Raw genomic sequence first — 115,343 nt, forward strand, 5'->3', positions numbered from 1 at the left:
TGATGCTTTTCTGATTCCTGGAATTATTCAGGCAAGCGCCGAAAAAGCTCGTCATGAGGCACGTCTTGAAGTGGCAATGCTTCAGCAAAAATAGATTTGCAACAGTCGCTGGCGGCTTGAATTGCGTAGCACGCAAGTCCGTCAGTGCGTTCGTTGAATCAGGGGAAGGGCGCCGGCGAGGCGCCTTCTTTGTTTGTGTTTTCCGCAAGCTCGCCACTTCTTCAGTAGGGCGAGTGAATGTATCGCTCTCACTATGCATGACCCAATTTCGTAAGGCCGAAGGATGCGCTCTGTATCCCGCGACCTTGAGGAATCTGTATCTGTCGGCAACTCTGCCAGGCTGATAGGGTTTACATCCCTCGTGTTTTGAGCCCGCCATGATTGAACTCACCGCTTTCCCGTTCGGTACAACCGACTGGTCGACAATCGAACCTGTTGAACATGCCGGTGAAACCGGTACTGCTTATTGGCGTACCTGTGAGTTCGGTTCGATCCGAGTTCGCATGGTCGAATACAGCCCCGGCTACCTGGCGGATCACTGGTGTTGGAGAGGCCATATCCTGCTGTGTCTGGAGGGCGAATTGCACACTGAGTTGGAGGATGGTCGCCAATTCATACTCACTGCTGGTATGAGCTATCAAGTGAGCAATGACGCCGAAGGGCATCGATCATTTACCACTACCGGTGCCAGGTTGTTTGTGGTCGACTGAAGCGCTCTGAACATCACCCCATGTCTTGTTGCAGGATCTATTGATGCCGTTTGGTTTTCATAAAATGCATGCCAATGGCGATGACTTCGTCATTGTGGATACGCGGAACGCTCCCAACCCGTTCACCAGTGCCGTTGCCCGGCGATTGGGTGACCGGAATCGAGGTCTGGGCTTCAATCAACTCGCGGTGCTGCTGGATTGCGACGATGCAGCGGCACGCTTGATATTCTGGAACGCGGACGGCTCTGCGCTGGATGCGTGTGGAAGCGCGACGCGGGGTGTTGCGGATCTGTTGATGCGTGAAGCGGACGTCACGTCGGTAACGTTAAGGACGAATCGCGGCTTGTTGGCGTGCGAGCGAACGTCTAACGGTGATATCGCGGTCGACATGGGCAAGCCGCTGTTTGGCTGGTCAGATATTCCGCTGGCCCTGGAGCTGGACTCGGTTGTTTTGCCACTGGCCGGTCGTCCAACAGCTTGCAGCATGGGCAATCCGCACTGCACTTATTTTGTCGAGGATCTGGCCGATGTCGATATTGCGAAAATCGGTCCGGCGCTTGAAACCAATGACCTGTTTCCGCTCAAGACGAATGTGCATTTTGTCCAGATTATGAGTCGCAAGCATATTCGATTGCGCATCTGGGAGCGGGGTGCTGGCATTGCGCTCGGTTCAGGCTCCTGCTCCTGCGGCGCTGTTGTGAACGGTATTCGTCGTGGCCTGCTCGACCCGTGTGTCGAAGTCGAGTGCGATGGCGGAAGCGTGACTGTTCGCTGGGACGGCAGAGGGCCGGTGTTTCTTATTGGCTCGGTAGAGAGTGTTGCGTCGGGAGTGATCGCGGACAGCCTTTTGGAGTCCCTTTCCTGAGTCGGTAGGACCGCGCGGTGAACGAGCGATATGTAGGAGCTGCCGAAGGCTGCGATAGCGGTTAATGCTTCGCAGCCTTCGGCAGCTCCTACAAGAAATGCATTTTACTTGTCAGGAAACGGCAGCGACAGCAGCCAGTGGCTGAAGGTGTTCAAAGAAGGCAGATGCTGGTAACGCTTCGCGTAGACAAGGTAGTAGCTGCGCCCGCTGTCCATCGAGTCAAACAGTGCAACGAGTTCGCCGCTTTTGAGCTCGTCCTGCACGAGAATTTCAGGGACCAGCCCGATCCCGATGCCTGCCGAAACTGCCTGAATAAGATGCGCCGTGAGCTCGAAGCTCGGGCCGGATCTCATGTTTCGGTGGTCGACATCATGGCTGTCGAACCAGTCCGACCAGGCGCTGGGCCTTGATACCACGTTCAACAGCGCATGCTCGGCGACGTTAGCCGGTGACATGGCCCGGTACTCAGGCAGGGCAGTAGGACTGGCAACGACGACGAGCTTTTCGCTGAGCAACTTATGCGAGATGTAGCCTGGCCATTCACCTGAGCCGACGCAGATGATGGCGTCCATGTCGTGAGTCGTGGGCTGGGCTTCCGCCTGAATAATCCGTGAGTGGATGTGCACCAGTATCCCCGGGTGTTTTGCATAAAACTCATGCATGCGCGGCAGCAGCCACTTCGAGCCCAGGGTTGGCAGCACTGCCAGATTCAATGGTCCGCCATCATTCTTGTAGGAGATGGTCTGCAAGGTTGCGCTGCGAATGCGCCCCAGCGCTGCCGCCAGCTCATGCTGATACAGCGCACCTGCGGCGGTCAGTTCGATCTTGCGCCCGTCACGCCGGAACAGTTCGACTTCAAGTTGAGCCTCCAGCGTCTGCACCTGGCGACTGACAGCGCTCTGGGTCAGCGTCAACTCCTCGGCTGCCTTGGTGAAGCTGCCATGCCGGGCGGCGGCTTCAAAAGCGATCAACAGCGACATTGATGGAGTCAGTCTTCTAGGGTTCATTCATAACGCTCATGCAAACCCAGCAGGAATTACGCTTGTGACCAAGCCTGAGAGGCGCAAAAATTAACAAAAAATAGAGTCTGATGCTCTGCGCGCGATAAGCCGAGCATGCCCAACGTGAATGCATAGATTAGCTTTTTAGCCTGTAGGAATTCCACATGATTGCCCGGTTGCCGCTGCCTGATGTCCAGAACACCACGTACGAAGCATTCCTTGACGCGCTCCAGACCGCGGGTTTTCGCGGCGAAATAGTGCGTGATTATGGTGCCCGGACGGTATTGGCAACGGATAACTCCATTTACCAGCGTCTGCCGCAGGCGGCTGTGTTCCCTCTGGATGAACAGGACGTAGCGGTTGTTTCCCGCTTGGTCGCCGATCCTGGGCATAGCAAGGTCGTCCTCACGCCTCGCGGTGGTGGCACGGGCACCAATGGGCAATCGTTGACTGACGGGGTGGTCGTCGATCTGTCCCGTCATCTGAACAACATCCTTGAGATCAATGTCGAGGAGCGTTGGGTCAGGGTGCAAAGTGGTGTGGTCAAGGATCAGCTCAACGCCGCGCTCAAGCCTCATGGGTTGTTCTTCGCGCCAGAGCTTTCGACGTCGAACCGCGCGACGATTGGCGGCATGATCAACACCGATGCAAGCGGGCAGGGCAGCTGTACTTACGGCAAGACGCGCGACCATGTGCTTGAGCTTTCCACGGTGTTGCTGGGGGGGGATCGTCTGGACAGCATGCCGATTGATGCCGATAAACTTGCAGCACTCGTGAATCGCAGTGATCGTTCAGGTGAGGTGTATCGGTGTGCGCTGGGCATTGTTGATACTCAGGCTGAACTGATCGAAAGCACGTTTCCCAAGCTCAATCGCTGCCTGACCGGATACGACCTGGCGCACCTGCGCGAGCCGAACGGGCTTTTTAACCTGAACAGCGTTCTATGCGGTTCCGAAGGCTCGCTCGGCTTTATCGTCGAAGCCAAATTGAATGTCCTGCCGATTCCCAAGTATTCAATTCTGGTGAACGTGCGTTATGCGGGTTTCATGGACGCGTTGCGCGACGCAAAAGCGTTGATGGAAATGAAGCCTCTTTCCATCGAAACCGTCGATTCGAAAGTCCTGATGCTGGCGATGAAAGACATTGTCTGGCACGGCGTCGCAGAGTATTTCCCGGAAAACCCCGACACGCCGACATTGGGCATCAATATCATTGAGTTCAGCGGCGATGACCAGGAGATCGTTCAGCAGAAAGTCCACGATTTCGTCTTGCACCTGCAGCGCGATACTTCGGTGGTGCGACTGGGCCATACCCTTGCGATAGGTGCCGACGCGCTCAAACGTATCTATGCCATGCGCAAGCGGGCGGTGGGCTTGCTCGGTAACGTCAAAGGCGAAGCCCGGCCGCAGCCGTTCGTGGAGGACACTGCTGTTCCACCTGAAAACCTCGCTGACTTCATTCAGGAATTCCGGGCGCTGCTGGACAGCTACAGTCTGCAGTACGGCATGTTTGGTCATGTCGATGCTGGCGTGTTGCACGTTCGGCCGATTCTGGACATGAAAGATCCGGATCAGGCGGCCTTGATCCGGCCGATTTCCGACGCCGTTGCGGCGCTGACGCAAAAGCATGGAGGTTTGTTGTGGGGCGAACATGGCAAGGGGTTACGCTCCCAGTACGTGCCTGACTACTTCGGTGAGCTTTACCCTGCCTTGCAGGCACTCAAGGCGGCGTTTGACCCGCACAACCAGCTTAACCCGGGCAAGATCGCCACACCGGGCACAGTGCCGAGCGCTCAACTCACCCGTGTCGACGAGGTTCGTTTGCGTGGCGAACTGGATCGCACCATCGATGAGCGCGTCTGGCGAAGCTACGACGCAGCGCTTCACTGCAACGGCAATGGCGCTTGTTACAACTTCGACCCTGATGACGCCATGTGTCCTTCGTGGAAGGCTACGCGCAATCGTATTCACTCTCCCAAGGGCCGGGCCTCGCTGATCCGTGAGTGGCTGCGACTGCAAGGGGCGCAGGGTGTTGATGTTCTGAATGCCGCCTCCGGATCGACGCAGAATATCGCCCGGCGAGCGGTTAATACCGTCAGGCAGAAGTTGGGACAGGACGATTTTTCCCACGAGGTCTACGACGCGATGGCAGGTTGTCTGGCGTGCAAGTCTTGCGCAGGGCAATGTCCTGTGAAAGTAAACGTGCCGGAATTCCGCTCGCGTTTTCTTGAGCTCTACCACAGCCGTTATCTGCGTCCGCTCAAGGATTACCTGATCGGTTCGCTGGAATACACCGTTCCTTATATTGCCAGGATGCCGCGCCTCTATAACTTCGTCATGAGTGCACGTCCGGTTCGCTGGGGGCTGGAGCGCATTGCGGGGATGGTCGACAGTCCTTTGTTGAGCCTGGTGGACTTTGCGGCCGTTTGCCGACGTTGGAACGTTGAGATAGCGACACCACAGCGCCTCGCAATGCTGTCAGATGCGCAGCGGGCGAAAAGTGTGATCCTCGTTCAGGATGCATTCACCCGGTTCTTCGAAACCCCGTTGCTGGCTGATTGGGTGGAGCTGATCTCAAGGCTTGGCTACAAGGTTTATCTGGCCCCGTACGCGCCCAATGGCAAGCCGCTGCAGGTGCAGGGCTTCCTCAAAGCGTTTGAAAAGGCTGCCAGCTTCAACGGTCAGTCGCTGTTCAGTCTGCAGCAGTATCAGATTCCATTGGTGGGGCTGGATCCGGCAATGACCCTGGTTTATCGCCAGGAGTACGCCAAGGCTCTGGATGCCGACAAGACACCGTCGGTGATGCTGGCGCAGGAGTGGCTGATCAATGCGCTGCCGGACGGCGAAGCGCTGAAAGAAGCCGAGCCCTATCACTTCCTGCCGCACTGCACGGAAAAGACCAACGAGCCCGGCAGCATCGGTTTGTGGCAGAAGATCTTCGAGCGGGCAGGGCTGAAATTGCAGGTTCAGGCCAGTGGCTGTTGTGGAATGTCGGGCACTTACGGTCACGAAACGCGAAACGCTGCGACGTCGGACATCATCTACGGGCAGTCGTGGAAGCTGCTCATCCAGAAATTCAACACCTCCGGACGGGTCGTCGCCGATGGCTATTCCTGTCGCAGTCAGGTCAAGCGTCAGGAGGGGACAACGGTGCTCCATCCGCTGCAGGTTTTGCTGGCGCGCTTGAGGGAAGTCGCAGGCTGAGTTGGCCACGTTCTTTTGGCGCAGTGCTTGCCCGCGAATCAGTCGATGAGGTACATCAGATGTACCGCGTCACCGTTCATCGCGAGCAAGCTCGGCTCCTACAGATGGTCTTCGTCCTCGTACTTGAATGGCTACTGCGCGTACAACGGGTAATCCACATAACCCTCAGCATTGCCGCCATACACCGTGGCCGGGTTAATGGGGTTCAACGGCCAGTCATTGGCGATACGGGCTGGCAGGTCCGGGTTGGCAATGAACGGGCGGCCGAATGCAACGAGGTCAGCCAGGCCTGAGTCCAGCAGTGCCGCGCCGCTTTGCGCGGTATAGCGACCGGCATACATGATCGCCCCGCTGAACGTGCTTCTCACGTCACGACGAAACGCTTCAGGCATCGCAGGCGCGTTATCCCAATCCGCTTCGGCGATGGACAGATAAGCAATACCGGCATTCTCGAGAACCTTGATCGCCTCGATATACGTGGTGTGCGGATCTTCCTCTACCAGGCCCAGGTAAGTACGGGCTTCATCAGTGCTGGTGAACAGCGGCGCAAAACGTACACCGACTTTCTCTTTGCCAATGCACTCGGCGACACCGGCGACGATCTCACGCAAGAAACGCAGGCGGTTATCCAGCGAGCCACCGTATTGATCTTCGCGGTGATTGCTGTGGGCTGAAATGAATTGGTTGACCAGATAGCCGTTGGCGCAATGCAGCTCGATGCCATCGAAACCGGCTTCGATCGCATTGCGTGCCGCTTGAATATAGAGCTGAACAAGCTCCTGGACCTCATCGGTAGTCAGCGCTCTCGGTACGGAAGGTTTAACCAGTTCGCCCGCGCCGGGTGCGGTTTCGATAAACACGCTCACCTGGTCCGCCGCAATGGCAGAGGCCGATACGGGCGCGGCGCCATTGGGTTGTAGCGCGGTATGAGACACCCGGCCGACATGCCACAGCTGGGCGAAAATAACGCCGCCTTCTGCATGCACCGCTTCGGTGACTTTACGCCAGCCATTGATCTGGTCTTGTGTGTAGATACCCGGTGTCCAGGCGTAGCCCTGACCGCGCGGTTCGATTTGCGTGCCTTCGGTAACCAGAAACCCGGCACCTGCGCGCTGGCTGTAATACTGCGCCATGAGCTCGTTAGCGATGTTGCCTGGCTGGGTGCTGCGTTGCCGGGTCAGTGGCGGCAGTACGATGCGGTTTTTAAGCGTGTGATTACCCAATCTGGTCGGGGTAAAGAAATGGCTGTTGGTTATTGAATCGTTCATTGATCTGCCTTGGTCGACGTTGAATGTCTAATATTTATTAGACCAGTCGACTATTTTTCATCTAAAAATAATGGACGCTTTGCCGGTCGGCTTGGCGTCCACGGTAATCGTGTCGCAGGGCATTTGAAGCGTGAGAATCAGCCCAGTTTTTTCAGCAACGCTGCAGCGACTGCAGCGGAGCTGGCAGGGTTCTGGCCAGTCACCAGTTGCCCGTCTTCAACAACATAAACCTGCCAATCGCCAATCTTCGAATAGTCACCGCCCAGACGCTGGAACTCGTCTTCGATCAGGAATGGCACCACCTTGGTCAGGCCAACGGCTTCTTCTTCAGAGTTAGTGAAACCGGTGACTTTACGACCGTTGACCAACGGTTTGCCGTCTGCACCTTTGACATTAATCAGCACACCCGGTGCGTGGCAGACAAAGCCGTGAGGCTTGTTGCTACGGTCGAAGGCTTCGATCAGTGCAATAGAGTCTTTGTCTACGGCCAGATCCCACAGTGGGCCGTGGCCACCTGGGTAGAAGACGGCATCGAAGTCTTCAGCGCGGACACCCGACAGCAGGCCGGTGTTGGCCAGTACGCGTTGCGCCTCAGGGTCTTTGCGGAAGCGATCTGTCTCGGCGGTTTGCGCATCCGGCTCGTCGCTTTTTGGATCGAGCGGTGGCTGGCCACCGGCTGGCGAGACGACGGTGATCTCGGCACCGGCATCCTTGAAGGCGAAATAGGGGGCGGCAAATTCTTCCAACCAGAAGCCGGTTTTCTTGCCGGTGTCACCCAGTTGATCGTGTGAGGTCAGAACCATAAGAATTTTCATAAAGCACTCCTTGGAGAGGAAAAGTTTGGGCAATGAAGCAGCGTGGACATCTACGGTGCCAGTGCTTCTGGTGACCGATGGAGCAAAGCTTAGATTGAAAATAGACCAGTCGTCTAGAGTTTTTTTCAGATTGCTGCCCTGAAGGTTTGTCTCGCAAATGGGAGGTTGGTTCAAAACTAGACGACTGGTCTAATGTTTGCTATTTTTCGCGCATGAAACCAACTTATGACGATACCCGCCAGCATTTGCTCGATACCGGCCACCGCATGATGGCGGGCAAGGGCTTTACCAGTGTGGGGCTCAGCGAGCTCCTGCAAGTGGCTGGCGTGCCCAAAGGCTCGTTCTACCACTACTTCAAATCCAAGGAGCAGTACGGGCAAGCCTTGCTCGAAGACTACTTCGCGGGCTATCTGGCGGACATGGATCGACGTCTTGCGCTGCCAGGGTTAACGCCTTGTGAGCGACTGATGGATTATTGGCTGGGATGGCAGCAGCGATGCGTCGAGCCGTTCAGTGGCAACGAGTGTCTGGTGGTCAAGCTGAGTGCCGAAGTGGCTGACTTGTCCGAGTCGATGCGCATCACATTACGTGACGGTGCAGAGCAAATCGTGTCGCGAATCACCGCTTGCATTCAGCAGGGTCAGGCCGACGGTTGCTTGCCTGGCAACGATGCTCGACAGCTGGCAGAAACGCTGTATCAGATGTGGTTGGGTGCGAGTCTGCTGAACAAGCTGCAACGCGATGGGCAGCCATTGCAGACGTCGATGAGCACGACCAGACAGCTGTTGGGTGTCCCAGACAGCGTTTGATTGGTTGGGACAAGATTCGATTTATGCGACTACGGTTTTGTAGGAGCTGACGAGCTCCGCGAGGCTGCGATAGCGGTGTGACTGACACACCGCTTCGCGACCGTCGTAACCTCCGATGGCTCCTACAGGGATCGGAGTTGCGATTTAATTGAGCAATCAGATCCCGCTTGTTTGCAGCTTTGACGCATCCAGTGTGCCGGGAGCATGTGCAGCCACAGATCTCTGTTGCAGGCAGTAATCCAGACTGCCCACCAACCACATGGCGTAGGTCATCAGTTCAATCCCTTCTTCGACAGCTGTCTTGGCCAGACGCGCATAACCGTCGTCCAGAATCAGATGCCAGAGTGCTCCCATGCCAAATACCCGGGAAAACACCAACACGCACAATCCGGTCGACAAGGTCCCGAACGCCGGTGTTCGGGTGAAGGCTGCCAGGGCACGTAGGGTGTCCTGACGGTTTGCCGGGTTGAACGCAATCGCCACTGACGTAATGGCGATCAGCAGAAATGGCCAGCACCAGGCGCTGTGACTGATAGGGTCAAAAAGGCCGTCGAGCTCCCTCATCAACAGGCAGGCAAAGAAACCTGCAACCAACGTCTTGAAGCCTTTCTGACCCTCATTGGCCGGTGAAAACCAAAAGAGCAGGGCACAGGCGAAAAGCATCAGTTCCTGAGTGATTTCCGTAAATGAAATTTCCAGCAACTGCGTATCAAATACGGCGATATCCAGCCAGATCATCCCGAAAACAAGCCCCGTCAGTACCAGCTTGAGCAGGAGCATGAGTGACGCGGTTTTTAAATCTTTGAACATGAGGGGCAAAACAAAAGCTCCTGGCTTGCGGATGCAACACGATGTGTCGCGGTTCGCAAGGGGACGCTATTTCATTAATAATTTCAAATGCTTCCGTTGATTGTCGGAATTGATGAAATTCATACTCATGATTATCTGCCAGGCGCGTAACGCTTTTATCGAGTTAACCGGATGCCTGTCTGGTGTCGATATCACAACGATAAGCCAGGTCTTTCTGAGTGCTCAGCAACGCTTGGCGCTCGGTTAATTTCGCAGTGATATTGTTCCAGGCAATACTGCCCAGCGGCACTCGAAGAGGCATCACGTCAGCTTGTGCTATCGCGATCATCTCGTTGGCAATTTTGATCGCATCGCCCATGGACGGACTGAACTCGCCACTTTCGAGGCGTTTACGCAGGTCGCCTACCGGGCTGTTTTCATAAGCCGCTGACGGTTGCGCGCTGTCGATGCCTGCCAGGAAGTTCGTACCTGTCGGGCCGGGTTCCAACAGGCACATCTGGATGCCTAAGGGCGCGACCTCCTGAGCCACTGCTTCGATAAAACCCTCCTGACCCCATTTGCTCGCGTGGTACAGGCTAAAGCCCGGATAACTGATCCTGCCACCTTCAGAACTGACCTGCAGAACCCGGCCTCTGCCTTGCTTACGCAAGTGAGGTAATAACGCCCGGATGAAAAAGATCGAGCCAAGCAGATTGGTCTCTATCTGGCGCCTGATCTGATCCGATGAAAGCTCTTCTGCCGCACCGAATGTTCCGTAACCGGCATTGCTGATAACGATGTCGATCTGCCCGAGTGCCTGAAATGCCTCAGCAACTGCCGGGGCGATACGTTCGCTATCAGTGAGGTCCAGTTGAATGGGGATGAGTGCCACCGGATAGTTTTTTATCAGGTCGTCCAGTGCGCCGTCGCTGCGGTAGGTTGCAGCAACCCGGTCACCGCGTTTAAGCAGGGTTTCGGTCATCAGTCGGCCGAAGCCGGAGTTTGCTCCGGTGATAAACCATGAAGTGCTCATGTTATGTCCTCATTTATGTGTGGATTCCAAATCCAGAATGGGACTGTCATGCTGTTCTGAATAGACCACCAATCACGAACAGGCTGATCGAAATTTGCCACTAATCAACGAACTCAATTTGAAAAGCCTGCGTATGGCGCTGGCCGTCGCTGATACCGGCAGCTTCCGTCGTGCAGCTCATTCGCTTGAGATGGCGCCGTCGAGCCTCAGTCATGCGATTACCGAGCTTGAGCACACGCTCAAACTGCGCCTGTTTCATCGCACCACGCGCAGCGTTGCGCTGACGGTGGAGGGTGAGGCTTTCCTGTGTCGTATTCGTCCAGTACTCGGCGATCTAAGCGTCGCCCTCGACGAAATCAATCAACAGCAGGAGGGCAGCATCAGCGGTGAGCTGCGCATCAATACGCCGTTTGCTGCGGCCCGTTATTTGTTGAAAGAGGTAGTGCCGGACTTCATGACGCTCCATCCGGGCATCGAGCTTGAGCTACGTCACGAAGAGCGGCCGGTGGACATCGTCGCTGATGGCTGTGACGCAGGTATTCGACTGGGCGCGAGTGTTCCGGCCGATATGATTGGGTTGCCGTTCGGTGGCAAGGCACGTTTCGTTCCCGTGGCGTCTCCAGACTATCTTCAGCAATACGGCCGTCCCGCTCATCCGGCAGACCTGATGGCGCATAAATGTATCCGGGTCAGAATGCCCAGAGGTGAGCGCTACGCCTGGGAGTTTGCACGTCAAGGTGAGGAGATAGAGCTGGATGTGCCGGGTTCGCTGACCGTCAACCGGATGGCCCTGATGATAGAGGCTGCCGAAAGTGGTCTGGGGGTCGCGTTCGTTCTGGAACACGCTGTGGCGCAAAGTCTTGCTGACGGGAAACTGCACGTGTTGTTGCGCGACTGGTGCCCGGACGAGCCAGGTTTGATGCTCTATTACCCGGGGCGGCGCAATGTGCCTGCGCCGTTGCGGGCTTTTATCGGTTTCATTAGAGCGTTGGGTGGTTGAGGGTGGTTTATTACAACGAAAGGCTGCGATTGGATGACGTCTGATAGACCGCTTCGCGACCGTCGTAACCTCCGATGGCTCTTACAGAATCCGGATGTGCGCTAAGTTTTAGTGATCGAGCCGTGTTCAGACCCTACTGGTCAGCTTGTGCATCATGAAACGATGATCAGCCGAGAACAGGCGGCGGTAAGTCAGCAATACCGCGCACACCGTTCCCAGTGCTGAAGACGCGGCAATCAGAAACATGATCACAATCTGGTAGCGTACGGCCTCGGCGGGCGATTGTCCGGCCAGCACCTGACCGGTCATCATGCCCGGCAAGCTAACAATGCCCACCACACTCATCTGATTCAGGGTTGGGGTCATGCCGGCTCTGACGGCTTGCCGTGCCGCCATTTGCGCAGCTTCCCAGCGTGAGCCGCCCAGTGCCAGGATCATCTCCACGGTACTTCGGCCTGACGAGAGCTCCTGCATCATGCGTTCAATGCCCAGCGATACGCCAGTCAGCGTGTTGCCCAGGATCATGCCCAGAATCGGAATCGCATATTGCGGTTCGTACCAGGGGCGAATCTGGATGACCAGCAGCAAGCCGATAGCGGTCACCAGCCACGAACTGCCCCACACCGAAACAATGCTGTCCGCCCGGCGTCCGGCGTAGGTGCGCTTGCCACGCCCGGCAGCGGAAACGCCGGCGATGAGCGTCATCAGGCACATCAGCGGCAACACCACATACCAGTAGGCAAATTCGAACACCCAGCCCAGGATGTAGCCGATGGCAAGTAACTGAACCACGGTCCGTATCGAGGCCCAGATCAACTGGCGGCCCAGCCCCAGTTTCAAACCCAGAGACAAAGCGCCATTGATCAATATCAGACACGCTGCAATCGCGATATCCGCCGCCGACAAGCTTTGATAATTCATCACTGATCCATGGCCGTCAGCACACCCGCGTGCATTTCTAATCGAGTGTTGCTCATCCGCTGCGCCTGATCGTGATCATGGGAGACCCAGATATAGGCTCGCGTTGCTGCGGTGCCACTTGCAAACCAGGTGTCGACCAATGCTTCCACTGCTCTGGATGATTGAGGGTCCAGCGCGGCAGTGGGTTCGTCCAGCAGCATGACTTCCGGGTCTAGCTGAATGGCGCGAATCAGCGAAACGACCTGAGCCTCTCCACCCGAAAGATCCTCTGCGGTCTTCAGTAAAAAGCTTTCTGGTTTGCCAGCCTGGCGCAGAAGTGCTCTGGCTTTCTCAATATCAAAGGTCTGCTGCTTGAAGGTATTCAGGCTGTAAGGAAAACGCAGGTTGTCTTCAACCGTGCCATCGATCAGTGCTGGACGTTGCGCAATGTAGCAAACCCGGCTGCGGTAAGCAGGGATCTGCGCAGCCACAACAGGATGATTTCGCCAGACCACTTCACCGGAACCGGGCGCATCCAGTAAAGCCAATGTGCGCAAAAAAACACTTTTTCCAGACCCGGACGAACCGGTTATCGCCACTCTGTCGCCGCCGCTCAAGGTGAAATTCACCGGGTGGAGCAGTTGAACAGCATTGTTCTGATCCATGCGACTGAGCGCTCGGGCTTCGACCAGTTGGGTGGCTTGAATGCTCGGCGGGGTGGGTGACGACAAGTACAGACTCCATAAGGGCAAGGCTAACGGTGAAGTTTGCTCGCGCCATCAGGGTAAATACAAGAAGCTCCTTTACTTAACGCGGTCCTTGCAGTTTGTAGCCCATGCCATGAACGGTGTGCAGTAACGGTATATCGAAGGGTTTGTCGATGGTTTTACGCAGTGTGTACAGGCTGGTGCGCAGGCTGTCGGAGTCCGGTGTATTACGGCCCCAGATGGCTTGCTCGAACTCTTTGCGTTTGACCACCATCGGGCTTTTGCGCATCAGTAATTCAAGCAGCACCCTGTTGGTGGGGTTGAGTTTGAGCAATGTGCCGCCTCGCCTGACCTCCAGCGAATCCAGGTCGTAAGTCAGGTCATGGATCTTGAGCACGTTCTTTTTCATCCCGGTGGAGCGCCATGTCACCGCTTCAACCCGGGCATATAATTCCGAGAGTGCGAAAGGTTTGACGATGTAATCGTCGGCGCCCACGTGGAACCCGGTCAAACGATCTTCCAGTTGGTCGCGGGCGGTCAGCATCAGTACCGGAACGTGCTGTCGGGCATCTTCGCGCAGCTTTCGGCAGAGCAGATTTCCATCCATGCCAGGCAGCATCAGGTCGAGGATGATCGCGTCGAAATTCCCCGTCGTCGCCAGATGCAGCCCCGTGAGGCCATCCAGCGCACCGACGACTTCGTAGCCCTTGAGCGTGAAGTACTCTGACACGTTGGCGAGAATGTCTTTATGGTCTTCGATAACAAGTATGCGCATCGGGCTCACATTATTGTGTGGTCTGCCGGGACACTGTGTCTGTCCCTCGCATGACGTCTTTTATTTGTTGGCCAATACGCCGTCTGCAGTGCTGTTGCTGCAACCGGCAAACATATCCAGCGATGGGTCGTAGACGTGAGTATGCACCTTCAGTAAACCCAGCATTGAATGGAACAGGTTGTCCTGGCTCAAGGGCGCATTACGTGTTTGTTGCAAGCACGCTGTATCGAGGGCAAAGGACTGCTGATAGGTGTCCGAAAACCAGACCATCATGGGCACATGTTTCTGCTGGTCGGGGGCGAGCATGTAAGGCGTGCCGTGGAGGAACAGGTTGTATTCGCCCAGCGACTCACCATGGTCGGAAAGGTAAATCATTGCGGTGTCTACGTTGGCCTGGTTACGGCGCAGGATATCAATCAGGCTCGCTAATACATGATCGGTGTAGAGCAGGGTATTGTCGTAGCCGTTCACGATGCTGTCCCGGCTGCATTTATCCAGCGCGTTGCTTTCGCAAACAGGGGTGAATTTTTCAAAGGCTTTCGGGTAGCGCTTGAAGTATTCGGGGCCGTGACTGCCCATTTGATGCAATACCAGGACCGTGTCTTTATCCAGATGCTCGATGAAGTTCTGCAGCCCCTGCAACAGGATTTCATCCCTGCATTCGCTATTGGCGCACAGGTCCAGGTCTTTCAGATTACTGACATCCTGAAACGTGACGCGGTCGCATGTGCCCTTGCAGCCAGACTGGTTGTCGCGCCAGATCACCTCTATTCCGGCACGCTTGAGTACATCCAGCAGACCTTCCTCGGTTCTGGCCGTAGACGCGTCGTAGCTTTTACGGCCCATGTTGGAAAACATGCACGGCACTGACACCGCCGTCTCAGTCCCGCAGGAGTGCACGTCAGTAAAAGCAATCAACCCTTGCTCTGCCCGCAGCTGCGGCGTCGTATCGCGGTTGTATCCGAGAATTCCGAAGTTCTCGGCCCGTGCGCTTTCACCCACCACCAGTACCGTTAACGATTTGCGCGGTCGCTGTGCCCAGGCGCTGTCTCGGGTGGCGTCTTCGCCGATTTTCAAAAAAGGTTTTTGTGCCGTAACGACTTGCTCATGCAGGTAGCCGATTGAGGCGCCAATATAGTTGCTGGGCACAACCATCAAGCGCAACTCGTGGTGGTTGCGAAACAGTGATGACAGTCCTTGGTAGTTGAGTAAGGCAACACTGCCAATAACCGCTGCACACCCGACACTGATCAGTGTTTTACTGATCAGTTCGCGGTGCAGCGGACGATAGTGGATGGGCGTTCTCCATAACAGGAACGACGGCACTATGCCGAGCAGCACGAGGTAAGCAAAAAGTTTAGGTGACAGCAAGTCCCGCACTTCGGTTGCGTTGGTCTCGGCGAAGTTACGTAACATGCCGGCATCAATCAGTACGCCGTAGCGGCTCATAAAGTAAGCGACGCCCGCGCTGATCATGAATAAGACAATCAACACCGGTTTAAATGTCTTGCGAAAAGCCAGCCCCGTCAGTGTGATATTAAAAACCCCTAACAACATGAGCGCGAACGCTAAACGCAACATCGCGTTATGGTCGGTAATGCTCAGGAGGTGTTGCCACATCGTGCTGTTGAATCCGAGCAGCAAGAACGCGCTGGCGAGCAGTGTCGCAACCTCAGGGCGTAGGGGTTTTATTTTAAACATGTGATTGCGCTTCACTCAATTAGGGAGGGCGCTCAAGTGCCTGAGCATGACGTCTCCAATGGCGCAGACTCTAGGTAGGGAATGATCAAATTTGTGTGAAAAACATGCCAATAAAAAGTCGGTGTATGCGCTTAACTTAATGCTAATTGTCAGCCACTGAACGGCGGCTGAATAACTGCATTTCTGTGCGCGGTTTGCGACTTATTTTTCACATTGTTTTCACTGCGCTCCCACGTTGTTCATTTTAGGATGCTGCGCAGAGTGATGCCTTTCTTTCGCGTTGGCGTTCAGCGGGCGTTCAGTCATCGTCATGACAATGTCTATTGTTGTGGTGGCGTTTACCGGTCGGTGTTGGAGAGTCATTCCCGTGACCTGTTTAAATATAAATAACAACTTTAATGACTCGGTACTGTATGGCTGCTCTGGCACGCTTCTCATCGCGCTGTTTTTCTATGGCCGCTCGGCATTGCAGCAACCTATCTGGCTCAACATAGAGCCTCGACTTGCCCCCGCATCGATCAACCCGCCGCATCAACACCTGACAAGCACTGCCTCTGTCCTCCCATAACGGAACCTGTCCATGGCTATTGCACTACCACTTCGCGCATCACGGCCTTTTGATTTTCGTCTCGCATTAGGTATCCCGATCGTGTTGATGGGGTTGATGTTGCTGCTCGATCCGACTGCGCTGGATTTCTCCATCGCGCAGATGTTTTATGTGCCGGGAGAGGGTTTTATCGGGCGTAAAAGTTACTGGCTGGAAGACATCCTGCACGACCGCGTGAAGCAGGCGGTGATTCTCCTGTTCGTTGTGTTGACGATTGCTTATCTGGGCAGTTGGTTTTCGTCAAAACTCACGCAATGGCGTCGGCCGCTGGGCTACACGGTTCTGGCGGTTGCGTTGACCACTGCGATTGTTACGCCACTAAAGGTGGTGACTGCGGTGCAATGCCCATGGAGCCTGAGTGATTTCGGTGGCACGGAGACTTACACGCCATTGCTCAGTCAGCGGCCGGACACCCTCAAGCCGGGCCGCTGCTGGCCGGGCGGTCATGCGTCTACCGGGTTTTCGTTGCTGGCGTTGTTCTTTGCCTTGCGTGACCGCCATCAGCGCGGCGCGCGCATCGCCCTTGGGTTCGCGCTCGGGCTAGGGGTGATTTTGTCTGTGGGGCGGATGCTGCAAGGCGCTCATTTCCTTTCCCATAACATCTGGACCCTGCTTTTTGACTGGGTGATCTGTGTGCTCTGCTACCGCTGGATTCTCTATCGGCCGCAGGCACCGGCATCGCTTGATTCTGGCACTTCAGAATCGGCAGGCGGGAAGGGCTGAATAGCATGTGCATGCGAATTCCGGGTAAACCTGGCATTGCTGCGTTGTCGGTATTGCTATCCGTCACGGTGCTGACAGGCTGTGAAAGTACCCGGGAACGGCTACTCGCTCAGGGCTATCCTGCGCCTTATGCCAGCGGCTTTGACGATGGCTGCGGAAGCGGTAGGCAAGCGGCTGGAGCCCTCGGCGAGTTTCGCAAGAATGTGCCCGCTTACCTGGATGATCGTAAGTACGCCACCGGTTGGGATGATGGTTTTCGCCAGTGCCAGGCCAGCACCACCAGCGATTTTCAGCGTCATGTGGGCATCGACAGCCAGGCGGACCGGGACTGGCAGCACAGCAAGGATCAGGCGTGGAGCAAGGCAATCAGGCATTGACGATACAGGCTTGGGCAGCGCCTTCGCAGCGCTGCCGCTCATCCCTGATCAAAAAATCAGTGCAAAGCGCCGGCGCTCACGGCCACGTCTTCCTTCACGTCCAGCGCTGTGATCACCATTTGCCGCAAGGCAGCGGTGACCTGTTCAGCGCTCATGCTCGGCGTTCCGGGAAAACGCGCAGCTTGTTGCGGCAGATAAGGGATGTGCACGAAACCGGCACGGACCATTGACGAATAGTCGCGCAACAGATGCATCAGCCCATAAAACACGTGGTTGCAGACAAACGTCCCTGCGGTCTGCGAGACGCTGGCCGGTAGGCCGTTCTCACGCAACGCCAGTAACATGGCTTTGAGCGGCAGGGTGGAGAAGTACGCGGCCGGCCCGTGCTCGATCACTGCGGTATCGATCGGTTGCTGACCGGCGTTGTCCGGGATTCTTGCGTCATCCAGATTAATTGCCACGCGTTCGAGCGAGATATCCAGGCGACCACCCGCCTGGCCTACGGCAATCACCAGTGTTGGGCGTAGCGCCTGCAGCGTCTGCTCCAGAGCCTTCAATGACAGGTTGAAAACGCAGGGCAGTTGCCGACTGGCAATGTGATAACCAGGTACAACTTCGATGCCATCCAGAGCTTTGACCGCTTCCCAGGCCGGGTTGATCGTCTCACCGTCGAAGGGTTCAAAGCCGGTCAACAGAACAGTTTTGCTCACGTGCATTCCTTTATCGGGCGGGTCGGGAAAGGTGTGACTCTATCACCAGAATGTCCGGCGTAGCACGGGCGCGTGGGTGGGCTGATGAGGGCTGGGCTTCATGGCTATCGTTTTCAAACATCAGGCTTGATGGGCAATCGCCTCCTGTTTTTGTTGATCCTGTTCGAAAATAATTAATTGGCAATGCCTCCCATTTCCCATTGCTCTAACCAGGTTTCGTAAGCCTGGTCCGCATTTGGCGCATCCAGGTGACTTCTCACAGGTGCGAGCAAGCGTAGGTAAACACTCCTGTGCACAGCTGTGGCTTGAGATGGGTCGGAAATAAAACTGCAAAAAAGTGGCATCATGCCGATATCAAAACATGTGACCAGCTCTGATGTGCCCCTCTGGAATGGGCTTCCTGGCCTGGGATTCGCCTGAGGTTCGTTCGTTATGCCGTTGATTGAAAGCTCCGACCTGATGTATCGCCAACTGATCCAGAGCGTGGTTGATTACGCGATTTACATGCTGACTCCAGAGGGGATCGTGGCCAACTGGAATCCCGGTGCGGAGCGGGCCAAGGGCTATAAGGCACATGAGATCGTCGGCCGTCATTTTTCAGCGTTTTACAGCCAGGCAGATTGTGACGCCGGCTTGCCTGAAAAAGGCTTGATGACCGCCAGAACGACGGGGCAGTTCGAGACTCAAGGCTGGCGGCTACGCAAGGATGGAACATCACTTTGGGCGCATGTTGTCATTGATGCCATACGTGACGAGTCCGGGGATCTGATTGGCTTTGCCAAAATCACTCGCGATTGCACCGAGCAACAGGCTGCGTTGCTTGCGCAACAGGAACAAGAGCGCCGTTTTCGTCTGCTTGTGCAGGGCGTGACTGACTACGCCATTTACATGCTCGACCCGCAAGGGCATGTGGTGAACTGGAACACCGGAGCGCAGCGCGCGAAAGGTTATCTGGCCGAAGAAATCATTGGTCAGCATTTCTCGGTTTTCTACACCCCTCAGGATCGCGTGCAAGGGCTGCCCCAGCAAGGACTGGACACAGCGCTGCGCGACGGGCGCTTTGAGGCCGAAGGCATTCGTCAGCGCAAAGACGGTTCGCTGTTCTGGACAAGCGTGGTGATTGACGCCATCTACGACGATCAAGACGGCCAACTGATCGGTTTTGCCAAGATCACCCGGGACATCAGTGAGCGTCGCCGTCAGGCACTGGAGTTGATTCAGGCCAAAGAGCTGGCAGAACAATATAGCCATGAGATGGCGTCTCTTTCCGGTTTCCTTGATTCGGTGATTTCGAATATTCCTGCCAGCGTGATCGCCCAGGATCTCGCGACCCGGAAAATCCTGCTGGCCAATCAGCAGGCCGAACGCCTCTTTGGCGGGCGACGGGCCAGCATGGTCGGGCTTGGGCTGAATGAGGGGTTGCAACCTGCTGTCGCTGACTACATGGAGCATCAACTGGAGCGTGGTGTGCGTCACCCGGGTGTTCAACTGGCTGAGACCCAGATCACGACGGCGGCGGGGGAGCGAACGCTGAGAAGTCGTACGCTGTTGTGCAAAAACGTCGACGGCCAGCCGGGCTACGTATTGTTTGTTGCCGAGGACGTCACCGAGGAGCTTGCTGCTCAGGCGCAGATCCATCACATGGCGCATCACGATGGACTAACCGGGCTGCCCAACCGGACCTTGTTCAACGAGCGCCTGAGCCAGGCGCTGGAGCGCGACCATCAAGAAGGCCGGATGACCGCCGTCCTGTGTCTGGATCTGGACAACTTCAAAAACATCAACGATGCGTTGGGCCACGCGTTCGGCGACAAACTGCTGCTTGCCCTGGGTAAGCGTTTGCGCCGTGAGTTGTGCGACGAGGACACGTTGGCGCGCCTGGGCGGTGATGAGTTTGCGATTGTGTTGTCGGCTATCGACAATCTCGATGCCGCACGCATTACCGCGCAAAGATTGATCAACACCATCACCACGCCGTTTTCAATCGAAGGCCACGGTCTTTCTGTGGGGGTCAGTATCGGTATTGCCGTCGCGCCCGATGATCACAACAGCGCGCAACAACTGCTGGGATATGCCGACATGGCGCTCTATGAGGCCAAGCGTAACGGGCGCAATCGCCTGGAGTGTTTCCGCCACGAACTCGATGAGGCTGCGCGCAGTCGTCGCATCATTGAAACCGACCTGCGCACGGCGCTGCAGCTGGGCCAGTTGCAACTGCATTACCAGCCCATCATCGATACTCAGGATGGGCATATTTCCGGCTACGAAGCCTTGATGCGTTGGGAGCATCCGGTGAAAGGCATGATCATGCCGTTGGACTTTATTTCCATCGCCGAAGAAACGGGGTTGATTCATGAGGTCGGCAATCTCGCACTTGATCTCGCGTGTCGGGAAGCAGCGACTTGGGGCACAGCGCAAACCGTGGCGGTCAATCTGTCGCCGACGCAGTTTAAAAAGTCCGGGTTGGTCAATGCCGTCGTACACGTGCTGGCCGAGTCCGGCCTTGCGCCTGAGCGTTTAGAACTGGAGATCACCGAGTCCGTGCTGCTGGACGATACCGAGGCGAACATCCGCACGTTGCGGGAGCTGAAAGCGTTGGGGGTCGCTATTTCGCTGGATGACTTCGGTACGGGTTATTCGTCGCTGGGTTACTTGCGCTCGTTCCCGTTCGATCGCATCAAGATCGACAAGTCATTCATCCGCGACATGGGCAAAAGCCAGGAAGCGTTGTCGATCATCAGGGCGATTACCGGCATGAGCAACAGCCTGTCGATCAAGACCACTGCCGAAGGCGTGGAAACCCGCGAACAACAACTGCAGCTTGAAGCTGAGGGTTGCTCACATTTTCAGGGCTTCCTGTTTGGCCACCCGGTGTCTGCCACCGAGCGGCTCAAGGAGGTGCGTCGTGACGATGCGGCTCAGTGCATGATTTCCACAGAGCCCGCTGGCAATGGCTCGGAATCGCCATAACGTTTGCTGGTCACGCGACTGATCACTAGCGCACACAGGGCGAGGAAGCCGCCGACGAATCCGACCCAGGCCGAACCCAGATGATGCACCACGATGCTGCCCAGCAGCGCACCGGCACCGATGCCGACGTTGTAGATCGCCGAGTGCATCGCGGAGGCTACGTCGGTGGCGTCTGGTGCCAGCTGGATCACTTGCGATTGCATCAGAATCCCGAAGCACAGCATCGCAAGCCCCCACAGCGCGAAGACCACGACCAATGTGTAAATGCTCCATGAAGCCCAGAGCATCAAGGTCAGGCAGATGCACAGCGAACCGATGGCCATGGCGGTCAAGTGGTTGGCGAATCGGGTGTACAGCGTGTTGAAGAAAATCGACCCCATCAAACCGGCCAGCCCGAACAACAAGAGCATCCAGGTGGTGGTCTGCTCGCTGAAGCCCGCGACCGATTGCACAAAGGTTTCAATGTAGGTGTAGGCCGTGAAGTTGGCCGTAACCACCAGCGCAGTGACGCAATACAGCGAAACCAGCGCAGGTCGCTTGAACAGAATAGGCAGGCTCTTCAGGCTGCCGCTGTTTTGGCTCGGCAGCAGCGGCAGCTTCTTGGCCAGCAAAATCCAGATCAGGGCAGCGACGGCGGCGATGGTCACAAACGTCGCGCGCCAGCCCATGCTTTCTCCCAGCACCCGGCCAATGGGAATCCCCAGAACCATTGCCAGCGAAGCGCCCATCGCCAGCAGGCTGAGTGCCCGCGCACGGTTGCCCCCGGGCGCCAGGCGAACCGCCAGCGATGCAGTTACTGACCAGAACACCGCATGCGCCAGGGCGATGCCGATCCGGCTAATGACCACCATGGTGAAATTGGGGGCCAGACTCAGCACGATGTGGCTTACGATCAAAGTACCAATGGCCACTTTGAGTAGCAGCCGCCGCTCGACGTTACGCGTCAGCAGCATCATCGGCAGCGACATGAGCGACACCGTCCAGGCGTAAACCGTGAGCATCGGGCCCACTTGAGCAGCCGTCATGTCGAAGCTGCTGCCAATGGCGTAAAGCAGGCCCACAGGGGCGAACTCGGTGGTAATGAAGATGAAAGCCGCAACTGCCAGTGCGCCTACACTGATCCAGCTGGCCTGTTGCGCGTCGGCAGGCGTACTCATGAATCCTCGCAAATAGTCTTGGCGAATGCCCTTCCAAGCCGGGCAGTCGCCGTGTGTGTCTGAGCCAGTCGGCGTCATAAAGCCTGCAAGCTCCTGCGATTAGAGCAGCAGGCCAGTAGCGTTCACAGCTCTTTTTTCATGTGTTTTTCAATCTCTTCCAGCGACTTGCCCTTGGTTTCCGGCAGGCAGAAGAACACGAACAGCAAAGAGCCGACGTTGATCACCGCAAAGACGAAGAACGTCGGGTTGCCCAGCGTGTCCAGCGCCATCGGGAACAGAAAGGCCACTGTCGCATTGAACAACCACTGCATGGACACCGCTGTACCGGTCAACAAACCGCGGATTTGCGCCGGGAACAGTTCAGACATGAGCAACCAGTAAACCGGTGCAATACACATCTGCATGAACAGCAGAAACAGCAGAATGCAGGCGAGGGCCGCGTAGCTCTGGGTCAGGTTTTGCGGCATGAACTGCAGCACGCAACCCAGTGCTATCTGGGCGAGAACTACCGTGACCAGCCCTGTCATCAGCAAATGGCGGCGGCCATACCGGCCAATCGCCCAAATGCCCAGCAGAGTCGCGATCACGGATACCACACCGTTACCGATGGTGGCCGTCAATGCCGCGTTGGTGCCCATACCGGTGGTTTTGAGAATGATCGGGGTGTAATACATGAAGGCATTCACCCCGGTGAACTGAGCGGTAAAGCCCAGCCCGATACCAATCAGCAGCAGCTTGATCACCCAGCCTTGACGCAACAGCTCGGAGATAGGCGGGCGCTTGCGGGCATGTTCCTTCTGGGCTTTCATTTCCTCGACTTCGCGTTTCGCTTCCTCGGGCGTGTCACGCAGCTTTTCCAATACGTCCTGAGCATCGTCAAAACGACCTTTGGCGGCCAGCCAATGTGGCGAAGGCGGAACAAAGAAGGTTCCAATCAGTAGTAACAGACCGGGAATCATGGCGATAGCCAGCATGTAGCGCCAGATGTGCGATGAACTCAGCAAGGCTGCCATCAGGGCACTGAGCACATAGGCCAGCAACTGACCGCTGACGATCATCAGCTCATTACGGCTGACCAGGCGGCCACGCTTTTTTGGACCAGCTATTTCCGCGATGAACACCGGTACCGTGGCCGAGCCGCCACCTACCGCAATGCCCAGCAGGAAACGTGCGGCCACCATGAACGGAATCGATGGCGCGATCGCGGTACCCAATGCACCGGCAATGAACAGCAGTGATAGCACCCGCAGGGTGACGCGTCGTCCATAACGGTCTGACAGGTAACCACTGCCCAACGAACCGAAGGCGGCGCCGACAATCAGCGAGGACGTGATCAGCCCCTCGGTGAAGGCATTGAGGCCGAGCCCGCCCTGATCCAGAGGCAGCGTCATGAACGGCAACGCACCGGCAATAATGCCCGTGTCATAGCCGAAGGCGAGGGCGCCCATGGTGGCGACAAGCACAGAGATGAATATCATTCTGCGCGGTGAAATACGTTGCCCGTCGTTATCGTTGCGCGCGGAGGCGCTCGTAGTGTTTGAGGACATGAACTGCAAATCCTTGATTGAACAGTGAGGCGGCCGGGAAGGTGAACGGAGATATTCCGACAATGCTGTCGGTGCACGAGGCAAAGCCTTGCCAGACCACTGGCTTGAAGGCTTAGGGGATAGCCGGCCGGGCTAGTTCCGTAAAAACTGGAAACATATTCAATGAAGGGTTAATCGTTTCAGCGAGTGGCATTGCGAGGCATGCGGAGGAGCTGATGTATGGCGCACTTCGGGGAGGACTTCAGCCGCGAAGGCGATATGTTTGCCTGTCTCATTTTCAGTGGTGTGCCGGCCTATTCCCGACTAAAGCCGGTCCCACGGCATCGCTTGGATTCTGTGGGCCCCACGCTACCTCTGGATCTCACCCTCGAATACGCGCCATCGTCAGCGCATCGGTGAACTGCCCGTCACGAATCGCGTAATCACGGAGTAATCCCTCTGTTTCGAACCCGAGCTTTTCATAGAGGATTACCGCTGCCTGATTGTTCGCATAGACCGTCAACTCGACCCGGCGCAGTTTCATCCAGTTGTCGGCGATATCCAGCAGTGCGGTTAAAAGTTGTTTACCGATACCCTGGCCTTGCCAATCCTGGGCGACGGCCATGCCAATGGCACCGCAATGGCTGCGGCGGATACGGGAAAACTGCTCAAGAGAGCCTTGGCCGACGACGGCCCCTTCATGCAGCGCTACCAGGCTGACCAGTCGTTCATTACTACTGTCCAGCCGCTTGCGCCAGATATCAGCGGACTGAAAAGGCATCTGCAGGACTTGCCGGGCGACTGCGGGGACGTTGTACAGCGCTGCAACGCCCTCGGCGTGCGCTTCAGTAAAGCGTTCGAGGACGATGGCAGAAGACGGGGCGCGCATTGGCATTCATTCCTTAAGTGCGGGTGCGGCCCGTCAGTATACGGCAGCCTTGTGTCACAGGGCTTGCACTGGGAGCTGGCGCGAATCGCTCCGTGTCCTTGACTTCGCGCTGTCGCGCAGCAATCCCCAGCCCCGGCGAACCCTGTGGCGCTGTGGAGGTCCATTCGAGTGCGACATGTCAACGCATGGGTAATCGCTGTGCGGTGGTTGCCACTTGTTCGCCATCCCTCCAAACTCAGCGCATTCCTCCGCTGATGCGGCCGATCATCTTCGTCCAGTGACGCCCCAGCAATTAGTAAATGGCCATGAACCCTTTAAACAGCCCGGTTTCACGCTCCCTTCCAGGTGGCGAAACAGGCGCAGCAATCAGAGCTTTCGATTGGTCCGCGACCTCTCTTGGGCCTATGTCGGATTGGCCCGCACCGATTCGCTCGACGTTGAGCATGATGCTCAGTTCCCCGGAAAGCCTTTATCTGGTGTGGGGGCCGGATCTGCATTTCTTCTTCAACGATGCCTATCGGCCCATTCTCGGACCTCGTCTTGACGTTGCTCTGGGGCAGAGCATCACCACGCTGTGGGCAGACGCCTGGGAGCAGGTCCGGCCCATGATAGAGCGCGCCTTTGGCGGCGATTCCAGCCGCTATGAAAATCATCCGATCAGCATGGCTCGCTATGGGGTTGAAGAGCAGACGTGGTGGACTTTTTCATTTTCGCCGGTGTACGACGAGCGTGAAGAATCCGTATTGGGGGTTCTGTGCCATACCGTTGAGACCACCCACTCCGTACGCCTTGGTCAGCAACTGAAGTCCAGCGACGAACGTTATCGTGCACTGTTCAGTGACATCGATATCGGCTTCTGCGTATTTGAGGTTACTTACGCCAATAACCTGTTGGTTGCGTGTCATTTAATTGAGGTCAACGCCGCGTTCGACGGCATGGCAGAACTCAAGGAGCAGATTGGCCAGAGTATGCGGGACATCGCAGACGGCCGGCCTGCACATTGGTTTGAGGTGTATGCGAGCGTGGTGCTGAGTGGCGAGTCAATTGGCCTTGATGCGCCTGCGATTACGCTTGCCGGGCGCTGGTATGAAATCTACGCCTACAAAGTCCAGGGGCCTGAGCAAAGCCGCATTGCGATGCTGTTCAAGGATGTCACCAAGGCCCGGCGACTTGAGTCGTCCTTGCGTTATACCGAGGAGTTCAATAGTCGTGTGCTGGCTAGCAGCAATGATTGCATCAAGGTAATCGATCTGGATGGCAGGCTTACCTTCATGAGCGAAGGCGGCATGCGCGTCATGGAAATCAGTAACTTCAACGACGTGCAAGGCTGCCCATGGCCGGACTTCTGGCAGGATCAAGGGCATATCGACGCTCAAGCTGCCATTGTCGCCGCCAAGACAGGCTTGCCTGGTCGCTTCCAGGGTTTTGCCAACACCTATCTGGGCACCCCCAAATGGTGGGATGTGCAGGTGACGCCGATGTTCGACGAGACGGGTGTCGTAGAAAAAATCCTCTGTATTTCCCGTGATATCACGGCGACCCGCGCCGCTGAAGAAGACTTGCGTACGCTCAACGCGACGCTGGAAGAGCGGGTCGAAGCCCGTACTCAGGACCGCGACCGAATCTGGCGGTTGTCCACCGACTTGATGCTGATTGCCGAGTTCGACGGTGACATCGTGGCGGTCAACCCCGCCTGGACTCAGGTGCTCGGCTGGAGTCCTGATGAGTTGCTGGGCAAGTCCTTTCTGGAGTTTCTACACCCGGATGATGATTTGACCACTGCATCTGCTGCGGCGGAGTTGTCTCAAGGCATCAGTGTCTCCAGTTTCGAAAATCGCTATTTGCATAAAGACGGCTCTTACCGCTGGATCGCCTGGACCGCTGTGCCGGATCAATCCTATATCCACGCCGTGGGACGCGATGTTCAGGTTGAGCGGGAGGCCGCCGAAGCCTTGCGCCGTACAGAAGCGGCCTTGCGCCAGTCGCAGAAGATGGAAGCCGTGGGGCAGTTGACCGGCGGGGTCGCGCATGACTTCAACAACCTGCTGACAGTGGTCAAGGCCTCGACTGATTTGCTCAAGCGCAACCTGGATGAGGAACGGCGTCGACGTTACATCGACGCGATCTCCAATGCGGTTGATCGGGCCAGCAAGTTGACGGGGCAGTTGCTGGCCTTTTCTCGTCAGCAAACCTTGCGCCCGGAAGTCTTCGAGGTCGGCAAGAGCGTCCGTGCGATTGGCGAGATGATCGGTTCATTGACCGGCGCCCGGATAAAAACGTTGATCGAGCTTCCTGCTCAGCCTTGCTACATCAACGCTGATGCCGGTCAGTTCGATACCGCGCTGATCAATATGGCTGTCAATGCCCGTGATGCCATGAATGGCGAGGGTACCTTGAGGATTTGTGTCGAGCCTGTCGGGCAAATTCCTGCGCGCCGCACCCATGCCGCGGTGGTTGGCGATTATGTTGCCGTGTCATTGATCGACACCGGCTCGGGCATCGATCCTGAACAGATTGATCGTATCTTTGACCCGTTTTTCACCACCAAGGACGTTGGTAAGGGCACCGGCCTGGGGCTCTCCCAGGTGTTTGGCTTTGCCAAACAGTCGGGTGGCGAGGTGTTGGTCGCGAGTCGGTTATTCGAAGGCAGCACGTTTACTCTTTACCTGCCTAGATCCGTTGCGACACCGGGTGCCGAATACGCTGCGATGGAGCCGGAACTGCAAACCAGTGGCGAAGGTGCTTGTTTGCTGGTGGTTGAAGACAACCTTGAAATTGGCGAGTTTTCCAGTCAGACGTTGAGAGAACTGGGATACGACATCCACTGGGCCAAGAGTGGTGTGGAGGCCCTTGAGGTGTTGGCGGAGCGAGCCGACGCTTTTCACGCGGTATTTTCCGATGTGGTCATGCCGGGCATGAACGGGGTGGAGCTTGCCCTTGAAGTTCAGAGGCTGTATCCAACGCTCCCGATTGTCTTGACCAGTGGTTACAGCCCTGCGTTGGCACAGGGTAACTCACAGGGTTTTACCTTTCTGCAGAAGCCCTATTCCGTGGAAGCGCTGGCCAGGCTGCTGCGTAACGAGATCAGCACGCGGCAGACACCGACAGCAAATAATCCGTAGCTGCCGAAGGCCGCGATGGCGGTGTGTCAGGACCAGCGCATCGCAGCCTTCGGCAGCTCCTGCAGGAGAGTGAGAGACGTGGGAGCGCACGAGCACCGCGAGGCCGCGATAGCGGTGTATCAGACAGGCCACGCTTTAAAAACTGGATTGAAATGCATTTTCTGTAGGAGCTGCCGAAGGCTGCGAAGCATTTATCCTGACACACCGCGCATCGCAGCCTTCGGCAGCTCCTGCAGCGATATGCTTTTTAAGCTGAATACTTCCACAATTTCGACAGGCGTGAAGTCATCTGGTCTCCTGCAGATTCACGCCGCGCCGCTGCTGTAGAAGCTCAATCTGTTCGGCTGGCAGCAACTGGCGCAAGCTTTTGTAGAGCACGCGGGTTTCCAGCAGATTCCAGACGCGGAGCATCGTTTCCAGTGCATCCAGAGGTTTGCTGATGAAATCCCGGGCACCCAGCGCCAGTGCGCGGATCCGCGTGCCTCGGGTAGCATCTGCGGTCAGTACCAGAATGGGCAGATACTCATGAGGTGAAATGCGCCGACCCAGTTGTTCGAGCACGGCGAAGCCATCGAATTCGGGCATGTGCAGGTCGAGAATAACCAGATCAGGCTCAAAGCTGTTGAACAACTCCAGCGTGTGGGTGGGCTGCGTGGTGCTCAACACATTGAGCAGCCCTTCACGGGCCAGTAACTGCTCCATGAGCTCGATATTGGTACGCTGATCGTCAATCAGCAGGATACGAAGATCTTGGGTCATACAGGCTCCGTGAGGAACTGATCAATCTGATCGTAAAACATCCGGACATTGATCGGCTTAATCAGGATGGCGGTAGCACCCGCTTCGCGTAACACGTTATGGGTCATCGGCGATGCGTCGGCGGTCATCATCAGGATAGGTGTATTGGCAGTGCGCGTTGCGTGACGCAGGCGGCGCAAAATTCTGATACCCGAAATATCAGGAAGGTTGACGTCAAGCAGAATCAGGTCCGGCGCATGGCGGGTCGCCAGATCGAGCCCCATTTGTCCCTGCATGCTGGAAAACAGCTGTATGCCGGGTCGCCGTTGCAACAATGTTTCGATCAGGGTCAGACTGGCCAGATTATCTTCGATGCAGAGCACACTGGCGTGATATCCAGCGGTTGATCGCCCAGGCTCATCACTCACCGCGTTGGGCAACAAAACCATTCGAGTCTCGTCCGGCTTAATGAAGGTATGCGGCAAACTGAGCGTGAAACGACACCCTGCATCGGGTGCGCTCAGGACGTCTAGGCTACCGTCCATCATTTCCAGCAGGTTTTTGCTCAGCGCCAGCCCGAGGCCAGTACCTTCTACCTGATGATCTGCGTTCAGTCGTTCAAAAGGCCTGAACAGCTTGTGTAATTGATCCTTGGCAATGCCGGGCCCTGTGTCCGATACCGTCACCGTAACGTGCTTGCCGTTTCGGGCAACCTGAATCGTGACTTCCCCCTCTGTACGGTTGTATTTGATCGCATTGGATAGCAGGTTAAGCAGCACCTGCATCAAGCGCTGACGGTCGGCGATAACACCTTCTTCGGCGCGGATCAGGGGAAGCGGCGCGATACGGATCCGGGCTTCGTTTGCCATGGGGGCGACCAGTGCCAGCGCTTCCTTCAAGGCCGTTTCCAGGCCGATGGGTTCCAGATTGACGGGCAGGTGGCCTGACTCGATTCTGGCAATGTCGAGAACTTCGTTTATTAACGTCAGCAGATGTTGACCGGCCTTGAGAATGTGCCCGATCTGTTGGCGTTGCGCAGGCTGAGGGTCAATCTCCAGTAGTTGTGCGAAACCAAGAATTGCGTTCAGAGGCGTGCGCAGTTCGTGGCTCATGCGCGAAAGAAATTCGCTTTTGGCCCGGCTGGCCCGTTCAGCTTCTTCCCGGGCTGCACTCAACGCTATTTCGGCCGCATGGCGGTCGCTGATATCCCGGGTCACCTTGGAAAATCCGCGCAAGGTTCCACTGTGGTCGTACTGGGCACTGATGACCACGCTGGCCCAGAATCGGCTGCCATCCTTGCGGCGGCGCCAGGCCTCTTCCATGAAATAGCCTTTGCTTCTGGCTTCTCGCAAGGCCATTTCCGGACGCTGAGGGCATTGTTCCGGCAAATAGAAAACCGAGAACGGTTGACCGAGGATTTCCTGCTCGCTGTAGCCTTTGATTCGTTCCGCCCCGACGTTCCATGAGGTGACGCGGCCGTTCGCGTCAAGGGCGAAGATTCCGTAGTCCTTGACCGCATCGATGATGAGTCGCAAGCGTTCTTCGTTATCGCGCAGAGCACCTTCGCGCTGGGCGAGCAGGTGGGCGGCTTCTACCAGACGCGTGCCCAACTGGCCAATTTCGTCCTGTTCCGGCGGCTGCGGCAGCAGTGGATGACCCAAGGCCAGGCGTTGCGCATTACGTTTCACATGTTCGACGCGACTGACGATACCTCTGGACAGCAACAGCATTGCCACGATCGCCGCAAATACTCCAAAGCACGCTGCCAGCAGCGTGGCGAATACCAGTTGCTCGCGGGTTTGCGTCGCGGCGGCACTGCGCTCGGCCAACAGCGTATCCTCGCGATTGCGCATGGCGCTGATCTGTTCACGCAGGGTGTCGAGAACCTGCTTGTTGTTCACAAGGATTTTTGTGACCTGCTCTGGATCCTTACCGTTGCTCAAGCGCAGTTTCGCCAGCGCTCCAAGCTTGATTTTGATCAGCGGCGTCATGAGTTGCAGGCGCTCACGAATTTCCGGATCGCGGACGTTGGCATCCAGACGCAGCAAGGCCGCGTCGATCAGCGGCTTTGCATTGTTGTAAGCAGGGAGGAAATCTTCGCGGCCGGTGAGCAGGTAACCCCGTTCGCTGGCTGCTGCCTCGGCGAGCAGGGTGTGAACCGCCTGAATATCGCCTTGTACCAGCAAGACTCTGCGCACATCCTCTTCGGCGCGTGCGGTCTGCCGTTCGGCAAGGTAAATCAGCACAAGCGACGACATGAGGATGATCAGGGGCAGGGCGATCGCAATCAGCGCCTTGCCCCGCAGAGGGAGATCCGCCCAGCGACTCACGTCCAGTTTCCATCAGGCTGGGCAACCAGCCCAAGAGCGATACCGCGCACCGCTGCCTGGGTTCGGTCAGAGGCATCGAGTTTGCTGATTACACGTTCGACATGAGCTTTGACGGTACCGGTAGCGATGCCCAGCTTTTCGCCGATCTCCCGGTTGCTGAACCCGCCTGCAACCAGCCCCAGTACCTGGCGCTCCCGCTCGGTCAGGTTTTCACGGGGTGCAGTGCCAGAAGCTCGGCGAGTGGCGATACGCCTGAGCAGCCGTGCACTCATCGCGCTGTTGAGGGCATCTTCTCCGGCGGCCACACGACGCAAGGCGTTGATGACTTCCTCGCGAGTAGCATCTTTGAGCAAATAGCCAACCGCACCGGCGGCGACAGCAGCCTCCAGGTGATCCGGACTGTCGTCCATGGTGAACATCACGACTTTTATTTCCGGCATGCGCTGTTGCAGAAGGCGTGCGGCACCCAGACCGTTGAGGATCGGCATGCGCACATCGAGAATGACAATGTCGGGACGCAGACGCTCGCACAGTTCCAGTGCCATCTGGCCATCGTCGGCTTGTCCCACCACTTCGAATTCCGGGTGTCCCGCGAGCAGTGAGATGAAGCCTGCGCGCGTCACTTCATGGTCATCTGCCATGACCAGTCGCAATGTCGTGCTCATGTCCGCACCTGCGGGCCAGGCAGCGGTACAGTCGCATTCAGACGGGTGCCTTTGCCGGGTTGACTGACGCAGGTAAAACGCCCGCCGACCAGATGTGCGCGCTCTTGCATTGCGGTTAATCCCAGCCCATCTGCGGAGCCTGGTTGAGAGGGCTGTCGGGCAGTAAACCCCCGGCCGACATCTTCAATCACTACGGACACATCGGCGTCACGCAGTTGCAGGGCCAGCAGGACGCTGCAAGGTCCCGCGTGCTTGAGAATATTGTTGATGCCTTCCTGGGCAATGCGGAACAAAGTGATTTCAATGGCGTCGGGTAAGCGCTCGACGTACTTCGCTGTCCATTGTACGGAGTAGCCTGCTTCGCGCAGCCGATCAGCTTCCTTGTCGATGGCCTGTGCAAGGCCGAAGTCATCCAGTACAACCGGACGCAGACCACTGATGACTTGCCGACCCTCACCCACACAACGCTGAGCCAGTTGCAGGATGGTTGTCAGTTCCTGAGCCAGTTGCGCGGGAAGCTCGGGGCATTGACTGGCGAAGCCCTGCAGGCGTTGGTGGAGCCCGGCCAGGGTTTGCGCCAGCCCGTCGTGCAGGTCGTAAGCGACGCGTTTACGTTCGTCTTCCTGGGCGCTGAATAAACGGTAGACCAGCTCCGACATGGCTCGCTCACGTGCCGACAGCGCGTCGAGCAAGCGACTGTTTTCCAGGTGTGCCGCGAGTAGCGTGGCCAGCAATTGCAGTGACTGCAGGTCTTCGGTGTCTGGTGCCGCGATGTTCGTGCTGTTCGCCAGCAGCAGTGCGGCAAACGGTTCCCCATCGGCGTTCAGCAGCGGCAAATGCAACATGCACGGGATCTGCGGGCAGGGTTGGACTCGCCATTCAGGCGCAAGGATTGTCCTGTCGAGGCGCGTTATCAGTGTGTCAAGGCGCTGCGGGTTGCCCTGACTGGCGCTGAGTCTGGCCGGCGCCTGGCCGGTCCACTCAAGCAGAACTCCCTGGTTCATGGCCAGAAACGCGCAGGCTCGTTGCAGCGCTCGCTGGCGCATGGCTGAAGGCGAAAGGCGGGTCAGTTCCTGGCCGGTATCCACAAGGAGTCGTAGACGAGCTGCACGACTTTCCCATTGGCGGTACTGGCTGCGCAGGCTAAGCGCGCTGGCCGAATCATCAGGGGGCTTGTGCATGTACTGCTCCAACACAGGGGCCGGATCCATTCGGCGAAAAGTGGCGCCATTAGACCTGTTTTCGATGTGGTGCCGCTATCTGCCAAATGGCATAGGCAGATCGAACCAATTGGCTGATGGCTGCGTATTCACAACGCGGCACAGTAGCTCCACCAAAAGCCGATAGGAATACCGTAAATGAAGCTCAACGTAAAAATGTCTGCCGTGACGCTGATTGCCCTGCTGGCGACTCCACTGGTCCATGCTGTGGATACCGCGCCGGTCAAACCGTATTCCTACACCGCAATTGCCCCGCAGCCGACTGACGTTAAAGATCGCGAAATTGCCGCATTGTTCGAGCGCTGGAACCGCACGCTGCAGACTGGTGACTCCGCCAAGGTAACGGCCCTTTATGCGAAGAACGCAATTCTGCAACCCACCGTATCCAACAAGGTCCGCACCACCCCTGCGGAGATCAAGGATTACTTTGATCACTTCCTGTTGCTGAAACCGGTCGGCGTCATCAACTTCCGTGAGATTCGTCGCCTGAACGAAAACAAGGCGCTGGATACGGGCGTATATACCTTCACGCTTACCGAAGCTGATGGCAGCAAACGCCAGGTCCAGGCGCGCTACACCTATCTTTATCAGAAGATTGACGGCGAATGGTTGATCCTCAATCACCACTCTTCGGCCATGCCGCAGCAGTGACTGTTCTTCGCTGATGAGGATCCGCTCGTCAGTTGCGCTGCACTTTGCGGTCGGGCTTTCTTCTTAAGTGAGTAGCCCGACGCGGTCGGGCATCTACCAGGAGAGGTGAGCATGACGAACCATCAGCGCGACCCTGAGCAGGATCTGGGCTTCGATCCGGACTCCCCTGATCTTGCAGACCCACAGGTCGACCCCGTGGGTCCGGCAAAGTCTCCCGAAGACGGCAAGGACATTAGCAAGGATAAACGCGTGGGCGATGATGACTACCCACCTTACAAGGCTGATGAATAGGCGTTTGGCCAGGCAACTGTCAGGCGCTTAACAGAAAGTTGCTGCCTGTTGCCGTGAGCCTGATCTGCTCTCCGGAAAGTGGCCTGCTGAGGAAAAACCCTTGGGCCTCATGACAGCCGTAGCCTCTGACGAGGTCCATGCACTTGAAGGTTTCGATGCCTTCAGCAACGGTTCGGTAGCCCAGCTGATGCGCAAGCTGGAAAATGGATTGGGCAATAACGCGATTACGTGGCTTGTTTTCCAGGTCGGTAATGATCGACTTGTCCAGCTTGATTACATTGGCAGGGATTTCATGCAGGTAGGCGAAGTTGCTGTAGCCGGTGCCGAAGTCATCAATCGCGACATCCACCCCAAGCAGACGGATATCTGCTAACTGAGCCAGTACCGTTGTGCTGGCTCTGATCCATTCGCCCTCGGTTATTTCCACCTCCACTCGATGTGCGCTGATCCCGTGCTTTTCACATCCGGCCTTCAATGCCTGAGCGATATCGATATGCTGAAAGTCCAGTGCGGAGAGGTTCAGGGAAACCTTGGCTTCGTTATCCAGCCAGGCGGCGGCGTGAGCCAATGCGTTATCAATGACCCAGCGCGTCACAAGGCTGATCTGGCCGGAGCGCTCGATCAGCGGAATGAATTCAGCAGGGGAGACCGGACCGAACACTTCATGATTCCAGCGAAGTAGCGCTTCAGCGCTGACCTGGCGGCCATCCTCCAGCCTGAAGCGTGGCTGGAAGACCAGGGAAATACCACCATTCGATAAAGCGCCCGCGACATCGTTTATCAACGATTCGGAGCGGCGCGATGCGCAGTTTGGATCCTCATCCCATACGGACCAGTCGATCCCGTCTCTGGCTGCCGTGTCCGCCGCGCTGCGAGCCTTGCGCAACAGATCACCGATGGACTGTTTGCCATCCGTACACACCGCAATGCCCATGCGAATGCCGGGCAACGTCGATATGGAATCCTCAGCGCAGGGTTCGCAAACCAGTGTGCTGAGCGTCAGGATCAGCTCGTTTTGATCCTGAGGCTGGGCAGGCAGCAGCAGGCACAGGTGGCGCTCACTGATGTGATAAGCCGTCAGCTCTTCACCCAACGCCTCATTAAGGCGAGTCGTAATGCTGGCAGCTTTGGCACCCACCAGCCCCGAGCCATGGTCGAGTGCAAAGTCATGGGTCCATTGGCTGTCGACGACTTCCACCACCATCAACAGGCGCGTAGACGCTTCGGTGTTCAGCCACGGACTCGCATTGTCGGTCAGGAATTGACGCAGATTGGGCAGGCCACTGGCGGCGTTGCGCATGCTGGTCTGCTGTCGATGTTCGATCTGCGAAATCACCATCTCGGCCAGGTCCTGAAGAACCAGCGTTTCCGCATGACTGAGTTGGTGAGGAAACTTGTCGATAAGGCACAGGCTGCCAATCGCATGCCCGTCACGCGTGACCAGCGGAGCACCCGCGTAAAAGCGAATACCACCTTCAACCGTCACCAGTTCATTGTCCATGAAGCGTGGATCGACGCAGGCGTCGACGACCTGCATGACACCGTCCTGCTTGATCGTGTGCGCGCAGAACGACTGATTGATAGGGGTTTGCGAGTTCTGGAAGCCGACTCTGCCAGCAAACCATTGGCGATCCTTCTCCACCAATGAGACCAGCACCGTCGGCACATTGAAATAGGCGGAGGCCAGTCGGCAGATGCGATCGAAATTCTCGTCGGCGGCAGTTTCCAGCCATTGAATGGCGCGAACTGCGGCCAGACGTTGTTTTTCGGCTTGTAGTGATAGATGCATGAACGTTCCGTACAGCCGCAGAGTGGTCGTGGTAGAAAGAGGCCTTGTGCCATCATAGCTGGGACGACTCTCTCTGCAGAAGGTTTCCTACGAACGGCTATTTTTTCACTGGATGTGAGGTTGCTTCAGTTTTTGAAAGTCGGCGATTTGGCCGCGACCAGGCGCAATGCGCTGGAAATGCTGCCAACCGCTGCAAATCCGGCACCGATGGCCAAGGCCAGAACAGGCCCGTGTTCACCGCTGATACCAAAACTCAGCGCAACCAGCGCCGCACCCGTGGCCTGACCGATCAATCGCGCAGTGGCGATGGTGCCACTGGCACCACTGGCGCGTTCCTTGGGCGCGCTGGTCATCAGCGCCTTCTGGTTAGGGGCCTGAAAGAATCCAAAGCCCAGCCCGCAGATAATCATTCGAATGCCGATTTCCCATGCGCTCGCATCAGCCGGGATCAGGGTCAGGGAAATCATTCCGGCGCACAGAATCGCCAAACCGATGCCGCCCAGCATTCCGGGGGCATAGCGGTCAGACAAACGCCCGGCAACGGGGGCAATCATGGCCACGACGACCGACCATGGGGTCATTAAGAATCCGGTCTGAATCGGATCGCGGCCCAACACCGTTTCAAAGAAGAAGGGCAGCGACACAAAGGCCAACCCTTGAGTCGCAAATGAGCAGAATGCAGTGATAGCAGAGAGCGCGAACATCGGGCGCTTGAGCAGGTCCAGTGGAAACATGGGGGCAGGGTGCCCGGCTTCACGACGCAGCATCACTGCGCCTGCAATCAGAAATACCCCCAGCGCGACGCAGACCCACGTCATGGAACCCAGTTGCGCGGCTTCGCTGAGCGCAAAGATCAGTGCGCCGAAGGTAATCACATTGAGCAAAGCAGTCAGCCGGTCAAAGCTCAATGTGCCGGGTTTGCTGACGGGCAGGGAGTTCCAGGCAAATACCAGTGCAAATACGCCGAGAGGCAGGTTGATCGCAAACAGCCAGGGCCAGTTCGCCACGGACAACACCAGAGACGCGATGGTTGGCCCCGCCGCAAATGAAGTGCCCACCACCAGGGCATTCATGCCCAGCCCGCGGCCCAGGCGTTCATGGGAGAAAATCGAACTGATCAACGCCGCGTTGACGGCCATGATTGCGCTCGCCCCAAGGCCTTGAATGACCCGTGCAATGGTCAGGGACGGCAGCGACCAGGCAAAGGTACATAGCGCCGAAGACAGCACAAACACAATCAGCCCACCCAGATAGACCTTGCGGTGCCCGATCACTCCACCCAAGGCGGCGAAGGGCAGTAAGGTTGCGACTGCCGCGAGCTGGTAGGCGTTGATGACCCATACCGAGGCGGCCGGTGATGCATTCAGGTCCGCTGCGATGCTGGGCAACGCGGTATTGGCGATGGCGGTATCAAGCGTTGCGAGGGCGATGGACAGCAGAATGGCGACCATTCCGCGAAATTCACGGGACGTCAGCCGGGTAGGCGTGGGGGAAGTGGCTTGATCCACAGCGAGGCTCCGCATGGTTGAGCAGGGGATGCCTGCTCAAAGCAGACGCTAAAGCGATCCTGCTGTTTTATACGGGTGCTGCGCAATGGTTTGTTGCAAAAGATTTCCGCGCTAAAGGCGAATCAGTTGTAGGAGCTGCCGAAGGATGCGATTGCGGTGTGGCTGGTTTATGCAGTCGCAGCCCTTGTCAGCTTCTATCAAAAAATGGATTAGCTGATTTGAAATGCTTTTGTAGCTCACGAACAGCGCGAGGCAGCGATGACGTCGGTTTGATCTAACGCTATCGCGGCCTCGCGGTGCTCGTGCGCTCCTGCAGGGAGGGCAGGTTGAAATCAGCAGCCAAGTAGGCTGTTAACCCAGCAGATCAGCCCCCAACTGGAACGCAACCCACAACGCCAGACCTGTCGCAAACACCAGCGCGATGTTCTCGAACAGGTTGTTGCGGTATTGCTTGTCGAGCAGCTTTTTCTGGTTGGACATGATCAGCAAGCCGAGAGAGATGATCGGCAGGCCGATAATGTTCAGTGCGTTTACGCCAATGGTCAGGGTCACGAAGTCCGGCATGCCGGGCAGCGACCACACCAGCGGGGTGACCAGAATGAACAACATGAACCACTTGTGCATCGGGTCCTTGTGAAATTCCTTCCCGTACTTCTCACGGCGCTTCGGAAGGATGTGTTGGAAGGCGTCAGTGATCAGCATCGGGAAGGCAGTGGTTTTACCCGCGATACTGGCGAACAGTGTGGCAAACACACCCACGAAGAAGATGTACCAGCCAGCCGAGCCGAAGAACATTTCCAGCGCTTTGCCCAGATCCTGCAGGTTAGTGACCTGTATGCCATTCGGACGCAGGATTTCTGCACCAACCACCCAGATTGCCAGGTTGATAATAATGCCGACGAGCACGGCAAACAGCAGGTCATTACGCTGAATTCGTTTGTGCTCAGGACCGATCCAGCCTTTTTCACGCATCACATACGGGTGAACGAAGTTAGCAATCGAACCGGCCACTGCACCGATTACCGAGACCGCCACCAGCAGGGCGCCGTGCACGCCTTCATCTGGCGGAATGCTGAAGCCGATGGTGCCTTTGAGGATGCCTACCATGTCCGGTTTGGACATGATCGCCAGCGCTAGAAACGCCAGTGTCATCAGGGCCAGCAGGCCTTTCATGACACCTTCGATCATGGTGTAGATGTTGCGTCCCACCAGCAACCAGACCGCAATCACCACCGCAAAAGAGCACAGCAGCGGTTGATTGATATGCAGCAGCATCGCCAGTGCTTCGCCCGCACCTTTGATCATGTACGCGTTAATGAGGTGACCCATTAGCAGGGCGTAGCCGAGCATGAACCAGGCAAAGATCGGATGGAGCTGGGCATAGCCTTCGAGGATGCTCATGCCTCTGTTATTACAGAGCTGGAAGCGGGCAATGATGTTGACGATGAGGAATCTGAGCAGCAGCGAAACCGCCAGTACCCACATCATGGCGTAGCCGTAGTTGGCACCTGCTACCGATGAGGTAATCAGGTCGCCGGCACCCAGCCATGACAACACCGCGATAATGCCAGGGCCAAGAAGCTTGGTAACTTTGGCAAAGACCGATTCACGCGCAGCAGTAGCTTTTTTATCGACGGAGCTGGTGCTCGCCATAGGAGGATCTCCATTGTTATTTTTAGTGAGACGGGGCAAGTCGAACACAACGTCAGACGTCGTACAACGTGAGAAGTTTTACCGAGTGTGTGCGGATGTTTCGGTGGGAAGAAGTGCAGGGAATGCAGGTGTGGTCGGACGGGCGGGCGGCGTGACGTGCAGGGCTTTTTTAAGAGCATCGTGCTGTCACGCGACGAAGACTCATTACATCTGTCGTGGGACCGACTTTAGCCGGGAAGCGTCTGCGGCGGACGACTCATTTGAATCGTCAGTAGTGCCGCCTTCCCGGCTGAAGCCGGTCCCACGATATTTAAGGTTGATCGCACCTTGTGTGCGGCGCGTGGCTAACACACAGGCGCTGTAGCTCTAACCCCCATCCGTATCGATATCCGCATCCTTGCCTTGTGTAGGGTGCAGATTGCTCGGCACTTTTTCCGGTTTTTCTTCGGGCTCATAATCAGGTGTGTAGGTATTACCTCCCGAATCCTGATTCTGCTCGAACTGTGTATCCGGCTGGCCTGGCGGCTTGCCTTGGGACTGGGAGCTGTTGCCCTGAGTCTGTTGATCATTCGACTGGGTTTGCGGGGCAGTGTCCGGTTCAATCGCCGGGTCATTGCGGTCGACTGGATTTTGATTTTGATCGCTCATTGTTCACCTCTGATTATTGTTCAGCTGCGATGGCTTACAAAAATCTGAGGGCTGTGTGTGCAGGTCGTTCGATCAATGTGACGACTGGCGAGGTATTGCCATAAACAGAGCGCACCTGCTGGGGCAGGTGACGCTCATTTGTCCGAGGGGGCGGGATCAGCCGTAGAGCCGTTCAAACGGCAGCCAGCGGACGAATGCACCTCCTTCAACCCAGGTGCGTGCCGCGGCAATATCCGGAGCGAAGTAACGATCTTCGTCGTAATGGGCAACCTCACTGCGAATCATCGCCAGCACTTCGCTGAGCTTCTCGGATGTGCGCAGTGGTGCATGCAGGTCGACGCCTTGCGCTGCGCCCAGCAGCTCGATAGCCACCACAGCGCTGCTGTTGCCCGCCATGTCGAGCAGCCGACGCGCAGCGAAGGTTGCCATGGACACGTGGTCCTCCTGGTTGGCAGAGGTTGGCAGGCTGTCGATCGAAGCAGGGTGGGCCAGGGTCTTGTTCTCCGACGCCAGTGCCGCTGCCGTTACCTGAGCAATCATGAAGCCCGAATTCAAGCCCCCTTCCTTGACCAGAAAGGCGGGCAGGCCTGACAGCGCCGGGTCTACCAGCTGTGCGATACGGCGCTCTGAGAGCGCACCGATTTCCGAGATTGCCAAGGCCAGCACATCCGATGCCATGGCGACCGGTTCTGCGTGGAAATTACCACCGGACAACACGTCGCCATCGGCGCTGAACACCAGCGGGTTGTCGGATACCGCGTTGGCTTCGCGCAGAAAAACACCCGCGGCGAAGCGCATATGGTCCAGGCAAGCGCCCATGACTTGTGGCTGGCAGCGCAGGGAGTAGGGGTCCTGCACACGACCACAATCCACATGCGATTCGCGGATCTCGCTTTTGGCCAACAGTTCGCGGTACAAGGCCGCTACGTCGATCTGTCCTGGCTGGCCGCGAACAGCTTGAATGCGGGGGTCGAACGGGACGTCGGAGCCCTTCAGGGCTTCAACACTGAGGCTGCCGGCAACCACCGCAGCAGTGAACAGCTTCTCGGTGGCAAACAACCCGCGCAGGGCCAGCGCAGTGGAGACCTGCGTGCCATTGATCAACGCCAGGCCTTCTTTCGGACCCAGGACCATCGGTTCAAGCCCCGCCAGCGCCAGCCCTTCTACGGCATCCATTTCCCTTCCCTGATGGCGCACGCGGCCGACGCCGATCAGGACTGCCGACATGTGTGCCAAAGGTGCCAGGTCGCCTGATGCCCCAACCGAACCCTGCGACGGAATGCACGGGTAAACCTTGGCAGCGTATAGCGTGCTCAGGGCCTGGATGACTTCCCAGCGTATCCCGGAAAAACCCCGGGCAAGCGAGCCGACTTTAAGGGCCATGATCAGTGCCACGCTGGCATCGTCCAGCAATGGACCTGTGCCGGTGCAATGCGAGAGCAGCAGGTTGCGCTGCAATTTAGCCAGAGACTCGGTGGGGATCGACGTGCGCGCCAGCAGGCCGAAACCGGTGTTGATGCCGTAGACGGTGCGTTGGTTGGCGATGATCTCGTTAACCGTTCGAGTGCTGGCATCGACCACTTCACGGGCTGCCGGATCAAGCTCGAAAGGGCTTTGCTGCTGATAGATGGCGCGCAATTGATCGAGGTTGAATTGGCCTGGCGTGAGGAGAAGTGTTGCTGGCATGGTGCGCGTTCCTGCTTGAGTTGTAGTTTCGCCGACCGGCTTGGGAATTTTCCGCCGTCGCGTACTGGGTTATATCATCCTGTATATACAAGATAAGGCAAAAGCCGGGCCAAGCAAATATGTTCCCGGTTTTGCTGGGCTTTAGCTGACATTTGTTGTTAGGCGGGAGAAGAGCTGTCACCGAAAGTGGCATGGTCCGGTGCGCGATGCGCGGCTTTGGGGCGGCTGGAAACGTTCGCGTAGTTGCTGGCACGTGGATCTGTAGGAGCTGCCGAAGGCTGCGATCGCAGTACGTCAGGATTGATGCTTCGCAGCCTTCGGCAGCGCCTACAGAAAACGCATTCCAGCTCCTGAAAATTGCATATTGTTGGGTCGGGAATATCGAACCGTTATTTTTTCCCGGCCAGCGCCTGTGTCACCTGTCCGATATTGCCCTGCAACTCAGCCAGTGGATCTTCGCCATCGACTGCCAGGACCAGCAACTGGCTACCTGCTGCGGTAATCGCAGCCTTGACCGGTTCTGGTGGTTGGCGATGGTCCAGAACCAGTGCGATGTCGTTGTTTTTGAGGGTGTCGCTCAGTTTTTGCAGTGCTTCAGGCGTCCACTGATCGTCCGCCAGTATTTGCGTATCCGCCAGTTCCAGATTCAGCCCGCTGATCAAGTAGCTCAGATGGTCGGAAAGGCTGACCACGCTGAGGTTATCGGCGCTGGCCAGACTCGCTTCGCTGTCGGCAGTCAGCTTCAGCAGTTGTTGTTTCAGCGCCGCCAGGTTGGCTTCGATATGGGGTTTTGCGGCAGGGGCGAGGCGCACCAGATCGGCCGCCATGACATCCGCCATGCGCCCCATATTGTTGCTGGAAAGCCACGGTTGACTGTTGAGCCCGTCGACACCCGGCCCCGGTTGCACGGCAATGCCCGGCAAGCCGCCATCCACCGGCCGTGCTGCATCGATCTCGACAATGCGGATGTTACTGCGCCGTGCGTTGGGGTACAGCGGATCATCGGGCCAGATGGAGCGCAGGCCGATCACGGCATCTGCGCCGGTCGATAATTTACGCAGCGCCTCGACACCGCGGCCTGTGAAATACGCCGTCTGGCGCGAGCCGGGCAGATTGGCAGCTGCGGCACGCTCCAGCACCACGCCGCTGTCTTTGAGCAGGATTTGCCCAAGGCCATAGGTGATTGGCAGGCTGGCCAGCACTCTGACGGGCGCCTGATTATCAGCCGCAACAGGCGCTGCGTGAGAGGTGGCACAGAGCAGGCCGCTGATGGCCAGTGCCAAGGTCAATTTACGCAACATTATCCAATATTCCCTTTGAGGCTCGGTACGGTGCCGCGAGCGATAGCGGCCAGAGCGAATGCCATGCCGGCGACGAGAATGATCGCCGCGCCGGACGGCACAGGCAGATCAAAAACGATCGGCAACAGGATGCCGCACAAGGTGCTGACGGTGGCGATGCCTACTGATATCCAGAAAAAGCCTTTCAGTGACTGGCTGAGCAGGCGTGCTGCAGCCGCCGGAATAACCAGCAGGGCGCCGACCAGAATCGCGCCGATGACTTTAACGGCGGCCACGGTAATCAGGGTCACCAGAATCACGAACAGGTAATCCAGCGCCTTGACTGCAACGCCACGTACGGCGGCGAGTTGCGGGTTGAAGCTGGCCAGCATGATGCGGTTGTAGAGCGGCAAACTCAGGCCCATGACCAGCGAGCCGACCACCGCGAGTACCAGCAGATCGCTGCCGTTGACGGTCAACACTGAGCCGAACAACACGTTCTCGAGGATGTGGATATTGATCTTGCCAGCCAGAATCAGCAGCAGGCTCGCACCGAAGGCCAGGGATACCGACAGGAAGACGCCAATCAGTGTGTCCGGCGCCAGGCCAGTACGATTGCGCAGGTAGTTGAGGACAATACCGAACAGCAGGCAGTAGCCGAACAGCGCACCGTACGGGCTCGTATAGGGTTCGCCGAGCAGGATGCCGACGGCTACCCCAGTCAGCGCCGCATGGCCCACGGCTTCGGAGAAAAAGGCGAAGCGCTTGACTACCACCAGTGTCCCCAGCCCGCCCAGCACCGGGCCGATCAGCAGCCCGGCCAGCAAGGCGTTGACCACAAAGCCATAGGCCAGTGCTTCAGGCAGGTAGCCGGATGACGCCAGCCCTTGAATGAAAAGACGAAACTGCTCGTAATCCATCAGGCAGCGCTCCCTTTGGTTGCGTCCACAGCTCTATCGTCCATAGCCCGAGGATGGGCGGAGAACAACGTCAGAAGGCGCTCAGGCGTCAGCGCCGTGGCTGCCGCTTCATCGAACAAGACCCTGCGATTCAGGCCGGTGACGTTATCAGCGAGGCGTTTCACAGCCTCAAGGTCGTGCTCGATCCACAGGACGGTGATACCTGCTTTGCGCCAGTCCCCCAGCAGCCGTTCAAAGACTTGAATACCCGCTTCGTCCAGCGCCGACATGGGTTCATCAAGTACCAACAGCTGTGGTGTCGGGATCAAGCCCTGAGCCAGCAGCACGCGCTGGCGTTCGCCACCGGACAGCGCACCCATGCGACGTTTGCGTTTGTCCTGCATGCCAACCCGTTCCAGCGCCTCGCCAATTGCTGCAGCGTAATGCTTTGACAGACCGAGAAACGCCGGACGACGCTGACACATCGCGGCCATGAAATCGTCCACGGTGATCGGCAGGCCGCGGTCGAATTCCAGCGCTTGCGGCACGTAGCCAATCAGCCCTGGCGAACCGGGCCATCGCAGGCTCAGTTGGCCTTGGTGGGGCATCTGGCCAAGCATGGTCTTGATCAGCGAGCTCTTGCCGCCGCCGTTGGGACCGACCAGTGCATGGATGCTGCCTGCGCGAACCTTGAAACTGACGCGATCAAGGATTGCGGTGCGACCGAGGGTCAGGCTGACATCAGCGAACTCAATGCCCGGTCCATCACCGGGAATCGCGATTTTCTCAGCAGCGGTCATGCGCCCGACTCCTGAATAGCGCGGACTACAGTGTCCAGGTTGCCTGCCATTTCTTTCTCATATTTGTCGGCGGTGTATTCGCCGTAGGAAATATGCGAGAGCGGATAGAGCTTGACCCCGGATTCGCGCTGAATGGTTTCGACGTAGGTGGACGGGAAATCCATCTCCGAGAAAATCACTTTCACGTCCAGTTCGCGCAGTTGGTCGATGGTTTTTTTCAACTGGCTAGGGCTTGGTTCAATGCCGTGCGCGGGCTCGACCACTGCCGTCACTTCCAGGCCAAACTCACGCAGCAGGTAATCATAGGCCGCATGCACGGTTGCAACCCGCAAGTCCGGGTTGGGCGCTTTGGTCAGTTTGGCCAGGGCGTCGGCACGCATCTGACGCAGACGTTTGCCATAGGCCCGCGCGTTGGCGGTGTAGGTTTTGGCATTGTCCGGATCAAGCTTGCCCAACTCGCGGGCAATATTGTTGACCTGGGCAATGGAGGCACTGATCGACAGGAAGGTATGAGGGTTGACCACTTTGCCTGCGCCTCGGGCTGCCACGCCGGTGGCAGCGAGCAGTGGTACGTCGGCGTTGGCTTCGATCACCGGGATGTCCGGTTTTTCGCTGGCAGCAATCATGCGGTCGGCGAAGTCATCGTGACCTACGCCGTTGAGAACCACGACGTCCAGCGACCCGATGCGCTTGATGTCGTCGGCACGCGGTTCATAAGCGTGTGGGTTGAAGCCGGCTGGAATCAACGGCACGACTTCAGCCTTGTCGCCGACAATATTGGCCACATAGCTGTAATACGGGTGAAGCGTGATGCCAATGCGCAGGCGCTTGGCGTCGGCATTGGCCAGAGGGGCGAGCAGGGTGGCCAGCATGCCAACCAGTACTGCGCGCAGCAACGGTCGGCGTTTCAGAGAAATAGGCATGGGCGAGCAGTCTTCTTTCAAATGAGTGCGTGGGATCAGTGCTTGTGCTGGCGAGTCACACCGGCATCGAACTGGGCGACGACCTGTTGCCAGCCTGAGGCGATCAGGGCTTTGTCACTGACGTCGGTGATGGCCAGCTTGCTGTCGGAGGTCAGCGAGGGGCTGCGGTTGATCCAGATATCGGCCTGCGTGTCATCGGTTGCGCCAACCCGCAGCAGAAACGATCCGGCTACGGTCGGGGCCTGGCTCAGCCCAAGGTACGATTTGTCGATCATCCGCCAGGCATGCCCGCCACGGCTGACCGAGCTTGCGTCTTCGACAAATGGCGCGAGGCCTTCATCACTCAGCTGTTGCGGCGTCACCGGAGTGGCTTGTTCGGGCGCAAGCAAACGAATTTCGTCCAGTGTGACGCGCAGGTCGGCGTAGATCCCTTGTTCGGAAGCCGTCAGGTCGCGACGAGCATCCAGTTCATGGGCGGCCACTTTCTGCACGTCCTGGCTTTCGCCGTGCCAGCCAATGACGGTTCCTGCGACCAGCAGGATCAGCACACACAACGTCAGAACATAAAGGGTTTCGTGACCGGCACCCGCCGGACGGACTACTTGGTGGGTTGGCGTACTCATGGGGCCTCAATGTCTGCCTGGTCGATTTCGACCACGTGACCAGGGCCTGCATCGAACAGGACATAGAACTCGGAAGCCGGTTTCTTGAAGGTCACTGTCGAGTCTTCACCCAGTTTGCCGGGCACCAGAATGGTTTCGTCATAGCCGATCACATCAAGGGTTACGCCGGGCGCGCCGCTGCCGTCGGAAAACCCGCCTGTGCAGCGGATCTGTTCATTGTCGATCTGTTTGCACTCGCACATCGGGTTGTGGGCCATGGCCTGAGTGCTCAGGCCAAGCAGGCCTGCGGTGAGCAAGGGCAACGCACCGGCACGCAGCCAGCGCAGATAAGGTCTGCCGATCATGGTTTGACTCCTTGTTTTTTCAGCCAGGCAACGGTTGCAGGTGATGCCTTGGAGAGCGGAATGGAAGCCTGATGCATTGAGCCATCCCAGCCTTCCATGGTGATCCACAGTTCGGCATCGGGGTCGGTCCGTTCAGGAATCTGCATGAAGGCGCTCATGCGATAAGGCGAGCCGAAGAAAATCACCCCGGCGGCCCTCAGGCTGCGTGGCTTGCCGATGCGCAGGTAAGTGGCCTTGACCCGGTCGGCACATTCGGCACACAGCGCAGCATTAAAGGTCTTGGTGTAGCCGGATGCGCCCTCAAGGCGGGGGGCTTCAGCAAAAAACTCCGCCATGCGGATGCTCCACGGGCCAACCTGAACTTCGCCGATCTCACGCTGGCCAAGGCCGCTGTCGCCACGGAACAAGGCGACCTCGGTGAAATACTTGGGCATGAAGCCTAGCGGAATCAGCACCAGCAGAATGTTTATGTGGAAACGCCATTTATGCCAGAAACGGCTCAGGGACGATGGCGGTGGTGCAATGGCTGCCTTGCTCACAGGGTGTTCTCCGGGATCTCGGTGGCCATGGGCGAGAGCGTTTTTTGTCTGGCGCTGGCGCGTTCGGTTTTTTCACTGCGCTTGAGCGCGTTGAGGGTTGCCTGAGCGGTGCGCTTGGTCCAGATCAGCAAGCCGCTGAGTACCATCATGCTCAGGATCAGGGCGAAGAAAGTCCAGATCAGCTTGATCCATATCCCCCCGAAGTCCCCGGTGTGCAGGGGACGCATCGACTCGGTAACAAACTCCAGCGCGGAACGGTCCGACAAGAGGTGTGAAGTGGCGATTTCGCCGCTGTAAGGATTGATTTCAGCGGTCTGGAACATCAGCGGATACCAACTGCGGCCCGCAACGCTGATGTTGCTGTAGGCGTTGAGTGGCATGCTGACGGAGCTGGGCTCCAGGCCGGGAATCTTCTCGCGGGTGATCTCAACGGCTTTGTCGAGGCTGATCATCGGTGCCGGGCTGCCATCTGCCGTCAACGGAACACTGGCATGGGGGATCACCGAGGCAATCGGCGACTGGCTGGAAATACTGATCTGGTTGTCAAACAGGATGGCCTGAATCAGGAACCACATGCCGGTGATGGAAATCACGGCGATGAACCAGATCGACCAGATTCCGCTCAAGCGATGGAAGTCGCCCCAGAAAATCCGCGCCCCGTGCTGGATGCGCAACGTGGGCTTGAGGAAGCCTTTCCAGAATTTCTTGTAGACCACCAGTCCTGTCACCAGCGAGGCGAGCAGGGGGATGCTCAACAGCGACACCATGTACCAGCCCCATGAAAAACCGTTGGTGAACGGCACCAGCCACCAGCCATGCAGTGCGCGGGTGAAGGCGGGGAAGTCGAACGACGGGGCGAAGCCCTGAACAACACCGGTGTAAGGGTTGGCGTAAGCGACGACGGCGCGCCCGCCCGGGTAGGTTGCACGGACATTCAAGGCAAAGTAGTCGCCATCAGGTTCGGAGATCCTGCTGACCTTCAATTTCGGGTCATTACGCTGGATGGTCGCCTTTACCTCTTCAAAGCTCAGGCGTGGAGCATCGGCGGAGGGCTGGTTGGCGCGCATCTCCGGATTGACCAGCCACATGATCTCTTTGCTCACCACCGCCAGCGTCCCGGTGAAGCAAACGATCAGGACGAAGAACCAGATGGGCAGGGCCAGCCAGCTGTGGACGAGAAACCAGATTTTTGAACGGGACTTCTTAGACATGGAGTAACGGTCTCGATTCACGGTGTGGAGCAGCCCGATGGTCGCCCGGGCTTACAGTGTCCATAAAAAGCGGTCGTGGCTTTTGCCGACGCGACTGCTGCATATTACTAGGACGGATGAGAATCAAATACCCGCAGTGTTAATTCTCATTACATATTTAAAAGATGTTTCTGGATGTGTTTTTCTGGGGCGGTTCTTGGCTGCGCTGGCGCTCGGCAAATCAGTGACCTGTAGGAGCCAACTTGTTGGCGAAGCATCAGACCCTCGTAGCCAGATGCAAAAAAGGGAAGCCAGACTCGCGTCTGCTTCCCTTTTTTGACCACCGTGATCGCTTAGATCACCTGGATAATCGCCTTGCAGACGGTATCAATGTTGCTCTGGTTCAGCGCTGCAACACAGATGCGGCCGGTATCGAGGGCATAGATGCCGAACTCGTTACGCAGACGGTGTACCTGTTCGGTGGTCAGCCCTGAGTACGAGAACATGCCACTCTGGCGACCCACAAAGCTGAAGTCCTGACCTGCAGGGTTGTTGGCAAGACGCTCGACCATGGCCTGGCGCATGCCTTTGATGCGAACACGCATTTCTGCCAGCTCTTCTTCCCACTGCGCGCGCAGCTCCGGGCTGTTCAGCACGGCAGCCACAATCGTCGCGCCATGCGTCGGCGGGTTGGAATAGTTGGTGCGGATCACACGCTTGACCTGAGACAGAACGCGAGTGGTTTCTTCCTTCGATTCAGTGATGATCGACAGTGCGCCGACGCGCTCACCGTAGAGCGAGAAGGATTTGGAGAACGAGCTGGAGGCAAAGAAGGTCAGGCCTGACTCGGCAAACAGACGAACGGCAATAGCGTCCTCGTCAATGCCTGCACCAAAACCCTGATACGCCATGTCCAGGAATGGCACGTGGCCTTTGCTCTTGACCACTTCCAGGACTTTTTTCCAGTCTTCCAGCGTCAGGTCAACGCCGGTCGGGTTGTGGCAGCACGCGTGCAGCACGACGATCGAACCAGATGGCAGGTTCTGCAGGTCTTCCAGCATGCCGGAACGGTTCACGTCGTGGCTGGTCGCATCATAGTAACGATAGTTCTGCACCGGGAAACCGGCTGTTTCAAACAGGGCACGGTGGTTTTCCCAGCTTGGATCGCTAATGGCCACAACGGCATCAGGACGCAATTGCTTGAGGAAGTCAGCACCGATTTTCAGTGCGCCTGTGCCGCCGACGGCCTGAGTGGTCAGCACGCGGCCAGCGGCGATGAGTGGCGAATCAGCGCCAAACAGCAGCTTCTGTACTGCCAGATCGTAGGCAACGATGCCGTCGATCGGCAGATAGCCACGAGGAGCGTGTTGAGCCACGCGAATAGTCTCTGCTTCGGCAACGGCGCGCAGAAGGGGGATGCGACCTTCTTCGTTGCAATAGACGCCCACGCCAAGATTGACCTTGGTAGTGCGGGTATCGGCATTGAATGCTTCGTTGAGGCCCAGGATAGGATCGCGTGGTGCCATTTCGACAGCGGAGAACAGGCTCATTTTTGTGGCGGCTCTGTGTGAGAAGTGAGGGGAAACCCGCTCTGACCCGAATGCGCCAGAGCGGTGCACAAACGGGGAGTCAGTATAGAGGCCATCTCTGGCCGGGGCGACAGCCAGGGGCAGATTTTTTGCGGGTTTTTGCGGTTATTTGTCTGCCTTTAGTCATATTGCGGCCTGCCTCCTTTAATAGCCGCCTGTTTGAAGGGTTGAAAGCTGGTGATAGCGGCTCCATCTGTAGTTCCATCACTTCATATTCTGTACGACTGGTCCGCTAGCCGGGTCAGACGCATGCATTTCTCTGGTTTTCGCCCTGCGCCTTGCCTGAGTGCAAGCCCGCAAGCCAATATCCCGCAGGCCTGCGCACGTCATTAATCAGAACCTGCGCACGCTATTAAAGAGGTACGTTATGTCCGAGTTTCAGCTCGTAACCCGTTTCGAGCCTGCCGGTGACCAGCCGGAGGCCATTCGCCAGTTGGTCGAGGGTATCGATGCCGGCCTGGCGCATCAGACCCTGCTGGGGGTAACCGGCTCGGGCAAGACGTTCAGCATTGCCAACGTGATCTCTCAGGTGCAGCGCCCTACCTTGGTGCTTGCCCCTAACAAGACCTTGGCAGCGCAGTTGTACGGGGAGTTCAAGGCGTTTTTTCCGAATAACGCCGTGGAATATTTCGTTTCCTACTACGACTACTACCAGCCCGAAGCCTATGTGCCGTCATCGGATACCTTCATTGAGAAGGATGCTTCGATCAACGACCACATCGAACAGATGCGGCTCTCCGCGACCAAAGCGTTGCTGGAGCGCAAGGACGCCATCATCGTTACCACGGTTTCCTGTATCTACGGCCTGGGCAGCCCGGAAACCTATTTGCGGATGGTGCTGCATGTCGACCGGGGCGACAAACTCGACCAGCGTGCCTTGCTGCGGCGTCTGGCCGACTTGCAATACACCCGTAACGACATGGACTTTGCTCGTGCAACCTTCCGGGTGCGTGGCGATGTGATCGACATCTATCCTGCTGAATCTGACCTTGAAGCGATTCGCATCGAGCTGTTCGATGATGAAGTGGAGAGCATTTCGGCGTTCGATCCGCTGACCGGTGAGGTCATTCGCAAGCTGCCACGCTTCACGTTTTATCCCAAGAGTCACTACGTGACCCCCCGGGAAACGCTGGTTGAAGCGATGGAAGGCATCAAAGTCGAATTGCAGGAACGCCTGGAGTATCTGCGCAATAACAACAAGCTGGTCGAGGCTCAGCGCCTTGAGCAGCGGACCCGCTTCGATCTGGAGATGATTCTGGAGCTGGGGTATTGCAACGGTATTGAAAACTACTCGCGCTACCTGTCGGGCCGTCCGTCCGGCGCACCGCCGCCAACGCTCTACGATTATCTGCCGCCCGACGCGTTGTTGGTTATCGACGAATCCCACGTCAGCGTGCCGCAGGTAGGTGCCATGTATAAAGGCGACCGCTCCCGCAAAGAGACACTGGTGGAATATGGCTTCCGTTTGCCATCAGCGCTGGATAACCGGCCGATGCGCTTTGATGAGTGGGAGGCGGTCAGCCCGCAGACGATCTTTGTTTCCGCGACGCCGGGTAATTACGAGGCGGAGCACGCGGGTCGCATCGTCGAGCAGGTTGTGCGGCCAACGGGGTTGGTTGATCCGCAGATCGAGATTCGTCCGGCGCTGACTCAGGTCGATGACTTGCTCTCGGAAATCACCAAGCGTGTCGCGCTGGAAGAGCGGGTGCTGGTCACCACATTGACCAAGCGCATGTCCGAAGACCTCACGGATTACCTGGCTGATCACGGCGTACGGGTGCGTTATTTGCACTCGGACATCGATACGGTCGAGCGGGTGGAGATTATTCGCGACCTGCGGCTAGGGACGTTCGACGTATTGGTGGGCATCAACCTGCTGCGCGAAGGTCTGGATATGCCGGAAGTTTCCCTGGTGGCTATTCTCGATGCCGACAAGGAAGGCTTCCTGCGTTCCGAGCGCTCGCTGATCCAGACCATTGGTCGTGCGGCCCGTAACCTCAACGGACGGGCCATCCTCTATGCGGATCGCATCACCGGCTCCATGGAGCGCGCGATTGGCGAAACCGAGCGCCGTCGCGACAAGCAGATCGCCTTCAACCTCGCTAACGGGATTACCCCCAAAGGCGTGTTCAAGGATGTCGCGGACATCATGGAAGGCGCGACGGTGCCGGGCTCGCGCAGCAAGAAGCGCAAAGGCATGGCCAAAGCTGCGGAAGAAAGTGCCAAGTACGAAAACGAATTGCGCTCACCGAGCGAGATCACCAAGCGTATTCGTCAACTGGAAGAGAAGATGTACCAGTTGGCCCGCGATCTGGAGTTCGAAGCGGCAGCGCAGATGCGCGACGAAATCGGCAAATTGCGCGAGCGGTTGCTGACGGTATAGCTGCACCGTTATTGCTGGCCGTGTTTGCCTCGAACCGACTAAAACCGATCCCACTGAATGACTAGGTCTAACTGTGGGAACGGTGCTTGGTCTGGGCGGCATTCCGACGATAAACGATAACGCGGTATGTCTTCTACCTACGTCTCATGCATCGCGGGCAAGCACCGCTCCCACAGGTTGCCCGGTACCTGCTTCACTTTTTCGGCGGCGCCACACCGCTGGAGCCTAAACCCCCACGCCTGTTAAGATTCACGGCTTGTTCGACCTATTCGGAATTTTCCATGACCACCGTTCGTACCCGCATCGCGCCTTCGCCTACTGGCGACCCTCACGTTGGCACGGCTTATATCGCGCTCTTCAACTACTGCTTTGCCAAGCAGCATGGCGGTGAGTTCATCCTGCGCATTGAAGATACCGATCAGTTGCGTTCGACCCGTGAGTCGGAACAGCAGATTTTCGATGCGCTGCGCTGGCTGGGTATCGAGTGGAGTGAAGGTCCGGATGTGGGTGGCCCGCACGGTCCTTACCGTCAGAGCGAGCGCGGCGATATCTATCAGAAGTACGCTCAGCAACTGGTTGAACTGGGCCATGCCTTCCCGTGCTTCTGCACCGCTGAAGAGCTGGATCAGATGCGCGCCGAGCAGATGGCCAAGGGCGAAACTCCGCGTTATGACGGTCGTGCCTTGCTGCTTTCCAAAGAAGAAGTCGCGCGTCGTCTGGCGGCGGGCGAGCCTCACGTGATCCGCATGAAGGTGCCGAGCGAGGGTGTTTGCGTGGTGCCAGACATGTTGCGTGGTGAAGTGGAGATCCCGTGGGATCGCATGGACATGCAAGTGCTGATGAAGACCGATGGTTTGCCGACTTACTTCCTGGCCAACGTCGTCGACGACCACTTGATGGGCATCACTCACGTCCTGCGTGGCGAGGAATGGCTGCCATCGGCTCCCAAGCTGATTCTGCTCTACGAGTACTTCGGCTGGGACAAGCCACAGCTGTGTTACATGCCGCTGTTGCGTAACCCGGATAAAAGCAAGCTGTCCAAGCGCAAGAATCCGACCTCGGTCACGTTCTACGAGCGCATGGGCTTCATGCCTGAAGCCATGCTCAACTACCTGGGTCGCATGGGCTGGTCGATGCCGGATGAGCGCGAGAAGTTCTCGCTGGAAGAAATGGTCGAGCACTTCGATCTGTCGCGAGTTTCTCTGGGTGGGCCCATCTTCGATATCGAGAAGTTGTCCTGGCTCAATGGCCAGTGGTTGCGTGAGTTGCCAGTCGAGGAGTTCGCTGCTCGACTGCAGCACTGGGCGCTGAACCCTGAATACATGATGAAGATCGCGCCACATGTGCAGGGCAGGGTAGAGACCTTCAGCCAGGTCGCACCATTGGCCGGTTTCTTTTTCGCCGGTGGCGTGACGCCGGATGTGAAGCTGTTCGAGCACAAGAAGCTATCCCCTGAGCAGGTGCGTCAGGTCATGCAGTTGATCCTGTGGAAGCTGGAGTCGCTGCGTCAGTGGGAGAAGGACCGGATCATGGGCAGCATTCAGGCGGTCGTTGAGCACCTGGAGCTCAAACTGCGCGACGCCATGCCACTGATGTTTGCCGCCATCACCGGTCAGGCCAACTCAGTGTCGGTGACTGATGCCATGGAAATCCTCGGCCCTGACCTGACTCGCTTCCGCTTGCGCCAGGCGCTTGATCTGCTGGGCGGCGTGTCCAAGAAAGAAAACAAGGAATGGGAAAAGCTTCTGGGTGCCATCGCCTGAGGCAATGCCTGTGCCTGTCAGCCCCCCGGTTTTCCGGGGGCTGAATGGTAAGTGGTTGTATTACCGACAAAAAACTTTAGAAATTGTTAAAAATAAATTTGACAGCCCTGCGACTCACGCTTAACATGCGCCCCGTCCACTGATGTGGGGCTTTAGCTCAGCTGGGAGAGCGCCTGCATGGCATGCAGGAGGTCAGCGGTTCGATCCCGCTAAGCTCCACCAAATTTAGAGTTTCAAAGCTCGGCTACAATGCTTTGAAACGGTGCAAGATGATCGGATCCAGCGTCGATCATCAGCATCAAGAAGGTTTAGTCCCCTTCGTCTAGTGGCCTAGGACACCGCCCTTTCACGGCGGTAACAGGGGTTCGAGTCCCCTAGGGGACGCCATTTTAAAATGCATCATTTGAAAGTGATGTGAGCCGCGAGGCGATAAATCCGGGGCTTTAGCTCAGCTGGGAGAGCGCCTGCATGGCATGCAGGAGGTCAGCGGTTCGATCCCGCTAAGCTCCACCAATTTTGCCAGGGTTCGCTAATAAGCGAATCTGCTCGAAGGTTTTGCGTCCCCTTCGTCTAGTGGCCTAGGACACCGCCCTTTCACGGCGGTAACAGGGGTTCGAGTCCCCTAGGGGACGCCACGATTTCTCGCTCTGCGAGACCAAGGGTCATTCGATTATTGAATGGCCCTTTTGTTTTTTTGGCGGTTTAAATTCTGCCATTCCTGTATGACTCCCTCAGATATCATCCCAACGCCATTCTGTCTGCGACAGGCGGTGCCTCTTGTGCTTGTCATTCCGGATTATGCGAATAATATTATCTTCGTAATCTGGAGGTGCCCAATGAAAGATAAAAAAGCACAAACCCGTGAACGTATCCTGAGCGCAGCCAGCACCGCGTTGATCACACAAGGCCCCGAGCAGCCCAGCGTCAACGAAATCATGGCGGCGGCAGGGCTGACAGTCGGTGGGTTCTACGCGCATTTCGACAGCAAAGAAGCGCTGATGCTCGAAGCGTTCGATCATTTGCTGAGTCAGCGCAGGGCCTCGGTAGCGCAGATCGACGATCAGCTTCCCGGCGAGGAGCGGCGTGCGTTGCTGGCAGCATTTTATTTGTCGCGTAAACATCGGGATGCCACTGAGCTGGCTTGCCCACTGCCATCGACGGTTGGCGAAATGTCGCGATTGCCGAAGCTTTTTCAGGCGATGCTCGCCGAGCATCTGGAACTGATGGTCGCGCAGCTGTCGGCGGCGCCTGAAGAGGCTGACAAGGTGTTGGCCGATGTTGCATTGATGGTGGGCGGCCTGGCGCTGGCCAGAGCGCTGGGTAATGGCGATCTGTCAGATAGAGTCCTGCGTGCGGCCAAGTCGGCAGTTGTTTGAAGAGCGTATAGCTAACTGTTTTTCTGTAGGAGTGAGCTTGCTCGCGATAGCGCCAGGTCAGTTAGTCAATCATCGTCAAACCTGACGCTATCTCGAGCAAGCTCACTCCTACAGGCCGGAAAAGGCCTGTCCAAACGACGCATCTTTGGTGTTGGTAATAAGTCTTCCCGGATAAATCCGGTCCCACAGGCCGCCGTTGCTGTGTGTTTGGTTACACTCACCTGCCAACACAAAACACCAACGCAGGAGCAAGTATGGTCTGGGATCTGACAACGCCTTTTGTGATCGACCTCAATGTGTCCGCCGACGATATTGACGGGTTGGGGCATGCCAATAACGCCGTTTACGTCACATGGCTGGAACGTTGCGCCTGGCGGCATTCGCAGCAGTTGGGGCTGGACCTGAGCGAGTACCGTCGACTGGATCGGGCCATGGCGGTCGTCAGGCATGAGATTGATTATCTCGCGAGTGCTTATCAGGACGATGAACTGCAGTTGGCAACCTGGATTGTAGATTGGGACAAACGCTTGAAAATGACTCGACGTTTTCAGCTTCGGCGCCCCGGTGATGGCGTGACGCTGTTACGTGCGCAGACCACCTTTGTCTGCATCGAACTGTCCAGCGGCAAGCCCAAGCGCATGCCAGCAGAGTTCATCGACGGTTATGGGGTCGCCATGGCAAATCCTCTGGTTTCCAATCCCGCCAGCGCGCCGTAAACTGCCGGACTTTTTTTCGAGTGTGACCCATGCAAATTGCTCTGGCGCCCATGGAGGGACTGGTTGACGACATCCTGCGCGATGCCCTGACGAAGGTGGGTGGTATCGATTGGTGCGTGACCGAATTCATCCGGGTGTCCGAGCGTCTGATGCCGGCCCATTATTTCTATAAATACGCCTCTGAGTTTCACAACGGCGCGAAGACCGAGGCCGGTACTCCGCTGCGTCTCCAGCTATTGGGTTCCGATCCTGTCTGTCTGGCAGAAAACGCCGCGTTCGCCTGTGAGCTGGGTGCGCCGGTGCTGGATCTGAACTTTGGCTGCCCGGCCAAGACCGTTAACCGCTCCCGCGGCGGCGCGATTTTGCTCAAAGAGCCCGAGCTGTTGCATTCCATCCTCCGTCAGGTGCGCAGCGCGGTCCCTAAACACATCCCGGTCACGGCCAAGATGCGCCTGGGGTATGAGAATACCGACGGCGCGCTGGATTGTGCCCGGGCGCTGGCTGACGGTGGTGCTGAGCAGATCGTCGTGCATGCCCGTACCAAGGTAGACGGCTACAAACCGCCTGCACATTGGGAGTGGATCGCGCGCATTCAGGAAGTGGTCAAGGTGCCGGTCGTCGCCAATGGCGAAATCTGGACCGTGGATGACTGGCGTCGCTGCCGGGAAATCTGCGGCGCTCGGGACATCATGATTGGTCGCGGGCTGGTGGCACGCCCTGATCTGGCGCGACAGATTGCTGCAGCGCAGAAAGGCGAGGAGGTGGTGCCTATGACCTGGGCCGAGTTGCAGCCCATGCTGCGGACCTTCTGGTTGCAATGCCTGGAGAAGATGACCCTGATTCAGGCGCCAGGCAGGCTCAAGCAATGGCTGGTGCTGTTGACCAAAAGCTACCCGGAGGCAACGCAGATGTTTGACGCGTTGCGTCGCGAAACAGACTGCCAGCGAATCAGTGTTTTGCTCGGTGTCAGTGCCGACGAACGGTCATAAAAAATCTGAAAATAAACTCTTGAAAAGCTTTTGGCCGACCCTAGTTTAGGGATTACGCGATGCCGAATTCGGGTCGCGGATTAAACCACTCGCTGTTTACAGGAGATTTATCATGACTACTGCATTTTCCCTGGCTCCACTGTTCCGTAGCTCTGTGGGCTTTGATCGTTTCAATGACCTGTTCGAGGCTGCCGCACGTAATGAAACCGCTGGCGGGTATCCTCCTTACAACGTCGAGAAGCATGCGGATGATCAATACCGCATCGTGATCGCAGCCGCAGGCTTTGTTGAAGAAGATCTGGAGCTTCAGGTAGAGAAGGGCGTGTTGACCGTTTCCGGTGGCAAGCGCGAAAACACTACCGAAAACGTGACTTACCTGCATCAGGGCATCGCCCAGCGCGCTTTCAAGTTGTCGTTCCGTCTGGCCGACCACATCGAAGTGCAAAATGCCGGTCTGTCGAATGGCTTGCTGAATATTGATCTGTTGCGTCTGGTGCCTGAAGAAGCCAAGGCCAAGCGTATTCCGATCAATGGACAGAAAGTCCTGAATAGCTGATTGTTATCCGTCAGCATAAAGAAGGCGCCTCAAGGCGCCTTCTTTCATCCCAGCAGATTCAGCTGACTGTCCTCAAATAGACTTTCAGGCTGTCTCAGGCGTTTTTCGAATGCGCTCAATGTCAGCGGCTCGCTGAACAGGTATCCCTGATACAAGCTGCACCCCAACTGCTCAAGAAACTCCAGTTGCAGCGGTTGCTCAACACCTTCGGCAATCACCGTCAGATTCAGGCTTTGCGCCATGGCTACGATGGCCCGGATGATTTCTGCGTCATTGGGGTCGGTGGTTGCATCGCGGATGAATGACTGGTCGATTTTCAGCGCATCGACCGGCAGCCGCTTGAGGTAGGTCAGCGACGAATAGCCCGTGCCGAAGTCATCCATGGCGAAACTGACGCCGAGCTTTTTCAGTTCGTGCATTTTGGCGATGGTGTCATCCAGGTTCTGGATGACGATGCCTTCGGTGATTTCCAGTTTGAGCAGGTTGCTGGGCAAGCCATTGACGTGCAGGCAGCGTTTTACCCGTTCGACGAAGTCGTTCTGACGAAACTGGCGGGGGCTGATGTTCACACACAGGCTGAAATGCCGCACATCGATCAAGTCGTTTTGCAGCAATTTACTTGCAGTCCGGCAGGCTTCTTCAAGGATCCAGGCGCCAACCTCCATGATCATCCCGCTTTCTTCGAGGATCTGAATAAACTGGTTGGGCGGCAGGTTGCCGCTTTCCGGATGTTCCCAGCGCAGCAGCGCTTCTGCGCCGATGATGCGATTGATCCGGGTATCCACCTGGGGCTGGTAGCACAGGCTGAACTCGCCGCGGGGCAGAGCCATGCGCAGGTCATTTTCCATGCGCAGGCGTTCGCTTGCCGCTTTTTGCATGGACTCCTGAAACAGTTGTGTGGCGTTACGGCCAGAGTCCTTTGCGCGATACAAGGCAATATCCGCACGCTTGAGCAAGTCGGCGCTGGTCAGGCCGTGGTCCGGGATCAGTGCGATGCCGATGCTGGGTGTGATTTGCAGTCGCTGATTGTCCAGAAACATCGGCTGGGCGAGCAGGGCGCGAAGCATGTCGGCTAGCTCTAGCACCTGATCGGTAACATCGTCACGGCTACCTTCCAGGCCGCTGATCAATACCACGAACTCATCTCCGCCCAGGCGCGCGACGGTGTCCTCCAGGCGCACGCTCGCTTCGAGTCGTGCAGTGACGATCTTCAGCACGCTGTCGCCCACCGGATGGCCCAGCGAGTCATTGATGTGTTTGAAGTGATCCAGGTCCATGAAAAGCAAGGCGCCGCGTAGATTGTGACGCTGCAACAGGATTATCTGCTGGCTGAGACGATCCATGAGCAACGCCCGGTTGGGCAGATTGGTCAGGGAGTCGTGATAGGCGAGGTGCTGGACCTGCTCCTGCGCGCTTTTCAGTTCGCTGATGTCCCGGGCATTCATCAGCAGGCATTCGACATCATTGAGGGTAATGGCTTCAACCGATACTTCAGCGGTGACGTGAGAGCCGTTCTTGTGACAGCCGGTCATCTCCCGGTGATGCACCCGGCCATTCTCTTCAAGGTCCAGGATTAACTGCTCGCGTTGGTTAATGTCCGACCATATCCCCAGTTCAGTGACGGTGCGACCGATGACTTCTTCTGGGGTAAACCCCAGTAAACGGCAAAATCCGCCATTTACTTCCATATAACGGCCGCTTGCGCGTTCCGTGATGGTTATTGCGTCAGGACTGGCATGGAACGCTTTGGCAAACTTCTCTTCGCTGGCCTTCAGGGCGCGTTCGGCGCGCAGGTGGGCGCTGTTGTCCATAAATGTACTGAGTAAGAACAGTTGCTGGTCCAGCTCGATTTTCAGTGCACTGAAGGTGCCTTCGACCAGCCGACCATCCCGTGTCCGTAATTGCACATCCAGCCGGACGGGGTCATCCTGCATGATGACTTTCTTGACCAGGTTATTGCGCTGCTCGCTGTCGTCCCATAAACCCAGGTCGATACCCGTCTTGCCAATGGCTTCGGCAGCGGGCCAGCCCAGCAGGGTTTCGAACTGGCGATTGACCTCGCAGATAATCCCGCTGTCGATGCGGGACAGGATCACCACATTGGGACTGAGGTTGTATAACGTCGCAAAACGCTTTTCCGATTCACTCGGCGGCGCTGCGGCGTCGGGTGATTGAAAGGTAATGCTGTCTGCAGGTATTGGCATGTGATCACGCGCCTGTAAGTAATAGAGGCAGTAATACGATCTTCAGCGGTAACAACCTTTCAGGATTGGATAGCCTGTGCATCGAGTAACGCCATGAATGCCCGTGCCGCATTCGACAACGTGCGTTCCGTATGAAGAATGTAGCCTAGCTGACGACTGAGCTGTATGCCCGGTAAAGGAATGCGCGCTACTTGTTCATCCAGCATAGTCCGTGGCAGCACGCTCCACGCGAGCCCTATGGAGACCATCATTTTGATGGTCTCCAGATAATTGGTACTCATGGCGATGTCGGGCTTGAGTCCTTGGGCCTCACATAAGCCGCTGACGATGTGGTGAGTGAACGTGTTGTTGCCCGGGAAAACCGCCGGGTAGCGAACCACGTCCTGCAGGCTTACTGGACCGCTGTTGACCAGTGGGTGTTCGGGGGCGGCGACAAAGTCCAGCGGGTCGTCCCAGACCGGCATGGCTTTGACCAGCGTGTGTGGGGTTGGCGCAAGGGTGATGACCGCCAGTTCTGCCCGGCCATGAAGAATCTCTTCGTAGGCCACTTCCGAGTCCAGAAACTGGATGTCCAGCGCCACGTCCGGAAAGCGTCGGGTGAACTCCCGGAGCAGGGGCGGCAGACGGTGCAGGCCGATATGATGGCTGGTCGCCAGGGTCAGACGGCCGGTGACTTCCCCGGTCAGGTTAGTCAGCGCCCGGCGCGTATCGTCCAGCACGTTGAGAATCTGATAAGCCCTGGGCAGCAAAGCCCTGCCAGCCTCGGTCAGGCTGACTTCACGGCCCAGCCGGTCAAACAGGCGAACGTTCAATTGTTGCTCTAGCCCGGCAATGCGTTTGCTGATGGCCGGTTGGGTCAGGTGCAGGCGTTCACCTGCTCCGGAAAAGCTGCCGGTCTCGGCGATGGCTATAAAGGCATTAAGGTTGGCCAGATCCATTTCAGATTCCAGTTGGTTATCCAAAGCATAAAAATTATGAATTTGAGTTATTTAAGCATATTCCATAGCATTGCCTCACAAGCCAAAGGGTCATCAGTTGATTGCCCAGGGCATAGAAAGATAGAAATACGCTGATGAGGAACCATCCGATGGCCGGCAAAACGTTGTACGACAAGCTCTGGGATTCGCATGAAGTAAAAAAGCGCGATGATGGCTCGTCGCTGATTTACATCGACCGCCACATCATCCACGAAGTGACCTCGCCGCAAGCCTTTGAAGGTCTGCGTCTGGCGGGCCGCAAGCCATGGCGCATCGACGCCAACATCGCTACTCCGGACCACAACGTACCGACTACACCGGAACGTAAGGGTGGTATTGAAGCCATTGCCGATCAGGTGTCGCGTCTTCAGGTGCAAACCCTTGATGACAACTGCGACGAATACGGCATCACCGAATTCAAGATGAATGACGTGCGTCAGGGCATCGTCCACGTGATCAGCCCGGAGCAGGGCGCTACCTTGCCGGGCATGACCGTGGTGTGTGGCGACTCTCATACCTCTACTCACGGCGCATTTGGCGCGCTGGCCCACGGCATTGGTACCTCTGAGGTTGAGCATGTGCTCGCCACTCAATGCCTGGTCGCCAAGAAAATGAAAAACATGCTGGTTTCCGTTGAAGGCCAGTTGCCTGTCGGCGTGACGGCCAAGGACATCGTTCTCGCGGTCATCGGCAAGATCGGGACGGCCGGTGGTAATGGTCACGCCATGGAGTTTGCAGGCAGTGCGATTCGTGATCTGTCGGTCGAAGGTCGTATGACCATCTGCAACATGTCCATTGAGGCCGGTGCTCGCGTCGGTCTTGTAGCGACAGATGAAAAAACTGTTGCTTATGTGAAGGGCCGTCCTTTCGCACCTAAAGGCGAGCAGTGGGACTTGGCGGTTGAAGCCTGGAAGGATCTGGTCTCCGATCCTGATGCGCACTTCGACACCGTGGTCAAACTCGACGCTGCGCAGATCAAGCCGCAAGTCAGCTGGGGTACCTCTCCGGAAATGGTGTTGGCCGTCGACCAGAACGTGCCGGATCCGGCTCAGGAAACTGATCTGGTCAAGCGCGGTTCGATCGAGCGTGCCTTGAAATACATGGGCCTCAAGGCTAATCAGGCGATTACCGACATCCAGCTGGACCGGGTTTTTATCGGTTCTTGCACCAACTCGCGGATCGAAGATTTGCGTGCGGCTGCTGAAATCGCCAAGGGCCGCAAGGTTGCCTCCACGATCAAGCAGGCGATTGTTGTGCCGGGCTCTGGTCTGGTGAAAGAACAGGCGGAGCGCGAAGGGCTCGACAAGATATTCCTTGAGGCTGGTTTCGAATGGCGTGAGCCAGGGTGCTCGATGTGTCTGGCCATGAACCCGGACCGCCTGGAAAGTGGTGAGCATTGCGCATCCACCTCCAATCGTAACTTCGAGGGGCGTCAGGGGGCCGGTGGTCGTACTCACCTGGTCAGCCCGGCGATGGCCGCAGCGGCGGCAGTCAACGGTCGTTTCATCGATGTTCGCGAACTGATTCAGCACTAAGGAGCCCAGCATGAAAGCCTTTACTCAGCACACCGGCCTTGTCGCTCCTCTGGATCGTGCCAACGTCGATACCGACCAGATCATTCCCAAGCAGTTTCTGAAGTCGATCAAGCGCACCGGCTTTGGCCCGAACCTGTTCGACGAGTGGCGTTATCTGGATGTGGGCCAGCCTTATCAGGACAACTCCAAGCGTCCGCTGAACCCGGATTTCGTCCTCAACGACGCGCGTTATCAGGGTGCAAGCGTATTGTTGGCCCGGGAAAACTTCGGCTGCGGTTCTAGCCGTGAGCACGCGCCCTGGGCGCTGGATGAATACGGCTTCTGCGCGATCATCGCCCCCAGCTATGCCGACATCTTCTTCAACAACAGCTTCAAGAACGGCTTGCTGCCGATCATCCTCGACGAGGCTGAAGTTGATGAACTGTTCAAACAGGTTGAATCCACTGAAGGTTATCAGTTGACCATCGACCTGGCGGCCCAGACGGTCACTCGCCCGGATGGCAAGGTATACAGCTTTGAAGTCGATGCGTTTCGCAAGCATTGCCTGTTGGAAGGCCTGGATGACATCGGTCTGACTCTGGTTGACGGCGAGGCGATTGCCAGTTTCGAAGCCAAACACCGAGCCAGCCAGCCGTGGTTGTTCCGCGGTTGATGTTGAAGGATCGCTTAACGCCTGTGGGAGCGGTGCTTGCCCGCGATAAGGCTGGATGCGGTTCACTTTAGATCGCATGGTCCTTATCGCGGGCAAGCACCGCTCCCACAGGAAACCGCGCTCATCAGTTAGATCTTCATCAGGAAGAATCCCATGACCAACTCCGTCCACACTCAAGTCGTACAACGTCAATTCGGTGAGCAGGCTGCGGCCTATCTGAGCAGTGCAGTGCACGCGCAAGGCACTGAATTTGCGCTGCTACAGGCGGAAGTGGCGGGGCGCAGTGATGCGCGGGTGCTGGATCTGGGATGTGGCGCGGGGCATGTGAGTTTCAATGTCGCGTCGGCGGTCGGCGAAGTGGTAGCGTACGACCTTTCGCAGCAGATGCTCGATGTCGTGGCCGCTGCAGCGCAGGAACGTGGGCTGACGAATGTCAGTACTGTGTGCGGCGCTGCGGAAAGCCTGCCATTTGCGGATGGCGAGTTCGACTTCGTGTTCAGTCGCTATTCGGCTCACCACTGGAGCGATCTGGCGCCAGCCCTGCGTGAAGTGCGCAGAGTGTTGAAGCCGGGAGGCGTTGCCGCTTTTATCGACGTTATGTCTCCAGGCAGCCCGTTACTGGATACCTACCTGCAAAGCGTAGAAGTGCTGCGTGACACCAGTCACGTACGCGACTATTCCGCCGCCGAGTGGCTGCGTCAGGTCAGCGAGGCCGGTCTGTTCACCCGCAGTCATAGCCGTCAACGCCTGCATCTGGAATACAGCTCGTGGGTGGAGCGCATGCGCACCCCGCAAGCCATGCGAGTAGCGATTCGGGAGTTGCAGCAAGCAATGGGCGCGGAAGTGCGCGAGTATTTCGAGATCACCGCTGACGGCTCGTTCAGCACTGATGTGCTGGTGTTATGGGCCGAACGCTAGTTTTTTCCGTTCAGTAGACGAAGAGGCGCTGACCGACAGCGCCGTTACAAAAAAATTGAGGATGTTATGAGCAAGCAGATTCTGATTCTCCCAGGTGATGGTATTGGCCCGGAAATCATGACCGAGGCGGTCAAGGTTCTTGAACTGGCCAACGAGAAGTATCAACTGGGCTTCGAGCTCAGCCACGATGTGATCGGCGGCGCGGCCATCGACAAACATGGTGTGCCACTGGCTGACGAAACACTGGACCGTGCCCGCGCCGCTGACGCGGTATTGCTGGGCGCTGTGGGCGGCCCGAAATGGGATACCATCGCGCGGGATATCCGTCCAGAGCGTGGTCTGCTGAAAATCCGTGCGCAACTGGGCCTGTTCGGCAACCTGCGTCCGGCCATCCTGTATCCGCAACTGGCTGATGCCTCCAGCCTCAAGCCTGAAATCGTTGCCGGTCTGGACATCCTCATCGTTCGCGAACTGACCGGCGGGATCTACTTTGGTGCGCCGCGTGGCACTCAGACCCTGGAAAACGGTGAGCGTCAGGCTTACGACACACTGCCGTACAGCGAAAGCGAAATCCGCCGCATCGCCCGTGTCGGTTTCGACATGGCCCGCGTGCGTGGCAAAAAGCTATGCTCGGTAGACAAGGCCAACGTTCTGGCCTCCAGCCAGCTGTGGCGTGAAGTGGTCGAGGAAGTGGCCAAGGACTATCCGGACGTCGAACTGAGCCACATGTACGTCGACAACGCCGCCATGCAACTGGTGCGTGCGCCGAAGCAGTTTGATGTGATCGTCACCGACAACCTGTTTGGCGACATCCTGTCCGACGAAGCGTCGATGCTCACCGGTTCCATCGGCATGCTGCCGTCGGCCTCGCTGGATGCCAATAACAAGGGCATGTATGAGCCTTGCCATGGCTCGGCACCTGACATCGCGGGCAAAGGCATTGCCAACCCGCTGGCAACCATCCTTTCCGTGTCGATGATGCTGCGTTACAGCTTCAATCTGACCGACGCTGCCGATGCCATTGAAAAGGCCGTAAGCCTGGTTCTGGACCAAGGCTTGCGCACGGGTGACATCTGGTCGGCGGGCAACGCGAAAGTCGGTACGCAGGAAATGGGTGACGCTGTAGTCGCCGCGCTGCGCAATCTGTAATATTTCGGGCCCGCCGCGAATTCGAACCCGGATGCGGCGGCCCACTTTTTAAACAAGGTGTAGTTGCGATGAAACGTGTAGGTCTGATCGGTTGGCGTGGAATGGTCGGTTCCGTGCTCATGCAGCGGATGCTGGAAGAGCAGGATTTTGATCTGATCGAGCCGGTGTTTTTCACCACCTCCAACGTAGGCGGCCAAGGCCCCTCCGTGGGCAAGGACGTGGCTCCGCTCAAGGATGCTTACAGCATCGACGAGCTGAAAACCCTCGACGTGATTCTGACCTGCCAGGGCGGCGACTACACCAATGAGGTGTTCCCGAAGCTGCGCGAAGCCGGTTGGCAGGGTTACTGGATCGATGCCGCTTCCAGCCTGCGTATGCAGGATGACGCGGTCATCGTTCTGGACCCGGTTAACCGCAAGGTCATCGACCAGCAACTCGACGCGGGCACCAAAAACTACATCGGCGGTAACTGCACCGTCAGCCTGATGCTGATGGGCCTGGGTGGTCTGTTTGAAGCTGGTCTGGTGGAGTGGATGAATGCCATGACCTATCAGGCCGCATCGGGTGCGGGCGCGCAGAATATGCGTGAACTGATCAAGCAAATGGGCGCGACTCACGCGGCTGTTGCTGACGATCTGGCCAACCCGGCCAGCGCGATTCTGGACATCGACCGCAAGGTCGCCGAAGCCATGCGCAGCGATGCTTACCCGACGGAAAACTTCGGTGTGCCATTGGCTGGCAGTCTGATCCCGTGGATCGACAAGGAACTGCCAAACGGCCAGAGCCGTGAAGAGTGGAAAGGCCAGGCCGAGACCAACAAGATTCTGGGTCGCTTCAAGAGCCCGATTCCGGTCGATGGCATCTGCGTGCGTATCGGTTCGATGCGTTGCCACAGTCAGGCGTTGACCATCAAGCTCAACAAAGACGTGCCTATCGCCGATATCGAAGGTTTGATCAGTCAGCACAACCCTTGGGTGAAGCTGGTGCCAAACCATCGTGAAGCGAGCATTCAGGAGCTGAGCCCGACTTCCGTGACTGGCACCATGAGCATCCCGGTGGGCCGTCTGCGCAAGCTGAACATGGGCTCGCAGTATCTGGGCGCCTTCACCGTTGGCGACCAGCTGCTGTGGGGCGCGGCCGAACCGCTGCGCCGTATGCTGCGGATCCTGCTGGAGCGTTGATCGTCCGGTTGTAGCTGACATGAAAAACCGCCTTTCGGGGCGGTTTTTTTATGGGGGGGATTTGGTTTTTGCCTCATGGGAGCGAATTCATTCGCGAAGAGGCCGGTACATCCGCAGCGTGTGTATCGCCTGAAATACCGCCTTCCCGAATGAATTCGGTCCCACAGGTCCATCATGAGGACGAGATCAGAGCCAAGGTTCGCTCCAACAAAAAACTAATATCCCAAAATATGGGATTCAAATTTACATATTGAGATATTTGTCCTTTCAGGTTTATAGTCCTCCTCGCACTCACTGCTCAAAAAATAATAGGTGAAGCGATGCAAGCGCATTTGATCGCGCTCGATTGGGGGACAACCTCACTTCGTGCTTATCGACTCGGCGACCACGGCCGGGTTCTGGAACAGCGCTCGCTGAGCGCAGGCATCATGCAACTACCGAGTACGCCGCGAATGATTGCCGGTGAACTTTGCAGTGACGGTTTTGAACTGGCGTTCGACGAGGCGTGCGGCGACTGGCTGGATGCTGAGCCTGATCTGCCTGTCATTGCCTGTGGCATGGTCGGCAGCGCCCAAGGCTGGCGGGAAGCGATCTACCGGGAAACCCCGGCCAGCGTTTCCGGGCTCAGCTGCGCTTTGCAAACCGTACGCAGCCTGCGCGGTGTCGATGTCCACATCATCCCCGGTGTACTCCAGCGTTCGGTGCTGCCCAATGTCATGCGTGGCGAAGAAACCCAGGTGCTGGGTGTCCTCGCCGGTTTATCCGCGACCGAAGCCCTCAAACCGCTGTTGATCGGTTTGCCCGGCAGCCACTCCAAATGGGTTCAGGCTGCCGACGGCTGCATCCTGCACTTTGATACGTTCATGACCGGCGAAGTGTTTGCCGCATTGAGCAACCACACGATTCTCGGCCGCACCATGCAGCGCAGCGATGCTTTCGATCAGGCGGCGTTCGATCTTGGCGTGGCGGTGGCGTTATCGCCTGATGGCGCTGCAGGACCGCTGTCGACCATCTTCAGTTGCCGCACCCTTGGGCTAACCGGCCAGCTCAGCGCCGATGCCCAGCCGGATTATTTGTCCGGGCTGTTGATCGGTCATGAATTGGCAACCCTCGCCACCCTGCAGCGCGCTCATCACTCAGAATTGCCAGCGGTCATTCTTCTCGGTGGCGAGCAGCTCTGCCTGCGTTACGGGCGAGCGTTGCAAGCCTGCGGTTTTCTTCACGTGACGGTGGCGGAACAGGCCACTGAGCGCGGTCTCTGGCAAGTGGCACTCAAAGCCGGCTTGCTCACTTCTCACCCATTAGAGGTCTGACATGCTCAAGCAAGCACTGCTCGAAAACGGCTTGATTGCCATTCTGCGTGGCCTGCGCCCGGCCGAAGCCCCCGCCATTGGTGATGCCTTGTACCAGGCAGGTTTCCGGGTCATCGAAGTGCCACTCAATTCGCCGCAGCCTTACGACAGTATCCGTCTGTTACGCCAGAGCCTGCCCGCCGATTGCCTGATCGGAGCGGGCACCGTGATGACCCCTGAACAGGTCAATCTGGTCAAGGAGGCGGGCGGACAGGTGATCGTTATGCCGCACAGTGACGCCAAGGTACTGCGCGCAGCCAAAGAAGCAGGCTTGTTCCTGTCGCCTGGCGTGGCCACTCCCAACGAAGCTTTCGCTGCGCTGGCTGAAGGCGCGGATGTGCTCAAGCTGTTTCCAGCCGAGCAAATGAGCCCGGCCGTCGTGAAAGCCTGGCTGGCGGTGTTACCTATAGGGACCGCGCTGGTTCCGGTGGGTGGCATTACGCCGGACAACATGAAGGTGTTTCTGGAGGCAGGCGTCAAAGGTTTCGGCCTCGGCTCGGGATTGTTCAAGCCCGGCATGAGCGTGGCTGATGTGGGCGAGCGTGCTCATGCCTATGTCGCGGCCTGGAAACAGCTTACCGAACGTTTCTGAGTTAACCAGAGCGCTTAAGGCGCCACTTCAAATAAGAGAATCGCACACATGAAAATCACCAAACTCACGACTTTTATTGTCCCGCCGCGCTGGTGCTTCCTCAAAGTTGAAACCGACCAGGGTATTACTGGCTGGGGCGAACCGGTGGTTGAAGGCCGCGCGCACACGGTTGCAGCGGCTGTTGAGGAACTGTCTGATTACCTGATCGGTAAAGACCCGCGCAACATCGAAGACATCTGGACGGTGCTTTACCGCGGTGGCTTCTATCGCGGCGGTGCGGTGCACATGAGTGCTTTGGCCGGTATTGATCAGGCGCTGTGGGATATCAAAGGCAAGCACTTGGGTGTCTCGGTCAGCGACTTGCTCGGTGGGCAGGTGCGCGACAAGATCCGCGTCTATTCATGGATCGGCGGCGACCGCCCGGCCGACACGGCGCGTGCTGCTAAAGAAGCAGTAGAGCGCGGCTTCACTGCGGTGAAGATGAATGGCACCGAAGAGCTGCAATTTCTCGATACCTTCGACAAGGTCGACCTCGCGCTGGCCAATGTCGCAGCGGTGCGTGATGCGGTAGGGCCTAATGTCGGGATTGGCGTCGATTTCCATGGCCGGGTGCACAAACCCATGGCCAAGGTTTTGATGAAAGAGCTGGATCCGTACAAGTTGATGTTCATTGAAGAGCCGGTGCTCAGCGAGAACTACGAAGCGCTGAAAGAGCTGGCGCCGCTGACCAGCACGCCTATCGCGCTGGGTGAGCGACTGTTCTCGCGCTGGGATTTCAAGCGAGTGCTGAGCGAAGGCTACGTCGACATTATTCAGCCCGATGCTTCCCACGCCGGGGGTATTACCGAAACCCGCAAGATCGCCAACATGGCTGAGGCCTACGACGTGGCCCTCGCGCTGCATTGTCCGCTGGGACCGATTGCCCTGGCGGCATGCCTGCAACTGGATGCGGTCTGCTACAACGCATTCATTCAAGAGCAGAGCCTCGGCATTCACTACAACGAGAGCAACGACCTGCTTGATTACATCAAGAACCCTGAAGTGTTCGACTATGACAAAGGCATGGTCAAAATCCCCAACGGGCCGGGCCTGGGCATCGAGATCAACGAGGAGTACGTCAAAGAACGCGCGGCCATCGGCCATCGCTGGCGCAACCCGATCTGGCGCCATGCTGATGGCAGCTTTGCGGAGTGGTGATTTCTCAGGCTGACGCCTGACCCCTGTAGGAGCTGCCGAATGCTGCGAAAGCGATCTGCCTGAACCACCGCGATTCGCAGCCTTCGGCAGCTCCTACAGGCGTTCACCCAGTTCATAGCGACCTCAATAAAGACAAAAAGAGGCACCTCACATGCAAACCCGCACTCTCGAAGGGGCGGCGTCATTAGTTACGCCTACCCGCAAGCGTTATTTCATCATGGTCCTGCTGTTCATCACGGTCGTGATCAACTATCTGGACCGCAGTAACTTGTCCATCGCTGCGCCAGCCTTGACCAGCGAGCTGGGTATCGATCCGGTGCATGTCGGATTGATTTTCTCGGCATTCGGCTGGACTTACGCGGCCATGCAATTACCCGGTGGCTGGCTGGTTGACCGTGTACCGCCACGAATCCTGTACACCGTCGCACTGGCGCTGTGGTCCATCGCGACCATCATGCTCGGCTTCGCTGCCAGCTTCATCGCGCTATTCGTGTTGCGCATGGCGGTGGGCGCCCTAGAAGCACCGGCGTATCCCATCAACAGTCGTGTGGTCACCACCTGGTTTCCCGAGCGTGAGCGGGCTACGGCCATTGGTTTTTACACCTCAGGACAGTTCGTCGGTCTGGCATTTCTGACGCCAGTGCTGGCCTGGCTGCAAGCACACTACGGTTGGCACATGGTCTTCGTCAGCACCGGTGCAGTGGGCGTGCTCTGGGCGGTGATCTGGTACATGGTCTATCGCGAGCCTCGTGATTTCAAAGGCGTTAACGATGCTGAGATTCAACTGATCCGTGATGGTGGCGGGCTGGTGGATATCCAGGCTGACACGGCCAAAGAAAAACGTCCGTTCAGCTGGGCGGATCTGGGCATCGTGCTCACCAAGCGCAAGCTTTGGGGGATCTATCTGGGCCAGTTCTGCCTGAACTCGACGCTGTGGTTCTTCCTGACCTGGTTCCCGACCTACCTGGTGAAATACCGCGGCATGGATTTCATCAAGTCTGGCCTGCTGGCGTCGCTGCCGTTCCTCGCGGCATTCGTCGGTGTGCTGTGCTCGGGCTTCTTCTCCGACTGGTTGATCCGTCGTGGTTACACCGTTGGCTTTGCGCGCAAATTACCGATCATTGCCGGTCTGCTGATTTCTACCTCGATCATTGGCGCCAACTTCGTTGACTCGACGCCATTGGTCATCGCGTTCCTGGCGCTGGCGTTCTTCGGTAATGGTCTGGCTTCGATCACCTGGTCGCTGGTCTCGACCCTGGCTCCGGCGCGTCTACTGGGCTTGACCGGCGGTACCTTCAACTTCATCGGCAATCTGTCGGCCATAGCTACGCCGATCGTGATTGGCTTCCTGGTTTCCGGGGATTCTTTTGCGCCTGCCATCACCTACATTGCAGTGCTGGCGCTGGTTGGCGCGCTGTCCTACATCCTGCTGGTGGGCAAGGTCGAGCGTATCGAGCTTTAACCCTCGGCATCGCGGTTGGCACAGATACAGGCTGGCGGCGATAATGCCGCCAGCTTTTTGATGGGATCAGGTCTGATATGTCGCAAGCGTTCGACGACACAGCAAGCAGCACCTCCAGGGATTCTGCACCGACCGGCACACAAACGCTGCTGCGTGGGCTGGGCGTGGTCCAGGCCGTCGCTAGCGGGGCTCGGGATCTCAAGGAAATCGCCCGGCGCATTGGAACCACTCGCAGTACGACCCACCGGCTGGTGAGCTGTCTGGTAGAGGAGCGCTACCTGCGAGTTTTACCGCAGGTCGGCTATCTGTTGGGCCCGAAGTTGATTGAACTGGGTTTCCAGGCGCGTGAAGAAGTGCCTTTGGCCATGCTCGCCCGGCCGTATCTGGATGAGCTTTCGCAGTTGACTGGCGATACGGTGCACCTCGCTATTCGCGATGGCGACGAAGTGCTTTATCTGCACAAGAACCCGGGGCGTAACGGTCCGGAGATGCGTTCGCGCGTGGGCCATCGGATGCCACTGGCGCGCACCGGGATTGGCAAGGCATTGTTGCTGGACAGTCCAGAGAGCGAATGGCAGCGTCTGTATCAGGTCAGCCTGCCGCAAGTCGCCCCGAACCCGTTGTGGCCCGCACATCAGGAGCAATCCTGGGAGCAGGTTCGTCAGCGGATGCATGAGTATGTCGAGGGCGGTTACGCTTTTGATCTGGAGGACAACGAACCGTCGATTCGCTGCGTGGCAGCGCCGATTCGTGATGCGGGCAAGCACATTGTTGCTGGTATCAGCATCGCCAGTACCGTGCCTTACATGCCGCTGGAAAAAATGGCCGAGCTGGTGCCGTTGATCAAGCAAACGGCGGCGAGGTTGTCGGCTGAATTGGGGGGATGAGCCTGGCCCTGTAGGAGCTGCCGAAGGCTGCGAATAGCGGTTTGTCAGACATAGCGTCTTCGCAGCCTTCGGCAGCTCCTACAGGGGGGGTAATCAATCCATCAGGCTTTCAACGTCGCCATATCGATCACAAAGCGATATTTCACATCGCCTTTAACGACGCGCTCAAACGCTTCATTGATGTGACGAATGTCGAGCATTTCGATATCACAGGTGATGTCGTGTTCAGCACAGAAGTCCAGGACTTCCTGGGTTTCTGCCATGCCACCGATCATCGAACCCGCCAATACTTTACGGGACATGACCAGGTTGACCGCGTTAACCGGCGGATCTACAGGCTCGATCAGCCCAACCAGAATGTGCACACCGTCGAAACGCAGGGTTTGCAGGTAGGGATTGAGGTCGTGCTGCACGGGAATAGTGTCCAGCAGGAAGTTGAACGTCCCGGCAACGGCTTGCATCTGTGCTTCATCGGTGGAAATGACCACGTGGTCGGCGCCTTGACGTCGGCCTTCCTCTGCCTTGCTGGCGGAGCGGGTGAACAGGGTGACTTCAGCACCCATCGCCTTGGCGAATTTGATACCCATGTGGCCCAGGCCGCCCATGCCCAATACGCCGACCTTGTCGCCCGCTTTGACGCCGTAGTGCTTGAGCGGCGAATAGGTGGTGATACCGGCACACAGAATCGGTGCGGCGCTGGCTAGATTCAGTTTCTCCGGGATGCTCACGACAAAGCGCTCGCTGACCACGATGCTGTCTGAATAGCCGCCCATGGTCAGGCTGCCATCAATGCGGTCTTTGCCGGCGTAAGTCGGTGTCATGCCGTTCTGGCAGTAGTTTTCCAGGTCCGCTTTACAGGCATCGCAGCTGCGGCACGAGTCAACCATGCAGCCGACGCCGACCAGATCGCCGACTTTGTACTTGCTGACATCAGCACCGACCGTCGTGACTTTGCCGACGATTTCGTGGCCTGGCATCAGTGGGTAAGCAGCGAACCCCCACTCGTCGCGGGCCTGGTGGATATCGGAGTGGCAAACGCCGCAGAACATGATTTCAATGGCCACGTCATCCGGGCGCGGGCTGCGGCGTTCGAAGGACATGGGGGCGAGGGGCGCGGTCGATGATTGAGCGGCATAACCGATAGCTGTGTACATGAGGAACCTCGCAAGGCAATGAATAATCGAGGCGGACAAGTTTGCGGGAGCATGAGTTTCAGAACCATGACCATTCCTCCGCGAGTCATGCCTAATCCTCCGGAGGTCGCAGGTTTGAGATTACTGCATGTGGCATTTCTGCGATGATGCAGGTGTCTAATCCTCCGCTCGGTGCTCTATGTCGTTGCCTCATCATTCCGATGCCAATGCCAATCTTGTTTCCCTGATCAAGCCATTGGCGACGCGCCCGGGGTTTGTGCCGACGTTGCTGCCTGAGGTCAACGTGGTGTCGTTCGCTAGCTATGTGGCGAGTAGCCCGCAAATCTATGAGCCGAGCCTGATGATCATCGCTCAAGGTGGCAAACTGGCCAGTCTCGGTACACGCACCCTGGATTACGGGGCCGGGCATTATCTGGTTCAGGCGCTTTCCGTACCGTTCATGTGCGAGACCTTTGCCTCGCCTGAGGCGCCGTTGTTTGGCGTTTCTGTCGCGATTGACCGGGTGATGTTGGGTGAGGTGGTGCACGCCATGGGGCCGATGCCGAATCAGATTGTTGAAGCGCAGACCCCGGAATCCATGACGTCGGCGTTGCTGGATGCGCCGATGCGGGAAAGCGTCGAGCGATTGTTGCGCTGCCTGCACGATCCGCTGGATTGTCAGGTGCTGGGTCCGTCGCGGTTGCGCGAGGTGCTGTATGCCGCGTTGCGCGGTCCTCAAGCCGGAGTGTTACGTGCGTTGGTCGCCCAGCAGAGCCATTTCTCGCGTGTTGCAGCATCGCTGGCGTATCTGCATAGCCATTACGCAGAGCCGTTGAATGTAGAAACCCTGGCACGGCAGGCCAACATGAGTGCTTCAACCTTCCATGAGCATTTCAAGCGCAGCACCTTGCTGTCGCCGGTTCAGTATCTGAAACGGTTGCGCCTGCTCAAAGCCCAGCAAATGCTGATTGCCGAAGGGATGGGTGTAGCGCAGGTCGCGCATTGCGTCGGGTATCAAAGTACGTCGCAGTTCAGTCGCGAGTACAAACGCTACTTTGACCGGAACCCGGGCGAAGAGGGGCTGCAGTTGCGAATTCCGGCTTGATTTGCGATACAAAAAAAGCCCCGTAAGGGGGCTTTTCTCTTGCAGCTTGCAGCTAAGAACTTGCCGCTGTTCTTTTACATATTCGGATACGTCGGGCCGCCGCTGCCTTCCGGTGTCACCCACGTGATGTTCTGCGAAGGGTCCTTGATGTCACAGGTCTTGCAGTGCACGCAGTTCTGGGCATTGATCTGGAAGCGCTTCTCGCCGTCTTCCTGCGTCACCACTTCATAAACGCCTGCCGGGCAATAGCGCTGAGCCGGCTCGTCATACAGTGGCAGGTTGGTACCGATCGGGATGCTGGGGTCGGTCAGCTTCAGGTGGCAAGGCTGCTCTTCCTCGTGGTTGGTACCGGAAATGAACACCGAGCTGAGCTTGTCGAAACTGAGCTTGCCGTCGGGTTTCGGGTAGTCAATCTTCGCCGAGTCCGCGGCCAGCTTCAGGCAAGCATAATCCGGCTTGGTGTCGTGCAGGGTAAACGGCAGCTTGCCGCCAAAGATGTTCTGATCAACAAAGTTAAACGCGCCGCCGATGATCGCGCCGAACTTGTGCAGTGCCGGACCGAAGTTACGGCTGGCGAACAGCTCCTCGTGCAACCAGCTGTTTTTGAATGCGGTGACGTAAGCGTTCAGTTCGTCGCCGCCTTCCTTGCCCGCCAACAACGCTTCTGCTACCGATTCAGCGGCCAGCATGCCGGACTTCATGGCGGTATGACTGCCTTTGATCTTGGCGAAGTTAAGGGTGCCCAGATCGCAACCGATCAGTGCGCCACCCGGGAAGACCATTTTTGGCAGGGAATTCAGGCCGCCTTTACAGATTGCTCGCGCGCCGTAGCTGATGCGTTTGCCGCCTTCCAGGTACTGGGCGATGACCGGGTGATGTTTGTAGCGCTGGAATTCGTCGAATGGCGACAGATAAGGGTTGCTGTAAGACAGGTCGACGATGAGGCCCACAACCACCTGATTGTTTTCCAGGTGATAAAGGAAGGAACCGCCCATGTTGTCGTCGTCCAGCGGCCAGCCTGCGGTATGCACCACCAGACCTTGCTCGTGTTTAGCCGGGTCGACTTCCCAGATTTCCTTCAGACCAATGCCGTAGTGCTGTGCGTCAGCTTCGGTATCAAGATTGAAACGTTTGATCAGTTGCTTGCCAATGTGTCCGCGGCAGCCTTCGGCGAACAGCGTGTACTTGCCACGTAATTCCATGCCGGGCGTATACAGGCCGTCTTTTGGCTGGCCTTCACGGTCGACACCCAGGTCGCCGGTGATGATGCCGCGCACCACGCCGTTTTCGTCGATGAGGGCTTCCTGAGCGGCGAAGCCCGGGTAGATTTCGACGCCGAGGTTCTCGGCCTGCTGAGCAAGCCAGCGGCACAGGTTGCCCAGCGAGATAATGTAGTTGCCCTCGTTGTGCATGGTCTTGGGCACGAACAGGTCAGGGACTTTCACTGATTTTTCAGCGCTGCGCAGAACATAGATGTCATCGCGCTTGACCGGGGTGTTCAGCGGTGCGCCGAGGTCTTTCCAGTCCGGGAACAGCTCGTTCAGGGCGCGAGGTTCGAACACTGCGCCCGAGAGGATGTGTGCGCCAACTTCGGAGCCTTTTTCCACCACGCAGACGCTGATTTCCTGACCGGCTTCAGCAGCCTTTTGCTTCAGACGGCACGCGGCAGAAAGCCCGGCGGGGCCGGCACCGACGATGACGACGTCGAATTCCATAAATTCGCGTTCCACAGGCTATCTCCTACTCAAGGCTCACAGTATTTTTTTATATGAAGCGTACAGGCTACGTGTCGGGCATCAGCAACCCGCGCACGTTCAAATGCGGCGCATTATATCTACACCACCTGACAGGGCCAATACAAACGTTTGTTTGAAATGGCCGCAGGCCATATAAAACATAGATGCGCGGCTCATGACTGGCGTTTTTGTCGTATTGACCGCATAACGGGTTGCGGTCAAGATACGGACGGTTTTGCGCTCGCCGTAGGCTGAACACCGCCTAAACTGCACCTCTGAGGCGTCACGAGCGCGCTACAGGCAAATCCAGGTCGCAAATATGCGGGTGCGAAGTTTACACGCCCGTCTGCGTCAGATGTACGGCATCTGGCGTTTATCCCTGTTTTTGGTGGCTTGTTTATTGAGTTCACCGTTCGTTCTGTACGAATACGGTTGTTTCCAGAGGTGGTATTGCTGCACTGATGACGTATATCAATCGCCGGGCTAGCCGCTAGCCGGGCGACTTCTTTTCACCGGAGAGAAACGAGGAATCCATGAAGGTTCTTGTAGCTGTCAAAAGAGTGGTCGACTATAACGTCAAGGTTCGCGTCAAGGCGGACAACTCCGGCGTCGATCTCGCTAACGTCAAAATGTCGATGAACCCCTTCTGCGAAATCGCTGTGGAAGAAGCCGTACGCCTCAAAGAGAAAGGCGTTGCGACCGAAATCGTCGTGGTATCCATTGGTCCGACCAACGCTCAGGAGCAACTGCGTACTGCTTTGGCACTGGGTGCTGACCGCGCCATCCTCGTCGAGTCCACTGACGAGCTGAATTCTCTGGCCGTTGCCAAGCTGCTCAACGCCGTCGTTGCCAAGGAACAGCCACAGCTGGTCATCCTCGGCAAGCAGGCGATCGACAGCGATAACAACCAGACTGGCCAGATGCTCGCAGCTCTGAGCGGTTTCGCCCAAGGTACCTTCGCCTCGAAGGTAGAGTTCAGCGGTGACAAGGTTGCCGTGACTCGCGAAATCGACGGTGGCCTGCAAACCGTTTCGTTGAGCCTGCCAGCGGTGGTGACCACTGACCTGCGCCTGAACGAGCCACGCTACGCCTCGCTGCCAAACATCATGAAAGCCAAGAAGAAGCCGCTGGAAGTGCTGACGCCTGACGCTTTGGGTGTTTCCACCGCATCGACTACCAAGACCATCAAGGTTGAAGCACCTGCTGCACGTAGCGCGGGCATCAAGGTCAAGTCGGTCGCTGAATTGGTCGAGAAACTGAAAAACGAAGCGAAGGTGATCTGACCATGACTATCCTGGTAATCGCTGAACACGACAACGCTGCATTGGCTCCGGCCACTCTGAACACAGTCGCTGCAGCTGCCAAAATCGGTGGCGACATTCACGTACTCGTTGCTGGTGCTGGCGCTTCGGCTGTTGCCGACGCCGCGGGCAAGGTATCGGGCGTATCGAAAGTCCTGGTTGCCGATAACGCCGCCTACGCCCATCAGTTGCCGGAAAACATCGCTCCGCTGGTCGTTGAACTGGCCGGTGGCTACAGCCACATCTTGGCTGCAGCGACTTCCAACGGCAAAAACATCCTGCCACGCGTTGCTGCGCTGCTGGACGTTGACCAGATTTCCGAGATTATCTCGGTTGAATCGGCTGACACCTTCAAGCGTCCGATCTACGCCGGTAATGCTATCGCTACCGTGCAATCGTCGGCTTCGGTCAAAGTGATCACCGTTCGTGCCACCGGTTTCGATCCAGTTGCTGCTGAAGGCGGTTCCGCTGCAGTTGAAGCGGTTTCTGCCGCTCATGATGCAGGCAAGTCGAGCTTTGTCGGTGAAGAACTGGCCCAGTCTGATCGTCCGGAACTGACCGCTGCCAAGATCGTCGTTTCTGGCGGCCGTGGCATGCAGAATGGCGACAACTTCAAACACTTGTACGCACTGGCTGACAAGTTGGGTGCTGCTGTTGGCGCTTCCCGTGCCGCAGTGGACGCAGGCTTCGTGCCGAACGACATGCAGGTCGGTCAGACCGGCAAGATCGTTGCTCCTCAGTTGTACATTGCGGTCGGTATTTCCGGCGCGATCCAGCATCTGGCGGGTATGAAAGATTCCAAAGTGATCGTCGCGATCAACAAGGACGAAGAGGCTCCTATCTTCCAGGTGGCCGATTACGGTCTGGTCGCCGACTTGTTCGAAGCAATCCCTGAGCTGGAGAAGCTGGTTTAATCCAGACGCCTGTCTTATAACTGCTTCTATAGAAGCCCGTTCGTTTCGGCCTGTGAGCTTTGCACTGAGTGCGAGTTCACGTGATCCGGGCGAGCGGGTTTTTTATTGGCTGTCTTTCGATGGGCAAAAAAGCTGTAGGCAAAAAGCCTTGAAGCAAAAAAACTGAAGCAAAAGGACTCTCCATGGCTCGGCCAAAAAAGCTGCTTTCAGCGCTGGTAATCGGCTTGCTCGTCCTGCCGGCTCAGGCGTTTGCAGCAGGCAAGTGCGAACGTTTGATCGTTACCGGCAGCCCGGATGCACCGCCTTATCTATGGCGTGACCCTCAGGACCCGAAACACTTGATGGGTGCCAGTGCTGACCTGTTCAAGCAGGCGGCGCAGGAGTTGGGCATCAAAGTCGAAGTGTTATATGCCGGTAAACGTAGCCAGGCGCTCGAAGAGGTGCGTAGCGGTCGTATGGACATGCTGGTGGATGCGCCCTTGAATCAGACTGAGCTGGAGGCGCTGGACTACATTCATCCGCCCCTGATCCAGAACGAGATCGTGGTCTGGACCCGCCACGATCAGGCATTGCCGCTCAGCACATTGGCGGATCTTCAAGGTCACACTGGCGCGGCGTCCGAAAGAATTCGCCTCACGCAAGCGTTCGACGCTGCGGCCAGGGCAAACCTGACCCTTGAGCGTCTTCCCAATCTGACAGAGGCCTTTCAGAAACTGATGCTGGGGCAGGTGGATTATGTGCTCGCCAGCCGCTATCCCGGGATGGCGATGGTGCAAACGCTGGGGCTTGCCAAGGATCTGCTCGCGCGCCCGGAGCCGGTGGATCGGCCGGGCCTGTATCTCGCGTTGTCGTTCAACTCGGCCTGCAATGATCCCTGGCTTCGCGGACAACTGGCCAAAAAGATGACAGAATCGGCCGCCTCGGGTCTGTCGGGCGAAGCAGTTAAACGCAATCTGGACACCTGGAAGGCTCAACTGCTGCAACCGGCCAGCGCCTCAAACAAGTAGGAATGTTTTTGTGATTTCTTCTGTAATTGGTTTTGTGACTGTCTTTGTGAAAAAACGCTCCTTAATTGCCGCTGTGGCACTTGCTGCACTGGCTGGCTGTGCCAATGACCCGGCCCCGATTGAACAAATGAAGCTGACCGAGAAAGCTGTCACTCAGGCCAAGGCTGTAGGTGCGGTTGACGATGAGCCAGCGATGCAGTCGGCAGAGTCGAAACTGGCTCAGGCCCGATCCGATATGACCAACGAGTCGTATAAGGCAGCGCGTATGCAGGCCGAACAGGCTGAACTGGATGCACGTCTGGCGGAGGCTCGGGTTCTGACTGAAAAGAGTCAGGAGCAAATAACTCAGCTGAATACGCGCCTCAATCGTCTGCGCAAGCAGTTGGGGGAAGGCCAGTGAAGCGTATTCCTCGTGTATTAAGCGTCTGCCTGCTGCTGGGTTCTGCCGGACTTTATGGTTGCGCAGGTCATCAGGGCGGCGAGCAGGCTTTGCAGCAGGCCAGTGCTGATTTCCAGAAAGTTAAAGAAGACAGCGATGTTCTCCGCAGCGCTCCCAAGGATGTAGTCCGGGCAGGTGAGTTGCTGGGCAAGGCAGAGCGTTTGTCGAGCTATCTGGGCAGCGGCAGTGATGTGGCGCATTACGCTTACCTCAGCAGTCGCTACAGTGAGATCGCCCGCGAGCACAGCAATTTCCTGCTCAATAGCGAGCGCCTGGAAAAGCTCGAGATGGAGCGTCAGCGTTTGCAACTGGCATTGCGTGAGGCCAAGCTGGCCAGCGCTCAGCAACACGGTCAGTGGCTGGAAGACCAGATTGTCAGTCTTGCTACTACGCAGACCGAGCGTGGGTTGGTCATGACGTTGGGCGATGTGTTGTTCGACACCGGTCATGCTGAACTGAAAAGCTCGGCTAACCGGACCGTGCTCAAGGTCGTGCAATTTCTGCAGCTCAATCCAAAGCGTATCGTTCGCATCGAGGGCTACACCGATAATACCGGCGACAAGCAGGAAAACCTGCGCTTGTCTCAGGAGCGGGCACAATCGGTGGCCGATGTGCTGACGGACCTGGGTGTCGATGAAAAACGTATCCATGTTCAGGGCTACGGTGATGAATATCCGGTGGAGGCCAACGCATCGGAGCGTGGTCGTGCGAAAAACCGTCGGGTTGAGATCGTTTTTTCTGATTCAAAGGGGCGTCTCGGCCCTAATCGTTAAAAAAGTTTGAAAAAAATCGATGCCGGTTTTCCGGTGTCGATTTTTTTTGGCCGAAAAAGCCGATGGGTTGGCGTGTTTGCCTGATTAATTCTTTAAACAACGCAACGCAGGGCTAGCCGTTCGGGAAACTGTCCCAGTACACTTCACAACTGTTCTGGTGATAAATCGACTGTTCTCCTACAAAAGCAAGTCGCCAGCGGTTCTAGAGGCTGCGTCATGACCAACCTTCTGCTCTACCAAAAAATCGCTCAGCAACTGGCTGAAGATATTCGCCGTGGTGTTTATCAGCCCGGCGAGCGTGTGCCGTCCGTGCGCAAGATGAGTTCTCAGCTCAATGTCAGTCATGCGACTGTGTTGCAGGCCTATGCGAATCTGGAAGATCAGGGGCTGATCCGTGCGCGTCCCCAGTCGGGCTATTACGTGCACCAGACACCGGCTTTAACGGCGCCTACCCCCGATATTGCCAGGGTTGAAAGGCCCGGCCTGGTAACGCGCAGCAGCATCATTCAGCAGGTTTTGATGGAGTCGCGCCGAGAGGGGGTATTCCCCTTGGGCGCCGCAGTGCCTCACGTTGACTATCTTCCGGTGCGTGCCCTGCATCAGCAGATCGCCAAAGTGACGCGCTTTCAGAGCCCGCGGGCGTTCAGTTACATGTTCAGCCCGGGATTTGAGCCGCTTCGTCGTCAGGTCGCGATTCGCATGCGTGATGCAGGCGTAGTGGTTGATCCGGCCGATGTGGTCATCACCCATGGTTGCGTCGATGCCTTGCAGATGGCGCTGCGTGTGGTGACGAGGCCGGGTGACCTGATTGCTGCAGAATCGCCAAGTTACTACGGGTTGCTCCAGTTGGCTGACCTGTTAGGCCTCAAAGTCATTGAGATTCCCAGTGATCCGCAAACCGGCATCAGTCTTGAGGCATTACAGTTGGCGGCCAACCAATGGTCTATCAAGGCATTGGTGCTCACCTCACGGCTGAGCAATCCGCTAGGTAGCACCATGCCCGAAGAGCGTCAGAAGCACTTGCTGCGTCTGGTCTCCGATTTCGACATCCAGGTGGTTGAGGATGATATCTATGGCGAGCTGATGTTTGAGCAGGGGCGAGCCAAGGCATTGAAGGCGTTTGACCGGCTGGGACGCGTTATTTACTGCTCCAGTTTTTCAAAGACGTTGTCGCCGGGTGTGCGTATCGGCTGGATGATTGCGGGCAAATATCAGGCAGAAATTCAGCGTCTGCAAATATTCAGCACCCATTCGGCGTGCAGCGTCACTCAGATGGGTGTTGCTGCCTATCTGGAAAATGGTGGATATGATCGGCATCTGCGGTTCATCCGCGTGGAATACCGAAAAAATCTCAGCGCATTTCAGCTCGCTGTGCAGCAGTACTTCCCTGAAGGAACGCAAATGAGCCGACCTTTGGGTGGTTTCATTCTGTGGGTCAGCTTGCCTGGGCGAGTCAATACTCAGGAGCTGCATATCAGAGCTCTGGAGCAAGGCATCAGCATTGCGCCGGGGCTTATCTTCAGCAATACAGAACAGTTCAATCACTGCATTCGTCTGAACTGTGGCATTCCATGGAATCGCGAGGCAGAACGGGCACTGATGACGCTCGGAATGCTTGCCAAACAGCTATGCCAGGAAACGGTTGACCTCTACTGAGGTCAGCTATTTAGGTCCTGCAGAAATAGCGTGTCGATCTGTGGGTTGAATCTCTGTCTTGTTATTGGACGTGCAACAGGCGAGCATGTGTTCTCTGCCTTTGCCATTTCTGCCTTATGAATGTTTTTCGCTGTATCGCACTGTCGATTGTCGTTCTTCTGGGTGCCTGTGATGCTCAGGAGAATGTCGCGCCCAAGCCTAAGGTGTCCGCAGAGGTTCAGTCTTCGGTGAAACCGGATGCCAGTCCTTCTGCTGCCGTGCCGACCAAGCCTGTTGCTGAGTCTGCTCCTGAGGCTGTAAAGCCGCCTGTGCATGAGTTGGCTCCCAATGTGTCAGTGGTTCCGGTGACAGCCAAAGGCGACGCAGCGCCCGCCAGCAAAGCGAAAAAGGCGGATGCAGCCAAGGCGCCTGCGGCCAAAACAGCGGCCGAGAAAAAGCGCGAGGCGGTAACCCGCAAGTCGGTGGCCGAAAGTAAAAAAACACTCAAAGACACCAGCCTGAACAATGCCAAGCTCGATTTGAGTCTGCCTCCTGAGCTGGCTGAAGAGTTACAGCCGGCCGGAACGACCAAGGCTAAGCCTCGCAAACCTTTACTGCCGCCGATGTTTGGTGACAAGCGTGCTTCGGGTAACGACCCTTTTGAGCTCAATGGACGCATCCTGAGCAACGAAATGGAGTTGCAGATGCGTAACGAGAGTCGGCGCGATGTGGAGGGTGCTGCCCTGGACTTCAAGTTCCGGCAGTAGCACTGGCCATTTCAAACGTTCGTTTCAGCGGGTACTATCCTCACTTCAAAATTATCTGTCAGGGTGCTGGTCATGGACTGCCGCTCAGGCTGCGGTGCTTGTTGCATCGCGCCTTCTATCACTTCCCCGATCCCCGGCATGCCTGATGGCAAGCCTGCGGGCGAGCGTTGCCTGCATCTCTCGCTGGACATGCTATGTGCGATCTTTGGTCAGCCCGAGCGGCCTGCTGTTTGCAGTCAGTTCATGGCGGCGCAGGATGTTTGTGGTGTGGATCAGGCGGATGCGATTCGTCTTATTACGTGGTGGGAGGAGGCGACGGCGGTTGCGTGACGGTTGCTGAACGACAGAATTGATTCGCTGGAACTTCAAACAATAAGGAATACAAGAATGAGTTCGCTGCATCGAATGGCTGTTGTCTGTGGTTTGACGGTGTTCATGTCTGCTGGTGTTCAGGCTGATGACTGGAAGGTCGCGAAAAATGAGGAAGGGATCAAGGTCTCGCTCAGTGAGGTGCCAGGTTCTCAGTACAAGGCCTATCGCGGCGAAACGGTGATCAATGCCAGCGTCGCCAAGCTGCGCGGCCTGCAGGAGGACGTAGCCGGCGCCTGTGCGTGGATTCATGAGTGCAAATCGCAAAAAATGCTCAAGCACGAGGGTAATCAGGCATGGACCTACACCCAGATCAACACGCCGTGGCCCGTGACGCCGCGTGACTCAGTGCTGTTGGTGACGACGGAAGAGGGCGCCGACGGTAGCCTGACCCGTCAACTCCAGGAAGTGCCCAAGTACATTCCCGAAGAGAAAGGCTTTGTGCGGGTGTCGCAGGTCGACGGATTCTGGAAATTCGTACCCCAAGGCCCGGACAAGACTCAAGTGACTTATCAGGTGCACACCGAGCCTGGCGGCAGCGTGCCTTCCTGGCTGGCCAACAAGTTTGTGGTGGATGCGCCGTTTAATACGTTGAAGGCGTTGAAGGAAAGGGCTGAGAAGTAGTTTTCAGTTATCTCGAATGGATTCAAGGCGCATAACTGTAGGTGCTCGCGCGCTTTTATCAGGCTGCATATAACTTACTGAATAAATGCATTTTTTGTGGGAACGGTGCTTGCCCGCGATAAGAACGCCGCGATTTACCCTTCAGACCGCGTCGCTCTTATCGCGGGCAAGCACCGCTCCCACATGGAACTGTGTTTGCTGCTCGACCGTTCTGTGTCAGGGGGGGGGCGCACGGCGATCTCCTGCAGGGGCTCGCGTTTGCTGCGCGATCCAGACAAAAAAGGGCTGCCAATGGCAGCCCTTTTCAGTTGTAGCGTGAAGCTTACTTGCGCTCTTCCAGTGGCACGATATCGCGGGCCACGTAGCCGGTGTACAGCTGGCGTGGACGGCCAATCTTGTACGGGCTGGAGAGCATTTCCTTCCAGTGCGAGATCCAGCCGACAGTCCGCGCCAGGGCGAAGATCACGGTGAACATGCTGGTTGGAATGCCAATCGCCTTGAGAATGATGCCCGAATAGAAGTCGACGTTCGGGTACAGCGAGCGCTCGATGAAGTAAGGATCGGTCAGCGCGATCTCTTCGAGGCGCATGGCCAGCTCAAGTTGCGGGTCGTTAGTGATGCCCAGCTCCTTGAGAACCTCGTCGCAGGTCTGCTTCATCACAGTGGCGCGTGGGTCGCGGTTTTTGTAGACACGGTGGCCAAAGCCCATCAGCTTGAACGGATCGTTCTTGTCCTTGGCTTTGGCGATGAACTTGTCGATGTTCGATACGTCGCCGATTTCATCAAGCATGGACAACACGGCTTCGTTCGCACCGCCGTGTGCCGGACCCCAGAGGGCGGCGATACCGGCAGCGATACACGCGAACGGGTTGGCACCCGAAGAGCCCGCCATGCGCACGGTGGACGTCGAGGCGTTCTGTTCGTGGTCGGCGTGCAGGATGAAGATCTTGTCCATGGCCTTGGCCAGCACCGGGCTGATCGGTTTGATCTCGCACGGTGTGTTGAACATCATGTGCAGGAAGTTCTCGGCGTAGCTCAGGTCGTTGCGTGGGTACATCATGGGTTGGCCCATGGAGTACTTGTAAACCATTGCTGCCAGGGTCGGCATCTTGGCGACCAGGCGGATGGCCGAGATTTCACGGTGCTGCGGATTATTGATGTCCAGAGAGTCGTGATAAAACGCGGAAAGTGCGCCGACTACGCCGCACATTACGGCCATCGGGTGGGCGTCACGACGGAAGCCGTTGAAGAATGTCTTGAGTTGTTCGTGAACCATGGTGTGGTTTTTCACGACAACAACGAACTGGGCTTTCTGCTCGGCGGTTGGCAGTTCGCCGTTCAGCAGCAGGTAGCAGGTTTCCAGGTAGTCCGACTGCTCGGCCAGTTGCTCGATCGGATAGCCGCGATGCAGCAGGATCCCGTTGTCACCATCAATGTAGGTGATCTTCGACTCGCAAGAGGCGGTCGACATGAAGCCTGGGTCGAATGTGAAGCGGCCGGTGGCTGTGAGGCCGCGTACGTCAATAACGTCGGGGCCTACGGTGCCGGTCAGAATGGGCAGCTCGACGGGGGCTGCGCCCTCGATGATCAACTGCGCTTTATTATCAGCCATGTGGCCTCCTATTTATGCTTCAAATCATCAGACGGCCCCCCACGCAGGGCCCGCACCACTATAGTTAGATAAAATCTAAAGTCAATTTGCCTAAAGTCGTGTTCCAGAAGGCTTTCAGGCTTGATTTGCCCTGCGACATTCTGTCACTTACGCTTTTTATCCGGCCAGCGCAATCACCTATTTGAAGGGCTTCTCTGCGTTGTCATTAGTGACCTAACTGTCTATACTCGGCGTCCGACCGCCAGGGGCTTTAGGGCCTGTATACCGGAGGTCGTCACTCCCTGGGTGGTGGGTACCTGACCAGTGCACTTCCCAATAATTTGCCCTGATTGTTAGGGGCTCTTCAGTGTGAAATAAAGCCGTGAAAAGCCAACGACCTGTAAACCTAGACCTAAGGACCATCAAACTCCCAGTCACTGCTTACACGTCCATTCTTCACCGTGTCTCCGGAGTCATTCTCTTTGTCGGCCTCGTCATCATGCTTTACGCATTGGACAAGTCGCTGAGTTCCGAGGAAGGCTTCGGTGAGGTGAAAGCGTGTCTGACCAGCCCGCTGGCCAAGCTTGTGATTTGGGCTCTCCTGTCCGCCTTGCTTTATCACCTGGTAGCGGGTATCCGCCACCTGATCATGGATGCGGGCATCGGCGAGACGCTGGAAGGCGGCAAGCTGGGCTCCAAAATCGTTATCGCCGTATCCGTGGTGGTAATCGTTCTGGCGGGAGTATGGATATGGTAACCAACGTCACTAACCTGTCGCGTTCGGGCCTCTATGACTGGATGGCGCAGCGCGTATCTGCGGTCGTGCTCGCGGCTTATTTCATCTTCCTGATCGGATATTTGGTCGCGCATCCGGGCATCGACTATGCCCAGTGGCACGGCCTGTTCTCCCACACTGCAATGCGCATCTTCAGCCTGTTGGCCCTCGTTGCTCTGGGCGCTCACGCCTGGGTCGGCATGTGGACCATCGCAACTGACTACCTGACGCCAATGGCGCTGGGCAAGTCGGCGACAGTTGTGCGTTTCCTTTTCCAGGCTGTCTGCGGCGTTGCGATGTTCGCGTACTTCGTCTGGGGTGTGCAGATTCTTTGGGGTATCTGATTCATGGCTAACATAAATACACTTTCATTCGACGCCATCATTATTGGTGGCGGCGGTGCAGGCATGCGCGCTGCCTTGCAGCTGGCTCAGGGCGGCCACAAGACCGCCGTAGTCACCAAGGTTTTCCCGACTCGCTCGCACACTGTTTCTGCTCAGGGTGGCATCACCTGCGCAATCGCTTCTGCCGATCCAAACGATGACTGGCGCTGGCACATGTACGATACCGTCAAGGGTTCCGATTATATCGGCGACCAGGACGCTATCGAATACATGTGTCAGGAAGGTCCTGCTGCGGTTTATGAACTGGACCACATGGGTATGCCGTTCTCGCGTACCGAGCAGGGCCGTATTTACCAGCGTCCGTTCGGTGGTCAGTCCAAGGACTTCGGCAAGGGCGGTCAGGCTGCACGTACGTGCGCAGCCTCCGACCGCACCGGTCACGCACTGCTGCACACCCTGTATCAGGGCAACCTGAAAGCAGGTACCACCTTCCTGAACGAGTATTACGCTGTTGATCTGGTGAAGAACCAGGACGGCGCGTTCGTGGGTGTGATTGCAATCTGCATCGAAACCGGCGAAACCATGTACATCCGCGCCAAGGCGACTGTATTGGCTACCGGCGGTGCTGGTCGTATCTATTCCTCTACCACCAACGCCCTGATCAACACTGGCGACGGCGTAGGCATGGCATTGCGTGCCGGTGTTCCGGTTCAGGACATCGAAATGTGGCAGTTCCACCCAACCGGTATTGCCGGTGCAGGTGTACTGGTTACTGAAGGTTGCCGTGGTGAAGGTGGATACCTGATCAACAAGCACGGTGAGCGCTTCATGGAGCGCTATGCGCCGAACGCCAAGGACCTTGCTGGTCGTGACGTTGTGGCTCGCTCGATGGTTAAAGAGATCATTGCCGGCAACGGTTGCGGTCCTGATGGCGACCACGTGATGCTGAAGCTCGATCACCTGGGCGAAGAAGTGCTGCATAGCCGTCTGCCAGGCATCTGTGAGCTGTCGAAGACATTTGCGCACGTCGATCCGGTTGTTGCTCCGGTACCTGTTGTGCCTACCTGCCACTACATGATGGGTGGTGTTGCCACCAACATTCATGGTCAGGCCATGACTCAGGATGCTGACGGCAACGATCAGATCCTGCCTGGTCTGTTCGCGGTAGGTGAAGTGGCATGTGTATCTGTGCACGGTGCCAACCGTCTGGGTGGTAACTCGCTGCTCGACCTCGTGGTATTTGGTCGTGCTGCAGGCCTGCACCTGGAGAAAGTGCTGACCGAAGGCATTGAATACGCTGACGCAAGCGATACCGATATCGATGCCGCGCTGAGCCGTCTCAATGGCCTCAACGAGCGTACCGAAGGTGAGGACGTTGCCACTCTGCGTCGCGAGCTGCAGAGCTGCATGCAGAACTACTTCGGCGTGTTCCGTACCGGCGAATACATGCAGAAAGGTATCGCCCAACTGGCAGACCTGCGCGTTCGTATTGCCAACGTCAAGATCAACGACAAGTCCCAGGGCTTCAACACTGCGCGTATCGAAGCGCTTGAGTTGCAGAACCTGCTGGAAGTCGCCGAAGCCACTGCGGTGGCTGCGGAAGTGCGTAAAGAGTCTCGCGGTGCTCACGCTCGCGAAGACTATGAAGATCGTGACGATGAAAACTGGCTGTGCCACACCCTGTACTTCCCGGGCGAGAAGCGGGTTGCCAAACGTGCAGTCAACTTTGCGCCGAAGACAGTCCCGGCGTTTGAACCGAAAATTCGGACTTACTAAAGGTGGCCGCTATGTTGAAAGTCGAAGTTTATCGCTACAACCCCGACAGCGACTCTGCGCCTAAAACCCAGGTGTTCGACGTTGATACCGGTGGCAAAGACTTGATGGTGCTGGATGTATTGGCGCTGATCAAAGAGCAGGATGAAGGCTTCTCTTACCGTCGTTCGTGCCGCGAAGGTGTTTGTGGTTCTGACGGTATGAATATCAACGGCAAGAACGGCCTGGCGTGCATCACGCCGCTGTCCGCTGTGGTCAAGGGCAACAAGCTGGTAGTGCGTCCACTGCCTGGTTTGCCTGTAATACGTGACCTGGTTGTTGATATGAGCATCTTCTACAAGCAGTACGAGAAGGTTAAGCCATATCTGTTGAACGATACCCCGGCTCCGGCCATCGAACGTCTTCAGAGTCCTGAAGAGCGTGAGAAGCTGGATGGTCTGTACGAGTGCATTCTGTGCGCTTGCTGCTCGACTTCCTGCCCGTCGTTCTGGTGGAATCCGGATAAATTCCTCGGTCCAGCTGCACTGCTGCAAGCCTACCGTTTCCTGGCTGACAGCCGTGACAACAAGACCGCCGAACGTCTGGCTTCGCTTGATGACCCGTTCAGCGTATTCCGCTGCCGCGGAATCATGAACTGCGTAAACGTGTGTCCGAAGGGCCTTAACCCAACCAAGGCTATCGGTCACGTACGCAACATGCTCCTGCAAAACGGCGTCTGATTTGACTGTTACACCGTAATGCCGTAATACCCGTAACCGCTGCGGCGCAGGCTTCAACCGGCGCCGTAGTTTTAACCAGAGCAGCAACAAGTAATGTTGCGGCTCTTATTTTGAAGAAATAAGACCAGCAGGGGCATCCGGGCTGGTACCCGGACTATCTGCGTGATCCTAAGTGACTTGATACAGTCGCTGCACATGACTATCTCAGGTTTACTGTGGTGTCTTCGCCGGTGGTGTCCCCTTACCGAGGGTGACCAAGCATGCAAGAAAGCGTGATGCAGCGCATGTGGAACAGTGCCCACCTTTCCGGTGGTAACGCTGCCTATGTGGAAGAGCTCTATGAGCTCTACCTGCACGACCCTAACGCTGTGCCAGAGGAATGGCGCACCTACTTTCAGAAGTTGCCCGCTGACGGCAACTCTGCCACCGATGTATCGCACTCGACGATTCGCGATCATTTCGTGTTGCTGGCCAAAAACCAGCGCCGCGCCCAACCGGTATCCGCCGGGAGCGTGAGCAGCGAGCACGAAAAGAAGCAGGTCGAAGTGTTGCGGCTCATCCAGGCTTACCGTATGCGCGGCCATCAGGCGGCCCAGCTCGACCCGCTGGGGCTGTGGCAACGTACGGCGCCAGCTGACCTGTCGATCAATCACTATGGGTTGACCAACGCTGACCTGGATACCACTTTCCGTGCCGGAGACTTGTTCATCGGCAAAGAGGAAGCGAGCCTACGCGAAATTCAGGACGCTCTACATAAGACATATTGCCGCACCATTGGCGCCGAGTTCACGCACATCGTGGATTCCGAGCAGCGCAACTGGTTCATGCAGCGTCTTGAGAGCGTGCGCGGCCGTCCCGTGTTCTCCGCCGAAATCCAGAGCCATTTGCTCGAGCGCGTTACTGCGGCAGAGGGCCTTGAAAAGTACCTGGGCACTAAATACCCAGGCACCAAGCGCTTCGGTCTGGAAGGCGGCGAAAGCCTGATTCCGATGCTGGACGAGTTGATCCAGCGTTCCGGTTCGTACGGCACCAAGGAAATCGTTATCGGCATGGCTCACCGTGGCCGCCTTAACGTTCTGGTCAACACCTTCGGCAAGAACCCGCGCGAGCTGTTCGACGAATTTGAAGGCAAGAAAAAAGTCGAGCTGGGTTCCGGTGACGTTAAATATCACCAGGGCTTCTCTTCGAACGTAATGACCGCTGGCGGCGAAGTTCACCTCGCCATGGCGTTCAACCCGTCTCACCTGGAGATCGTCTCTCCGGTAGTTGAAGGTTCGGTTCGTGCTCGTCAGGATCGTCGTAACGATCCGAATGGTGACAAGGTTCTGCCAATTTCCCTCCACGGTGATGCTGCTTTCGCAGGGCAGGGCGTGGTCATGGAAACCTTCCAGATGTCGCAGACTCGCGGCTTCAAGACGGGCGGCACCATCCATATCGTCATCAACAACCAGGTTGGCTTCACCATCAGCAACCCGCTGGACTCGCGTTCCACCGAGTACGCCACCGACGTTGCCAAGATGATTCAGGCACCGATTCTCCATGTTAATGGCGATGACCCTGAAGCCGTTGTGTTCGTGACCCAACTGGCGATCGACTACCGCATGCAGTTCAAGCGTGACGTGGTTATCGATCTGGTCTGCTACCGTCGCCGTGGTCACAACGAAGCGGATGAGCCAAGCGGCACACAGCCTCTGATGTACCAGCAGATCACCAAACAGCGCACCACGCGTGAACTGTATGCCGAGAGCCTGATCAAGGCCGGCGTTCTGGATGACGCTCGCGTACAGGCCAAGATCGACGACTACCGCAACGCGCTGGACAACGGTCTGCATGTTGTGAAAAGTCTGGTCAAAGAGCCAAACAAAGAGCTGTTCGTGGACTGGCGTCCGTATCTGGGCCACGCCTGGACTGCACGTCACGACACCCGCTTTGACCTCAAAACCTTGCAGGAACTGTCAGCCAAGCTGATGGAACTGCCAGAAGGTTTCGTGGTTCAGCGTCAAGTGCAGAAAATCTACGAAGACCGCCAGAAGATGCAAGCCGGTGGCCTGCCGATCAACTGGGGCTACGCTGAAACCATGGCGTACGCAACTCTGGCGTTCGAAGGTCACCCGATCCGCATGACTGGCCAGGACATCGGCCGCGGTACGTTCTCGCACCGTCACGCTGTGTTGCACAACCAGAAAGATGCCGGGACTTACATCCCGCTGCAGAACCTGTACGCCGGTCAGCCACGTTTCGATCTGTATGACTCCTTCCTCTCGGAAGAGGCCGTGCTGGCATTCGAATACGGCTACTCGACGACTCAGCCAGATGCGCTGGTTATCTGGGAAGCCCAGTTCGGCGACTTCGCCAACGGTGCGCAAGTGGTTATCGACCAGTTCATCACCAGCGGCGAGCACAAGTGGGGCCGTCTGTGCGGTCTGACCATGTTGCTGCCTCACGGTTATGAAGGGCAGGGGCCAGAGCACTCGTCGGCACGTCTTGAGCGCTACTTGCAGGGTTGTGCCGAGCACAACATTCAGGTGTGCGTACCGACTACGCCAGCGCAGATCTACCACTTGCTGCGCCGTCAGGTTATCCGTCCGCTGCGTAAGCCGCTGATCGTGCTGACACCGAAATCGTTGCTGCGTCACAAGCTGGCTGTTTCGACCCTTGAAGATCTCGCCGAAGGTTCGTTCCAGACTGTCATCCCGGAAATCGACACTCTCGATGCCGCCAAGGTGACCCGTCTGGTGCTGTGCGGCGGCAAGGTTTACTACGACCTGCTGGAAAAACGCCGTGCCGAAGGCCGCGAAGATATCGCCATCGTGCGTATCGAGCAGCTGTATCCGTTCCCGGAAGACGACCTGATGGAGGCGATTGCGCCTTACACCAACCTGCAGAATGTAGTGTGGTGTCAGGAAGAGCCGATGAACCAGGGTGCGTGGTACAGCAGTCAGCACCATCTGCGTCGCAGCGTTGGCAATCACAACCGCAACCTCGTTCTCGAGTATGCCGGTCGTGACGCTTCTGCAGCGCCTGCATGTGGTTACGCTTCGATGCACGCCGAGCAGCAGGAAAAACTGCTGCAAGATGCCTTCACTGTTTAACGCCTTCGCGCATTAGAAACCGAATTAAGGAATTACAGATAATGGCTATCGAGATCAAAGCCCCCTCTTTCCCGGAATCAGTTGCCGACGGCACCATTTCCAAGTGGCACAAACAGCCGGGCGAAGCGGTAAAACGTGACGAGCTGCTGGTTGACATCGAGACTGACAAAGTTGTCCTCGAAGTACTGGCTGAAGCTGACGGCGTACTGGCATCGATCGTGAAAGGCGAGGGCGAAATCGTCCTCTCCAACGAACTGATCGCAACTCTGGACGGTGGCGCTACCGCATCTGCTGCTCCGGCTGCCGCTGCTGCACCTGCTGCTGCCCCGGCTCAAGCGGCTGCCCCGGCCGCTGCTCCAGCTGCTGGCGACGAAGATTCGGTTGCTGCTCCTGCTGCGCGCAAACTGGCTGAAGAAAACGGCATCAACCTGGCCAGCGTCAAAGGCACAGGTAAAGACGGCCGTGTGACCAAGGAAGACGTGGTTGCGGCTGTTGAGGCGAAGAAATCTGCGCCTGCCGCTGCTCCGGCTGCAAAGCCAGCTGCCGCTGCTGCTCCAGTCGTTGCTACCGGCGACCGCACCGAGAAGCGTGTACCGATGACTCGCGTACGTGCCACCGTTGCCAAGCGTCTGGTTGAAGCTCAATCGAACATGGCGATGCTGACCACTTTCAACGAAGTCGACATGACCGAAGTCATGGCCCTGCGTTCGAAGTACAAGGATCTGTTCGAGAAGTCCAACAACGGCGTACGCCTGGGCTTCATGTCGTTCTTCGTCAAGGCAACCACCGAAGCGCTGAAACGCTTCCCGGCTGTCAACGCTTCGATCGACGGTTCCGACATCGTTTACCACGGTTACGCTGACGTAGGTGTTGCGGTATCCAGCGACCGTGGTCTGGTGGTTCCGGTTCTGCGTAACGCAGAGCAGATGAGCCTGGCTGAAATCGAAGGCGGCATCGCTACCTTCGGCAAGAAAGCCCGTGACGGCAAACTGTCCATCGACGAAATGACCGGTGGTACCTTCACCATCACTAACGGTGGTACTTTCGGTTCGATGATGTCGACGCCGATCGTCAACCCGCCACAAGCGGCCATTCTGGGCATGCACAACATCATCCAGCGCCCGATGGCGGTCAACGGTCAGGTTGTGATTCGTCCGATGATGTACCTGGCGCTGTCTTACGATCACCGTCTGATCGATGGTAAAGAAGCTGTGACGTTCCTGGTGACCATCAAAAACCTGCTGGAAGATCCAGCTCGTCTGCTGCTGGATATCTGATTCACGACAGCTGCAAGCCGCAAGCGTCAAGCTGCAAGTAAAAGCAGTCTGGCGCTGAAGCTTTGGTCGTCGCTACATCCTAATGAACAGGTTGCAACGCTCGTCTGTAATACATCACAGGCCAGCTTGCAGCTTGTAGCTTAAAGCTCGCAGCTAAAGAGGAACTCTTTGTTATGTCCCAGAAATTCGACGTGGTAGTGATTGGCGCAGGCCCTGGCGGTTATGTTGCCGCCATCAAGGCTGCGCAACTTGGTCTCAAGACTGCCTGCATCGAGAAGTATCAGGACAAGGAGGGCAAGCTGGCCCTCGGCGGTACTTGCCTGAACGTGGGTTGCATTCCGTCCAAGGCGCTGCTGGACAGCTCCTGGAAGTTCTACGAAGCCAAAAATGGCTTCTCGATCCATGGTATTTCGACTTCCGAAGTCAGCATGGACGTGCCGGCCATGGTCGGTCGCAAGGCCAACATCGTTAAAGGCCTGACCGGTGGCGTTGCCAGCCTGTTCAAAGCCAATGGCGTGACCACTCTGCAAGGCCACGGCAAGCTGCTGGCTGGCAAGAAAGTCGAACTGACCGCCGCTGATGGCACCGTTGAAGTCATCGAAGCTGATCACGTAATCCTGGCTTCCGGTTCGCGTCCGATTGACATTCCACCGGCTCCGGTCGATCAGAAAGTCATCGTTGATTCGACTGGCGCTCTGGAATTCCAACAGGTTCCACAACGTCTGGGCGTGATCGGCGCTGGCGTGATCGGTCTGGAACTGGGTTCGGTATGGGCTCGTCTTGGCGCTCAGGTGACTGTCCTGGAAGCACTGGACAAGTTCATCCCGGCTGCTGACGAAGCGGTTTCCAAAGAAGCCCTGAAAACTTTCACCAAGCAAGGCCTGGACATCAAGCTGGGCGCTCGCGTTACCGGTTCGAAAGTCGAAGGCGAAGAAGTTGTGGTCAGCTACACCGACGCAGCGGGCGAGCAGTCGATCACTTTCGACCGTCTGATCGTAGCCGTTGGTCGTCGTCCGGTAACAACTGATCTGCTGGCCGCTGACAGCGGTGTGGACCTGGATGAGCGTGGTTTCATCTACGTTGACGACTACTGCACCACCAGCGTTCCGGGCGTTTACGCGATCGGCGACGTGGTTCGTGGTCTGATGCTGGCCCACAAGGCTTCTGAAGAAGGCATCATGGTTGTCGAGCGCATCAAGGGCCACAAGGCTCAGATGAACTACAATCTGATCCCTTCGGTTATCTACACCCACCCGGAAATCGCATGGGTTGGTAAAACCGAGCAGACCTTGAAGACTGAAGGCGTTGAAGTTAACGTTGGCACCTTCCCGTTCGCAGCCAGTGGCCGTGCCATGGCAGCCAACGACACAGGCGGCTTCGTCAAGATCATTGCCGACGCCAAGACTGACCGTGTACTGGGTGTTCACGTTATTGGTCCTAGCGCTGCCGAGCTGGTACAGCAGGGCGCGATCGCGATGGAATTCGGCAGCAGTGCCGAAGACATCGGCATGATGGTCTTCTCCCATCCGACGCTGTCCGAAGCATTGCATGAAGCTGCTCTGGCCGTGAATGGCGGTGCCATCCACATCCAGAACCGCAAAAAGCGTTAAGACAACAAGAGAAACCACGACGGACTGCCCGTCGTGAGCCTTGCGAGCAAGACTCACCGCGGAATGTCCGCCGGACTCGACCTCCGGACTCTTCTTGAAGGGATTGCCCGGAGTAGCGGTCACAGGTGGTGCGGCACGCCAGACGTGCAGCACCGAATGCGCAGTACCTAACGAAGACGGTAATAAGCATGAATCTTCACGAGTATCAGGGTAAGCAGCTGTTCGCTGAGTACGGCCTGCCAGTATCCAAAGGCTACGCAGTAGACACCCCGGAAGCAGCAGCAGAAGCTTGCGATAAAATTGGCGGGACTGAGTGGGTTGTCAAAGCCCAGGTTCACGCTGGTGGTCGCGGTAAAGCGGGCGGCGTAAAGCTGGTTCGCAGCAAAGAAGACGCTGCAGCGTTCGCCCAGCAATGGTTGGGCAAGCGTCTGGTAACTTACCAGACTGACGCCAACGGTCAGCCAGTGACCAAGATCCTGGTTGAGTCCTGCACCGACATCGCTAAAGAGCTGTATCTCGGCGCTGTAGTGGATCGTTCGAGCCGTCGCATCGTGTTCATGGCTTCCACCGAAGGTGGCGTGGACATCGAGAAAATCGCTCACGACACTCCTGAGAAGATCCTCAAGGCCACGATCGATCCACTGGTTGGCGCTCAGCCATTCCAGGGTCGCGATCTGGCATTCCAGCTGGGTCTGGAAGGCAAGCAGGTTTCCCAGTTCGCCAAGATCTTCACCGGTCTGGCCAAGCTGTTCCAGGACCACGACCTGGCTCTGCTGGAAGTGAACCCGCTGGTCATCAAGGCTGACGGCGATCTGCACTGCCTCGACGCCAAGATCAACATCGACGCCAACGCCATGTACCGTCAGCCTAAGCTGAAGGCTTTCCACGATCCATCGCAAGATGATCCGCGCGAAGCTCACGCTGCCAAGTTCGAACTGAACTACGTGGCGCTGGAAGGTAACATCGGTTGCATGGTCAACGGTGCTGGCCTGGCCATGGGTACCATGGACATCGTCAACCTGCATGGCGGCAAGCCAGCCAACTTCCTCGACGTAGGTGGTGGTGCAACCAAGGAACGCGTTACCGAAGCGTTCAAGATCATTCTGTCCGACACCAACGTCGCAGCAGTACTGGTCAACATCTTCGGCGGCATCGTTCGTTGCGACATGATTGCCGAAGGCATCATCGGTGCAGTGAAAGAAGTCGGCGTGAAAATCCCGGTTGTTGTTCGCCTTGAAGGTAACAACGCTGAACTGGGCGCTAAAGTACTGGCAGAAAGCGGTTTGAACATCATCGCGGCTACCAGCCTGACCGACGCTGCTCAACAAGTTGTCAAAGCTGCGGAGGGCAAGTAATGAGCGTCCTGATCAATAAAGACACCAAAGTAATCTGCCAGGGCTTCACCGGTTCGCAGGGTACTTTCCACTCCGAGCAAGCCATTGCCTACGGCACCAAAATGGTTGGCGGCGTGACTCCAGGCAAAGGTGGCACCACTCACCTGAACCTGCCAGTGTTCAACACTGTGCAAGAAGCAGTAGACAAAACCGGCGCAACTGCTTCGGTTATCTACGTTCCAGCTCCGTTCTGCAAGGACTCCATCCTTGAAGCGGCGTTCGGCGGTATCAAGCTGATCGTCTGCATCACCGAAGGCATCCCGACCATCGACATGCTCGAAGCCAAGGTCAAGTGTGACGAGCTGGGTGTGGTCCTGATCGGCCCTAACTGCCCAGGCGTTATCACTCCGGGCGAGTGCAAGATCGGCATCATGCCAGGTCACATTCACTTGCCTGGCAAAGTAGGCATCGTGTCGCGTTCCGGCACCCTGACTTACGAAGCTGTGAAGCAGACTACTGATGCCGGTTTCGGTCAGTCGACCTGTGTTGGTATCGGTGGTGACCCGATCCCTGGCTCCAACTTCATCGACATCCTGAAGCTGTTCCAGGAAGACCCGAAGACTGAAGCGATCGTGATGATCGGTGAAATCGGCGGTTCGGCTGAAGAAGAAGCGGCTGCCTACATCAAGGCACACGTGACCAAGCCGGTTGTTTCCTACATCGCTGGTGTGACTGCTCCTCCGGGCAAGCGCATGGGCCATGCTGGCGCAATCATCTCTGGCGGCAAAGGCACTGCAGACGAGAAATTCGCTGCGCTGCAAGACGCAGGTGTTAAAACCGTGCGTTCGCTGGCAGACATCGGCAAGGCTTTGGCTGAGCTGACTGGTTGGGAAGTCAAAAAATAAGCATCTGCTTATTTGATTGACCGACTACACAAAGGCCACCTTCGGGTGGCCTTTGTGCGTTGTGGAGGGGGCGAACATCATTCCGGGCGGTTGCGTACATATCCCTTATTGCGGTAACGGCTGATATTGGTTCCGCCCTTACGGCGGGTCACTTTTGGCAAACGCCCGGAAGCCGGCCCGGCCAAAAGTAACCAAAAAGTCTGTGCCCCACCACTTGGTCCCTCGCCTAGGCTCGGGATGCCCGCCCGCAGATCCTGAACCGTGGGCCGCTGCAATGGGCCATCCATGGCCCGGTGCGGCTAACCCGGCATCCTTGCCCCTCTTCAACTCAAGGGCGTCCCACGGTTCAGAATCTGCGTTCGGCCAGCGTGGTTTAACGGGGCGCCTCAGATCAAAATCAAAAGCGCGGCGGCCTGACAGCCGACCTGATTTGTGTGAGCTTGCTACCTCAGCTCCGACCAACATGGACCTTGTGGGAGCGGTGCTTGCCCGCGATTCAGGCGCCACGGTACGTCAGATATACCGCGTAATCGTTCATCGCGGGCAAGCACCGCTCCCACATAATAAAACCGCGTGTATCCAGAGCCGTGCTCTTGATCTGCTTTTGATTTTGATCTTGAGCGCCCCGTTAAACCACGCCGGCCGGAATTCGACATTGCTGTGTGGGGCAAACCGGCAGGGATGCCGGTTTAGCCGCCTCAGGCCATGGATGGCGGGTGGCGGCGGCCCCACGCAGCAATGTCGGATTACGGGTATGCCGAGCGCCAGCGAGGGACCCAGTGGTGGGGCAAGAGCCTTTTGCTTACTTTTGGGCCCAAAGTGAGGCGCCGTAAGGGCGCAACCAATATCAGCCATAACGCTGCAACGGATATGTACACAAAATCCCGACATGGAAATGGATGTCGACACTTCGACCCCCAACCGTGCGTTCATCGGCCGCTTCGCCCTCTATTAGTGCAATAAAAACGCAAATTGGTTAGGCTAGCCGCCATTTTGTGCATCGCGGGTCTCACAAGGAGCCGCCGCACAGCGGCTCGTCCTAAAAGGACCGGCATGAATTTCCCCCACTCAACGGGAAGTCGCCCTCCAATTCCGATTCTGAAGTGTGGTTTTCTCAATGAAAGTGTTGAAAGGTCAGGACATCCTGGCACTGGGTTTCATGACGTTCGCCCTGTTCGTAGGGGCTGGCAATATCATCTTCCCGCCAATCGTAGGCCTGCAGGCCGGACCGCACGTGTGGATGGCTGCTTTGGGCTTTCTGGTCACCGCCGTAGGCCTCCCGGTCGTGACCGTCATTGCCCTGGCCAGGGTTGGTGGCGCAATGGATGCGCTCAGCAGCCCCATCGGCAAAATCGCGGGCAGTATCCTCGCGGCAGTGTGTTATCTGGCAGTAGGCCCGTTGTTCGCCACGCCACGTACCGCAACAGTGTCCTTCGAAGTCGGCCTCGCGCCGCTGACGGGGGATAGCCCGACAGCGCTGTTTCTCTACAGCCTGGTGTATTTCCTGATCGTGCTGTGGGTGTCGTTCTATCCAGGCCGTCTGCTGGACACGGTAGGGCGCTTCCTTGCGCCGCTGAAAATAATCGCGCTGGCGGTGCTCGGGATTGCAGCTTTCGCACTGCCCGCAGGAGACATCGGTGTCGCTGAGCCCGCTTATGTCGCAGCGCCGTTTTCTCAAGGCTTTATCAATGGCTACCTGACCATGGATACCCTGGGCGCGCTGGTGTTCGGCATTGTCATCGTCAACGCCATTCGCTCAAGAGGCGTAGAGTCGCCGCGTCTGATTACCCGTTACGCGATCATTGCCGGTTTGATTGCCGGGGTAGGGCTGGCACTGGTTTACATCAGTCTGTTCCGTCTGGGCTCCGGCAGTCACGCCGTCGCAGCAGGGGCGAGTAACGGCGCGGCGGTGTTGCATGCCTACGTGCAACATACTTTCGGTTCGCTGGGGAGCGGCTTCCTTGCGGTGCTGATCTCGCTGGCCTGTCTGGTCACCGCCGTGGGCCTGACATGCGCCTGTGCCGAGTATTTCGCCAAGGTACTGCCATTGTCATACAAAACCCTGGTGATAATTCTGGCGGCATTCTCGTTGCTGGTTTCCAATCTGGGTCTGACCAAACTGATTCTGTTCTCGATCCCGGTGCTGACGGCGATCTATCCGCCTTGCATCGTTCTGGTCGCGCTGAGTTTCTGCAAAAACTTCTGGTATTCCCAGGGCCGTATCGTCGCGCCGGTGATGCTGGTAGCGTTTGTGTTCGGTCTGATCGATGCGATCAAAGGCGCCGGTTTTACAGATTACCTGCCTCATGCCTTGAGCAACTTGCCACTTAGCGATCAGGGGTTGGCCTGGCTGATCCCGGCCGTCATTGTTCTGTGCGTGGCATTTGTCTGCGACCGGGTTATCGGCAAGCGTAACGAGGCGCTGGCCTGATGTTTAATGGCGTGTGATAAACGTTCAGAAAAATATCGACAGGCGAGTGTATTAAACTCGCAACTAATAAAGCCCGCTTATAGCGGGCTTTATTATCTGAAAAGTCGGGGAAACTTTTCGGCTTACTTGGTAGTCGCTGGATCTTGAGTCGTCTTGCCAGCTTCCTGGGCGCGCTGTGCGTCCGCTTCGGCATTCTTCTGAGCGGCTTCCTGACTTTCTTTGGCCGCGTCGTTCACTTTGTCCTGAGCCTTTTGCATGGACTCTTGAGATTCTTGAGCGGCTTTGTTCGCATCTTGTTGAGTGTTCTCGGATTTCTTGTCGCACGCGGCAAGGCCCAAGGTGGCAGAGAGCATCAAGGCATAAGCTAAAGTATTGCGCATGGGGTGTTTCTCCTTATTGAATATCTACGAGCCTAAGAGCCCTGCGCATTAAGTTAAGTTCCAACTCTTTCACGGCCTCATTGAATTTGTATGTCGCCCCCGTAATCCGGCCAGCTATGCTGGATCACAGCAACTTTCGAACAAAACATAAAAAAGTCGTGAGCCCTATGAGCGAAACCCTTGTTTTTGAGCGTGCCAAACGCTTTCTCTCGGCCTTGCCCCATTGTCAGGTGCTTGGGTTGCAGGTGGTCAGCGCCGACGCAAATGGCATGACGCTGGTGCTGCCTTATTCCGAGAAAATCATTGGCAATCCACAAACCGGCGTCATTCATGGTGGTGCACTGACTTCGCTGATGGACAGTGCTTGTGGTATCTCGATTCTCTGTGTTTTGCCGGAGTTCGAGGTTTGCCCGACGCTTGACTTGCGCATCGACTACATGAGCGCCGCAACGCCTCATCAGGACGTATTCGGCTTTGCGCAGTGCTATCGGGTCACGCCTGAGGTGCTCTTTATCCGCGGTTATGCATGGCAGGATGATCCGCAGCAGCCGATTGCTCATGTGGTCGGTACGTTCATGCGGTTGGGCAGGGCGGTCATCGGAACTCGAACGTTTGCGGGGAGCGACCAATGACGATTGATCTTCAGGAGCATTCGCGTCTGGCTCAGGCATCTGGCGATTTTACGCTGTTGCTGAGCAGCATCCCTTATGCGCAACTTATCGGTGTCGGTTGCTCACGTCAGGGCGATGATTTGATTTTTCATCTGCCTGCGGTTCAAGGCAATGTGGGTAATCCATTGCTTCCTGCCCTGCATGGCGGCGTTATTGCCGGCTTCATGGAATTAGCGGCCTCAGTGCATCTTCTGATTGCCATGGACGCCACACAGATGCCGAAAATGATCGATTTTTCGGTCGATTATCTGCGCGCCGGTCTTTATCGCGATACGTATGCCCAATGCCAGGTCTGGCGTCAGGGGCGACGGGTGGCCAATGTTGCGATCACCGCGTGGCAGGCCACAGCGGAAGAGCCGATCGCTACCGCCCGAGCGCATTTCAAAATTGAAGAGTTGTAGATCGAATCAGGCAAGCCCTTGAAATCCGAGACCCAGCCCCCACTTTGATGACAACCCGCCGCCAGACACAGGTTTCGGCTTGTGGCTGGGGGCTTATGCCATCTGATTGGAGTTTGATGACCATGAGTGTGGAAACTCAAAAGGAAACCCTGGGCTTCCAGACCGAGGTAAAGCAGCTGCTGCACCTCATGATCCACTCGCTGTATTCCAACAAGGAAATCTTCCTTCGCGAGTTGATCTCTAACGCCTCTGACGCCGTGGATAAACTGCGCTTCGAAGCACTGTCCAAACCGGACTTGCTTGAAGGCGGCGCCGAGCTGAAGATTCGCGTGAGCTTCGACAAGGAAGCGAAAACCGTCACGCTGGAAGACAACGGCATCGGTATGAACCGGGACGATGTGATCACCCACCTGGGGACCATCGCCAAGTCCGGCACAGCTGATTTCATGAAGAACCTGTCGGGCGATCAGAAAAAAGATTCGCACCTGATCGGCCAATTCGGTGTTGGCTTCTATTCGGCCTTCATCGTTGCCGATCAGGTTGAAGTATTCAGCCGTCGCGCAGGCACAGCTGCCAGCGAAGGCGTGCATTGGTCTTCCAAAGGCGAGGGCGAATTCGAAGTCGCCACTGTCGAGAAGGCCGAGCGCGGTACCCGCATCGTCCTGCACCTGAAAAGTGGTGAAGATGAGTTCGCTGACGGTTACCGTCTGCGCAATATCATCAAGAAATACTCCGATCACATCGCTTTGCCGATCGAGCTGCCAAAAGAATCGGCCGCTGCCGAAGGCGAAGAGGTTCCGGCTGTTGAATGGGAAACCGTCAACCGCGCCAGTGCCCTCTGGACCCGTCCTCGCACTGAAGTGAAGGACGAGGAATACCAGGAGTTCTACAAGCACGTCGCCCACGATTTCGAAAACCCGCTGAGCTGGAGCCATAACAAGGTTGAAGGCAAGCTGGAGTACACCTCGCTGTTGTACGTGCCTGCCCGCGCTCCGTTCGATCTGTATCAGCGTGAAGCCCCTCGTGGCCTGAAGCTATACGTGCAGCGTGTATTCGTCATGGACCAGGCCGAGTCGTTCCTGCCGCTGTACATGCGCTTCGTCAAAGGCGTGGTCGATTCCAATGACCTGTCCCTGAACGTTTCGCGTGAGATTCTGCAGAAAGACCCGATCATCGATTCGATGAAGTCGGCCCTGACCAAGCGTGTCCTCGACATGCTGGAAAAACTGGCGAAAAACGAGCCTGAGCAATACAAAGGCTTCTGGAAAAACTTCGGTCAGGTCATGAAAGAAGGCCCGGCAGAAGACTTCGCCAATAAAGAGAAAATCGCCGGTCTGTTGCGTTTCGCTTCGACTCATGAGGAAGGCGGCGAGCAAATCGTTGCTCTGGCTGAATACCTGGCTCGCGCCAAGGAAGGTCAGGACAAGATTTACTACCTCACCGGTGAAACCTACGCGCAGGTCAAGAACAGCCCGCACCTTGAAGTCTTCCGCAAGAAAGGCATCGAAGTGCTGCTGCTGACCGACCGTATCGACGAGTGGCTGATGAGCTACCTCAGCGATTTCGATGGCAAGGGTTTTGTCGATGTGGCGCGTGGTGATCTGGATCTGGGCAAGCTTGATTCTGAAGAGGATAAGAAGGCTCAGGAAGAAATCGCCAAGGACAAAGAAGGTCTCATCGAGCGTCTGAAAACGGCTTTGGGTGATTCCGTCAGTGAAGTGCGGGTTTCTCACCGTCTGACTGATTCCCCGGCGATCCTTGCTATCGGCGAGGCTGACCTGGGCCTGCAGATGCGGCAGATTCTTGAAGCCAGCGGCCAGAAGGTTCCGGACTCCAAGCCGATCTTCGAATTCAACCCGGCGCACCCGCTGATCGGCAAGCTGGACGCCGAGCAAAGCGAAGAGCGGTTTGGCGACCTGTCGCACATCCTGTTCGATCAGGCTGCGCTGGCAGCAGGTGACAGCTTGAAGGATCCGGCGGCTTACGTGCGCCGTCTGAACAAGTTATTGGTCGAGTTGTCGGTTTAATATTCCGAGTCAAAGAAAACCCGCTTCGGCGGGTTTTCTGATTGTGCTCTACCCATTTGTCTTTCATTACTTGAGGAGTCAACGATGAGCAGCAACGTTACTGTGCGTTCAGTGGTGTACCAGATTGACGGCCAGCCTTACGAGAGCCGTCTGGTTTTTGACTCGGGTGACGCGTCTTCACGTCCTGGTCTGTTGATGGCCCCAAACTGGATGGGTGTCACCGAAGGCGCCGAGAAAATCGCACAGGCGGTGGCAGAGCAGGGCTATGTCGTGTTTCTTGCTGACCTCTATGGCCAGAGCACTCGCCCGCAGAATAACGATCAGGCTGGTGCTGCGATGATGCCGCTCAAGGACGATCGCGGGTTGTTGCGCAAGCGTATGCAGGCTGCTCTGGATCAATTGCTCGCCCAGACTGACGCACCGGTTGATGCCGACAAAGTCGCCACTTTCGGTTTCTGCTTCGGCGGTTGCTGTTCTCTGGAGTTGGCACGCACCGGCGCGAACCTGAAAGCTGCCGTATCGTTCCACGGCACGCTGGATACGCCAAACCCGACTGATGCGAAAAACATCAAGGGTTCAGTGCTAGTGCTGCACGGTGCTTCGGACCCGTTGGTACCCAAAGAACAATTGCCGGCTTTTGAAGCCGAAATGAATGCGGCAGGCGTTGACTGGCAGTTGCTGAGCTATGGCGGTGCAGTGCACTCGTTCACCGATCCGCACGCGCAGACCCCGGGCATGATGCAGTACGATGAAAAGACCGCGAAACGCGCGTTTGCGTCGATGCACAACCTGCTGGATGAAGTGTTCAAGGGCTGACACAGTCTTGCGGACTTCATTGATCCGTGTGGGAGCCGAGCTTGCTCGCGATGAACGATGACGCGGTATGCCTGAAACTGCGCGTCGACTGCATCGCGGGCAAGCGCGCTCCTACAGATCACTTAGCCTGCGGCAGTTCGATCCTGCCAATCTCCCCGGGCACTGTCGGCCAATCCCCGGCTGCCCAGCGGGTCCGGGCCTGTTCGATCAGCGCCGGATCACTGGCGACGAAATTCCAGTTCATGCGCCTAGGGCCATCCAGCGGTGCGCCGCCAATCAGCACCGCGTGGCATTCGCTCTCTGCACACAAAGCCACTTCTTTCCCGGGCTCAAGTACGACCAGCGTTCTGGGTTCCACCGCTTCGCCGTCCACCGAAGCTTCGCCTTCGAGCACATACAGCGCCCGCTCTTCATGTTCGGTCGGGATCAACAGTGTGGTTGCGGTTTGCAGGTGCAATTCGGCGTAAACCGTCGGCGACAGGACTGGCACCGGAGACGTCAGGCAGAAACCGCTCCCCGCAATCATGCGAATCTGAATGCCGAGGTTGTCACTCAGTGGCAGGCTGCTGGCCGGGTGGTGGCTGTAATGGCCTTGGCCAGGTTCGTGGCTCTTTGGCGATGCGAGCCATACCTGCAGGCCGTGCATGCGCGAGCCGCTGGCCAACAACTCCGCCGGCGTGCGTTCAATGTGGGCAATGGCTGCGCCTGAGGTCATCCAGCTGACCTCGCCTGGCGCAACCTGCTGATGACTGCCCAAGCTGTCTTTATGCAGCAGATGGCCTTCGAACAGGTAGGTCAATGTGGATAGGCCAATGTGCGGGTGTTGGCGAATATCCATACCTTTGCCCGGCGCATAGTCGGTTTCGAGCATATGGTCGAAAAATACGAACGGGCCGACATTGCGGCATTTCGCCGAGGGCAGGGGGCGCAGAATGGGCTGGCCTTCTACATCTTCAGCGCGGGGTTTGATGATAAGCATCGGCAGTATCCCTGCAGTCAGACCAGTTGAGTATGGATACTGATCTCGGCGGTGGTCATCAGCTTGTGCACCGGGCAGCGGTCGGCGATGCGGTGCAAAACAGTACGCTGCTGGTCGCTGAGAGGGCCCTCCAGGGCGAGTTCTACATTCAGGCCGTACTTACCTTGTCTTTCCTCGCTGTCGTCATGAGTGACCTTGACGGTGATCCCGGTCAGCGGGATGTCGTGCTGTTTTGCGTACAATTTGACGGTCAGCGTTTTGCACGAGGCCAGCGCCGCATCGAAATAGTCATGAGGGGAGGGGGCGGAATTTTCGCCGCCCAGATCAACAGGCAGATCGGTGAACAGTTCGTGTTGCTGGTTGATATCGATCTTGTGGCGGAACCCTTCAGGGGTAATGCTGCTGACGATGACAGGCATGGAGACCTCGGGCGGTAGGCAAAAAGAAATATCCTACGCTTGCGCTCTTGCTCAGCCTAGAAAATCAGTGCTCATAAAAAAAGGCGCCTCGAGAGGCGCCTTTTCAACAGCAGTAGCGGGGCGGAATTACTTGCCCTGCCAGCGCTTCATGACCAGCGTGGCGTTGGTGCCACCGAAGCCGAAGCTGTTGCTCATGACCTGGTCGATTTTTGCATCTTCCTGGGTCTTGAGCAGGATCGGCATGTCAGCGACAACCGGATCCAGTTCGTCGATGTTGGCCGAACCAGCGATGAAGTTGCCTTCCATCATCAGCATGCAGTAGATCGCTTCGTGAACGCCTGCGGCGCCCAGGGAGTGACCCGACAGGCTCTTGGTGGAGCTGATGGCCGGAGCTTTGCCACCGAAGACTTCGCGAACGCCTTCCATCTCTTTGGCGTCGCCGACCGGAGTCGAGGTGCCGTGAGTGTTCAGGTAATCGATCGGGCCTTCAACGGTGGACAGGGCCATCTGCATGCAGCGGATGGCGCCTTCGCCGCTCGGAGCAACCATGTCGTAGCCGTCGGAAGTAGCACCGTAGCCAACGATTTCAGCATAGATCTTGGCGCCGCGTGCCAGAGCGTGTTCCAGCTCTTCAACCACGACCATGCCGCCGCCGCCAGCGATGACGAAACCATCACGGTCAGCGTCGTAAGCGCGGGAAGCCTGTTCCGGGGTGTCATTACGCTTGCTGGACAGTGCGCCCATGGCGTCGAACAGGAACGACTGGCTCCAATGCTCTTCTTCACCACCACCGGCAAACACGATGTCCTGCTTGCCCATCTGAATCTGTTCCATGGCGGTACCGATGCAGTGAGCACTGGTGGCGCAAGCAGAAGCGATGGAGTAGTTCAGGCCCTTGATCTTGAACGGGGTGGCCAGGCAAGCAGAAACCGTGCTGCTCATGGTCCGCGTAACGCGGTACGGGCCAACGCGCTTGACGCCTTTTTCACGCAGGATATCCAGCGCTTCCATCTGGTTCAGGGTCGAAGCACCACCGCTACCGGCGATCAGGCCGGTACGCGGGTTGGAGACTTGCTCCTCGGTGAGGCCCGAATCAGTGATGGCGTCTTTCATGGCCAAGTAGGCATAAGCTGCCGCGTGGCCGACGAAGCGATAGATCTTGCGATCGATCAGCTCTTCGAGGTTGAGGTCAATGGAGCCGGAAACCTGGCTACGCAGACCCATTTCGGCATATTCCGGATTGAAACGGATGCCAGGGCGGCTTGCACGCAGGTTGGCGGAGACGGTCTCTTTGTCATTGCCCAGGCACGAAACGATGCCCAGACCAGTGATAACGACGCGGCGCATGCGGATAACCCTTAGAAGTTGTCAGTGGAGGTGAAGACGCCGACCCGAAGGCCTTCGGCGGTGTAGATCTCGCGACCGTCGACAGTAACCGAACCATCGGCGATAGCCAGGTTCAGCTTGCCTTTCAGGACGCGTTTGATCTGAATGTTATAGGTGACTTTTTTGGCCGTCGGCAAAACCTGACCGAAGAACTTTACTTCGCCCGAACCCAGTGCGCGTCCACGGCCTGGCAGACCCTGCCAGCCAAGGAAAAAGCCTACCAGTTGCCACATGGCATCAAGGCCCAGGCAGCCCGGCATCACCGGGTCACCTTCGAAGTGGCATGCGAAGAACCACAGGTCCGGATTGATATCCAGCTCAGCGACCAATTCACCTTTGCCGTACTTGCCACCCTCTTCGCTGATATGGGTGATGCGATCAACCATCAGCATGTTAGGGGCGGGCAGTTGCGCGTTACCTGGGCCGAATAGCTCACCGCGACTGCAGCGCAGCAGGTCTTCCCGGGTAAAGGCGTTTTGTTTGGTCATGCGAGCTCCTCAATAATCTTGTGCGGCAGGGTGGGGTATCGTGCCCCAGAAGCCAGTCCTGGCCGGCTGACTCGCCAGGGGTCTGCCGTCAGCCTACTCATAGACTATTGCGTTGTAGTGAAAGTCACAGCACAAGGGAAATGAAAGTACACTTGTGCACTGAAATTTGCCATCCAGCCGACCCTTATGGTCGATTCGGCTTACAAGACTGCCGCAATTTAACATTTATCGCCAGTCGCAGATGTCCGAAAGGGCACCCATCGCTGTAAAACCTGCTGTAAATCAGTACGTTTGAAGGGTTTGGCAAGGTAGTCATTCATCCCCGCCTGTAAACAGGCGTCCCGATCACCCTGCAAGGCATTGGCGGTCAGCGCGATGATCGGTACTTGATCGAGCCCCGGCAACTGTCGAATACGACGCGTGGCTTCGTAGCCATCCATGACTGGCAGTCGGCAATCCATGAAGATTGCGGCGTATTGCCCACTTCCAGCCATGCTCACCGCTTGTGCGCCGTCCCGGGCGACTGCCACCTGATGGCCGAGGTTATGCAGCATGGCGCGGATGACCGCGCAGTTGACTTCGTTGTCCTCTACTAACAAGACGCTGCGTTGCTCGCCGTCGGTAGCAATGTGCGAGTCGCCACGGGCGGGTGCATCCGCTGTATCTGGCATCACCGTCATCGGGATTTCCAGGGTAAACAGCGAACCAGAACCTTCGGTGCTTTGCGCCCTTAGCGTTCCACCCATGCGCTCCGCCAGTGTGCGGGCGATGGGCAGGCCTAACCCCGTGCCGCCGTAGCGACGGGAGATCGAGCTGTCTGCCTGCTGGAAAGCATCGAACATGGATTCCAGATGGTCATGGTGGATGCCGATCCCGCTGTCGCGCACGTGACACACAAACAAAATCCGCCCTTCATCCAGAGACTCATACTCGGCTTCAACATCCACCGCGCCCTGCTCTGTGAATTTAAGGGCATTACCAATAAGGTTGACCAGAATCTGCCGGATCCGGGTCGGGTCGCCCTGAACCCGTAACTGATCGAGCCCTTGCTGGAGGTGCAAGCGCAACGACAGGTTGCGTTGTTGCGCATCGTGGCTGAATGCCTGGCTCGAGGTGCTGACCAGTTCAGCAACATTGAACGGGATATTTTCCATTTCCAGCGAATGTCGTTCAAACCGGGAAAAGTCGAGGATGTCGTTGATCACGCGCAACAGATGCTCGGTGGACTCGGTGGCAAGCGCCGAATACTCGGCCTGCTCTTCGGTCATAGGTGTGGTTTCCATCAGTTGCAGCATGCCCAGTACACCATTCATAGGGGTACGCAACTCATGGCTCATCATGGCCAGAAAGTCTGATTTTGCCCGGTTCGCGCGTTCTGCCTCCTCTCTGGCCTGGATCAATTGCTCAATGAAGCGTTGTTGCTCGTGGCTGGCTTTATCCAGGTTAGCCGCGAGATTGTTGATGTGCCTTGCCAGATCACCCAGTTCTGCGTCATCAGGCACAGGCAGCGGGGTGCGGTAGTCACCTTGCTGGATTGCCTTGACCGCTTCGCCCATCGCACTGATGGGTTGAGAAAGGCTTGAAGCCAGGCGCCTGGCGAGAATAAACGTGAACAGCAGAGCGAACAGCGCGAGAATCGCGGCCTTGAGCAGGATCTCCTGTTGACGCTCACTGAACGCTTCGTTGGACATACCCACCAGCACCCGGCCCAGATAATCCTGGGCGGCGCTAACGGTATCCTCATGGTTACCAAGGAAGTCCTTGCCCAGCTTGATTTGCTGCGAACGAATCGGCGCCTGAAATATTTCTACCTGTTTGGGGGGGGCGGCCGCCTCTTCGGACTGCTCGACGTACACCAATACTTTGTTGTGGCTGTCCTGTACTTCAATAAAACGCACATGGGGTGTCGACAAGGTTGCGCGCATCAGGCTCTTCAGAACCTCGTCGTTACCAACGATCACTCCGTATTCCGACGCGGGTGCCAACTGGTTGGCGATCAACTGACCGGTATGATTGAGCTCCTGGCGCAGGTCCTGAATGCGCACAAACGTGAAAAAGCAGATCAGCAATAGAGTCAGCAGGAGGGCGGGTCCGAGACTGATCATCTGTGTCCGGGTATTGATATCCCAATGGCGACGAACTTTCATGGCTGCTGCTCCGCCTGACTCAGGCGTGTGGTCACTGCTGCGTCGTCAATTGCGATGATTCCCAGGGATTGAGCCACTCGCGGGTTACTCGTCACTTTGAAGCGTCGTGGATATTGTGCGCGTGGCCATTGCTCCGGTGGCTTGTCGAGGAGAGCGTCAAGCGTATCCAGCCAGTCGATTTCATCGCTGTAGGTGCTGGCCAGGCTTCCTGCTTTGACAAACGCTGCGTTAGGGCCAAGCAATGCCTGCTGGTGGGCATAGCTGCTGAGCAGGAGGTTCTTGGCGGTTTTCGCGTTATACAGGTCCGGGTCATCAAGCCCCAGCAATACATCGCTGCGGCTCAACAAGTTCTGCAGTGACTGGTTTTCCGCACTGGGGGTCCATGGCTGGGAAACTATCCGCAACCCCATGGACGCTGCTGCATGGCGCAGCTCTTTGAGCAGGAATTGGCTTCTGTGGTTGAACAGCACACCGATTTGTCGGGCTTCGGGCAACAGGTGCCGGATCAGCAGCAACTGGCGCGTGACAGGCGGATCGCTCCACAAAAGGCTCAACGTCGGCGGGCGCTTTTCGCCCAGCCGTTCGTGGGCCTGAATCCGACTGATGCGCAGTACCAGGGTTCTTGGCCCTTCGCTATCGCCCAGCCGCCACTCCAGGCTTGCCGTGTCCAGCAGCACCAGGCGCGTGTGGTCGGAGATTTTGCCAGGTGACGGCATTTTATCGGTTTCGACAAAGCGCACGTGGTCGCCAGGGCGGCGCTGGCTCAAGTCGCTCACAAAGCTCTGGATGCTTGGGTTGGTTCTGGCGGCAGTCAGCAAAATATCTGCCGCGGACGCAGTGGTGCAGTTCGCCCACATGAGCGCCGCGACTGCGATGCAGCGCAGAGTCCTGCCTGAGAAAGCCACAGCCGTGTCCATACTTGTTCGTCCGGTTACCGCCTTATTCATGCCGGGCATGTTAACCGAGACGAAGCTTATTGCCACGCTGGGTGTGGTTGGGTGGTTTTTGTGTACATATCCGTAATGGCGGCCATGGCTGATATTGGTTGCGCTCTTACAGCGCGTCACTTTTGGTTCCGGAAGCCGGCCCAGCCAAAAGTAACCAAAAGGCTTTTACCCCACCACTCGGCACCTCGCTGTCGCTCGGTGTACCCGCCCGCAGATCCTGAACCGTGGGCCGCCGCAATGGGCCATCCATGGCCCGGTGCGGCTAACCCGGCATCCTTGCCACTCTTCAACTCAAGGGCGTCCCACGCTTCAGAATCTGCGTTCGGCCAGCGTGGTTTAACGGGGCGCCTCAGATCAAAATCAAAAGCGCGGCGGCCTGACAGCCGACCTGGTTTTATGGGTTTACCTAGCATCTTGTAGGAGCTGCCGAAGGCTGCGAAGCGGTGTGTCAGATGAAGAATGCGTTGGCTGTGGTGACGTTTCGCGAACAAGTTCGCTCCTACCGGGCCGAGGCGATCCCGCCGTATTCGCTTTGCTTTTGATCTGCTTTTGATCTGCTTTTGATTTTAGGCGCCCCGTTAAACCACGCCGGCCGGAATTCGATATTGCTGTATGGGGCAAACCGGCAGGGATGCCGGTTTAGCCGCCTCAGGCCATGGATGGCCGGTGGCGGCGGCCCCACGCAGCAATGTCGGATTACGGGCATGCCGAGCCTAGGCGAGGCACCCAGTGGTGGGGCAAGAGCGTTTTGCTTACTTTTGTCTGGGCCGGCTTCCGGATCTATCAAAAGTGAGGCGCTGTAAAAGCGCAACCAATATCAGCCATGCCCGCGGTAACGGATATGTACACAAAAATCACCACATGGAAAATGTCTAGACCCCTGCGAGTCCTAATCCCTTGGAAACACACGCAATGAAGGTTGTCACTGGCCGCCATCGCCATGCTCCGTATAATGCCGTCATCGCCAGATGAGATGGCTCTAGATGGATGTTTTTATGACCACACAGCAACCTGTTGCGGTTCTGGGGGGCGGCAGCTTCGGCACCGCGGTGGCCAACTTGCTGGCGGAGAATGGCCGTCAGGTCCGTCAATGGATGCGTGACCCGGAGCAGGCCGAGGCCATTCGTGTCAATCGCGAGAACCCTCGTTACCTCAAGGGCATAAAGATTCTGCCCCTGGTCGAGCCGGTCACAGACCTGGCTGCGACTCTCGATGAATGTGAACTGGTTTTCGTCGCCTTGCCGTCCAGCGCTTTGCGCAGTGTGCTGGCGCCTCACGTCGAGCGTTTGACGGGCAAGATGCTGGTCAGCCTGACCAAAGGCATCGAAGCGCAGAGCTTCAAATTGATGAGTCAGATCATCGAAGACATCGCTCCGCAGGCCCGTATTGGCGTGTTGTCCGGTCCCAATCTGGCGCGTGAAATCGCTGAGCACGCGTTGACTGCAACTGTGGTCGCCAGTGAAGACGAGGACCTCTGCCAACAGGTTCAGGAAGTGCTGCACGGCAGGACGTTCCGGGTTTACGCCAGCAACGACCGCTTTGGTGTTGAGTTGGGCGGGGCGCTTAAAAACGTCTACGCGATCATCGCCGGCATGGCCGTGGCGCTGGACATGGGCGAAAACACCAAGAGCATGCTGATTACCCGCGCGCTGGCGGAAATGACCCGTTTTGCGGTCAGTCAGGGCGCCAACCCAATGACCTTTCTTGGACTGGCGGGCGTCGGTGACCTGATCGTGACCTGCTCTTCGCCGAAGAGCCGTAACTATCAGGTCGGATTTGCCTTGGGGCAGGGCTTGAGCCTGGACGAGGCCGTCAACCGCCTGGGCGAAGTCGCGGAAGGTGTGAACACGCTCAAAGTGCTGAAAGTCAAAGCCCAGGAGTTACAGGTGTACATGCCACTGGTCGCGGGCTTGCATGCAATTCTTTTTGAGGGTCGTACGCTGAGTCAGGTCATTGAACTGTTGATGCGCGCCGAGCCCAAAACAGACGTGGACTTTATTTCCACAACCGGCTTCAACTGATAGCCCTCATCCCGGGAGAAGATTTTGAACGAGTCGAAAATCAAGCAACACGAATCGATTGTGCTGCGCATCCTCTGGATGGTGGTCTTTATCGTGATCTGGCAACTGGCAGAGTTGCTGCTGGCTGGCGTGGTTCTGGTGCAATTGGGCTATCGTCTGATTTATGGTGCCCCGAGCGCCAGTCTGATGAACTTTGGCGACAGCCTGAGTCAGTTTCTCGCGCAGATAGGTCGGTTTGGCACTTTTCACACTGACCAAAAGCCGTGGCCGTTTGCTGACTGGCCGACGCCTCGTGCGCCGGATGGCGAGACGCCGCACAGTATTCCACCTGCCGCCCACCCTGTGCGCGATGAGGAACCCAAACTGTGAAGCTCTGGGTGTTGCGGCACGGAGAGGCCCAGGCTCACGCGCGCAGTGATGCGCAACGTGAGCTGACCGGTCATGGTCGTGAGGAGGTCCTGCAAAGTGCCGCTCATTTGCTGGGTAAACCCCTGACACGAATCCTCGCCAGCCCCTACGTTCGAGCGCAACAGACTGCCGAACTGGTGCGTCAGGCGCTGGGTTTCAGCGATGCTGTGGTGACGGTGTCCTGGCTCACTCCGGAAAGTGATCCGGGCAAAGTGCTGAGTCAACTGGACGCCTATGCCGCTGATGATGTTTTGTTAGTTAGCCACCAGCCTTTGGTGGGCGCGTTGATCGGGCTTGCCGTGCACGGCAGCTATCAGCAGCCACAGCCCATGAGTACTGCCAGCCTGGCTGAATTGAAAGGTGAGTTTGCGCTGGCGGGAGCGATGGAATTGCTGAGCGTGCGGCATGTTTGATCGTGCTCGGCTAGCTATATCGGTTTGAAGCTTTTCCGAAAACCAGAGTCCTGTGCGCTAGTGTGAGGTGCCTGTATCGTCCAGATATGGGCGCCCCGGTTTCACTTGCCTTACATCCCTCAAGCTAAATATTCACCCCCTGAAACCGCTTTCAGATAACCGGCAACCAAGCAGTTGCTTGGTCGGCTACGCTTGCTCCGAATAAAAATAAAAAGGAGTGAGTCGCAATGACTATCGCCGTTGCTTTGCCGCTGAGCCGCTTCTACGACCGTGAGGCTCAAACCCCTGACACGCCCTATCTGGTTCAGCCTCTGGCTGACGGGCGGGTGCAGTCCTTGAGTTGGTCAGAAGTCGGTAATCAGGCGCGGCGGGCAGCGCATTGGTTACGCCGTCGAGGGCTACCCCGAGGTAGCTCTATAGCGATCATTTCGAAAAACTGCGCTCACTGGATCATTGCCGATCTGGCGATCTGGATGGCCGGACATGTCTCGGTGCCGTTGTACCCCAATCTGACCGCAGACTCCGTGGCTCAGGTTCTGGAACATTCCGATGCTGTACTGGTGTTTGTTGGCAAGCTCGATGAATGGCCGGCCATGAGTCGGGGAATCAAAGTCGGGCTGCAAACCATCGCCTTGCCGATTTGCCCTGCTGACGCACAGTTTGATTTTACCTGGGATGAGTTACAGCGTTGGGAGCCCATCAAGGACAACCCTTACGGATACGCAGATCAACTGGCGACGATCATCTATACCTCGGGAACCACAGGCGCTCCCAAAGGCGTGATGCACAGTTTTGGAAACCTGGCGTTTGCCGCGACCTATGGCAGCAGCATTTTCGGTCTGGGTGAAAAGGACCGTCTGTTTTCCTACCTGCCGTTATGCCATGTGGCTGAACGAATGTTTGTCGAAATGGCGTCGTTCTATGGTGGCCAGACAGTGTTTTTTGCGCAGAGCCTCGACACTTTTCTCCATGACTTAAAGCGCGCACGGCCCACCGCATTGTTCGCTGTGCCTCGTATCTGGACCCGCTTCCAGATGGGCGTATACAGCAAAATCCCGCCTGCACGTCTGGACTTTTTGTTGGGTCTGCCGCTAATCGGCAGCTATATGGGGCACAAGGTGCTCAAGGGGTTGGGGCTGGATGCATTGAAAGTGTCCTTGTCCGGGGCCGCGCCCGTTCCGCAAACGTTATTGCACTGGTATCGGCGGCTGGGTCTGGATGTGCTGGAGGTCTACGGCATGACTGAGAGTTGCGGTTACTCGCATATCTGTCGGCCTGCGAAGCAGAAACCGGGCTGGATTGGTCAGCCTTGCCCTGAGGTTGAGGTGCGCATTGCCGAGAATGGTGAGGTGCTAGTGCGCAGCGGAGCGAACATGTCCGGCTACTTCAAGGACCCGCAGAAAACTGCTGAGACGTTGACTGATGACGGCTTTCTGCGCACCGGGGACAAGGGTGAACAGGACGCTGACGGTTATTTACGGCTGACCGGCAGGCTCAAGGAGATTTTCAAGACCAGCAAAGGCAAGTATGTAGCACCGGCGCCTATCGAGAACTTGCTAGCCATGCATTCGCGAATTGAACAAGTCTGTGTGGTGGGCGAGGGCCTGGTCGCGCCGCTTGGTCTGTGCGTACTCTCGGCAAACGACCCTCAAACGCTCTCCAGCGCCGATCGCACGGCGCTGGAGAAGAGCCTTGCGACGTTGCTGGACAGGGTCAATGCTGAACTCGACAAGCATCAGCGCTTGCACAGGCTGGTGGTGGTGAAAGATAGTTGGGGGGTCGAAAACGGTTTCCTGACTCCGACCCTGAAGATCAAACGCACAGTGATCGAATCCGTTTATGGCGAGCGCTTTCAGGAATGGAGCGCAGGTCCGGACGCGGTGGTGTGGCAGGAGTGAGGCGATGAATTCCAGCGCTCAGTGTTCGGGCGCTTCATAACAAGGATTGACTATGAGTGTGTGGCGCGAAACTCCGAATCTTGAGCAACTCAATGCCAACAGCAAAAACACCATTCTCGAATTGCTCGATATCCGCTTCGAGTCGTTCACCGAGGACTCACTGACCGCCAGCATGGTGGTTGACCATCGCACCCATCAGCCTTACGGCCTACTGCATGGCGGGGCGTCAGTGGTGTTGGCCGAGTCGTTGGGTTCGTCAGCCAGTTACCTGTGCATCGACACCAGCAAGTACTTTTGCGTCGGTATCGAGGTTAACGCCAACCATCTGCGTGGCGTGCGCAGTGGTCGGGTCACGGCAGTGGCGCACGCGGTGCACATCGGTCGCACCACCCACGTCTGGGATATTCGCCTGACCAGCGATGAAGGCAAAGCCAGCTGCATCTCGCGGTTAACCGTTGCCGTCGTGCCGCTGGGCCAGGAGCCTCCAGCGCGCTAAGTGTCGCTTATGCCGTCTGATGGCCGGATCGCCGTGTTCGATGGCCGTTACGATCATTGCTGAGGTGCCCGTTGGTTACGCACAATCGCATCTGATCTGGCTCATTGGTGCTCCGGCATGTCGCAACAGGTGTTTTTCGCTCACGCCAACGGTTTTCCGTCTGGTACCTACAGCAAGCTATTCACGGCACTGGCGCCGGACTACGCAGTGAGTCATCTCGATCAGCATGCCCACGATCCACGCTTCCCGGTGGATGATAACTGGCTGAATCTGGTGGATGAGTTGATTCATCATCTGCGAGAGCAGCCCGAGCCGGTGTGGGGCGTCGGGCATTCTCTGGGCGGTGTGCTGCATTTGCACGCAGCGATGCGCTGCCCTGAACTGTATCGCGGGGTGGTCATGCTCGATTCACCGGTGTTGACCCTCGCTGATCAATGGATGATTCGCGCCGCCAAACGTTTTGGTTTCATCGATCGCATCACCCCGGCCGGGCGCACGCTGGGGCGTCGCGAAGCGTTTGCTGACATTGAGTCTGCGCGTCTGTACTTCTCTGGCAAAACCCTGTTCCGCCGTTTTGATCCTGAATGTCTGGATGCTTACCTGCAACATGGCTTGCAGAGTGATGGCGAGCAACTGCGTCTGCGTTTCGATCCCGCCACGGAAATCAGTATTTACCGCAGCGTGCCGCATATCAGCCCAGGCCAGTCCCGGCAGCTCAAACTGCCGCTGGCCGTGGTGCGTGGCGAGCACAGTCGTGTCGTGATGCGCCATCATGCGCGTTCCGTCAGGCGGATGCCCCAAGGGGAATATCTGTCGATGCCGGGCGGGCATATGTTTCCGCTGGAGAGCCCTGAAGCCACGGCGCAGATGCTCAAGGCAC

100 protein-coding genes, 4 tRNA genes and 1 pseudogene (2 of these 105 running past the window's edge) are annotated in these 115,343 nt (G+C 57.2%); 62 read left to right on the plus strand and 43 right to left on the minus strand.

Annotated features, from left to right (window positions below):
- From EE949_RS23485 to dapF, 3 genes are all read left to right on the plus strand, one after another.
- A protein-coding gene (locus EE949_RS23485; RefSeq protein ID WP_122666472.1) for a TM2 domain-containing protein crosses the window boundary here: on the plus strand, positions 1-94 show its 3' portion. The gene continues 218 nt to the left of window position 1, outside the view; 94 of the gene's 312 nt are visible here — the last part of the coding sequence; its start codon lies beyond the left edge, outside the window; the stop codon is at positions 92-94.
- Positions 95-380: 286 nt separating this feature from the next.
- Positions 381-710 carry a DHCW motif cupin fold protein gene (locus EE949_RS23490; protein ID WP_122666630.1) on the plus strand — a complete coding sequence of 110 codons (330 nt, stop codon included), beginning with the start codon at positions 381-383 and terminating at the stop codon, positions 708-710.
- A 43-nt stretch (positions 711-753) separates the two neighbouring features.
- Positions 754-1,575 carry a diaminopimelate epimerase gene (gene dapF, locus EE949_RS23495; protein ID WP_122666473.1) on the plus strand — a complete coding sequence of 274 codons (822 nt, stop codon included), beginning with the start codon at positions 754-756 and terminating at the stop codon, positions 1,573-1,575.
- A gap of 104 nt (positions 1,576-1,679) precedes the next feature.
- Here the strand turns inward: dapF and EE949_RS23500 are convergent, their stop codons facing one another.
- Entirely contained in the window at positions 1,680-2,582 is a 903-nt protein-coding gene (locus EE949_RS23500) for a LysR substrate-binding domain-containing protein (RefSeq protein ID WP_122666474.1), read from the minus strand.
- Between the two features lie 158 nt (positions 2,583-2,740).
- Between EE949_RS23500 and ydiJ the strand changes: the two genes are divergently transcribed.
- Positions 2,741-5,779 carry a D-2-hydroxyglutarate dehydrogenase YdiJ gene (ydiJ, locus tag EE949_RS23505; RefSeq protein WP_122666475.1) on the plus strand — a complete coding sequence of 1,013 codons (3,039 nt, stop codon included), beginning with the start codon at positions 2,741-2,743 and terminating at the stop codon, positions 5,777-5,779.
- A 131-nt stretch (positions 5,780-5,910) separates the two neighbouring features.
- Here ydiJ and EE949_RS23510 read toward each other — a convergent pair whose 3' ends face one another.
- Positions 5,911-7,035, minus strand: coding sequence for an alkene reductase (locus tag EE949_RS23510; protein WP_240350436.1), 1,125 nt, complete (start codon positions 7,033-7,035; stop codon positions 5,911-5,913).
- Positions 7,036-7,184: 149 nt separating this feature from the next.
- Entirely contained in the window at positions 7,185-7,862 is a 678-nt protein-coding gene (locus tag EE949_RS23515) for a type 1 glutamine amidotransferase domain-containing protein (protein WP_122666477.1), read from the minus strand.
- Between the two features lie 212 nt (positions 7,863-8,074).
- On the opposite strand from EE949_RS23515, the gene EE949_RS23520 reads away from it, so the two are divergent.
- Positions 8,075-8,671, plus strand: coding sequence for a TetR/AcrR family transcriptional regulator (locus tag EE949_RS23520; protein ID WP_122666478.1), 597 nt, complete (start codon positions 8,075-8,077; stop codon positions 8,669-8,671).
- Positions 8,672-8,827: 156 nt separating this feature from the next.
- Here the strand turns inward: EE949_RS23520 and EE949_RS23525 are convergent, their stop codons facing one another.
- On the minus strand, positions 8,828-9,451 hold the full coding sequence (locus EE949_RS23525; RefSeq protein WP_162873877.1) for a hypothetical protein: 624 nt from the start codon (positions 9,449-9,451) through the stop codon (positions 8,828-8,830).
- A gap of 193 nt (positions 9,452-9,644) precedes the next feature.
- Entirely contained in the window at positions 9,645-10,493 is an 849-nt protein-coding gene (locus EE949_RS23530) for an SDR family oxidoreductase (protein ID WP_122666480.1), read from the minus strand.
- A gap of 94 nt (positions 10,494-10,587) precedes the next feature.
- On the opposite strand from EE949_RS23530, the gene EE949_RS23535 reads away from it, so the two are divergent.
- A complete protein-coding gene (locus tag EE949_RS23535) occupies positions 10,588-11,493 on the plus strand; it encodes a LysR family transcriptional regulator (RefSeq protein WP_240350428.1) in 906 nt (301 codons plus the stop codon).
- A gap of 126 nt (positions 11,494-11,619) precedes the next feature.
- Here the strand turns inward: EE949_RS23535 and EE949_RS23540 are convergent, their stop codons facing one another.
- From EE949_RS23540 to EE949_RS23555, 4 genes are all read right to left on the minus strand, one after another.
- On the minus strand, positions 11,620-12,414 hold the full coding sequence (locus EE949_RS23540; RefSeq protein ID WP_122666481.1) for an ABC transporter permease: 795 nt from the start codon (positions 12,412-12,414) through the stop codon (positions 11,620-11,622).
- Positions 12,414-13,058, minus strand: coding sequence for an ABC transporter ATP-binding protein (locus EE949_RS23545; RefSeq protein WP_122666632.1), 645 nt, complete (start codon positions 13,056-13,058; stop codon positions 12,414-12,416). The genes EE949_RS23540 and EE949_RS23545 overlap by 1 nt, the downstream gene beginning before the upstream one ends.
- 142 nt (positions 13,059-13,200) lie before the next feature.
- Entirely contained in the window at positions 13,201-13,875 is a 675-nt protein-coding gene (locus EE949_RS23550) for a response regulator transcription factor (protein ID WP_122666482.1), read from the minus strand.
- A 60-nt stretch (positions 13,876-13,935) separates the two neighbouring features.
- A complete protein-coding gene (locus EE949_RS23555; RefSeq protein WP_122666483.1) occupies positions 13,936-15,576 on the minus strand; it encodes a phosphoethanolamine transferase in 1,641 nt (546 codons plus the stop codon).
- A gap of 580 nt (positions 15,577-16,156) precedes the next feature.
- On the opposite strand from EE949_RS23555, the gene EE949_RS23565 reads away from it, so the two are divergent.
- Complete coding sequence (locus EE949_RS23565) at positions 16,157-16,906, plus strand: phosphatase PAP2 family protein (protein WP_122666485.1); 750 nt, start codon at positions 16,157-16,159, stop codon at positions 16,904-16,906.
- 11 nt (positions 16,907-16,917) lie between these two features.
- Positions 16,918-17,283 carry a hypothetical protein gene (locus tag EE949_RS23570; RefSeq protein ID WP_122666486.1) on the plus strand — a complete coding sequence of 122 codons (366 nt, stop codon included), beginning with the start codon at positions 16,918-16,920 and terminating at the stop codon, positions 17,281-17,283.
- 56 nt (positions 17,284-17,339) lie between these two features.
- On the opposite strand, the gene pcp is transcribed toward EE949_RS23570, so the two are convergent.
- Positions 17,340-17,993, minus strand: coding sequence for a pyroglutamyl-peptidase I (gene pcp / locus EE949_RS23575; RefSeq protein ID WP_430735893.1), 654 nt, complete (start codon positions 17,991-17,993; stop codon positions 17,340-17,342).
- A 432-nt stretch (positions 17,994-18,425) separates the two neighbouring features.
- Here pcp and EE949_RS23580 point away from each other — a divergent pair, with 432 nt between their 5' ends.
- Positions 18,426-20,963, plus strand: coding sequence for a sensor domain-containing protein (locus EE949_RS23580; RefSeq protein ID WP_122666488.1), 2,538 nt, complete (start codon positions 18,426-18,428; stop codon positions 20,961-20,963).
- On the opposite strand, the gene EE949_RS23585 is transcribed toward EE949_RS23580, so the two are convergent.
- From EE949_RS23585 to EE949_RS23595, 3 genes are all read right to left on the minus strand, one after another.
- On the minus strand, positions 20,912-22,120 hold the full coding sequence (locus EE949_RS23585; protein WP_122666633.1) for a sugar transporter: 1,209 nt from the start codon (positions 22,118-22,120) through the stop codon (positions 20,912-20,914). The two genes, EE949_RS23580 and EE949_RS23585, sit on opposite strands and share 52 nt — an antisense overlap.
- Positions 22,121-22,242: 122 nt before the next feature.
- Positions 22,243-23,667 carry a sugar porter family MFS transporter gene (locus EE949_RS23590; RefSeq protein WP_122666489.1) on the minus strand — a complete coding sequence of 475 codons (1,425 nt, stop codon included), beginning with the start codon at positions 23,665-23,667 and terminating at the stop codon, positions 22,243-22,245.
- 361 nt (positions 23,668-24,028) lie between these two features.
- The gene (locus EE949_RS23595) at positions 24,029-24,541 is read right to left on the minus strand and encodes a GNAT family N-acetyltransferase (RefSeq protein ID WP_122666490.1); all 513 of its coding nucleotides are present in this window, start codon (positions 24,539-24,541) and stop codon (positions 24,029-24,031) included.
- Between the two features lie 1,130 nt (positions 24,542-25,671).
- On the opposite strand from EE949_RS23595, the gene EE949_RS23600 reads away from it, so the two are divergent.
- Positions 25,672-27,657, plus strand: a complete 1,986-nt coding sequence (locus tag EE949_RS23600) for a PAS domain-containing protein (protein WP_430735898.1) — start codon at positions 25,672-25,674, stop codon at positions 27,655-27,657.
- A 285-nt stretch (positions 27,658-27,942) separates the two neighbouring features.
- Here EE949_RS23600 and EE949_RS23605 read toward each other — a convergent pair whose 3' ends face one another.
- Genes EE949_RS23605 through EE949_RS23620 form a run of 4 tightly spaced genes read right to left on the minus strand, consistent with a single transcriptional unit; the run spans position 27,943 to position 32,571 of the window.
- Positions 27,943-28,416, minus strand: coding sequence for a response regulator (locus EE949_RS23605; protein WP_122666491.1), 474 nt, complete (start codon positions 28,414-28,416; stop codon positions 27,943-27,945).
- Positions 28,413-30,731: an ATP-binding protein gene (locus EE949_RS23610; RefSeq protein WP_430735899.1), complete on the minus strand. Its 2,319-nt coding sequence runs from the start codon at positions 30,729-30,731 to the stop codon at positions 28,413-28,415. The genes EE949_RS23605 and EE949_RS23610 overlap by 4 nt, the downstream gene beginning before the upstream one ends.
- Positions 30,722-31,390 (minus strand): response regulator, encoded by a 669-nt coding sequence (locus EE949_RS23615; protein WP_122666492.1) that lies wholly within the window; start codon positions 31,388-31,390, stop codon positions 30,722-30,724. The genes EE949_RS23610 and EE949_RS23615 overlap by 10 nt, the downstream gene beginning before the upstream one ends.
- Positions 31,387-32,571 carry a sensor histidine kinase gene (locus EE949_RS23620; protein ID WP_122666637.1) on the minus strand — a complete coding sequence of 395 codons (1,185 nt, stop codon included), beginning with the start codon at positions 32,569-32,571 and terminating at the stop codon, positions 31,387-31,389. Before EE949_RS23620 ends, EE949_RS23615 begins: the two co-directional genes overlap by 4 nt.
- Before the next feature lie 177 nt (positions 32,572-32,748).
- Between EE949_RS23620 and EE949_RS23625 the strand changes: the two genes are divergently transcribed.
- A complete protein-coding gene (locus EE949_RS23625) occupies positions 32,749-33,261 on the plus strand; it encodes an SgcJ/EcaC family oxidoreductase (protein WP_240350434.1) in 513 nt (170 codons plus the stop codon).
- A gap of 111 nt (positions 33,262-33,372) precedes the next feature.
- On the plus strand, positions 33,373-33,552 hold the full coding sequence (locus tag EE949_RS23630; RefSeq protein WP_122666493.1) for a DUF6021 family protein: 180 nt from the start codon (positions 33,373-33,375) through the stop codon (positions 33,550-33,552).
- Between the two features lie 19 nt (positions 33,553-33,571).
- On the opposite strand, the gene EE949_RS23635 is transcribed toward EE949_RS23630, so the two are convergent.
- The 14 genes from EE949_RS23635 to EE949_RS23700 all read right to left on the minus strand — a co-directional run bounded on the left by EE949_RS23635 (position 33,572) and on the right by EE949_RS23700 (position 48,984).
- A complete protein-coding gene (locus EE949_RS23635; protein ID WP_122666494.1) occupies positions 33,572-35,341 on the minus strand; it encodes a sensor domain-containing diguanylate cyclase in 1,770 nt (589 codons plus the stop codon).
- A gap of 125 nt (positions 35,342-35,466) precedes the next feature.
- Positions 35,467-36,792 (minus strand): MFS transporter, encoded by a 1,326-nt coding sequence (locus EE949_RS23640; RefSeq protein WP_122666495.1) that lies wholly within the window; start codon positions 36,790-36,792, stop codon positions 35,467-35,469.
- A gap of 408 nt (positions 36,793-37,200) precedes the next feature.
- Positions 37,201-38,502 carry an Nramp family divalent metal transporter gene (locus EE949_RS23645; RefSeq protein WP_122666496.1) on the minus strand — a complete coding sequence of 434 codons (1,302 nt, stop codon included), beginning with the start codon at positions 38,500-38,502 and terminating at the stop codon, positions 37,201-37,203.
- Between the two features lie 366 nt (positions 38,503-38,868).
- Positions 38,869-39,150 carry a hypothetical protein gene (locus tag EE949_RS23650; RefSeq protein ID WP_122666497.1) on the minus strand — a complete coding sequence of 94 codons (282 nt, stop codon included), beginning with the start codon at positions 39,148-39,150 and terminating at the stop codon, positions 38,869-38,871.
- Positions 39,151-39,306: 156 nt separating this feature from the next.
- Complete coding sequence (gene hutH / locus EE949_RS23655) at positions 39,307-40,836, minus strand: histidine ammonia-lyase (protein ID WP_122666498.1); 1,530 nt, start codon at positions 40,834-40,836, stop codon at positions 39,307-39,309.
- Between the two features lie 389 nt (positions 40,837-41,225).
- Entirely contained in the window at positions 41,226-42,137 is a 912-nt protein-coding gene (locus tag EE949_RS23660) for a metal ABC transporter substrate-binding protein (protein WP_122666499.1), read from the minus strand.
- Positions 42,137-43,036, minus strand: a complete 900-nt coding sequence (locus tag EE949_RS23665; protein WP_122666500.1) for a metal ABC transporter permease — start codon at positions 43,034-43,036, stop codon at positions 42,137-42,139. Before EE949_RS23665 ends, EE949_RS23660 begins: the two co-directional genes overlap by 1 nt.
- Complete coding sequence (locus EE949_RS23670) at positions 43,036-43,815, minus strand: metal ABC transporter ATP-binding protein (RefSeq protein WP_122666501.1); 780 nt, start codon at positions 43,813-43,815, stop codon at positions 43,036-43,038. Before EE949_RS23670 ends, EE949_RS23665 begins: the two co-directional genes overlap by 1 nt.
- Entirely contained in the window at positions 43,812-44,738 is a 927-nt protein-coding gene (locus EE949_RS23675; RefSeq protein ID WP_122666502.1) for a metal ABC transporter substrate-binding protein, read from the minus strand. The genes EE949_RS23670 and EE949_RS23675 overlap by 4 nt, the downstream gene beginning before the upstream one ends.
- Before the next feature lie 35 nt (positions 44,739-44,773).
- Positions 44,774-45,361: a DUF6162 family protein gene (locus tag EE949_RS23680; protein ID WP_122666503.1), complete on the minus strand. Its 588-nt coding sequence runs from the start codon at positions 45,359-45,361 to the stop codon at positions 44,774-44,776.
- Positions 45,358-45,705 (minus strand): hypothetical protein, encoded by a 348-nt coding sequence (locus EE949_RS23685; RefSeq protein WP_122666504.1) that lies wholly within the window; start codon positions 45,703-45,705, stop codon positions 45,358-45,360. Before EE949_RS23685 ends, EE949_RS23680 begins: the two co-directional genes overlap by 4 nt.
- Complete coding sequence (locus EE949_RS23690) at positions 45,702-46,244, minus strand: thiamine pyrophosphate-binding protein (protein ID WP_122666505.1); 543 nt, start codon at positions 46,242-46,244, stop codon at positions 45,702-45,704. Before EE949_RS23690 ends, EE949_RS23685 begins: the two co-directional genes overlap by 4 nt.
- A complete protein-coding gene (locus EE949_RS23695; protein WP_122666506.1) occupies positions 46,241-47,455 on the minus strand; it encodes a PepSY-associated TM helix domain-containing protein in 1,215 nt (404 codons plus the stop codon). Before EE949_RS23695 ends, EE949_RS23690 begins: the two co-directional genes overlap by 4 nt.
- A 332-nt stretch (positions 47,456-47,787) precedes the next feature.
- Positions 47,788-48,984 carry an amino acid aminotransferase gene (locus EE949_RS23700; protein ID WP_122666507.1) on the minus strand — a complete coding sequence of 399 codons (1,197 nt, stop codon included), beginning with the start codon at positions 48,982-48,984 and terminating at the stop codon, positions 47,788-47,790.
- 406 nt (positions 48,985-49,390) lie between these two features.
- Here EE949_RS23700 and uvrB point away from each other — a divergent pair, with 406 nt between their 5' ends.
- From uvrB to EE949_RS23750, 10 genes are all read left to right on the plus strand, one after another.
- Positions 49,391-51,406 carry an excinuclease ABC subunit UvrB gene (uvrB, locus tag EE949_RS23705; RefSeq protein ID WP_122666508.1) on the plus strand — a complete coding sequence of 672 codons (2,016 nt, stop codon included), beginning with the start codon at positions 49,391-49,393 and terminating at the stop codon, positions 51,404-51,406.
- Positions 51,407-51,687: 281 nt separating this feature from the next.
- Positions 51,688-53,169: a glutamate--tRNA ligase gene (gene gltX / locus EE949_RS23710; RefSeq protein ID WP_122666509.1), complete on the plus strand. Its 1,482-nt coding sequence runs from the start codon at positions 51,688-51,690 to the stop codon at positions 53,167-53,169.
- Positions 53,170-53,315: 146 nt separating this feature from the next.
- A tRNA-Ala gene (locus EE949_RS23715) sits at positions 53,316-53,391 on the plus strand.
- A gap of 89 nt (positions 53,392-53,480) precedes the next feature.
- Positions 53,481-53,556 (plus strand) — tRNA-Glu (locus EE949_RS23720).
- 50 nt (positions 53,557-53,606) lie between these two features.
- Positions 53,607-53,682, plus strand: a tRNA-Ala gene (locus EE949_RS23725).
- A gap of 46 nt (positions 53,683-53,728) precedes the next feature.
- Positions 53,729-53,804: transfer RNA gene (locus tag EE949_RS23730), tRNA-Glu, on the plus strand.
- A 201-nt stretch (positions 53,805-54,005) separates the two neighbouring features.
- Positions 54,006-54,545 (plus strand): TetR/AcrR family transcriptional regulator, encoded by a 540-nt coding sequence (locus EE949_RS23735; protein WP_122666510.1) that lies wholly within the window; start codon positions 54,006-54,008, stop codon positions 54,543-54,545.
- A gap of 254 nt (positions 54,546-54,799) precedes the next feature.
- A complete protein-coding gene (locus EE949_RS23740; RefSeq protein ID WP_122666511.1) occupies positions 54,800-55,261 on the plus strand; it encodes an acyl-CoA thioesterase in 462 nt (153 codons plus the stop codon).
- 29 nt (positions 55,262-55,290) lie between these two features.
- Positions 55,291-56,250 carry a tRNA dihydrouridine synthase gene (locus EE949_RS23745; protein WP_122666512.1) on the plus strand — a complete coding sequence of 320 codons (960 nt, stop codon included), beginning with the start codon at positions 55,291-55,293 and terminating at the stop codon, positions 56,248-56,250.
- A 112-nt stretch (positions 56,251-56,362) separates the two neighbouring features.
- Positions 56,363-56,806, plus strand: coding sequence for an Hsp20 family protein (locus EE949_RS23750; RefSeq protein ID WP_122666513.1), 444 nt, complete (start codon positions 56,363-56,365; stop codon positions 56,804-56,806).
- Positions 56,807-56,850: 44 nt separating this feature from the next.
- Here the strand turns inward: EE949_RS23750 and EE949_RS23755 are convergent.
- Positions 56,851-58,953 (minus strand): annotated as a pseudogene (locus EE949_RS23755) (putative bifunctional diguanylate cyclase/phosphodiesterase); the annotation flags it as partial.
- A gap of 116 nt (positions 58,954-59,069) precedes the next feature.
- Positions 59,070-59,948 carry a LysR family transcriptional regulator gene (locus EE949_RS23760; protein ID WP_122666515.1) on the minus strand — a complete coding sequence of 293 codons (879 nt, stop codon included), beginning with the start codon at positions 59,946-59,948 and terminating at the stop codon, positions 59,070-59,072.
- 149 nt (positions 59,949-60,097) lie between these two features.
- On the opposite strand from EE949_RS23760, the gene leuC reads away from it, so the two are divergent.
- The 10 genes from leuC (at position 60,098) to EE949_RS23815 (ending at position 70,912) form a co-directional block, all read left to right on the plus strand.
- Positions 60,098-61,522, plus strand: coding sequence for a 3-isopropylmalate dehydratase large subunit (leuC, locus tag EE949_RS23765; protein ID WP_122666516.1), 1,425 nt, complete (start codon positions 60,098-60,100; stop codon positions 61,520-61,522).
- Between the two features lie 10 nt (positions 61,523-61,532).
- Positions 61,533-62,174 (plus strand): 3-isopropylmalate dehydratase small subunit, encoded by a 642-nt coding sequence (gene leuD, locus EE949_RS23770; RefSeq protein ID WP_122666517.1) that lies wholly within the window; start codon positions 61,533-61,535, stop codon positions 62,172-62,174.
- A 153-nt stretch (positions 62,175-62,327) separates the two neighbouring features.
- Positions 62,328-63,092, plus strand: coding sequence for a class I SAM-dependent methyltransferase (locus EE949_RS23775; RefSeq protein ID WP_122666518.1), 765 nt, complete (start codon positions 62,328-62,330; stop codon positions 63,090-63,092).
- Between the two features lie 66 nt (positions 63,093-63,158).
- Positions 63,159-64,241 carry a 3-isopropylmalate dehydrogenase gene (gene leuB / locus EE949_RS23780; RefSeq protein ID WP_122666519.1) on the plus strand — a complete coding sequence of 361 codons (1,083 nt, stop codon included), beginning with the start codon at positions 63,159-63,161 and terminating at the stop codon, positions 64,239-64,241.
- Positions 64,242-64,309: 68 nt separating this feature from the next.
- Entirely contained in the window at positions 64,310-65,422 is a 1,113-nt protein-coding gene (asd, locus tag EE949_RS23785; RefSeq protein ID WP_027900872.1) for an aspartate-semialdehyde dehydrogenase, read from the plus strand.
- Between the two features lie 320 nt (positions 65,423-65,742).
- Positions 65,743-66,735, plus strand: a complete 993-nt coding sequence (locus EE949_RS23790; RefSeq protein WP_122666520.1) for a 2-dehydro-3-deoxygalactonokinase — start codon at positions 65,743-65,745, stop codon at positions 66,733-66,735.
- Between the two features lies 1 nt (position 66,736).
- Entirely contained in the window at positions 66,737-67,366 is a 630-nt protein-coding gene (locus EE949_RS23795) for a 2-dehydro-3-deoxy-6-phosphogalactonate aldolase (protein ID WP_122666521.1), read from the plus strand.
- A gap of 48 nt (positions 67,367-67,414) precedes the next feature.
- Positions 67,415-68,563: a galactonate dehydratase gene (gene dgoD, locus EE949_RS23800; RefSeq protein WP_027900875.1), complete on the plus strand. Its 1,149-nt coding sequence runs from the start codon at positions 67,415-67,417 to the stop codon at positions 68,561-68,563.
- A 151-nt stretch (positions 68,564-68,714) separates the two neighbouring features.
- Entirely contained in the window at positions 68,715-70,025 is a 1,311-nt protein-coding gene (locus EE949_RS23810; RefSeq protein WP_122666522.1) for an MFS transporter, read from the plus strand.
- Positions 70,026-70,102: 77 nt separating this feature from the next.
- A complete protein-coding gene (locus EE949_RS23815) occupies positions 70,103-70,912 on the plus strand; it encodes an IclR family transcriptional regulator (RefSeq protein ID WP_122666523.1) in 810 nt (269 codons plus the stop codon).
- A gap of 101 nt (positions 70,913-71,013) precedes the next feature.
- Here EE949_RS23815 and EE949_RS23820 read toward each other — a convergent pair whose 3' ends face one another.
- Positions 71,014-72,066, minus strand: coding sequence for an NAD(P)-dependent alcohol dehydrogenase (locus EE949_RS23820; protein ID WP_122666524.1), 1,053 nt, complete (start codon positions 72,064-72,066; stop codon positions 71,014-71,016).
- Positions 72,067-72,244: 178 nt separating this feature from the next.
- Here EE949_RS23820 and EE949_RS23825 point away from each other — a divergent pair, with 178 nt between their 5' ends.
- On the plus strand, positions 72,245-73,150 hold the full coding sequence (locus tag EE949_RS23825; RefSeq protein ID WP_122666525.1) for an AraC family transcriptional regulator: 906 nt from the start codon (positions 72,245-72,247) through the stop codon (positions 73,148-73,150).
- A 74-nt stretch (positions 73,151-73,224) separates the two neighbouring features.
- On the opposite strand, the gene EE949_RS23830 is transcribed toward EE949_RS23825, so the two are convergent.
- Entirely contained in the window at positions 73,225-74,880 is a 1,656-nt protein-coding gene (locus EE949_RS23830; protein ID WP_122666526.1) for an electron transfer flavoprotein-ubiquinone oxidoreductase, read from the minus strand.
- A gap of 539 nt (positions 74,881-75,419) precedes the next feature.
- Here EE949_RS23830 and EE949_RS23835 point away from each other — a divergent pair.
- From EE949_RS23835 to EE949_RS23875, 9 genes are all read left to right on the plus strand, one after another.
- Positions 75,420-76,169: an electron transfer flavoprotein subunit beta/FixA family protein gene (locus EE949_RS23835; RefSeq protein WP_122666527.1), complete on the plus strand. Its 750-nt coding sequence runs from the start codon at positions 75,420-75,422 to the stop codon at positions 76,167-76,169.
- A 2-nt stretch (positions 76,170-76,171) separates the two neighbouring features.
- Positions 76,172-77,101 carry an electron transfer flavoprotein subunit alpha/FixB family protein gene (locus EE949_RS23840; RefSeq protein ID WP_122666528.1) on the plus strand — a complete coding sequence of 310 codons (930 nt, stop codon included), beginning with the start codon at positions 76,172-76,174 and terminating at the stop codon, positions 77,099-77,101.
- A 182-nt stretch (positions 77,102-77,283) separates the two neighbouring features.
- On the plus strand, positions 77,284-78,108 hold the full coding sequence (locus EE949_RS23845) for a substrate-binding periplasmic protein (RefSeq protein WP_122666529.1): 825 nt from the start codon (positions 77,284-77,286) through the stop codon (positions 78,106-78,108).
- A gap of 46 nt (positions 78,109-78,154) precedes the next feature.
- The gene (locus EE949_RS23850; RefSeq protein ID WP_122666641.1) at positions 78,155-78,508 is read left to right on the plus strand and encodes a DUF4398 domain-containing protein; all 354 of its coding nucleotides are present in this window, start codon (positions 78,155-78,157) and stop codon (positions 78,506-78,508) included.
- The gene (locus EE949_RS23855; RefSeq protein WP_122666530.1) at positions 78,505-79,320 is read left to right on the plus strand and encodes an OmpA family protein; all 816 of its coding nucleotides are present in this window, start codon (positions 78,505-78,507) and stop codon (positions 79,318-79,320) included. Before EE949_RS23850 ends, EE949_RS23855 begins: the two co-directional genes overlap by 4 nt.
- A gap of 216 nt (positions 79,321-79,536) precedes the next feature.
- Positions 79,537-80,976 carry a PLP-dependent aminotransferase family protein gene (locus EE949_RS23860; RefSeq protein WP_122666531.1) on the plus strand — a complete coding sequence of 480 codons (1,440 nt, stop codon included), beginning with the start codon at positions 79,537-79,539 and terminating at the stop codon, positions 80,974-80,976.
- A gap of 116 nt (positions 80,977-81,092) precedes the next feature.
- A complete protein-coding gene (locus tag EE949_RS23865; protein WP_122666532.1) occupies positions 81,093-81,722 on the plus strand; it encodes a translation initiation factor 2 in 630 nt (209 codons plus the stop codon).
- Positions 81,723-81,794: 72 nt separating this feature from the next.
- Positions 81,795-82,052, plus strand: a complete 258-nt coding sequence (locus EE949_RS23870) for a YkgJ family cysteine cluster protein (protein WP_122666533.1) — start codon at positions 81,795-81,797, stop codon at positions 82,050-82,052.
- A 57-nt stretch (positions 82,053-82,109) separates the two neighbouring features.
- Positions 82,110-82,715, plus strand: coding sequence for an START domain-containing protein (locus EE949_RS23875; RefSeq protein WP_122666534.1), 606 nt, complete (start codon positions 82,110-82,112; stop codon positions 82,713-82,715).
- Between the two features lie 322 nt (positions 82,716-83,037).
- Here EE949_RS23875 and gltA read toward each other — a convergent pair whose 3' ends face one another.
- Complete coding sequence (gene gltA / locus EE949_RS23880) at positions 83,038-84,327, minus strand: citrate synthase (protein WP_122666535.1); 1,290 nt, start codon at positions 84,325-84,327, stop codon at positions 83,038-83,040.
- A 361-nt stretch (positions 84,328-84,688) separates the two neighbouring features.
- On the opposite strand from gltA, the gene sdhC reads away from it, so the two are divergent.
- The 10 genes from sdhC (at position 84,689) to brnQ (ending at position 98,566) form a co-directional block, all read left to right on the plus strand.
- A complete protein-coding gene (gene sdhC, locus EE949_RS23885; RefSeq protein ID WP_122666536.1) occupies positions 84,689-85,063 on the plus strand; it encodes a succinate dehydrogenase, cytochrome b556 subunit in 375 nt (124 codons plus the stop codon).
- Entirely contained in the window at positions 85,057-85,425 is a 369-nt protein-coding gene (sdhD, locus tag EE949_RS23890; RefSeq protein WP_027900893.1) for a succinate dehydrogenase, hydrophobic membrane anchor protein, read from the plus strand. The genes sdhC and sdhD overlap by 7 nt, the downstream gene beginning before the upstream one ends.
- 3 nt (positions 85,426-85,428) lie before the next feature.
- Positions 85,429-87,201 carry a succinate dehydrogenase flavoprotein subunit gene (gene sdhA / locus EE949_RS23895; protein WP_122666537.1) on the plus strand — a complete coding sequence of 591 codons (1,773 nt, stop codon included), beginning with the start codon at positions 85,429-85,431 and terminating at the stop codon, positions 87,199-87,201.
- Between the two features lie 11 nt (positions 87,202-87,212).
- On the plus strand, positions 87,213-87,917 hold the full coding sequence (locus tag EE949_RS23900; protein WP_122666538.1) for a succinate dehydrogenase iron-sulfur subunit: 705 nt from the start codon (positions 87,213-87,215) through the stop codon (positions 87,915-87,917).
- A gap of 260 nt (positions 87,918-88,177) precedes the next feature.
- Positions 88,178-91,009 carry a 2-oxoglutarate dehydrogenase E1 component gene (locus tag EE949_RS23905; protein WP_122666539.1) on the plus strand — a complete coding sequence of 944 codons (2,832 nt, stop codon included), beginning with the start codon at positions 88,178-88,180 and terminating at the stop codon, positions 91,007-91,009.
- A 41-nt stretch (positions 91,010-91,050) separates the two neighbouring features.
- Positions 91,051-92,286, plus strand: coding sequence for a 2-oxoglutarate dehydrogenase complex dihydrolipoyllysine-residue succinyltransferase (odhB, locus tag EE949_RS23910; protein ID WP_122666540.1), 1,236 nt, complete (start codon positions 91,051-91,053; stop codon positions 92,284-92,286).
- Between the two features lie 173 nt (positions 92,287-92,459).
- On the plus strand, positions 92,460-93,896 hold the full coding sequence (gene lpdA / locus EE949_RS23915) for a dihydrolipoyl dehydrogenase (RefSeq protein WP_122666541.1): 1,437 nt from the start codon (positions 92,460-92,462) through the stop codon (positions 93,894-93,896).
- A gap of 188 nt (positions 93,897-94,084) precedes the next feature.
- On the plus strand, positions 94,085-95,251 hold the full coding sequence (gene sucC / locus EE949_RS23920) for an ADP-forming succinate--CoA ligase subunit beta (RefSeq protein ID WP_032629164.1): 1,167 nt from the start codon (positions 94,085-94,087) through the stop codon (positions 95,249-95,251).
- On the plus strand, positions 95,251-96,135 hold the full coding sequence (gene sucD / locus EE949_RS23925) for a succinate--CoA ligase subunit alpha (RefSeq protein ID WP_027900900.1): 885 nt from the start codon (positions 95,251-95,253) through the stop codon (positions 96,133-96,135). Before sucC ends, sucD begins: the two co-directional genes overlap by 1 nt.
- A gap of 1,117 nt (positions 96,136-97,252) precedes the next feature.
- Positions 97,253-98,566, plus strand: a complete 1,314-nt coding sequence (brnQ, locus tag EE949_RS23940; RefSeq protein WP_122666544.1) for a branched-chain amino acid transport system II carrier protein — start codon at positions 97,253-97,255, stop codon at positions 98,564-98,566.
- Between the two features lie 122 nt (positions 98,567-98,688).
- Here the strand turns inward: brnQ and EE949_RS23945 are convergent, their stop codons facing one another.
- Positions 98,689-98,946, minus strand: a complete 258-nt coding sequence (locus tag EE949_RS23945) for a hypothetical protein (protein ID WP_087267897.1) — start codon at positions 98,944-98,946, stop codon at positions 98,689-98,691.
- A gap of 167 nt (positions 98,947-99,113) precedes the next feature.
- On the opposite strand from EE949_RS23945, the gene EE949_RS23950 reads away from it, so the two are divergent.
- The 4 genes from EE949_RS23950 (at position 99,114) to EE949_RS23965 (ending at position 102,861) form a co-directional block, all read left to right on the plus strand.
- The gene (locus EE949_RS23950; RefSeq protein ID WP_122666642.1) at positions 99,114-99,578 is read left to right on the plus strand and encodes a PaaI family thioesterase; all 465 of its coding nucleotides are present in this window, start codon (positions 99,114-99,116) and stop codon (positions 99,576-99,578) included.
- Positions 99,575-100,018, plus strand: coding sequence for a PaaI family thioesterase (locus EE949_RS23955; protein ID WP_122666545.1), 444 nt, complete (start codon positions 99,575-99,577; stop codon positions 100,016-100,018). Before EE949_RS23950 ends, EE949_RS23955 begins: the two co-directional genes overlap by 4 nt.
- A 122-nt stretch (positions 100,019-100,140) precedes the next feature.
- Complete coding sequence (htpG, locus tag EE949_RS23960; RefSeq protein ID WP_122666643.1) at positions 100,141-102,045, plus strand: molecular chaperone HtpG; 1,905 nt, start codon at positions 100,141-100,143, stop codon at positions 102,043-102,045.
- An 84-nt stretch (positions 102,046-102,129) separates the two neighbouring features.
- Complete coding sequence (locus tag EE949_RS23965) at positions 102,130-102,861, plus strand: dienelactone hydrolase family protein (RefSeq protein WP_122666546.1); 732 nt, start codon at positions 102,130-102,132, stop codon at positions 102,859-102,861.
- A gap of 118 nt (positions 102,862-102,979) precedes the next feature.
- On the opposite strand, the gene EE949_RS23970 is transcribed toward EE949_RS23965, so the two are convergent.
- The 6 genes from EE949_RS23970 to EE949_RS23995 form a co-directional block, all read right to left on the minus strand.
- Positions 102,980-103,840, minus strand: a complete 861-nt coding sequence (locus EE949_RS23970; protein WP_430735894.1) for a pirin family protein — start codon at positions 103,838-103,840, stop codon at positions 102,980-102,982.
- Between the two features lie 17 nt (positions 103,841-103,857).
- Positions 103,858-104,259, minus strand: a complete 402-nt coding sequence (locus EE949_RS23975) for an OsmC family protein (protein WP_122666548.1) — start codon at positions 104,257-104,259, stop codon at positions 103,858-103,860.
- A 126-nt stretch (positions 104,260-104,385) separates the two neighbouring features.
- Positions 104,386-105,606: a beta-ketoacyl-ACP synthase I gene (fabB, locus tag EE949_RS23980; RefSeq protein ID WP_122666549.1), complete on the minus strand. Its 1,221-nt coding sequence runs from the start codon at positions 105,604-105,606 to the stop codon at positions 104,386-104,388.
- Between the two features lie 11 nt (positions 105,607-105,617).
- Positions 105,618-106,133 (minus strand): 3-hydroxyacyl-[acyl-carrier-protein] dehydratase FabA, encoded by a 516-nt coding sequence (gene fabA / locus EE949_RS23985; protein WP_027898655.1) that lies wholly within the window; start codon positions 106,131-106,133, stop codon positions 105,618-105,620.
- Positions 106,134-106,351: 218 nt separating this feature from the next.
- Positions 106,352-108,280 carry a response regulator gene (locus tag EE949_RS23990; RefSeq protein WP_122666550.1) on the minus strand — a complete coding sequence of 643 codons (1,929 nt, stop codon included), beginning with the start codon at positions 108,278-108,280 and terminating at the stop codon, positions 106,352-106,354.
- Positions 108,277-109,197 carry an ABC transporter substrate-binding protein gene (locus tag EE949_RS23995; protein WP_430735895.1) on the minus strand — a complete coding sequence of 307 codons (921 nt, stop codon included), beginning with the start codon at positions 109,195-109,197 and terminating at the stop codon, positions 108,277-108,279. The genes EE949_RS23990 and EE949_RS23995 overlap by 4 nt, the downstream gene beginning before the upstream one ends.
- A gap of 1,025 nt (positions 109,198-110,222) precedes the next feature.
- On the opposite strand from EE949_RS23995, the gene EE949_RS24000 reads away from it, so the two are divergent.
- The 6 genes from EE949_RS24000 to EE949_RS24025 all read left to right on the plus strand — a co-directional run.
- Positions 110,223-111,248, plus strand: coding sequence for an NAD(P)H-dependent glycerol-3-phosphate dehydrogenase (locus EE949_RS24000; RefSeq protein ID WP_122666552.1), 1,026 nt, complete (start codon positions 110,223-110,225; stop codon positions 111,246-111,248).
- 78 nt (positions 111,249-111,326) lie between these two features.
- Positions 111,327-111,617: a DUF4389 domain-containing protein gene (locus EE949_RS24005; protein ID WP_240350438.1), complete on the plus strand. Its 291-nt coding sequence runs from the start codon at positions 111,327-111,329 to the stop codon at positions 111,615-111,617.
- The gene (gene sixA / locus EE949_RS24010; protein WP_122666554.1) at positions 111,614-112,069 is read left to right on the plus strand and encodes a phosphohistidine phosphatase SixA; all 456 of its coding nucleotides are present in this window, start codon (positions 111,614-111,616) and stop codon (positions 112,067-112,069) included. Before EE949_RS24005 ends, sixA begins: the two co-directional genes overlap by 4 nt.
- 227 nt (positions 112,070-112,296) lie before the next feature.
- A complete protein-coding gene (locus tag EE949_RS24015; RefSeq protein WP_122666555.1) occupies positions 112,297-113,967 on the plus strand; it encodes an AMP-binding protein in 1,671 nt (556 codons plus the stop codon).
- A 52-nt stretch (positions 113,968-114,019) separates the two neighbouring features.
- Positions 114,020-114,463 (plus strand): hotdog fold thioesterase, encoded by a 444-nt coding sequence (locus tag EE949_RS24020; protein ID WP_122666556.1) that lies wholly within the window; start codon positions 114,020-114,022, stop codon positions 114,461-114,463.
- Between the two features lie 117 nt (positions 114,464-114,580).
- Positions 114,581-115,343, plus strand: partial view of an alpha/beta fold hydrolase gene (locus EE949_RS24025; protein WP_122666557.1) — the 5' portion only. The gene runs 35 nt beyond the window's last position; 763 of the gene's 798 nt are visible here — the first part of the coding sequence; it begins with the start codon at positions 114,581-114,583; the stop codon falls past the right edge of the window.

This window comes from Pseudomonas viridiflava (assembly GCF_900602065.1).
In the GTDB taxonomy this organism is placed as follows: domain Bacteria; phylum Pseudomonadota; class Gammaproteobacteria; order Pseudomonadales; family Pseudomonadaceae; genus Aquipseudomonas.

Coding starts and splice junctions, on each gene's coding strand:
- EE949_RS23965 (WP_122666546.1), top strand. CDS start 102,130: ATGAGCAGCAACGTTACTGTGCGTTCAGTGGTGTACCAGATTGACGGC.
- EE949_RS23595 (WP_122666490.1), bottom strand. CDS start 24,541: ATGCCAATGCGCGCCCCGTCTTCTGCCATCGTCCTCGAACGCTTTACT.
- EE949_RS23555 (WP_122666483.1), bottom strand. CDS start 15,576: ATGTTTAAAATAAAACCCCTACGCCCTGAGGTTGCGACACTGCTCGCC.
- EE949_RS23825 (WP_122666525.1), top strand. CDS start 72,245: ATGTCGTTGCCTCATCATTCCGATGCCAATGCCAATCTTGTTTCCCTG.
- EE949_RS23515 (WP_122666477.1), bottom strand. CDS start 7,862: ATGAAAATTCTTATGGTTCTGACCTCACACGATCAACTGGGTGACACC.
- EE949_RS23585 (WP_122666633.1), bottom strand. CDS start 22,120: ATGAGTACGCCTGCCGACGCGCAACAGGCCAGCTGGATCAGTGTAGGC.
- EE949_RS23665 (WP_122666500.1), bottom strand. CDS start 43,036: ATGGATTACGAGCAGTTTCGTCTTTTCATTCAAGGGCTGGCGTCATCC.
- EE949_RS23810 (WP_122666522.1), top strand. CDS start 68,715: ATGCAAACCCGCACTCTCGAAGGGGCGGCGTCATTAGTTACGCCTACC.
- sucD (WP_027900900.1), top strand. CDS start 95,251: ATGAGCGTCCTGATCAATAAAGACACCAAAGTAATCTGCCAGGGCTTC.
- uvrB (WP_122666508.1), top strand. CDS start 49,391: ATGTCCGAGTTTCAGCTCGTAACCCGTTTCGAGCCTGCCGGTGACCAG.
- fabB (WP_122666549.1), bottom strand. CDS start 105,606: ATGCGCCGCGTCGTTATCACTGGTCTGGGCATCGTTTCGTGCCTGGGC.
- EE949_RS23970 (WP_430735894.1), bottom strand. CDS start 103,840: ATGCTTATCATCAAACCCCGCGCTGAAGATGTAGAAGGCCAGCCCATT.
- fabA (WP_027898655.1), bottom strand. CDS start 106,133: ATGACCAAACAAAACGCCTTTACCCGGGAAGACCTGCTGCGCTGCAGT.
- leuC (WP_122666516.1), top strand. CDS start 60,098: ATGGCCGGCAAAACGTTGTACGACAAGCTCTGGGATTCGCATGAAGTA.
- EE949_RS23615 (WP_122666492.1), bottom strand. CDS start 31,390: ATGAGCACGACATTGCGACTGGTCATGGCAGATGACCATGAAGTGACG.
- EE949_RS23735 (WP_122666510.1), top strand. CDS start 54,006: ATGAAAGATAAAAAAGCACAAACCCGTGAACGTATCCTGAGCGCAGCC.
- EE949_RS23820 (WP_122666524.1), bottom strand. CDS start 72,066: ATGTACACAGCTATCGGTTATGCCGCTCAATCATCGACCGCGCCCCTC.
- EE949_RS23590 (WP_122666489.1), bottom strand. CDS start 23,667: ATGTCCTCAAACACTACGAGCGCCTCCGCGCGCAACGATAACGACGGG.
- EE949_RS23545 (WP_122666632.1), bottom strand. CDS start 13,058: ATGGATCAGAACAATGCTGTTCAACTGCTCCACCCGGTGAATTTCACC.
- EE949_RS23520 (WP_122666478.1), top strand. CDS start 8,075: ATGAAACCAACTTATGACGATACCCGCCAGCATTTGCTCGATACCGGC.
- EE949_RS24000 (WP_122666552.1), top strand. CDS start 110,223: ATGACCACACAGCAACCTGTTGCGGTTCTGGGGGGCGGCAGCTTCGGC.
- hutH (WP_122666498.1), bottom strand. CDS start 40,836: ATGCCAGCAACACTTCTCCTCACGCCAGGCCAATTCAACCTCGATCAA.
- EE949_RS23795 (WP_122666521.1), top strand. CDS start 66,737: ATGCTCAAGCAAGCACTGCTCGAAAACGGCTTGATTGCCATTCTGCGT.
- EE949_RS23550 (WP_122666482.1), bottom strand. CDS start 13,875: ATGCGCATACTTGTTATCGAAGACCATAAAGACATTCTCGCCAACGTG.
- EE949_RS23840 (WP_122666528.1), top strand. CDS start 76,172: ATGACTATCCTGGTAATCGCTGAACACGACAACGCTGCATTGGCTCCG.
- EE949_RS23875 (WP_122666534.1), top strand. CDS start 82,110: ATGAGTTCGCTGCATCGAATGGCTGTTGTCTGTGGTTTGACGGTGTTC.
- EE949_RS23580 (WP_122666488.1), top strand. CDS start 18,426: ATGCCGTTGATTGAAAGCTCCGACCTGATGTATCGCCAACTGATCCAG.
- EE949_RS24015 (WP_122666555.1), top strand. CDS start 112,297: ATGACTATCGCCGTTGCTTTGCCGCTGAGCCGCTTCTACGACCGTGAG.
- EE949_RS23685 (WP_122666504.1), bottom strand. CDS start 45,705: ATGATCGGCAGACCTTATCTGCGCTGGCTGCGTGCCGGTGCGTTGCCC.
- EE949_RS23700 (WP_122666507.1), bottom strand. CDS start 48,984: ATGAGCCTGTTCTCCGCTGTCGAAATGGCACCACGCGATCCTATCCTG.
- EE949_RS23565 (WP_122666485.1), top strand. CDS start 16,157: ATGGCTATTGCACTACCACTTCGCGCATCACGGCCTTTTGATTTTCGT.
- EE949_RS23600 (WP_430735898.1), top strand. CDS start 25,672: ATGCTGTTCAAGGATGTCACCAAGGCCCGGCGACTTGAGTCGTCCTTG.
- EE949_RS23650 (WP_122666497.1), bottom strand. CDS start 39,150: ATGAGCGATCAAAATCAAAATCCAGTCGACCGCAATGACCCGGCGATT.
- EE949_RS24005 (WP_240350438.1), top strand. CDS start 111,327: ATGGTGGTCTTTATCGTGATCTGGCAACTGGCAGAGTTGCTGCTGGCT.
- EE949_RS23525 (WP_162873877.1), bottom strand. CDS start 9,451: ATGCTCCTGCTCAAGCTGGTACTGACGGGGCTTGTTTTCGGGATGATC.
- leuD (WP_122666517.1), top strand. CDS start 61,533: ATGAAAGCCTTTACTCAGCACACCGGCCTTGTCGCTCCTCTGGATCGT.
- sucC (WP_032629164.1), top strand. CDS start 94,085: ATGAATCTTCACGAGTATCAGGGTAAGCAGCTGTTCGCTGAGTACGGC.
- EE949_RS23975 (WP_122666548.1), bottom strand. CDS start 104,259: ATGCCTGTCATCGTCAGCAGCATTACCCCTGAAGGGTTCCGCCACAAG.
- EE949_RS23860 (WP_122666531.1), top strand. CDS start 79,537: ATGACCAACCTTCTGCTCTACCAAAAAATCGCTCAGCAACTGGCTGAA.
- EE949_RS23865 (WP_122666532.1), top strand. CDS start 81,093: ATGAATGTTTTTCGCTGTATCGCACTGTCGATTGTCGTTCTTCTGGGT.
- lpdA (WP_122666541.1), top strand. CDS start 92,460: ATGTCCCAGAAATTCGACGTGGTAGTGATTGGCGCAGGCCCTGGCGGT.
- EE949_RS23990 (WP_122666550.1), bottom strand. CDS start 108,280: ATGAAAGTTCGTCGCCATTGGGATATCAATACCCGGACACAGATGATC.
- EE949_RS23870 (WP_122666533.1), top strand. CDS start 81,795: ATGGACTGCCGCTCAGGCTGCGGTGCTTGTTGCATCGCGCCTTCTATC.
- htpG (WP_122666643.1), top strand. CDS start 100,141: ATGAGTGTGGAAACTCAAAAGGAAACCCTGGGCTTCCAGACCGAGGTA.
- dgoD (WP_027900875.1), top strand. CDS start 67,415: ATGAAAATCACCAAACTCACGACTTTTATTGTCCCGCCGCGCTGGTGC.
- EE949_RS23640 (WP_122666495.1), bottom strand. CDS start 36,792: ATGGTCGCCATTCTGCTGTCCATCGCCCTCGCAACGCTTGATACCGCC.
- leuB (WP_122666519.1), top strand. CDS start 63,159: ATGAGCAAGCAGATTCTGATTCTCCCAGGTGATGGTATTGGCCCGGAA.
- EE949_RS23675 (WP_122666502.1), bottom strand. CDS start 44,738: ATGCCTATTTCTCTGAAACGCCGACCGTTGCTGCGCGCAGTACTGGTT.
- EE949_RS23900 (WP_122666538.1), top strand. CDS start 87,213: ATGTTGAAAGTCGAAGTTTATCGCTACAACCCCGACAGCGACTCTGCG.
- EE949_RS23775 (WP_122666518.1), top strand. CDS start 62,328: ATGACCAACTCCGTCCACACTCAAGTCGTACAACGTCAATTCGGTGAG.
- EE949_RS23630 (WP_122666493.1), top strand. CDS start 33,373: ATGACGAACCATCAGCGCGACCCTGAGCAGGATCTGGGCTTCGATCCG.
- EE949_RS23625 (WP_240350434.1), top strand. CDS start 32,749: ATGAAGCTCAACGTAAAAATGTCTGCCGTGACGCTGATTGCCCTGCTG.
- EE949_RS23605 (WP_122666491.1), bottom strand. CDS start 28,416: ATGACCCAAGATCTTCGTATCCTGCTGATTGACGATCAGCGTACCAAT.
- EE949_RS23760 (WP_122666515.1), bottom strand. CDS start 59,948: ATGGATCTGGCCAACCTTAATGCCTTTATAGCCATCGCCGAGACCGGC.
- EE949_RS23740 (WP_122666511.1), top strand. CDS start 54,800: ATGGTCTGGGATCTGACAACGCCTTTTGTGATCGACCTCAATGTGTCC.
- EE949_RS23845 (WP_122666529.1), top strand. CDS start 77,284: ATGGCTCGGCCAAAAAAGCTGCTTTCAGCGCTGGTAATCGGCTTGCTC.
- sdhD (WP_027900893.1), top strand. CDS start 85,057: ATGGTAACCAACGTCACTAACCTGTCGCGTTCGGGCCTCTATGACTGG.
- brnQ (WP_122666544.1), top strand. CDS start 97,253: ATGAAAGTGTTGAAAGGTCAGGACATCCTGGCACTGGGTTTCATGACG.
- EE949_RS23945 (WP_087267897.1), bottom strand. CDS start 98,946: ATGCGCAATACTTTAGCTTATGCCTTGATGCTCTCTGCCACCTTGGGC.
- EE949_RS23530 (WP_122666480.1), bottom strand. CDS start 10,493: ATGAGCACTTCATGGTTTATCACCGGAGCAAACTCCGGCTTCGGCCGA.
- sdhA (WP_122666537.1), top strand. CDS start 85,429: ATGGCTAACATAAATACACTTTCATTCGACGCCATCATTATTGGTGGC.
- EE949_RS23905 (WP_122666539.1), top strand. CDS start 88,178: ATGCAAGAAAGCGTGATGCAGCGCATGTGGAACAGTGCCCACCTTTCC.
- EE949_RS23750 (WP_122666513.1), top strand. CDS start 56,363: ATGACTACTGCATTTTCCCTGGCTCCACTGTTCCGTAGCTCTGTGGGC.
- EE949_RS23670 (WP_122666501.1), bottom strand. CDS start 43,815: ATGACCGCTGCTGAGAAAATCGCGATTCCCGGTGATGGACCGGGCATT.
- asd (WP_027900872.1), top strand. CDS start 64,310: ATGAAACGTGTAGGTCTGATCGGTTGGCGTGGAATGGTCGGTTCCGTG.
- EE949_RS23815 (WP_122666523.1), top strand. CDS start 70,103: ATGTCGCAAGCGTTCGACGACACAGCAAGCAGCACCTCCAGGGATTCT.
- EE949_RS23570 (WP_122666486.1), top strand. CDS start 16,918: ATGCGAATTCCGGGTAAACCTGGCATTGCTGCGTTGTCGGTATTGCTA.
- EE949_RS23680 (WP_122666503.1), bottom strand. CDS start 45,361: ATGAGTACGCCAACCCACCAAGTAGTCCGTCCGGCGGGTGCCGGTCAC.
- gltX (WP_122666509.1), top strand. CDS start 51,688: ATGACCACCGTTCGTACCCGCATCGCGCCTTCGCCTACTGGCGACCCT.
- EE949_RS23995 (WP_430735895.1), bottom strand. CDS start 109,197: ATGGACACGGCTGTGGCTTTCTCAGGCAGGACTCTGCGCTGCATCGCA.
- EE949_RS23620 (WP_122666637.1), bottom strand. CDS start 32,571: ATGCACAAGCCCCCTGATGATTCGGCCAGCGCGCTTAGCCTGCGCAGC.
- gltA (WP_122666535.1), bottom strand. CDS start 84,327: ATGGCTGATAATAAAGCGCAGTTGATCATCGAGGGCGCAGCCCCCGTC.
- dapF (WP_122666473.1), top strand. CDS start 754: ATGCCGTTTGGTTTTCATAAAATGCATGCCAATGGCGATGACTTCGTC.
- EE949_RS23660 (WP_122666499.1), bottom strand. CDS start 42,137: ATGTTGCGTAAATTGACCTTGGCACTGGCCATCAGCGGCCTGCTCTGT.
- EE949_RS23955 (WP_122666545.1), top strand. CDS start 99,575: ATGACGATTGATCTTCAGGAGCATTCGCGTCTGGCTCAGGCATCTGGC.
- EE949_RS23950 (WP_122666642.1), top strand. CDS start 99,114: ATGAGCGAAACCCTTGTTTTTGAGCGTGCCAAACGCTTTCTCTCGGCC.
- EE949_RS23635 (WP_122666494.1), bottom strand. CDS start 35,341: ATGCATCTATCACTACAAGCCGAAAAACAACGTCTGGCCGCAGTTCGC.
- EE949_RS23500 (WP_122666474.1), bottom strand. CDS start 2,582: ATGAACCCTAGAAGACTGACTCCATCAATGTCGCTGTTGATCGCTTTT.
- EE949_RS23745 (WP_122666512.1), top strand. CDS start 55,291: ATGCAAATTGCTCTGGCGCCCATGGAGGGACTGGTTGACGACATCCTG.
- EE949_RS23790 (WP_122666520.1), top strand. CDS start 65,743: ATGCAAGCGCATTTGATCGCGCTCGATTGGGGGACAACCTCACTTCGT.
- EE949_RS23695 (WP_122666506.1), bottom strand. CDS start 47,455: ATGTCTAAGAAGTCCCGTTCAAAAATCTGGTTTCTCGTCCACAGCTGG.
- EE949_RS23540 (WP_122666481.1), bottom strand. CDS start 12,414: ATGAATTATCAAAGCTTGTCGGCGGCGGATATCGCGATTGCAGCGTGT.
- ydiJ (WP_122666475.1), top strand. CDS start 2,741: ATGATTGCCCGGTTGCCGCTGCCTGATGTCCAGAACACCACGTACGAA.
- EE949_RS24020 (WP_122666556.1), top strand. CDS start 114,020: ATGAGTGTGTGGCGCGAAACTCCGAATCTTGAGCAACTCAATGCCAAC.
- EE949_RS23835 (WP_122666527.1), top strand. CDS start 75,420: ATGAAGGTTCTTGTAGCTGTCAAAAGAGTGGTCGACTATAACGTCAAG.
- odhB (WP_122666540.1), top strand. CDS start 91,051: ATGGCTATCGAGATCAAAGCCCCCTCTTTCCCGGAATCAGTTGCCGAC.
- EE949_RS23645 (WP_122666496.1), bottom strand. CDS start 38,502: ATGGCGAGCACCAGCTCCGTCGATAAAAAAGCTACTGCTGCGCGTGAA.